Origin of the sequence: Idiomarina solivarensis, assembly GCF_033052755.1 — a bacterium.
Classification (GTDB): domain Bacteria; phylum Pseudomonadota; class Gammaproteobacteria; order Enterobacterales; family Alteromonadaceae; genus Idiomarina.
Window position 1 is genome coordinate 114749 of record NZ_JAVFHZ010000005.1, and the last position, 113867, is coordinate 228615.

Genomic DNA, 113867 nt, shown 5'->3' on the forward strand with positions numbered 1-113867 from the left:
GCTGACGATGGCTGGCAGTCTTTTCTGAAAAGCTTTCTTAATCTGCAAAAAACCGGACTGCTGTCCACCCACGAGTTGCTTCTGGTTGGGGCGGTTAATTGTGACGATTTAAATGCTAAGGCTGCAGATTTAGATGCTGCCAACGCCCATGATCTGGCAACCTTGCGCGAGCTTTGCGCACAGGTTGATGCGCGGGTTGAGAGTGTTCTGACCCCTCTGTTTGAGCAGGGCTATGAAGTGATTGTGATTGGTGGTGGCCACAATAATGCGTATCCGCTACTGAAAAGTTTGCACAAAGTGACCGGAGAAGCCTGTGGTGCGGTGAACTTAGATCCACACGCAGATTTTCGGCCACGCGAAGGTCGTCATTCGGGGAACGGTTTTAGCTACGCTTATATGGAAGGTGCGCTGGAGTTCTATCATATTGTCGGGCTGCACCAGGGTAAAAACTCTGCCAGTAGCCTGCGACAGCTGCAGGACGCAGGAATGCGTTACCACACGCTGCACCGATTGTATGAGCGCTCGTTTATTGAGGTGATGGACGAGGTGGTGGCAAAAGCGGTGTCCTGGCAGCGACCACTGGGCATTGAAGTGGACGTTGATGCTTTAAACGCAGTACCTGCCAGTGCCATTAATTATGCAGGACTCAGCCTCGGGCAAGGGTTTCAGTACGTTAAGCGTCTGGCAGAGGTAAGTGAAGCCCGTTACTTACACCTTGCCGAAGCGGCTCCCTCTTTATGCAGTGCCGGCTTCGACGAAGGCGTAAAAATGTGCGGGCAACTGCTTAGCGAGCTGACCACGGCTTACTTACACGGTCGTGAGCGACGCCGTTAAACCACAATGTTTTTAACGGGTTTACGCCAAACTGATAAGTAAGCTCAGCAGCGTCTTTGCAGCTCCATAATGCTAAATCGGCATAGCAGCCTTCAGCAATAACGCCGCGTTTTGACTCGCCTAATGCTTTGGCTGCATTGACTGTAACGCCGCGTAAACATTCTTCGGGTGTCATGTGAAAAAAGGTCGCGGCCATTTGCAGCATTAAGGGTAAGTTATGGATAGGCGATGACCCTGGGTTGGCATCGGTGGCAATTGCTATGGGTACACCGTGTTTTCGCAATAATTCAACCGGCGGTTTTTGCGTATCGCGAAGGAAGTAAAATGCGCCGGGCAATAACACCGCCACCGTCCCATTTTCTGCCATCGCTTTAACGCCTTCTTCATCTAATTGCTCAAGGTGATCAGCCGATAACGCCTGATAATCCGCTGCCAGTTGGGCGCCGTTCTGATTGGTGATTTGCTCGGCGTGGAGCTTAATCGGTAACCTCAGGGCTTTTGCAGCTTTAAACACTTTTTCGGTTTGTTCGCGACTGAATCCGATACTTTCGCAGAAAGCATCGACGGCATCGACCAGGCCTTCGTTAGCCAGAGTCGGCAAAATGGTTTGGATAATTTCATCAATATAGCCGTCGGCGTTATCACTAAACTCCGGCGGCACGGCGTGTGCAGCCAATAGTGTCGTCTTGACGTTTACGGGGAGTTGTTCCGCCAGTTGACGCGCTACGGCCAACTGCTTGCGTTCATTTTCCAGGTCCAGACCGTAACCCGATTTTACTTCAATGCTGGTAACACCCTGGGACATCAATGCTTCTGCGCGTACTAACGCCAGAGTGAGCAATTCTTCTTGCGAGGCTTCGCGGGTGGCTTTAACGGTACTTTTTATACCGCCTCCTTGCTCGGCAATTTCCTGATAACTGGCGCCGTGCAGACGTTGCGCGAATTCGTTAGCGCGTGAGCCAGCCCACACCAAGTGCGTATGACAGTCGATGAGCCCCGGTGTCAGTAAGCCCCCATTTCCGTCAATAACCTCTGCTGTCGGTGTAGCGGGCGCGTCAAAAGCGGCACCAACAAATTCAATTTTTCCTTTATTGATAATGACAGTAGCGTCCTGGATCAGGCCATAGCCCTGGTCACCAGTCATTGTGGCTGCGTTAATATTCTCTATGCGCTGCATAACAGTCCTTAAAGGTTAGTTCTGATAAAAGAATAGCAAAAGGAACTTGTATAGACAATTGTTCTCGACTAGACTTTTACCCTCAAAAGCATTGAGTCATGTCATCTATTGTTGGGGTCAGGATGAATAAATTTTCAAAGATAAAACAGCATATTTATTTGAAGATTGAGTCCGGTGAGTGGCCCGAAAACCACCCCGTCAGTTCAGAAAATGCGTTATCAACGCAGTTTTCGGTGAGCCGTATGACCGCGCGCAGAGCGCTACAGGAATTGGCTGACGAAGGTTTGGTGATACGGACTCAGGGTTCCGGTACCTACGTGGCTCCCATTAAGTCGCAAACCTCGTTTATGGCTATTCGCAATATTGCCGACGAAATCCGTTCACGTGGGCATGATTACCGGGCAAAAATCCATTTATTAAAAGAGCAGCCGGCGACGGCCCAAATAGCGGAAGCTCTGGAATTAGAAGAAGGCCGGCCGGTCTTTCATTCGCTGATCACCCATTTCGAAAACGATTTGCCGGTGCAACTTGAAGAGCGTTTTGTGAACCCGGAACTGGTGCCGGATTATCTTAAACAAGATTACAGCAAAGTGACCCCGCACGAATATTTATGTGTGGTCAGTCCGCTCACCGAAGCCAGTCATCAAATTGAAGCCATTCTGCCGGTCAGTACGCTATGTCAGTATTTGAATATTGACCGTCACGAACCTTGTCTCAGAATTTTACGCCGCACCTGGAGCTCAGGCGGAGTCGTCACCTTTGCCACGCTGACTCACCCTGGCTCCCGTTTTAAATTAGGCGGCCATTTAACGTTTAAGGAGTAACGTATGTCATTCACCCGTTTGGATAAAAGTCGCAAGATAAGCGCGCCACATGGTACCGAATTGACCACCTGCAACTGGCAGGTGGAAGCCGCAAAACGTATGTTAATGAATAATCTGGACGACGAAGTCGCCGAGCACCCTCAGGCGTTAGTGGTTTACGGTGGTATTGGCCGTGCCGCGCGCAGCTGGGAATGCTACGACAAAATTATTGAAACCTTAGAGCGCTTAAAGCCCAACGAGTCGTTATTGATTCAGTCAGGCAAGCCTGTGGGGGTGTTTCCGACCCATGAAGACGCGCCTCGTGTGTTGATTGCGAATTCTAATCTGGTACCGGAGTGGGCCAACTGGGACCACTTTAACGAGCTGGATAAAAAAGGCCTGATGATGTACGGCCAAATGACGGCCGGTTCGTGGATTTATATCGGCTCACAGGGGATTGTCCAGGGGACATACGAAACCTTTGGTTCGGTCTCGCGTCAGCACTTTAATGGCGACGCAAAAGGTAAGTGGGTACTTACTGGTGGTCTTGGTGGTATGGGCGGAGCTCAACCATTGGCAGCTACTATGGCTGGTTTTTGTATGTTAGCGGTAGAGTGTGACGAGTCGCGTATCGATTTTCGTTCACGCACCGGCTACGTGGACCATAAAGCGACTCATTTGGACGATGCGTTAAAACTGATTAATGACGCCATGGCCAAAGGCGAAGCGATTTCAGTTGGTTTGCTGGGTAACGCTGCTGACGTTTACGCCGAACTGCAACGACGCGGCGTAACACCGGATGTGGTGACGGACCAGACATCAGCTCATGATCCTTTGCATGGCTATTTGCCACAGGGTTGGACTCTGGATGAGTACAAAGCGAAGCAGGAAAGCGCTCCCCGCGATACGGTAACGGCCGCAAAAGAATCTATGGCGGTACAGGTACGCGCTATGCTGCATTTCCAGAAAGAAGGCGCTGCGGTACTGGATTACGGTAACAACATTCGTCAAATGGCCAAAGACGTCGGTGTCGATAACGCGTTTGATTTCCCGGGCTTTGTGCCGGCTTATATTCGCCCGCTGTTCTGCGAAGGTATTGGTCCATTCCGTTGGGTAGCGCTTTCCGGTGACCCGGAAGATATTTATAAAACCGACAAGAAAGTGAAAGAGCTGATCCCGGACAACGAGCATTTGCACAACTGGCTGGATATGGCCAAAGAGCGCATTAGTTTCCAGGGATTACCGTCACGCATTTGCTGGATAGGTCTGAAAGACCGAGCCCGCATTGCCCGTGCCTTTAACGATATGGTGAAAAGCGGCGAGTTAAAAGCACCGGTTGTGATTGGTCGCGACCACCTCGATTCCGGCTCTGTTGCCAGCCCTAACCGGGAAACCGAAGCGATGCAGGACGGCTCCGATGCGGTTTCTGACTGGCCATTGCTGAATGCTCTGTTAAATACTGCAGGCGGCGCGACCTGGGTTAGTCTGCACCATGGTGGTGGCGTGGGTATGGGATACTCACAACACGCCGGAGTGGTAATAGTGGCAGACGGCACCGAAGAAGCTGACAAGCGGTTAAGCCGGGTACTGTGGAACGACCCGGGTACGGGCGTTATGCGCCATGCCGATGCCGGATACGATATTGCGAAAAACTGCGCCCGTGAACAAGGGCTTGATTTACCCATGCTGGATACGAAGTAAGGAGGTTGCATGAGTCATTTTGAACTACAGCCAGGACAGTTGCAGTTAAGCGAACTGCGCGACTGGTTTTACCAACATCAGACCTTAAAGCTGTCTGATGAAGCGAAAGGCAACATTGCAACTTCGGCGAAAACAGTTGCCGATGTGCTTGAGCAAGGGCGCGTGGTTTACGGTATTAATACGGGCTTCGGGCTGTTAGCAAATACCCGTATTCCACCCGAGCGTTTAACCGACTTACAGCGTCGTATTGTGTTATCGCACGCTGCCGGCGTTGGCGATTATATGGAAGACGCGGTCGTCCGCTTAATGCTGCTGCTGAAAGTTAACTCTTTGTCGCGCGGCTATTCCGGTGTACGTCAGGTGTTGGTGGATGCCTTAATCAAATTATTAAATGCTGAAGTGTATCCGTGTATACCGGAAAAAGGGTCAGTGGGCGCATCGGGTGACTTAGCGCCGTTGGCACATATGGTATTGCCTTTAGTTGGTGAAGGTTCTGTTCGCCATAAAGGCGAAATACTGAGTGCAGAGGAAGGTTTGAAAGTTGCCGGCATTGAGCCGTTTGAGCTGGCGCCAAAAGAAGGACTGGCGTTGTTGAACGGTACTCAGGCGTCAACTGCATTGGCGTTGGCTGGCTTGTTCCGTATTGAGCGTAACTATCATGCGGCCATTGTGGTGGGTGCTACTTCTGTCGAAGCCGCCATGGGATCACGTGCGCCTTTTGACGAGCGTGTTCATGCAGTGCGCGGACAACCGGGTCAGATTAAAGCAGCGGAAATGCTGCGTCACGTGCTGACCGACAGTTCTGAAATTGCCAAAGATCATGAAGACTGCGAGAAAGTGCAAGACCCTTACTCACTGCGTTGCCAGCCGCAAGTAATGGGGGCGGTGTTAGATCAAATCGAGCATGCATCGGGTATTTTGGTGCGTGAAGCCAATGGCGTTACCGATAATCCTTTGGTGTTTAGCGAAGAGCAGGACATTATTTCCGGTGGTAATTTTCACGCCGAGCCGGTTGCTATGGCTGCCGATATTCTGGCTATTGCGGCGAGTGAAATTGGTGCCTTGTCTGAACGTCGTAGCGCTCTGCTGATAGACAGCCATTTAAGCAAGTTACCGGCATTTTTAGTGAATGACGGCGGAGTAAACTCAGGCTTCATGCTGGCGCAGGTGACTGCAGCGGCATTGGCGTCAGAGAATAAAACACTGGCGCATCCGGCTTCAGTGGACAGTCTGCCAACGTCAGCTAATCAGGAAGACCATGTGTCTATGGCTACCTTTGCGGCGCGTCGGTTAACGGATATTGCTAAAAACGTCAGTGATATTATTGCGATTGAGTGGTTAGAAGCCGCACAGGGGCTGGATTTTCGTCGCCCGTTGAAAGGTGCTGCTGCGGTTGAAACCGCATTTAACTGCTTGCGTGAGAAAGTGGCCTATTATGCTGAAGACCGCTACTTTTCGCCGGACATTAAAGCGGCCAGTGACTTAATTCAAGAAGGCGAATTAGCGGCAGTAGTGCAACTACCGCATATTCTGTCGTAGCTTTCGGTTACTTGTCTCGTTTAGCTAAAACCACGAAGCGGCCGGTAAATTCAGCTACCGGCTGCTCGTCATCAAGTATCTGCGCTTTAAGTGTTAAACGCGCATTTTTCCCTTGTTTCAATGCAGAAAAATCACCGGTAACGTCACTAAGGCGGGCCACGGCACGGGGTTCTTGTGTTACGGGCTTGTGGTAATGGATATTGCCATCGCCCAGAACGACCGCACCTTCCAGTTCACGCTCTAGAAGCTGCAGATGCAAAAGTCCCCAGCACGTTAGAGTGCCGAGAGAGTATATGCTGCCCGCAAACATGGTGCCGTGCACATTAATATTACGTGACAAAACCGCGCGGGTTTCGAACACTCGTCCGGTGTACTGATGAATTTTAATGCCCATGGCGTCGGATATGGGAATATCTTCTTGCCAGGTTTTTTGCAACTCTGCACACCACTCCGGGCGGTAAATAATGCGATTGTACTCGGTAAAAGACTTACGCAACTGGTGCTCAGACATGGGGTTATTAACGGTATCGGCTTCTTCAGCCACCTCGTAACCGCACTTCTTATAGAAGCCAATGGTGTTATCACGTGAGTTGATAACCACATGCGACGCCCCTTCCTGACGTGCAGCAAGCTCCAGAGCATAGATAATAGCAACACCATGACCTTCCCCCCTGTATTCAGGGGCAACTGCCATAAAACGGATTTGAGCCTCTTCGGGGCTATTAAAGTGCAGGCGACCCACGGCGACCGCTTCGTCAGCCTCGTTCACCACCATGCGGTGGTGACCCACTTGGTCGTATTCGTCCTGCTCTGAGCCTAGTGGACGTTGGAAGGGCTCACGCAACACTCGCCAGCGCAGGTAATAATAACGCTCTAATTCTTGGTCAGCTTCTGGAGTGATCACGCGATACATGACTTTTATACCTTCAATTCAAATGTGACCGGACCGTCATTGATCAGCTCGACTTGCATATCCGCGGCAAAGCGCCCAGTTTTAACGGCAATGCCCTGTGCCGCTACTTTTTCGCAAAAAATCTTGTACAAGTGCAGAGCTTGATCGGGCGTTGCAGCTGAGGAAAAGCTGGGGCGGCGACCTTTTCGGGTATCGGCGGCCAGGGTGAATTGAGAGACCACCAATATCTCACCCTGTTGGTCAATGACACTGTTGTTCATTTTGTCTTCTGAGTCACTAAAAACACGGTAATTGACAATACGGCGGGCTAACTTTTCGGCACTGGCCTCGTCGTCTTTATGTTCAACACCTAACAAAACCAATAACCCAGGCCCAATAGAGCCGACAAGCTCATCAGCCACGGTGACTTTGGCACGGCTAACGCGCTGAATCAGTCCAATCATGATAACTACCCTTCAAACACAGAATCGCTATGGTCGGTGAAAAAGCGAAGCAGGTCAATCAGACTTCGGCTCAGGCTGCCGTAATTGATACTCCTCCAGGCTAACGGTTAACACGGCACCAATAAGGACAATTAGCCAGGAAAGGTAAATCCAGACAATGAGAATGGGGATAGTAGCCAGCGCGCCGTAAATAGCCTGGTAGGTTGGGAAAAAGGTAATGTACAGAGAAAATAACTGTTTGCTGAGTTCAAATAATACTGCCGCAATAGCCGCACCAAATGCAGCATAGCGGAATTTAACCTGACGGTTAGGCACCAACTGGTACATGAGTACAAAGAACACAAAAGACGTAACAATGGGCACAAACCAAAACAAAAAGCTTTGTACGCCAGACACGTAGGCGTCGGCAAATTGGCTAAGCGAAATTAAATAGGACGTTGCAGCAAGCCCCGATCCTATCAGTACCGGGCCTAAGGTCAGAAGCATCCAGTAAACGGCGAAAGAGACCAGCCAATGCCGGCGGCTGGAGTCTCGCCATATACTATTCAGAGCTTTATCAATGGCCGACATCAGCATAATCGCAACAATAAACAAGAACCCCACGCCAATGGTTGTCATTTTTGAGGCATTGGTCACAAACTCATTGAGGTACTGTTCCAATTGCTCGCCAGAAGTCGGTAGCAAATTAGCGAAAAGTGCCTGCTCCAGGTTTTCTTTAAGCTCGTTAAACATCGGAAAGGCAGAAAATACCGTAAACATAACGACTAACAGCGGCACCAGCGATAGCATACTAACGTAGGTCAGGTGGCCCGCAGTAATATTGGTGTTGTCGCTGTTAAACCTCTGCCCAAAGTACTTTAAAAAGCCTAAGGTGCTATAGAGATATGATTTCCAGTCAAGTTGCTTCATGGTGTTTTGAGCTAATCCAGTTTCGTTAACGTAGGGAAGTAGGAACTATCATGATAGAGAGCAGCGCAAATGGCAATGGTGGTATTAGGAGCAAGTGGCGGTTTAGGTCGGGCGCTCACACTTGAGTTAAGAAGGCAGTTTCCTGATGAACGGATAATTGCGTTATCGCGTCAGCCTGAAACGGGACAGTCTAGTTCTGGTGACATGATTTATTATCAGGTCAAAGATTACGATGAAGATTCACTTCGGGCATGGGTGAACGAGTTTCAAGGCAGTGGAGAAAAGCTGACCGGTGTTGTTTCAGCTATAGGTATACTGCACGATGAGCAGACGTTTCCAGAGAAGAAGCTAGCGGATATTACCGCCGAAAACCTAACTAAACTGTTTTCTGTTAACGCGATAAAACCCTTGTTAGCACTAAAAGCCTTCAGGCCTATTATTGATAAAAAGGCAACTAAGTTTTGGGTGCAGCTGTCAGCAAAAGTTGGCAGTATTGAAGAGAACTATTTAGGTGGCTGGTACGCTTACCGCTCGAGTAAAGCGGCATTAAACATGCTGCTGAAAACCGCTTCGATAGAGTTAAGAAGGACACATAAAAATTTGGTTGTTGCGGCAATACATCCCGGAACCACCGACACTGCGTTGTCTGAACCTTTTCAGGGGCGCATTGCGGCCAATAAACTGTATTCGCCGGAACAGTCTGCAGAGCGAATAATAGCGGTAATAAAAAGCCTGAAACCGGAACAATCCGGCGGTTTCTGGCACTGGGATGGTACCCCTTTACCTTACTGATTTAGTTTGCTTTTCAGAAAAGAATGTCTCTTAATTGGTTAACAGACTCAATGGAGTGCAAGGAGAATACGATGTTATATATTTTAGCGATTTTACTCCCGCCTATCGCAATTTTATTTACCGGTAAGATATTTCAGGCGCTATTCAATGTGGTGATTGCTGTTATTGGTGTGGTGTTGTTTGTTTTTTCGTTGGGCGCCTTAGGCGCGATTTATTTAATTGCCATTATTCATGCCATTATTGCCGTGCATGACTACCGCCAGACCAAACGTGATGAACGTTTGATTAAAGCGGCGCGAGGTGACAAATGAAACAGTGGACACTGCCTTTGGTTGCGGTGCTTATGTTGTCAGCTTGTCAGAGTGCGTACTATGGCACCATGGAGAAGTTTGGCATAGAAAAGCGCGATATTTTAGTGGATAGAGTCGATGAAGCACGAGACTCACAAACCGAGGCACAAAAGGAGTTTCGCTCCGCTTTAGAGCGGCTTGATGCTATGTTGAACATTGACGGCGGCAACCTGGAAGAGCAGTACAACGCTTTGCGGGACGATTATGAAGACAGCAAAGCTGCAGCCGAAGAAGTTCGTAGTCGTATTGATGAAGTTGATGAGGTGGCTAATGATCTCTTCGATGAATGGAGCGAAGAGCTGGGTCAATACAGCAATGACAGGATGCGTCGCCAAAGTGAACAACAACTGCGTGAAACCGAGCGCCGCTACGCAGAGTTATTAAGGGTGATGGAGCGCGCTGCAGATAAGATGCAGCCGGTTCTGGAGAAAATGCAGGATAACGTGCTTTACCTGAAACATAACCTGAACGCCAAAGCAATTGATGCCATTCGTGTTGAGTTTAGTAATCTACAAAGGGAAATTTCCGTACTAATTAAAGACATGGAAGCGGCAGTAAATGAATCGAACCGCTTTATTAACGCAATGCAAGATCCTCAATCTTAATGTTCAGGAGACACTATGACCGTTTTAATTATTGGTGGCAGCCGTCGTAAAGAGTCGTTTAACACCAAGCTCAAACATCGCTTGACCGAAGTTGCGGACAAGCACGGCATTCGCCATGACTTAATTGACGCTGACGCATTGGATGCGCCAATTTACCATGGCGATCTGGAAGCCGCAGATGGTGTGCCTGAGTCAATGCAAAAATTGGGTGAAAAAATAAAATCCGCATCAAAAGTAGTGTTGGTCAGCCCAGAGTATAATTCATCGGTTTCGCCGTTAATAAAAAATGCCATCGATTGGGTATCGCGGTTGGATAATCAAGCCTGGGTCGGTAAAACCGTGCTATTGGCGGCCGCTTCTCCCGGTGGTTTGGGAGGATTGCGTGCAGTAAGTCATTTACGCGATATACTGGCTAATGTTCAGGCATGGACAGCGCCATTATGCGCAAGTTGTCCTAACGCCAGCGATGAAGCCATTGCGGCAATGGATGAAAACTTTTTAAAACAATTTTTAGAACAGGGAGAGGCTAGTTAGTGATTGACTGGCAAATTGTTCAGGAGCTGGGACCCTATTCCTGGGAAGGGATAGGCTCGGCGCTTTTGTGTGGCGCTATCGTGGGATTAGAGCGACAAGTTCGAGGGAAGCCTGTTGGAATAAGAACCGCGGCCCTGATTATTCTGGGCACTTATTTATTTTTAGTTGGCGGCTCTTCAGCTGTCGGTGAGGGCGGCGACCCCTCCCGGGTTATCGGGCAAATTATTACCGGTATTGGTTTCCTCGGTGCTGGCGTTATGCTGGCGCGAGATGGCGTGGTGGTTGGCGTAACGTCAGCTGCGACAATCTGGGCTTTGGCCGCCATAGGTATCGCGGTTGGTCTGGGTATGTACGGTGTTGGTATTGTGCTGTCGCTGGTTATTGTCGGTGTCTTGCTTGGTGTCGACTTACTCGAAGACACGTTCCAGTCGCTGACCCGCGGAGTCCACCGAAAATACAGTGGCTGGCGCCGTCGCCGGGGCGACAGTAATGAACCTTAGCGTGTTAAGCCATTGATGTAGCTCTCGATGGCTTGGTTACCGTATTCAACCAGAGGAAAATAATCAGGGGCCAATAGCCAGTTGTAAATAAAGCCATCGACTAAAGAAAATAGGCCAATAACTGCTATGCGGGGGTTAACAGAGGGAGACAGCTTCCCCTTTTCAATGGCGGACTCAAATAATTTTTCCACTTCACAAATGCACTCGTTGCGACCACTGACATGACGCAGTTTAATGGGGTTCACTTCGTCAATGTACTCGCATTTATGCAGGAGAATACTGGCAATTGATCTGACTTGTGGCTCGTTTTGAACACGCGCGAGAAACTCTTTAGAGCGTGCTTTTATTTCTTCTAACGGGTCGAACTCTAGGCTTTCAGCGATTTGCTCCCGCATTTCATCAATAGGCAGGCTAATTCTTCCCATCAACGACTCGATCAGGTCCATTTTATTATCGAAATGATGGTAAATAGCACCACGGGTGACGCCAGCTTTTTCTGCCACCTGCATCATAGACGTTTGAGTTACACCATTTTCGCTGAATAAAGCTTCGGCAGCATCCAGCAATTTAGCGCGGGTCTCCATTGCGTCTTCTTTTGTGCGTCGAACCATTTCGAGCTCCTATTTCTTAGTATTCGTTCATTATTATAACGGCTTTTTTATAATCATGCACTTATGTATGTATATTCTAATACAAGGTTTTTGCTACAAATAGCCGAAAGCGGTTGTGGAATACGATTTCCGCCCTAATAATAAAGGTATACATTTAGTAAAAACGCTGAGGTGTGTGATGAAGAACGAACTCGATAACAAACTGATGTTGGACGCTTATGAGAAAATCCACACGCATGGTGAAGCCCGTCAGGGGCGGCACTATTTGGATGGGATAGAAGCTTATACTGACCATGACGGCTACACCGTTTTTCTGGAAGGGTTTGGCGTGAAGCTGACGTTGCAATTTCACAATTCTTATCATCTGAATTATGACAATGAAAGACAGTTTGATCAGTTTATGCGTGCCTTAAAAAACATCAGTAAAGGCTATGAAACGCCGGGATTAGAGAGAGGATGAGCGAGCATAAAGCCTATACGGTAGCGGAAGAAGTCGCGCACGCACTAACCCATGGCGTTGGTGCGGTGTTAAGCGTGGTTGCGCTGGTGGTCATGCTGATTTGGACGACGGATTATGGCAATGTCTGGCATGTGGTCGCAGCCAGTATTTACGGGGCTAGTCTCATTCTGCTTTATACTGCATCGACGCTTTATCATGCGTTTCCCTGGCCAAGAATCAAAGCCGTTTTTCAACAATTCGATCATGCCGCTATCTACGTGTTGATCGCGGGTACTTATACCCCTTTTGCTTTGATCAATTTGAACGGGGTTTGGGGCTGGACGTTACTGGGTGTTGCCTGGGGCATTGCGTTATTAGGTGTAATTCTTGAGCTGGGGATTAAAAAACGGATAAAATGGCTGTCTCTGAGTTTATACTTGGGTATGGGCTGGATGGCGCTTATCGCAATTAAGCCAATGATTGATAACGTTGATGCCGGAGGTTTAATGTTATTGGTTGCGGGCGGCCTGGCATACACCTTCGGCGTCATTTTTTATGTTTGGAAGTCACTGCCCTATCACCACGCCATATGGCACTTGTTTGTGTTGGCCGGAAGCGTGTTTCACTTCTTCTCTATTTTCTATTTTGTTTTACCGCAGCCGGATTTAATAACGTTAAGATAGAAACTCTTTGAATATCATATAAAAAAAGCCCGCTAACATCAGTTAGCGGGCTTTTTCAGTTTTAGCTTAGAAATGTCTTAACCGTTTTTCGGCTCACGGCCTAAGCGCTTACGATCGTTTTCTGTTAGAGCACGTTTACGGATACGAATGGATTGTGGTGTTACTTCAACCAGCTCGTCATCGTTGATGAATTCCAGTGCTTGTTCCAGAGTTAAACGTATTGGCGTACTCAGCGTTTGTGCTTCATCAGTACCAGAGGCACGAACGTTAGTCAGCTGCTTACCCTTCAGACAGTTTACTGTCAGGTCGTTTGAACGGTTATGAATACCAATGATCTGGCCTTCATAAACTTCATCACCGTGCGATGCAAATAACTTACCGCGCTCTTGCAGGTTAAATAACGAGTAGGTTAGAGCTTTACCTTGGGCATTTGAGATCAGTACACCGTTACTACGCTGACCGATGGTGCCGCCTTTGTGCGGACCGTAATGGTCAAAAGTGTGGTACATCAGGCCAGTACCTGAAGTCAGTGTCATGAATTCTGTCTGGAAGCCAATCAAACCACGGCTTGGTACTTCAAAGTCAACGCGAACGCGACCCTTACCGTCTGGTGTCATGTTGGTCATTTCGGCTTTACGCAAGCCTAATTTTTCCATCACGGCGCCCTGATGCTGCTCTTCAATATCAACCGTCATGGTTTCATAAGGTTCCATTTTCTTACCATCTTCGTACTTGATGATAACTTCCGGACGAGAAACGGCTAATTCAAAACCTTCACGACGCATGTTTTCGATAAGAACACCTAAGTGAAGCTCACCACGGCCAGATACACGGAAACGATCCGGGTTGTCAGTTTCTTCAACGCGCAATGCCACGTTGTGAACCAGTTCTTGCTGTAAACGCTCAAGAATTTGACGAGAGGTAACAAACTTACCTTCTTTACCCGCGAACGGAGAAGTATTGACCTGGAAGGTCATGGTTACAGTCGGTTCGTCAACTGTCAGAGGCTTCATCGCTTCTGCTTTACCAACCGCACAAACGGTATCGGAGATTTTTAATTCGCCCAGCCCTGTAATGGCGCAGATGTCGCCCGCTGCTGCTTTGTCGGCTTCAATACGATCGAGCCCTAAGTAACTAAAGACTTTACCAATTTTGCCGTTGCGCTCTTTGCCGTCAGCGCCAACAATGGTCACTGGCTGGTTAACTTTAACGCTACCACGGGTGACACGGCCAATACCGATAACGCCTAAATAGCTGGAGTAATCAAGCTGTGATACCTGCATCTGCAAGTCGCTTTCAGGGTCAGCATCAGGATGGCTTACTTTGTTAACGATGGTTTCGAACAATGGCGTCATATCGCCATCTTGTTCATCGATATCCAATGAAGCCCAGCCGTTAAGCGCTGATGCATAAACTACCGGGAAGTCCAGCTGCTCGTCTGTAGCGCCGAGATTGTCAAACAAGTCGAAGACCTGATCCATAACCCAGTCTGGGCGAGCACCAGGACGGTCAACTTTGTTGATAACCAAGATTGGGTTAAGACCGTGAGAGAAGGCTTTCTGCGTCACAAATCGAGTTTGAGGCATAGGGCCGTCAACGGCGTCAACCACTAACAATACGGAGTCTGCCATAGAAAGTACGCGTTCAACTTCACCACCGAAATCGGCGTGCCCCGGCGTGTCCAAAATGTTAATGCGGTAATCCTGCCAGTTAACCGCTGTGTTTTTGGCAAGAATGGTAATACCACGCTCTTTCTCAAGATCGTTGGAATCCATAATACGCTCTTCGAGCTCGCCACGGCTTTCTAAGGTGCCCGATTGTTGCAACAACTTGTCGACTAGGGTGGTTTTACCATGGTCAACGTGCGCGATGATGGCGATGTTGCGAAGTTTTTCTATATCAAATACCTGAATTGTCATTAAGAACTGCCTGTAGTTGTCCGGGAGTGAAACCCGTCCAAGGGGTTTTATGAAAAATAGCGGCGTATTCTACCTGTTTGCGTCTGATTAAGAAAGGCCTGATTGTTTTTTGTTCGTTCTATTCTGTATTTTATCATTCTCACAAGTTTGACATTTACAATGAAGCTGCACCAATTCTGTGCATTATGCGCTATACTGGTGCATACTAATTTTTAAAATCGGTTGTTAATTCAGCTAAGTGACTGAATACCAATGTTAAATTCAGTTGGCACAAGCTTTGCTATACTTAGGCTGTATTTTTAGACGCTGTCTACGGAGGACAACATGTCAGCTAATAAGATTTTCGATACCATCAAAGAACACGACGTAAAATTCGTCGATTTACGCTTTACCGACACGAAAGGTAAAGAACAACACGTCACTATTCCGGTGTCGCAAATCGATGAAGACTTCTTTGAAGAAGGCAAAATGTTCGATGGGTCATCTATTTCCGGTTGGAAAGGGATCAACGAATCAGACATGGTACTAATGCCGGACAATGAGTCCGCCGTTCTGGATCCGTTCACCGATGAAATCACCCTGAATGTTCGCTGTGACATTCTTGAGCCTGAAACCATGCAAGGTTACAGTCGGGATCCTCGTTCTATTGCTAAACGTGCAGAAGACTTCCTGCGTTCATCGGGTATTGCCGACGACGCCTACTTTGGTCCTGAACCTGAATTTTTCCTGTTCAATGACGTACGTTTCCACACGGATATGAGTGGGTCGTTCTACAAAATTGACGCAGAAGAAGCGAAGTGGAACTCTGGCCGTGAATACTCAGAAGGTAATCTGGCTCACCGTCCCGGCGTTAAAGGTGGCTACTTCCCGGTGCCTCCGGTTGATTCTGCGCATGACATTCGCGGCACTATGAGCCTGGTTATGGAAGATATGGGCATGGTCGTTGAAGCACACCACCACGAAGTGGCAACCGCTGGGCAGAATGAAGTGGCAACTCGCTTTAATAGCCTGACGAAAAAAGCCGATGAGATGCAAGTGTACAAGTATGTTGTGCATAATGTGGCGCAATCTTATGGCATGACAGCAACCTTTATGCCTAAACCGCTGGTTGGCGATAACGGTTCTGGTATGCATGTACATATGTCGTTGGCTAAAGGTGGCGAGAACTTATTTGCTGGTGACCAGTATGCAGGTCTGAGTGAAACGGCACTGTATTACATCGGTGGTATCATCAAGCACGCGCGTGCTATTAACGCTTTCGCTAACGCTTCGACCAACTCCTACAAACGTCTGGTTCCGGGCTTTGAAGCACCCGTCATGCTGGCTTATTCTGCTCGTAACCGTTCGGCGTCTATTCGTATTCCGTTGGTTTCCAGTGCGAAAGGTCGTCGTATTGAAGTTCGCTTCCCTGACCCCAGTGCGAACCCTTACTTAGCCTTCTCTGCACTGTTAATGGCAGGCCTTGACGGTATTCGTAACAAGATCCACCCGGGCGATGCAATGGACAAAGATTTATACAATCTGCCTCCTGAAGAAGCGAAAGACATTCCAACCGTGTGTCACTCACTAGAGATGGCTCTGGATGCGTTGGATAAAGATCGCGACTTCCTGAAGCAAGGTGGCGTTATGGACGACGACATGATCGATGCCTACATTGCTCTGAAATATAACGAAGTAGAGACATTGAAGAAGACTACCCATCCGGTAGAGTTCGATATGTACTACAGCGTTTAATGGTTATTCGCCGGGTAAGGTCGTATCCCTTGCCCGGCTGCACCATTTTGGTGCGTAACTGTTCCTGCCTTCGTGAACGATAACGTATTACTTAATCAATTACTCACAGGCATACTCATTCTTGATGAGCGCCTGACCATTCGTTACGTCAATTCGGCCGCTGAATCACTGCTTGACCACAGTGCAAAGCGACTGGTTGGTGAGCCTTTTACTGCGGCATTTTATCAGTGTTCACTGGCGTCAGAGACCTTAATGGAGTGTCTAAATAGTGAACAGACTGTACTCAATGCTGAGCTCCAGTTTGCCTTGCATTCAGGCCATGACATTCGCGTGGAAACCAGTATTCAAACGGTAGAACAGTCGTTTGGTAAAGCGCTGCTGCTTGAGTTAAAACAAGTTGATCAGCTGCGCCGGATTAATCGGGAAGATCAGCAACGTAATCAGCTATTTGCAACACAGCATTTATTACGCGGCATGGCCCATGAAATTAAAAACCCCCTGGGTGGCTTACGTGGTGCAGCACAACTATTGGCGCGACAGTTACCGGATGAGCGCTTAACGGAATACACGGATCTGATCATCAGCCAGTCTGATCGTTTACGGTATTTAGTTGACCGTTTGTTAGGACCGACGAAACGGGGCGAGTCGCGAGAAACCAATATCCATGAGGTATTGGAGCGGGTCGTAAGAACCTTAGCTTACGAATACGGTGATTCGTTAAAATTGATTCGGGATTATGATCCCTCTCTACCTGACATTCAGGTGGTGGCAGAGGCGTGCGAACAGGTGTTTTTGAATATTGCTCAGAACGCCGCTCAGGCAATGTCAGGAGTCGGCACTATCGTCATAAAGACACGAGTTGAACATCAGTTAACTTTATTTGGTCAGCGTTACCGGCAATGTGCGGTCGTGACTCTTACAGACAACGGGCCTGGTATACCGGCAGAATTACGCGATACGTTGTTTTACCCGTTAATCAGTGGCCGCGCTGACGGAACGGGCCTGGGCTTGTCACTGGCGCAAAATTTAGTGCATCAGCATAAAGGTAAAATTGATTTTGATTCCCGACGGGGGGAGACCCGTTTTTCTGTGTATCTGCCGTATCTTTCTGCAGAAAATGGTAGAGGGGTGAAGGATGAGCACTAGTGCGCAATTATGGATTATTGATGACGACGATTCGATTCGTTGGGTATTGGAGAAAGCCTTCGCCGATAGCCGTTACCATGTGCGTAGCTTTGCTAATAGTGAAGACTTTTTTGACGCGCTTAAGCACAACCTACCCACGGTGGTGCTGACGGACATCCGTATGCCGGGTGAAAATGGGTTAGCGGTACTGGACAAATTGCGTAAGGCTCAACCGCAGCTGCCGGTGGTGGTTATGACGGCGCATTCCGATTTAGAAACGACGGTAAAAGCGTTTCAGGGCGGTGCTTTTGAGTATTTGGCAAAACCTTTTGATATCGATGAGGCAATTACGGCTGTCGACAGAGCCCTACAGCACGCAAAGCAAGGTGCCTCCTTGCCATCTGAAAGTGAAGACAATTCGGTACCCGAGCTTATCGGCGAGGCGGCTCCCATGCAGGATGTTTTTCGTGCTATTGGCCGGCTGTCTGGTTCAAGTGTGAGTGTCTTGCTAACCGGCGAAACCGGCACAGGTAAAGAGGTCGTTGCGCGGGCTTTGCATAAACACAGCCCGCGTGCGGATAAACCCTTTATTGCTCTTAACATGGCGGCAATTCCGGCTGATTTGATCGAATCTGAATTGTTTGGACATGAGCGAGGCGCATTTACCGGAGCCGATCGGAAACGTGTCGGACGCTTTCAGCAGGCTGACGGAGGTACCCTATTTTTAGATGAAATTGGTGATATGCCGTTGCCTGTTCAAACTCGATTGTTACGAGTTCTGGCCGAAGGCCAGTTTTATCCGGTGGGCGCTCACCAGCCTATTACCGTTGATGTGCGCGTTATCGCCGCCACCCATCGGGAACTTGAGCAATTAGTGAATGAAGGTAAATTCCGGGACGATCTTTATCATCGCTTAAATGTTATACGGTTGCGTTTACCCCCTCTGCGTGAACGGGTGGAGGATATTGACACCCTGGCGAAGCACTTTTTAAAGAAGTCGGCGGAAGAGTTGAACGTCACACCAAAAGTAGTCTTAAATGAAACACTTAGCCAGTTAAAAAACTACACGTGGCCGGGTAATGTGAGGCAGTTAGAAAACACCTGTCGGTGGCTAACCGTTATGGCTCCCGGGCAGCAGATTGGCGTGAATGATTTGCCTGAAGATATCCTGCTACCGGCCGATTCTGGCTCGATAGTCCCGGGCGATGAACGAACATGGCTGCACGACTTAGAAGCTGAGCTGGAACAACAACCGTTAGTATCACAGGATGTTCTTCAACGTTATCAACAGCAGTTGGAAAAAGTGGCGTTGCAGACTGCTTTGAAACGATTCTCAGGGCATAAGCAAAAAGCAGCGGTATGGCTCGGCTGGGGAAGGAATACCTTAACCCGAAAGTTAAAAACTCTGCTAAAGTAAAAGTTATGTAAAGGGGGTCGTATCCATCCCCTGTATTTTGGATCATGGATTTATTTCTCAAGAGAACAATAAGTTATGAGACATTCCGTACTACTCATTGACGATGATACTGAAATGTCAGTTATGCTGACTGAATTGTTTAAGCGTGAATCCGTGGATTTAAGTGTTGCTGAGGATGGCGTCACTGGCCTTGATAAAGCACTTAACGGTGACTACGAACTCATTTTGCTTGACGTGATGCTGCCGGGGATTGACGGTATGCAGTTATTACAACGTCTGCGTCAACAACACCGCGATACCGCTGTGCTCATGTTGACAGCCCGTGGTGACGATGATGACCGGGTTATGGGCCTGGAGCTGGGTGCCGACGACTACCTTCCGAAACCTTTTAATCCACGCGAACTGGTCGCGCGGGTCAGAGCTTTGCTGCGTCGAACCCCTAATACCACAATGCAAAATGAAAGTCTGAATGTTTGCGGTATTGTGTTAGACCCGGCCACAACGGAAGTTAAGTGCGATGAGGCTGAATTGATACTGACCCCCACCGAGTTCGATATTCTGCGTTGTTTAATGCAGCAAGCAGGCCAGATGGTCAGTAAAGATCAACTGTCGGTGGCAGCTCTCGGACGGAAAATGGAACCTTTCGACCGCAGTCTGGATGTTCATATTAGTAATATCCGTAAGAAATTTCCGACCAAACCCGATCGTATTCAAACCATACGAGGACGTGGCTACCGACTGATCGCGAGCTTATGAAGAATCGGCGTACGCGGTGGTATCGATCGCTTGCTCTGAGATTACTGTTTATTTTCTGGGCATTGCTGTCGGTGACTGCGGCCAGCGGTTATCTGCTAGCGGTATGGAATAAGCCCAGAGCAGAGTTAAAGCCGCTGGAGCCGGAAATATATCAAACACTACAGCCCTTACTGAGTGATGCTTTAACCTTTCAATCGTTGCAACCTGGTCGGCTAATTGCCGGCGATTACCGTGTGGCTGCGCAGCTATCGGTACAAGGCAGCGAGAAGCTGCTAATGGATGAGATGTTGCGCGTTAGGCATGGCTCCACACTGTTGCGTATGCTGGGTCAGAGTACCCCTCAACAAATTCCTTTGGACGAACGTTTACTCATGGGGCCGTTTGAGCTGGACGGTAATAAAATCCTGGTTACTAAGCCCTTAGGCATTGAAGAGCAGGTTGATAGGGAACGGCGAGAGCGTGAGTCCACCCGCGCGCGTTTATTAACTCTGCTTGTTGGTAGTGGACTGCTTGCTGTCCTTTTGGGCATTTGGCTTATCCGCCCAATACGACGCATGATTTTAGCGATGCGTGAGGTTGCAGAGGGCAGTGCAAACCCTGAGCTTAAACGCTTACCCAAACGTGGCGATGAAATTGGTGAACTGGCACGCGCCCTCTCTCAGGCCGCTATCGATTTAGCCACTTCCCGCGACGCCCAGCGACGGTTACTCAGCGATGTCTCGCATGAGCTACGTTCACCTATGGCTCGTATGCAGGTGGCGCTGGACTTAACAGAAACCGATGAAAATGATCCTAATTGGCAGCAGCTACGCCGCGATACCGAGCGCCTGAGCGTTATCATCGAACGCATTCTGTCATTGTCGCGGCTGGAAAATGGTCTGGTGGCGCTTAACCATGAAAGCCTGGATAGCGGGGAGTTGGTGATGCAGCTTATCAACGATATGTGTTACCAAAACCCGGAGGTACGCGAGCGCCTGATACGTATTGAAAGTGATTGGCCTGTCATTGATACGGACCCTGAGTTGCTCAGACTTGTGTTGGAAAATATTGTTCGCAATGCGCTGCACTATACCGAGAATAACGTTGAGCTTTCGTGTGATGAGCAGGGTGATGGATACCGAATTCGTATTCGCGACTACGGTTCCGGTGTTGAGGAAGATACGCTGGAGAAACTGTTTGTTCCATTCTACCGCGGTGATCCTGCCCGTCACCACAAGGCCGGTGTTGGGCTTGGGCTTGCTTTAAGCCACCGTGCAGCGGCGGTTTTGGGCGGGCAGTTAAAGGCGCAGAATCACCCTGAAGGTGGACTGGAAGTCGTGTTAGACTTACCCAAAAGTCAGCCTGAACGAGTAGAATGAACCCGTTACTTGATGTAAAACAAAAGCGACCTGCCGACGATACACCCCAGTGGCCGCATTTTTTTAAAACTGAAATTGAAAGCTTTTGGAAACAAAACGTTGTTTCTAAATACTTTACTGCGTTCGATGGTATTCAACTCCACTTTGCTTATTACCAACACAGCCCCTCAGCACCTTTAGTGGTTATTGCGCCCGGTCGAATAGAGTCGGCTCTTAAATATCAGGAACTGTTCTGGGAGCTCGCGCAGCAAGGCTTTTCTGTTGCAGCGCTTGATCATCGCGGGCAAGGGTTATCCGCACGCTTAACTGAGAACCCTCATCAGGGGCATGTCGACAACTTTAATGATTTTGTCAGGGATTTTGCAGATTTTACCCAGCAGCTAGTGTCTATTTTTGGCGATGTCCCTAAAGTTCTTTTTTCTCATTCGATGGGCGGCACAATTGCCACACTTTATTGCGCGTCATACTCGCATCCTTACAGTAAACTCATACTCTCTGCGCCCATGTTTTCTATAGAAACGGGGAAAGCACCCTATTGGTTGGCTCGTTGGGTTGTCACTGCGGGTGCGTATCTTAATAAGTGGCTGGCAAAACCCTGGTACTTCTTCGGTATGGGAGATTATCAGTCCATACCTTTTGAAGACAATGTGCTGACACACAGTAAGCAGCGCTATAAGGCCTTTCGTAACGCTTATGATAACGTCACCGATGTGCAGTTAGGAGGGCCGACATTTAACTGGCTTTATGAGGCAATTAGTGCCGCAATGAACGCGCAAAAGCTGGTCAACGACATTGCTATTCCAGTCATACTGTTTCAGGCCGGTAGCGATAAGGTCGTTTCTGCGCCCGGACAAAAAAAAGTTGCTGCGGCAGTTAGCCGAAAGCATTTCAGGTTTGAAATCATTGAAGGGGCATATCACGAGTTAATGATGGAAACTGACGCCTTTCGGCAGCCAGTGCTGGACGCTATTATTAAAGAAACTCAATTATTAGTTAAGTCTTGATCGAGCCTTCCACCACCGCGACAATCTCAGGGTCCATATGGACAATGATATCTGCACCGGGAAATGCTTTCATAAGCAATGCCTCGACATCGTCCGCAATGGCATGGGCGCGTAATAGTGATAACTCGTTGGCCAACTCAATGTGCAGTTGAATAAACCTTACCGGGCCGGCTTCTCGCGTACGCAGGCCATGAAACCCTCTAACGCCGGGCACTGACAGCGTTATTTTTCCTATCTGTTCCTGCAGTTCTTCTGAAAGCTCTCTGTCCATTAATGCCTGAAAAGCATTCCAGCCAATGCGAACAGCCCCAATAATTAAATAAAGAGCAATGGCTATGGCAAAGATGCTATCAGCCCAAAGCCAGCCGTAGCTGCTTAGAATTAACGCAACAATAACGGCTACGTTCAGCAGGATGTCTGACTGATAATGAAGGTTGTCTGCCTGCACGGCCTGGGAGTTGGTGTGACGAATAGCCATACGCTGAATTAGAATTAACACAAAGGTAATAACGATGGCGATAGCGGAGACGGTAATACCTAAGCCCACTTTCGGTACACTGCCACCGTGCATAAACTGTTGCACACTATGGAAAATCAGCAGCATGCTGGAGCCGGCAATAAAAGCGCTTTGTGCTAACGCCGCCAAAGACTCTGCTTTGCCGTGACCGAACCGATGTTCTTCGTCAGCGGGTTGCAATGCGTAGCGAATGGCGAAGAAACTGAATATAGACGCGCCACTGTCTAAAATGGAGTCCGTCAACGAAGCCAACATGCTGGCAGACTCGGTTTGAAACCACGCGAATAGCTTAATGGTAATGAGGGTGACCGCCACGACTACAGAGGCTGCGCTTGCCAGACGCACCCAAAACGCATAATTCTGTTGATAGTTTTTTTGATTTGCCACAGCAGCGATACACATTTCTAAAAAATATTCTGCTATTCTACCGCTTTTACTGAAGTGATGAAAACGACCATGTTGCACCTCGTACTATTTGAGCCGGAAATTCCGCCTAATACTGGTAATGTTATCCGCTTGGCGGCGAATACCGGTATGTCCCTGCACTTAATTGAGCCTTTAGGCTTTGAACTTGATGAGAAGAAAGTACGGCGTGCCGGTTTGGATTATCATGATCTTGCCTCGGTGAAAATCCACAGTAATTGGCAAAGCTTTCTGAATAGTACCGACGTTAATCGTATTTTTGCCTGTACGACAAAAGGTCAGACAAATTACTCAACGGTTCGCTATCAAACCGGAGATGTGTTGCTGTTTGGCCCGGAAACTCGTGGATTACCAATGGAGGTGCTGGAAACGCTTCCAAAAGAAAACTGGTTGAGACTCCCCATGGCAGACAACAGCCGCAGCCTGAATTTATCGAATTCGGTTGCCATTTTCGCTTATGAAGCGTGGCGCCAGAACGACTTTACAGGCGCTTGTTAACTTGTCTTACGACGGACTTATTAGTAACAATGGCCTTATCAAATAGCTGACGCAGAGCACGGCCTCTGCCGCTGTCTGAAAAGGCGACAAATAAAGGCTGGGGAGCGGATAGTTTCTTTTTCTTGTAAGGTTTTTCGGTCCAGTCGGGCAGGTTGTCTTTATAATCGATTACGGCGCTGACTCTTCCTAAATCCAGTAACGCAAAACAATCAAGTGAGTTAGACGCTCGGTAAAAAGGTCGCTGGGTTTCAAACAAGGTTTCCATAAAGTGGGGACCGGAAACGCAAATAGGGCCTTCCTTAGATTCTTCCAGACTGAAAAGAAACACACTGTCGTCGTAACCCACATGGTATTTAGACAAAATAGCGTTCTTTATTTGCTGATCCGGACGCACACCGATTAAAGCGTCCGCACGACCTTCTCCCATTAACTGAAAGCTTCGTTGCCAACTACTGACAACCTTGTTGATTTTCGAACCGAACGTCGGGAATACGGTTTGAGCGATTTCCCACAATTTGCCGGTACCGTCGGCGTTGATCAACCCAGGGTGCAAAGCTCCAACAACCGTCAATTGTTTAGGCGGTTCAATCAACTTTATTGGTTTTTGAGTCTCTATACCATACTGCTTACGAAGCTCCTCCATGCGACCGTTTTTGCGCATAGTTTGCAAATAATAAGTCAGTTGAGGAATAAGTCGTGCGTGTTCTTCGTTGAGATAATGAAACCCTGTTTCCGACGACAAGGTATGGGTAATCAGGTGCGGATTGTTGCTCAGTTTTGAGCTCTTAAACTGAAAATCAGTCATAAAGGCAAACTGAATGCGCCCTGAATCCAATAGTTTTACCACTTGCTCAAAGTTAATGGGGGTGACTATTGAGGGTTTGTAAGGCAGCTTTTCAACAACGTTTGTTATGGAATCCATGCCATTAACGTAAGCCAGACTCTCTATTTCCGATACCGAACAGTAGCCACAGTTGCGGCGGTCGGCAACCGCAATGATATCAAACGAGAACAGTGGAAAAGGGATACGGCGAAGGTCGTCACGTTTTTCTTCCAGCGAGGCGGTGCGGCCCAGCTCACCGGCAATGGTGCCCTCGGTGGCTAATTGTTCGCCTCTGACTCTGGGCAGTTCAATATACTCCAGTTTAATGTCGAGCTTAGCGTATGCTTCCTCAAGTATGGATGTCACGTATTGTGTAAAAGGGCCTTCGTCGGGCGCACGAAAAAGCAGCTTCTGCTGCGAGAAGGCCTGAGAGGTAACAGGGATGGCGCTTAGTAATAATAGTAAAACGCAAAAGCGCGACGATGACTTCATAACAATACGCGTGTCTTATTCTGTAAAAGAGAATTAGTATAGCAGTGTTCAGAGGCGCATCACGACCCCTGAAAATCTTTTATTTTCAAATGTTTATATGTTTTAACAGAGGCTTTACTAGTGGTTATCACATACGTTAATTCAGCAAGAATTTAAGGTCTGTCTATAATAAATACGTTAATCTATTGTCCTATATTTGACAGTTAGGTAGCTGACGCTCTAGCGTTGCAGGCTGTTAATTCTATTAATTGAGATACTTTTGCGGTGCAAGCCGTCGGTAACTAGGGGTTCTATTTATGGTTAAGTCGTTGTTTTCCTTTCTCTCTTTGGCGGCGTTGTCATTACTGTTTTCGATGCCCTCCAATGCTGCGGACAGTGATACTTATCGGCATTTACTGCTTGCGGGGGGAGGTCTGACTGTTTGTTCAAGCTTTGCGTCTGATAATTGTGATGATGTCGATTGGATAGATAAAGACACCATGCGCACAGATAGGTACCTCAACCTATCGAAAAAGTTTCGCTCGATAGCAACACAAGAAGCGGTCTGGCCAAGCTATCGCGAAGAAACCCGACTTCAAGTGGCTAAAGCGCTGGAACTAATTCACGACCGGATAAACGAAGATATTGTTCCTGAACGTGTCTTTTTGCGCGAATTTACCCGGCGTGCCACGCAGCAACTTTATAACTCTCTGTCTGAAGCCGAGTGGAACCGTATTATTGACTTGCTTGAGTTACCAGTGCCGAATTCTGTCCGGGAAGTTGTGAATCTGGATGAAAATATTAAAGGCGAATCAAAAGCGATTTTCCAACGCTTTGTTGAGATGGCTGATTCACTCAATGACGAAGATGAGAAGCCAACGATCTACTTTCTTACTTCAGCATCCCGTAATCCTTATGGAGAAATTGATTTTTATAAAAGCGTATTTGAACAACTGGGCGCTGAAGTGCATTGGTTGCCGTTGGATTCCGCGCTGGTAAAAGCTCAACGCGAAGGTCGTTGTGACGAGTTGGCCACTATTCAACAGCAAGTCCTTGGTGCGTATGAGCGTGATCGTGTGCACAGCCAGCGCTATAAAGAGCAAGTGGCTTTTTGTAAGGAGCCTGAAGCTGCGGCGCGCATGATAGCGGACGCCGATGGGCTGTTTTTTAATGACGGTCAGCAGAATTTGACCCGGTCAACCTTTCTAAAAGCGAATAATGGCCCAAGCGATATCCTTCAAATGATGATTGCCGAAGTTCAGCAAAAAGAGTTGGTTATTGGCAGCACTGGAGCGGGTACGGCTGTTTTAACCTCTAAGCCAATGATTTCTAACGGCACTTCAGCGCAAGCAATTAAAGAAGGTGCTATTGCCTCCGATCCACCGCCGTTTGGCTGTGATTTGGATATGACGTGTCCGCCGAATGTTGGACCCGACAGCCTAACCTACCATCCGCTAGGCGGATTGAGCCTGTTCCATTACGCGACCCTGGACACCCACTTTTCTGAAAAGGGTCGGTTTGGTCGCTTGTTACGTTTAGCGGCAGCGACGTCCACACCCTTGTCGCTTGGTATCGATGAGAAAACGGCGATGCTGGTCAATTTAGAAAGCGGTGATTTTGACCTAATTGGTGAGCGCGGTGTTTTCTTTGTGGAAGATGCACGAGGAACGGAGACTGCAGTCGCGGGCACTTTTCATTATCTGGTCTCAGGCGCTTCAGGCGTAATTTCGCCTTATGGCATAAAAACAGCTGAATTTGCTGAAGGTGATGACGTGGTTCAAACGGCGCCTACCACAAACTTTCTAACCGATAGAGGGTTAATCGACTCCATGCGAATTCTGTGTGGTGATCGTGAACAGTTCAGCTTGTTGAACAAAGATTATCGTTTAATGGTTCAACTGAGTGAATCCAGTCGGGTGCAGTCATCTGGTGGCGAATGTCAGGTTATCAACGGCAGTATTGGTATTGCCTGGCAGCCACAGGAACAGCTCTAGAGGCTGGGGAAACCGGGGAAACAAGTGCTGAGGTTACAAGGGGTCTTTTGGAGGACGCCCGTGAATACATCCTTGTAGGGCTTGAGCAGCGCCATCCATGGCGCTGCACACCTCCATAAGGCCCCTCGCAACCGCCAGACGCACTCTTATTCCCCGATATCCCGCCTGATATGAATGTCAGGCTACGAAATAAGTATCAGGCGACGCCGAATTCGGCGCGATACGCTTCAACTTTGGGTAGATATTCTTTAAAGGTGTCGTCATCTTTCAAAAAGGTGATGACATCATTCAAGCTGACAATGCTGACCACCTGAGCACCAAAATCACGCTCCACTTCCTGAATGGCCGACAGTTCGCCTTTGCCTTTCTCCTGACGGTCGAGCGCAATCAACACTCCGGAAAGCTCAGCGCCGTTAGCCTGAACAATTTCCATGGCCTCACGAATAGCGGTGCCTGCGGTAATCACGTCATCCACCAGCATCACTTTGCCTTCCAGTGGAGAGCCCACTAAATTACCGCCCTCACCGTGGTCTTTCTTTTCTTTGCGGTTAAAGCAATAAGGCGTGTCCTGGTCGTGCTGGTCGTACAAAGCGACGGCAGTCGCCGTGGCAATAGGAATACCTTTGTAAGCGGGGCCGAACAGCACATCAAAATGAATACCAGAGTCGACCAGCGCGGCGGCATAAAAGCGACCTAAGCGGGCAAGGTCGGAACCTTTATTGAACAACCCGGCATTAAAAAAGTACGGGCTGGTGCGGCCTGACTTTAAGGTAAATTCACCAAACTTTAATACACCACGCTCAATGGCAAACTCAATAAACTCTTTTTGGTACGCTTTCATTGTCTGCTTCTTCCTCGCCTGGGTTAAGCCAACGTTTATGCTAATGCTTGCTTTTGAATATCAATCAATTCACGAATACTGTGACGGGCCATATCAACCAAGCTGTTCATTTCTTCCAGGCTGAAGGCTTCGCCTTCGGCTGTGCCCTGAATTTCAATAAACTTGCCGGCTTCTGTCATCACAATGTTCATGTCAGTGTCAGCTTTAGAGTCTTCAATGTATTCCAGGTCGCTGACCGGTTCGCCGTCTAAAATACCGACTGAAATTGCTGCGACCATTTCTTTTAGCGGGTTCACTTTGACCATACCTTGACCGCGCATCCAGTTCAGAGCGTCAACTAACGCCACGCAAGCACCGGTGATAGAAGCGGTACGGGTGCCACCGTCAGCCTGAATCACGTCACAGTCGATAGTAATGGTGTGTTCACCTAAAGCGCTCATATCGATACAGGTACGCAATGAACGGCCAATTAAGCGCTGAATTTCTAAGGTACGACCGCCTTGTTTGCCTCGAGACGCTTCACGGGCAGAACGGGTATGCGTGGCACGCGGTAACATGCTGTACTCAGCGGTGACCCATCCCTGACCTTTGCCCTTTAAAAAGCGTGGAACGCCGCGCTCTACCGATGCATTACAAAGCACCTTGGTTTCGCCAAACTCAATTAAAACCGAGCCCTCTGCGTGTTTGGTAAAGTTACGGGTAATGGTTACCGGTCGAATTTGTTGTGCCGTACGGCCACTTGGACGCATGTCATCTCCTTACTGAGTGAATGTCGCAATATGAAATTGGGCGCAATTGTAGCAGAATTGCATAATGAATGGATCGCGATTCGCGCAGCAACGTATTACACTAGACCCAGTAACAGAATATGGACGGGAGGCAGTATGTCGCGTTCAGATGATGAAGAATTTGAACTGTTTCGTCAGGAAATGACGGACGTAACGCCCTTGGCTGGCGAAGAAGTAGCCGATATTAAGCAGGCTTTTGAACCGACACTGGCGCAAAAAGAGCGTCGCCGTGCTGCTGAGGCGGAAGAAGCTGAAAACGAAAACTTTCTCTCGACCGAGTATGTAGATTTGGTTGAGCCTAACGATGTTATTGAGTTTCATCGTGACGGGGTTCAGGCCGGTGTTTATAAACGTTTGAAACAAGGTCGCTATACCATGGAAGCCAGCCTGAACCTGCACCACCATACTTTGGCAGAAGCGCGCACGGCATTGTTTAATTTTGTGAAAGACTGCCATGCCGCCGGAGTACGTACGGCTTTAATCATTCACGGTATGGGTAAACATACGAAACCGCACCCGGCACTGATAAAAAGTTATGTGAATAAATGGCTGCGCGAGCTGGAACCTGTACTGGCGTTTCATAGCGCACAGCGACCCCATGGAGGCCGCGGCGCAGCTTACATAATGATGAAAAAGAACGCAGAACAGAAACAAAAGAACCGCGAAAAGCACGCAAAGCGGTAACTGAGTAAGGTGATGGCCGACTAGAGTCGGCCACTCATGATTAAACCCGCGATGAAGGATATTCCCCCGCCACCAAAACCCAGAATAGCGCCTAAATAGCAGCTCCAGCGTTTTGATTTTGGGTTATTAACGTGACGCTGCACCTGAACTTGATAGTACATGATGCCAGACACTAACAAACTGTAGGTCGCAAGCGGAAGAATCCAGCCGGGGTCCAGCTCATAACTGGCAAAAAACAGGCCACCAATGGCTATCAGAAATACCGCAGCGTGATTTCGCAAGCGTACTAACTGTTGCCGTGCCTCTGCCGTTGGTGCGTATTTCTGTGCCTGACGTGATCCTATAAACAAGCCTGCTAATCCGCCAAGAATACCGACCGCTGCAATGCCTAAAACGGCAATCCACTTGATTCCGCTACTGAGCGCGCCGGTAGCCGATAAGCCAGCCGCAGCTGCCGGTGGGCTGCCTAATGTTAGTGCGGTGCTGAGTATTGTGGTGACGCTGAGCGACGGAGCACTGAGTAAGGCGGCTTTCCCTACCCGGCCCAGTAAGTCTTCTGCAAGCGCTTTGCGGGCACGGGACAAACGCTTGCGCACTGTTGCGGAGTCAATACCCAGCAGTTCAGCAACGTGCTCACTGGATTGTTGCTCGCGATAATACAGCAGCACGATATCGCGACTGTCGTCGGGGAGCCGGGTTAGCGCTTGTGCAATAATCTGTTGTCGCTGTTGCTGGGTAAAAGCTTCGTCCGGCTGTTCTGTGGATATCAACTGTTCGAGTTCCGCGTCCAGAGATTGCTGCCGCTGACGGTGATTGTGTTTTTCTTTCTCAAGCCACTGATAAGCACAATGGCGCGTGGTCTGACGAAGCCAGGGCAGGAAGCTTTGTGCTTGTTTCAGCTGGTTTATTTTTTGCCAGGCCAGTATATAGGCTTCCTGGGCTATGTCCTCACTGGCCTTAACGTCATGCACGATGGCAAGCGCAACGCTGGTCACCAAATTTTGTGTGCGCTGAACAATTTCAGCAAAAGCCGATTTATTGCCCGCTTGCGCCTGTTCGACGTGTCGGGTTAATGCAGCGGTGTTACTGGGCATGACAACGCTCCTCAATAAAGTCGGTGGTTTGCTTAATGAACGCTTGTGGTTGGTCCCACATAATAAAATGGCGTGCCTGATCAAACTCTACCAAGGTTACAAGATCACTACCACTCACTTGGTTTTGATAATGTTGAATGGCTGATGAACGGTACGCTGCCGGTATGGCTCCGGTCGCGGCCATTTGCAATACCGGTACTGATAGTTGATTAAGCTGTGCTCTTAGGTCGGTCGTCATCAGTTCGTACATGGCGCGTCCCACAGTTTTCGGGTCTGAAGTCTTTGCCATTGCCATGATGGTTTGCTGTCCCGCTGTAGAAGCTGTTTGCCGTGCCATTCCTGCTTTGGTCTGCTGTGCCATGGTTGCTGCAGACATTTGCTGGTAAGAGGAGAGCAATTGCTTCGCCTGCGGCTCTGCCTGCTCAGCCGTGAATGACGGGGTCATCATGACTAAGGAGGAAAAGAACGGAACACCGTCGACAGAGATGACGCAACTGACGTTAGGCGTATCGGTCAGTGCTAACTTGTAGCCTAGGAAGCCGCCCAGACTATGGCCCACAACGGCAGCATTGCCCGACGTTTGCTGATTGATGTAGTTGCTGACAGCGTCAACCACCGGTTGGGTAAAGTGCTGACGCAATGCTGGGTTGTATGGCTGGCTGCCGAACCCGGCAATACTAAGCTGATGAACCCGATAGTTCTTCTCTAGTGCTTTAGCGGTGTCCTGCCAAACACGACTGTCGCTCATAAGTCCGGGAATAAGCACCACGTCTTCGCCACTGCCAGACACTTTGCTTGAAATACTGTCGGAGTTTTCATCGGCTGATACTGTATTTATACTGGCGAATAAGGTGGTAAGAAAAATCGTTATAGTGAACTTCATTTTTGTATCCTCGGTTGTGATTCTGTGGTTTTAAAACTCAAAATTGACAAGTTCACTAATAAAGTCAGGTTGGCGAGTAAAAGTGTGACAACTTATTTGTCACTGCTTTGACTTCACCTTGGCACTGATCACAGGTACTATCAGCGCACATTGTCATTACAACGTCATCCGCAACGGCTGTTTAACAGCAAAGGAACCGACATGATTCAAAGTATGACTGGCTATGCCCGCTATGAGCACAAAGCCGACTGGGGCACCGCCGTTTGGGAAATTCGCTCCGTTAACCAGCGTTATCTGGAAACTTACTTCCGTTTGCCGGAAACCTTCCGTTCACTGGAAAACTCATTGCGTGAGCAGTTTCGTAAAAAGCTGCAGCGGGGCAAAGTGGAATGCAAACTGAGCCTGCAGGTGGATGAAGCCCAACAAAGCGCTTTGTCCATTAACGAAGACCTTGCGAAAAGTGTGATAGCCAGCGCTAAATGGGTGAGCCAGCATTCTGCCGCAGGCCAGTTAAACCCCATTGATGTTCTAAAATGGCCCGGTGTGGTTGCTGCTCAGGATCAAGACATGGATGAGCTGCAAAAAGAGGTTCTGGCCGCACTGGAGCAGACCACCAGCGACTTCATTGAAAACCGCAAAAGCGAAGGCGCCGCCATTGATAAAATGTTGCAGGAGCGCCTGGACGGTGTAACCAAACAAGTGGCCTTTGTGCGCGAACGCATGCCCGACGTAATGGCATGGCAACGTGAGCGCTTACTAACTCGCTTTGAAGAAGCCAAAGTAGAGCTCGACCCGCAGCGCGTAGAGCAGGAAATGGTCATGCTGGCGCAAAAGACCGACGTAGCCGAAGAGCTCGACCGCTTAGACGCACACGTTGAAGAAGCCCGCAAAATTTTGAAAAAGGGTGGCCCCTGCGGACGTCGCTTGGACTTTATGATGCAGGAGTTCAACCGCGAAGCGAACACCTTAGCCTCTAAGTCGATTAACGCCGATATCACCGCTGCGGCGGTTGAGTTGAAGGTGCTGATTGAACAGATGAGGGAGCAGATCCAAAACTTGGAATAATGGGTTCTGGCGTAGCCTGCGGTTCTACCGCAGGTGAGATCTCATATGTCTAATTTGGCTGACTTGTACTCAACTGATAGTTGACAAGAGTGAAATGCTCGGCCAAACTTACGTTTAAATGGATTGGGCAGTCCCGGTCGGCTCTAATGCCTCAGTGGTTTCACTGGGGCTTTTCGCTTTTTGGAGTAGGGTAAACCATCATTCCTATTCCTTCATACCCTTCACCAACAGAGCATCTTCCACCTTCACAGTAGAATTTCGGTTGTAGTGATTCAAACGCACGATTTTCTTGCTCTGGTCTTAATGTTTTTAACCCAATAGGACGTGCGACTACGTCTGCTAGTTGTAAACCGGATGACATAACCTGTTTGTGTGCGAAAATGATATCAAAAGGTAGGTGGCTTCCAAGAGATAACCATCACATACACGGCAGCAGGTGCACCAAAAGGTTGCTGATGTTATTGAGCCGCTGGTTTGGGTGGGAATGAATTAAACATACCCCAAAAGGAAACTTGCTAAACTTTTGGATGTCACATACATTGATAGAGGCAGTGTGTAATTTAATGTATAATTTCGTCCCGCTGCTGACCAAACAATAAGGATTATTGGTGTGACTGACTATAAAAAGCTTGAGAATCAGCCGCTTAAGCTGGTACTTGCCGAGTTTCGGTTTTCCCAAATTCTGCAAATTGAGCAATACATTCCGGAGCTCCAAGAAATGCTTCGGAAACAGTACCCTACATTCCGTAAAAGTGCAGAACAGTCCGTTCACGTGAAACCTGATGGTTTAGAACTCACCTCTATTAGCCGGTGGTCATTTGCATCAAGTGATAAAAAGCATGCTTTTGATATCAGTCAAGATCGACTAATTTACTTTACTAATGCATATCCGCGGTTCGAGGGCTTCGCTGAAGCTTGTAGAAACGTTCTTGATAAGGTTATTGAAATCATAGAGCCCTCATTACTATTAAGAGTTGGGTTAAGGTATTGTGATTTAATTACTGCTGATAATGAAGATGATTTCACTCGGTTAGTTGATAGAAAGTTTATTCCTACAGCAACGACGGCAGGAATAGGGAGAACGCGACACCTGAAAACAGAGAACTATGTTGAAACACGACATGGGACGCTATCTATTCGCTCCTGGTTTGGTGAGATGCCTCTAACCTGTCCACCCGATATTGATAATGTTCCGGTGCAAATTAAGCGTGATGACTCACCGTCATTAAGGTTAATTCTTGACTTCGATCACATTTGGGAAGCGGGTGACGAATCAGTGTCTTTCAACTGTGATGAGGTCCTTAACAGACTTTCTGATCTACACGACGCGTCACGAGCAGCGTTTTGGGAAGTCACTACAGATTTTGCGAGGGACGAAAAATGGAATTAGCTGCCCCAGATTTCAATTTAGCAACTCAAGATCTTCAAGGGTACATTTATAGTAAACGGGCATCGCAACCAGCTATAACGCTGACGTGTAAGGACTTAGAGTCCCCTATCCCTGGAGTAGTTCATGGTTCCGGGGGAAAGTTCACCGTAACCCTAGCGCAATCTCACAGCGGAGCAGGAATTTCTTTCGTAGTTCAAACAGGGAACTCAATCGCTATTGCGGTAGAGAAAATCTGTGGAACTTTCGGACTAACCAAAGAGCAGCTTGCTGAGGTTTTAGGAACTACCAGGAAAACGATATATAACTGGATTGAGGGTGTTGCACCACGTTCTAATACGCTGATTCATATTCATGAGCTCCAAATGACCGCAAATGAATGGGTGAAAAGCGGCTTACCACTTCCTAGTGAGCAACTGCGTGAACCGGTAATTGACGAGCTTTCTCTGTTCGACCTTATTAAAAAGGGTGAAAAGGACTTAATTTTATTTGCAGGCAACAGATTAATGTTGCGTGGAGCAAAGAACAAACCATTGTCAGATCCATTTGCTTAAAGGTTACGAGTTATGATGGGAAGCAAACTCGAAGAAAATGGATGGCGGCAAGGTTCAATTCTTAGGGATGAGGATGCGGCAGAGCTTGCAAACCTGTGCGGGCTAGAGCCTAAATTTGAGTACTATGCCGTTGTAGCCTCGCAGTCTTGTGATATCGCGAACGATAGCCTAGTGCTTGAACCTAATGTTGAGGTTTATTTTGTGCAAGGCGGCTTGGATAGTTTAAATGGCAATTATCGGCATAACAAAAATGCTCGAATACTGCACACGAGGTTCATTCAAAGAGTTGGTAGCAATTCTCTATCGGAAGAAAAACTCATAGAAATTAAAGCCTTTGATAAACAATTCATAGCTAAAGCTTGGTTTTCAGAACGCTCTCCTGATGATGCGAGGTTATTTGAAGAATACGACTTGCGACATTTTTCTGATTGGCTTGCCGCTAGGTACTCGCGTCCAGCTTTACCCAGTGAGTTCAATAGACGGATTGATACAGCGGACCGTAAAGGTAAGCTCAGGCAAAAGGCAAAGAAAGCAACTAATGAGCTGTCTGGAATGTACGTTGAAATCCATCCTTTTGATGAAATATCCGATGGTGAGCGGTACCGAGTAAACCTCTTGGGAACAATTCCGGTAGACTTTGATGGTGATATTGGTGCCGCCGAATCAGCACTTGAAAAACATGCAGAGGTATTACGCGCCGCCCAAATGGATGTCAGTATTCGGCTAGCACGAGAAGATGAAATTTCGATTGCTGTTATCCGTAGGTTTAAGCGTTTCTATTATGATGATCTTTCTTATAGCACCGGCACAGCTCTACCTGTAGAAGTAATGAAATAATATTATTCTAGAGTTCTTATAGTGCACTATCTGGAACTGTAAGCTCGATCAAATAAGGTCATAGTCAGACTCTTATTGGGTTTTAATTTGGTTCAAAAAGGCGACGAGTTTACCGCTATTCAAAGGGGGAGCCTCTACATCTAGTCGGTTCCAGTATTCAACAATTTCATTTTCGTGCGTGTTCAATGGGCGACCGCCGCCCCCCGAGTTATTGCAGATTCCAGCGCTTAGGCATAAGTTGATATCACCATACTCGATTAGTACTCTCACGCAGACAGGCTCACCTGCTTTTTGTAACTCATTTATTGTGCCGTTGAGCCACCCTACTTGGCTGCTATCCCAAATTCGGTCTTGCTCGTTGATTATGACTTTAATCATTGCCCTTCCTTGTAATAGATTTGCTATTTAATGGGGTTAAGGAAGGGGCGACTGCAAACTGCCCCTGATAACGTTAGTTCGGCGTCGAGCGATAGTGTTCAGGAACCTTCGTGCCATCTTTCTTGGTGTGCGCAGGAACGTGAACCTTCTTTTTGCCGCTTGTTGTCTTAGCCATGCGATCATCCTCATGGAAATTTAGACTAAAAGTATCAGCGGGGTACAAGCGAAATCCTTGCCTTGTGGATTAAGTGGGGTTTTTGGGTTAAAAATTCAACACTTAAACAGATTTATTCACAATTGTTTTTCAACGGAGAGTGATATGGTTGACTTCTCTTGGACTGCAATAGGTTTTGGTGTATTTGCGAGTGTAACAAAGCGGTCCGCAATTAGTGTTATATAACTGCCTTTATCCACGTGTTTCTACCTTCAAAGTTACTTTGTTAATCGTGAATGCCCGCAAGTACCGAATTGACCGTTGATTAAGTCGTTGAGATAACCCGAAGTGCCGCGTGCGTTTACCTATTGTGATACGTACACTTATTCATAAAACACGTGCATGCACCTACCAGAATAAAGCTTTAAACTAGCGCATTCCCAATGTCTTCGAGAGCTGTAAAAAGGTGGCGTTCTGACACCAATTAAATCAATTAAAAAATACAAATACACAATTATTAGCTGCGCTGAATTGTGAATAAAAAAAGGGGTAAACAGCTCTAACTGCCCAAAATGGGAAGCTACAGACCGGTGGTATAGGCGCAAGCAGCGGTAAGCTAGGTGCATTGATTGAAAAGCAAGACACACGAGGAGCATGCCGATGTCGCCGGAGTTAAAGCTTATTAGCCAAGCAATGACAGAATTGAAGAAAATCCAACTGGTAACGAAAGAATACATGACGGTAGAGGAATGCGCCAAATACTTGGGCTTGTCCCGTTCGGCCATTTACAAACTCACGCACCGAAAAGAGATTCCCCACTTCAAGCCTAGCAAACGAGTCATGTTTAAGCGTTCTGAGGTTGATGCATGGATTCAGAAAAGTTATGCCCCGACAAAATAATAAGCGAACTCAAACGTCACTATTTGCGCCGTTTGATCAGTACATTGATGATAAGCTGAGAGAAGAGATAACCGGCATCAGCCGGACAACATGGTGGAGGCTTGAGCGTCAAGGCAAGACGCCACCGGTTTATCGAATTGGCGCGATAAAGCGGTGGTTGTTATCGGAAGTTTTCGATTGGAATAGAGTTAACGGGGGGCGCTAGGCTATGAACTTTTTTGTGTCGTTTCGTAACGGAAGAAAAAGTCGCCTGCGATCTCCGCACTTACACCGAATTCTAAACTCAATGTCCCTGTCAGAGGGTCGTTTTTTGATGGTTCGAATGTTGCTCTGACAAACCTACCCGGTTCAAATTGCTTGAATGAGATTTTGTGAAACGACTCCTCGGGCAATAACAGGGAAAAATCGGCGTTACCATTTGGCATTCGGAAAACGGCGATGTCTTCTAGATGGCAAATATACTCAGGGGGTTGCCCACTTTGAAAGGACAAATCAAATGGAATCTCCTTAAGCGAGTTAGCTTGTTTCCATCGAGCTGAGTCAAGCATTTCAAAAATACCCCATGGCCCAATGAATAAAATAGGTGTTTGCTGATTTTCGGTAATGTGCTTACTGTCTAACACTGCTTTTCGAAGCATATTGATATCATTTGCATAATGATTCGTTTTCCAATTAGCGTTCTGAATCACCTGGTCAAAGACAACTGTCGACACTCGCTTTCTTATAATAGAATCAAAGAATTCTGCTTCATTGACTGAGCGGTTTACTTCGAGGCCTAGAGCAACGTCACTTTTTCTGTAGTCGATTATATTTACTTTTGATAACTCACCTTGAAACTCAGACAAGTATATTGGCTCTTTAAATAGGTTCACTGGAAGAGGAGGTTTCTCTTCGATAAATGATGTTGTGCTAGCAAGCTTACCTATCTCTTCTAACCGTTCGTCATCAATACCTGCTTTAATGATGCGGTCGTCAATATCTGCTTGGAGAGAACCGATTACATTATCAATCGATTGATCAAATATTACTGCTCGCTCTTCAAAAGTGTTTTGGTCAATGTCAAAATATGAACATGTTAATGAAGCTACGCGCTTATCATGCGTTTTCAGCTGTTTGAGAGAAAAAATAATTGAGTTCTTATCACTCTGCGGGAAGTCGGGGGTACCCAGCAAGTTTTGTACAGAGTTCCCAAGTGAAAATGTCCGAATGCTTTGACCAATGCCAAAAACCTGAACTAACTTTTTAAGTTCTCCGCCGGAGCCTTCTCTAGAGTATATACGGCCTGGGACCCATGCGGGCTCTTCTATTCGTCGCATACTTTCAATGTGTCCGCCAATGAACTCCTTATAACTTGATGAGTCCTTACCAAACTGATTGATTCTTAGAAAAGATGTTAGTAATTCACTAGGCTTTGAAACTTGCGAGTGAACTAAATCAATTGTCCCGGTTGGTTTCAAACGTTTACAGTTTAGTAGAGAATTAACGCATGTTTTTGCATGATCCACACTCTCATTGGTGCCGGTTAGAATGTATGCTGCGGTGGCGACTCGAATGTCGGTCCATACATTAACTAAAGCGGAACCAATTAAACTTTCTAAGTTATCTACATTAGTACTTCGCAAAGTGACAGCTAGCCAGTCGTTATCGTTATGATTGGCTTGGTCTGTCGTTATTAATTCCTGTAGACCTCCTGGGTAGTAATTTTTAGTTTGACCATTTGAGAAATTTTCGTACCAATAGGCCAACATGTCAGTAGCCCATTCGGCGGCCTCTATATTTTTGTTGTTCAAACTTTCAACTATCATGCAGGCAGTTCTCTTCAGGTGATGCAACGTACACTGAAAGTTCTGGCTTTGGATTGTTTTAAACTCTTTTCCTAAGAGATAATTCCAACTTTCCCAGCTACCTACGAAGTGTTTTATGGCTCGATCCGACATGCTCTCAATAGCTGGGCGTTTCACGTCTTCACCCGCTAGCCAGGTCATTAGATCTGACCATATAAAAAAATGCCCGTCGATATAAGCTCTCGATACTCTAAGAGGCGTGGCTTTGTCATCGGTTGTGTAAAGTCTTGGATAAAAGTAGCACCAACTTTCGAAGTAGCTGCTGTCGGTTTGAATCCGGCGAGTGACATTGCTAGATATTTTACGCGTAATTTCTATAAAAGCATTTATGGGAGTTCGGGCCGTCCAAGAGCTCTCCGGTAAAAGTAACCAGTTATCCTGTTCGTCATCGTCATTAAGAAAGTTGAGTGAAACCTGAAGTTCATTCTGGATACTCGCAAGGCGATTCTGAGCGTTTTCAAACTCAAAGTAGTTGTTTTCTTTAAGTGCGTTTTCAAGATCGCTTAGGATAGTTTGGATCACTTGCTCAATTGTTAATTTAACTTGCTTGTCGCTTGAGGATAAGCGCACTGCTTGTGTAAATAAAAAACGGACAAGGCTCGTAAATACATCAGTATCAGACTTCGCGATCAAATGTTCCGAGCTTCTCCACCCGTTCGAGTTGATACTGACCACGAGGTCTATTTTAGACTCTTTCTTCTTTGCTCGAAGGTTTATTAGATATAGTGCTAACTGAATGAGTCGGTACCAGATATTCTTGATATATTTGGGTTGTCTGCATCTAATAGAAAGCTCATTTTCATATGTTTTCGTTGTGAATTCTTTTAGGTTAATCTGACTGCTTGACTTTTTTTGAATTAATTGATTAGTAACAGCAAGGTTGCTGTGAATAGCCATGAGCCGATTTTTAATATCTTCACGTGCAATGGTATTGATGACGTAGTTGCGTACAATTTTGTCTCGTGAATTTGCTGATAGGAATTGAATTGTTCTCCATAAAAATCTGGCGGATAGCAAGATATTTACTGTAAACCAAATTGCAGAAGTTGAGGTGAAAGCAATACGTCCGCTATACGATAAGAATGGGTCGATTACATTTGCTGATATATAAAAAATGCAAAAACTTACTGAACTTAATCCAACCAGCATAAAGCTTGAATGTTGGCGATAGATAGTCCACAGGGATTCATTGGCAGCTCGACCTCGGAGTAACAATCCTATGAGTGCTATTACCAGCGGGAAAATGAGCGCTAAAAGGGTAACCTGTGCGCCAAATAATACGGGTGATAATTGTAAGAAAGAACGAAAAGAACCTGAGTACGCAGCAATGTAAACTTTTACATACTCGTGAATAGCTTGAAGTCCAACAGCAAAGGCTGTAAAAAATACTAATAGAAAGATGCTTGTTAAGATTGGATGACGAGAACAAAAGTTGATGAAGATTTCAACTGGTGACCATCGATTCCTTAAGAAATGGGGGTTTTGATGTAATGTATCATGCAAGTCTTTTGCGACCTGATACTTCAAGGATTTTACTAACCACCCAAGTTTCCAAAGCATCTCTTTTCCCTAGTAAATCCATAATTAGTCCTATGAATCCCGATTCACGGACCATCTGATTAAATGTAACCAATCTATCAACAAATCTCGAGAATGGAAGCGATTTGAAAAACGGCTATTGAGTGTCTAGCAGACTAATGGCGATTTAGATTTCGCTTTCGTCAGCAAAGAGAGAGTATTCCACTTGGTCTTACATACCTTAACGTGTTGTACAAAAATGGGAGCACTAGCTCCCATTGACCATAGTTTTGAATACTTTGTTTAAGGTGTATATTCTGTTTCGTGGCAGCGCGGGCATGGCGGCAATGTATCGTCGTGATCATCAAGCGTTACTCTCTCGCCGCAGTTGTCGCAGGTGTAAGTGCCTGTTCCAGGTTGTTCGCCAGTAGTAGACATGGTTGCTATCCTTTTAGATAAGCCCTAATAAAAGCTACATCGTTCACTGACTAGGGAAGTCAGTGAGAAGCTGGACGAATATGAAGTTATCGAAAAGAGAATAGGTGGTCAAATTTTAAACTGCTTTATATGCATGTATTCAGGTAAGCAGATTGGCGAGTATTGCGGTTAGCCTAATTCAATAAGTATGACAAGTAAACCGTAATATGTTGATTTAAATGAATTTATAACGGTTTTCAATAAGAAGATCCAAAACATCGAGTAACCTAAGCCTCTATACGATTCCCTGGTTTGACTGCCCGAAACTTGAACAATGAGCCGAATACATCTACTATTAAACTCATAAAATGAGCCGAATATATTACTTATTCGGCTCACCACAAGAGTAAAAAAGGCAATTAGCAATCGTGACCACGTGGCTCTGGCAACATAAAGACTGGCCGAATATGGTGTGGCAGCAACAGCAGCTTGCACCGTTGCTGCGTGGCATTTACGATCGCCTTGGCCAGCTTAAAGGTAAATCTGCACTGGTTGAGAACGACGCTGAGTTTAGTCTCGATACACTCCTGGCAAATATTGTTGCATCGTCAGCAATAGAGAGTGAAAAGGTTGATGTATACGCGGTGCGCTCATCCTTAGCCCGACAACTCGGTATTAATGACAATTCACCGGTAAAAACAGACGGCTCGTCGGAAGGGTTAGCCAGTTTGATGCGTTCAGCAGTGACGAATTTGGATGAGTCAGTTAACCTGGAATGGCTGTTAAATTGGCACCGCTGGGTGTTTGAACATCACGAATCGCTCATGCAAAAAGTCGAACCGGGTGTTTTGCGTGGTGAAGCACCCATGCAAATTGTTTCAGGGCCTGTTACACGGCCGACTGTTCATTTCGAAGCGCCTCCAAGAGCCAATATAGAGCCAGCACTCAAAAGTTTTATTGAATGGTACAACGAAACGCAACATGACCCCCACTACGACCCGGTATTACGGGCAGCGATTGCGCATTTGTGGTTTGTAACAATACACCCGTTTGAAGATGGTAACGGGCGCATAACTCGAGCGCTTACCGACAGAGCTCTGGCTCAGGCGGACAGGCAAAGTATTCGGTTATTCGCGATGTCGGAAGCTATTCTGGCAAATCGCACAGCCTATTACGACATACTGGAATACACCCAGAAACATGGGCTTGATATAACGCATTGGCTTGTTTGGTTTTTACAAACACTTGCCGAGGCAATTGATGCTGCGTTAATAAAAATTGATCGGGTTGTCGCTAAGGCCAAATTCTGGGCCCGCCATGCGGCCAAAACTATTCAACCTAACCAGCAGAAGGTGCTGAATCGATTATTAGATGGTGACTTTGCTGATGGTATTAATGCGTCGCAGTATAAGTCGGTGGCTAAAGTGAGCAAAGCAACCGCCACGCGCCATTTGGCGGATATGGTTGAACAAGGATTATTGTATAAAACAGAAGCGGGCGGCCGAAGTACGCGTTATAAGGTTTCCACTTAGCTTATCAACAGCCACACGACCTTCTTCAATAAAACTAATAACGACTTTATTTATGCGAAAAACTGACAAGAAGCTAGAACGTGAAATTATCCGTGAGCTCACCAAGGTTTGCGAAGCTGCGAAATTTGAACATGAAGGTTTTATTTGGCTGACTCATGAGGTGAATTATCAGCGCTTTCCACAAAGCCTGAAGGTTACACTTGTGTTTAACGAGAGCATCAATGAGGACGTATTACTTGCCGAGTTTCAGGCGTTAATCCCTAAAGTGCAGTTGGCGCTTAAACCTGTAATAGGTGAGCTCTTGCCCGCTGCGCAAATTGAAGCCTGTCGGGAACACACACTTCAATAAGTTTTTTCATGGTCAGTATCCTTATTCCACCCGCACCATCGTGAACGCTTGATCACCAAAGCTCAGAGTTGCATTGGGTTCTTTATCTGCGCGACTAAATGAAATAGTCACAGGCACGTCGACTAGCTCAAACGTTTGGTTATCAATGGCATAAAGCGGTGTTTTGCGAACGGTTTTGCCATCAGGCGTTTGCTCGTGATAAATCAGCCGATCATCAACAAGGTTCAATTCGATACGGTTACTGTCACTGTCCTCAAGAAGTCGATAGCTACCGACAAATGAAGCTAATGCTTCTTTATCGAGCCGCGGGTGAGGCCGGTGCTCGAAGGCTGGTAAATCCATTCTAGGGTCAATTAAATGGAGTGCTATATCCTGAAGCGCATCGTCGGAGGACGAGTTACTGAGTAAGACCACGCCCACGCCATTATCCGGACGAAAGGCGATAAATGCCTGGTGGCCATTGCCGTCGCCCCCATGATAGAAAGCCTCAAACCTTTCATTTTGATAGTGCTTCCATCCTAAGTGGGTCGGCTGGCTCATTTCGTTTTTCAAAAAGCGTATTAAATCCGTTGCCGTTGAGTATAGACCCCCGGCCCCATAAGCAACTTCCGGTATCTCTATTTGAGACTCAATGGGTGTGGTGGTTTGATGGCGAGAGGCAACCGCCTCTGCATTCGGTGTATAGCCTGTTTGGGTCAGCTTAAGGGGCGACAACACTTCTGTTTGCAACAGAGCTTTGAAGTTAGAATCATTAACCTTACCCAGCGATAAGCCCAGAATTGCCATACCAACGCTTGAGTACGAATAATCTGCGGGTAATGTTGCGCTGCGGGAAAGTGCCTTCAGCAATGTATCTGTATTATTTTCAGCGAGCGTCTGGTGAGGTAAGTCTTCTGGCAAAGCCGCAGTATGCTCAGCTAAATGAATAAGGCGCGTGCCTGCATTGTCTTCAGCCATTGGCCAAATATCTGACACCAACCTCTCTTTGCTTACTGATCCTTGGTCATCCAGAGATTCAAGTAACTCTGCCGTAAAAAGCTTGGTTAAGGAGCCAATCGCAAATTGAGATTGTTCTGAAATAGCCTTATCACTACCTGATCGCGAGACGCCATAGCTGTAGTAATAGCTACCGGAAGGATTGACCAAACCAATGACAACACCGGGCCGATGCTTATTATCAACCGCCGCACGAACACTTTCTTTAACTTCGGGCGGAATGTCGGTGAGCTTGCCAACCTCGTAGTCCTGACATGCTACTAATATGAAGCACAAGAATATTAATGAGAGCTGTTTCATGATTCATCCTCTTTATACTCGAGTAAGTCGCCCGGCTGGCACTCCAAAACCTCACATAACTTAGCCAGGGTATTAAAGCGGATGCCCCGAACGTGGCTGTTTTTTAAAAGTGACAGGTTGGTTTGTGATATGTCGATGGCGTCGGCCAGATCTTTCATTTTCATTTTTCGCCGGGCCATCATTACGTCAAGATTCACAATAATTGGCATCAGATAATCTCGTCGTTTTCGGTTTGTAATGAGAGCCCCAGTGCAAATGCTTTCGCAATGGCCAGAAGAAATACCCCTGCGATGATTAAACCCCACTCCACGCCCGGGAATATGAAAAAAGTTTCGGTATCAGGCGGAGAGACCTTTATATGAGTAACATAAAAATCAGCGATGTCTGTTGCGTTGGGTATGAAAAGGTAAAAACGAGTGACAACTTCAATATAAAGTAGAGCAGCAAGTGCAATCAGCGACAGGCCCATTTTTTTCAAAAGGTCGGGAGTCGAGGCCTGGAATGGCCGCTCCGACTGCAGATCACCAGCGAACGTCCGAAAACTGTATAAGGCATAGGTAACAAGCCCACCGATAAGAAGAATGGTAATGGCACGGCTAATTGCGTAGCCAAACCCGGATGTTTGAATAAATAAAACACCCTGGTTTTTTTCAATACCCCATTCACCGGCCTTAAGAACTGCGTTAAACGACTGAGCTGAATGGCTGAGCTCAATTTGCCAGGTGGTGAGTAAGTGCTCATCAAAGTATGGCAGGAGTAGTGCAAAGACACTGGTTACTACTGTTACTAACACAGTCGCAACTAAAGCTAAATTTATCAGTCGGGAGAGATTTTTAACGGTCATAGTCAACTCGAAAAATTAATTTATGCCTAAAATATATACAGATATTTAGCGTTTTACAATAGTAACTTTACGTAAAACGTAAAATGTAAAACGTAAAACATAAATATTAATATTGAGATTTTGGTGAGATTCAAGAGTAGACGGGGCAGATGGCTTAGGATTTTCGTTGTTTTAAAATTCAATAAAAGGCAGCAAACGGGCAATATTTAAGGCATCGTCTATGCCCCGATGGTGCGTTCCCTCAAAGCTGAAGCCGTGGTACTGCAGCGCATTATCCAAACCAGCATTGCGGCTGCTGACTTTACCCTGACGCCATTGCTGCTTAATGTTGATATGAGGACGAGACAAGAACTCAGGCGCTAACCCATGACGCCGAAATTCTGCATTAATTTGGTTTTTGTCGTAATTACCCCATGAGCCCCAGGCAGACAGATTATAACTCTCCAGCCATTGGTTTATTTCAGACACAACATTTTGATAAACAGGCGCTGAATCAACATCGTTTTGTGTAATGCTTGTCAGCTGCGTACAGAACTGGCTCAGCTTTGAGTGTAACTGCGGTCGTACGATAAAGGATCGCGAATCCACCACGGTCCCGTCGAATTTTGCAACAACACAACCAAACTCAATAATTTCCATATCATCAACGGTTTGTTTGCGCTCTAACCCCTCAACGTTGCCCTCCCAGCAGGTGGCTTCAAGGTCAACAATCAGAATCAGCTTTTGTGGATCCAAAATGTGTCACTCCTCGCCAGAACCTTTAAATTTGATTTAACAACAGCCATACCCCGCCAACATAAAGCACTGTGATAAGCACGCTTTCCAGACCAATGCGAGCGGGGCCTTCGCGCTCGCGCCGAATAAGGCCCATCATTAAAATGGCTGACATTAACAGCGTCAGGCACACCCAGAATAAGGTACCGTCGGTCATGGTGTGGTAAATCGAGCCTTTACGGTAGGCAATATCAGAAGCGGCGGTGAATAAGGTATCAAAAGCGTTACCACCGATAATGCCCCCCACAGCCAGTGTTAAGGCTCCGCGACGTACCGCCGCCACCGAAGTGACCAGCTCAGGAATTGAGGTACTAATAGCGGTGAGCATAACGCCAACTATCGTTTGGGTCAGTCCGGTCTCTGCCGCAATGACGGTCGCCGAGGGTTCCAGCATATAGCCTGCAAAGCCCAGTACAGCAAAGAGCACAAAAAATTCAGTCGTGAGTCGCGCCATCGAGGGCATAAGATGGATATCATCTGGCTTATCTTCGCGCGTTTCTCGAGTCTTTGTCGGTGCCCACATAGGTGTATTACGTGCTCCGTGCACAAGGCGAATACCGTACACGTAAACAATAAAAAGTAGCGGTGTGGAAGGGTGTAAGCCCCATATTGTAATGTTGGGCAAAAGCGGTGTTATGAGAATAAGTGCCAGTAAGGTAATAAGTAGCGCGTTTTGCATCAAATTCGGGACAGACGCTGCAGCATGCTCAAGGTTGGCGCGTCGGTAGACCATGTCTGCTACCGCCAGAAAGAAGGTTTGAACCGCGATACCACCCAGTGCGTTGCTTATCGCTAGTTCGGCGTTACCGTTCCACGCAGCGGTAACCGATAACACAGAACCCCCAATCGAGGTTGTCGCACCCAGTAATACAGCGCCTGCGGCAGCCTCGCCGATACCGGTGCGATCAGCAAGCTGGTCGACAATGCGTGTGATACGCGTACCGGCGATAGCAATAACCAGAGCACAAAGGCCAAAAGCTACCAGCCCCTGAAATAGGGTCCAACTTTCAGGGTCAAACAAATGCACGTTCCTCTAAACAACGACGGATGAACTGAGTATAGCTAGCGCAGTAGTTTGATCAAACCCCAGTCTTGAAGCAAGCCGCGCGATAGCTGCGCTGGAAACGCCGTGCTTTTATCTCTACTTAATGGAACTAATGCTGACATGTTGTAGACAAAGTAAAACACGAATTAGAATTAAGAATGGAGCACCACATGAAGTGTCCTGTATGTCCGGAAGAAAACTTAATGATGACTGATCGGCAGGGAATTGAGATTGACTACTGCCCTAAGTGCCGAGGTATATGGCTGGACCGCGGCGAGCTTGATAAACTCATTGAGCGAACAGCCGATGAGCGTCCCGCGGCACAACCGCAAAGTCGCCCGCAGCAACATCAGCCGCAATACCAAGGTGGTTATGGAGACTCAGGCCGGCACGGTTACAAAAAGAAGAAAAAAGGCCTTCTTGGTGAACTGTTTGATTTTTGATTAATGTTGCTCGTGTGTTCAGCACGAGCTTTCCCATCTATCCCAGCCATTCCCCCCGCAGTCGTCTATGCATTGACATCGAACCCTACAACCGTTATCAAGTTTATAAAACAACAGGAGATAAAAGAATGTTTGAATATAAACGTATTGCACTGGCTATTTCGGTCGTGCTTATGACCACGGCGTGTTCTGATGCGGCGAAAGAACAAGCAACAACGAAAGCTCAAACGCAAACCGCGACGGCAGAAAACGCGGCTCAAGAAACCGCACAAACTGAATCAGAAAAAGCGAACCAACTGTTCGAAGATATTTTTATGGCGAATGTCATGCGCAGTCCCATGTTTCAGTCTTATCTTGGTATTAAAAAAGACCAGGATAAATGGGATGATATTTCTGAAGAGCAGGCGAAGGAAGATTTAGCGCTTCACAAAAAGCATTTAGAGCAAGTGTTAGCGATTGACGAGTCTAAGCTGAATGAACAGACCAGAATCAGCTGGCTGCTGATGAAGCAGCAGTTAGAAAACGACATTTCTGACTTTAAATGGCGTCATCATAATTACCCCGTTAACCAAATGTTTGGTATGCATTCGAGCGTAGCGTCATTGCTGATCAATCAGCACAGCATAAGCAACGTGGACGATGCAGAAGATTATATTTCACGCCTCAATGGCTTGCCTGAGCTGTTTGATCAGCTGGCAGAAAACCTCCAGTTACGCGTTGAGAAGGGAATTATAGCCCCTGAATTTGTGTACCCGTATGTGATAAGCGATAGCCGAAATATCATTACCGGTGCACCGTTTGACGACGGTGAATCCAGTGCACTTTGGGCCGACTTCACTAAGAAAGTGGAGGGGCTGGAAATTAGCGAAGAGCAACGTAATACGCTGCTTGAATCAGCCAGAAAAGCCATGCTGCAATCCGTCAAACCCGCCTACGAAAGCTTGATTACTGCGCTCGAAGGTATTGCTGAGCAGGCAGGTACTAAAGATGGTGCGTGGAAATTCCCTAACGGCGAGGCGTTTTACAATAATGCCCTGCAACGCACGACTACGACCGATCTCACCGCAGAAGAAATTCATCAAATTGGATTAAGCGAAGTTGAGCGTATTCATAACGAAATGCGCGGCATTATGAAGAAAGTGGGCTTTGAAGGTACTCTGCAGGAATTTTTTGTGCACATGCGCAACAATCAGGACTTCATTTACCCTAATACTGAAGAAGGCCGTCAACGCTACTTAAATGAAGCGAAAGCTATTATCGATGATATGCGTGGACGTCTCGATGAGCTGTTTATTAATAAGCCTAAAGCAGACATGATTGTTAAAGCAGTCGAACCGTTTCGTGAGAAATCTGCAGGCAAAGCGTTCTATCAACAGCCTTCAATGGATGGTACTCGTCCAGGCATTTATTACGCCAACCTTTATGACATGGGATCGATGCCGAGTTATCAAATGGAAGCATTAGCCTATCACGAGGGTATTCCGGGGCATCACATGCAGATTGCCATTCAGCAGGAACTACAGGGCATTCCTAAATTCCGTCGGTTTGGACGCTACACCGCTTACAGCGAAGGCTGGGGGCTTTACACCGAAAAACTGCCTAAAGAAATAGGCCTCTACAAAGACCCGTACTCTGATTTTGGCCGTTTAGCGATGGAGTTATGGCGAGCGGTGCGCTTGGTGGTTGATACCGGTATTCACGCCAAAAAATGGACGCGCGAGGAAGGTATCGATTTTTATGTGAATAATACGCCAAACGCCAAAGCGGACGCTGTGAAAATGGTTGAGCGGCATATAGTGATGCCTGGTCAGGCAACCGCGTATAAAATCGGCATGAATAAAATTCTGGGGTTGCGCAAAAAGGCGAAGTCTGAGCTCGGTGAGAAGTTTGACATTCGTGAGTTCCACGATGTGATTCTGGGCAGTGGCCCGGTGCCGCTCAATATTCTTGAGCAATTCGTAAACGACTACATTAGCGAAACGAAAAGCGCTTAAGGCACAATATACAAACCGGCAAAAGCCGTGAAATATTCAGCGCGTCATCGACATTTCGGTGATGCGCTTTTTTATATCGGCTATTCACTCAACTGATTTCCACCTTTTCGCTTAGCACGGTACATAGCCTGATCTGCCTGGTTGATTAAAGTATCTACGGTATCGCCACTTGTGGGCCACAATGCCACACCCATGCTGCAGGTAACCACTTCTTCACCGTGCGGTAACTGCAAGGGGGAGCGCATTACGTGAAGAATTTTCTCGGCAACGGTATGCACTGTATTAGTGTCACCGTTGGTTGTTGGTACGGCATCAATAAGCACCACAAACTCGTCCCCACCCAGGCGAGCAACCGTGTCGGTTGCGCGAACTGCGGACGCAATGCGTTGGGCCACCTCTTTTAGCAGTTGATCCCCTGTCGCGTGACCGTAGTGGTCGTTAATGAACTTGAATTTATCGAGATCCAGATAAAGCAGTCCTAATCCACTTCCGTCCCGCTCTGCTCGCTTTTGAGATGTTTTGACTCGGTCATAAAACAAAGCGCGGTTAGGCAGTTGAGTTAATGGGTCAGTGAGTGCCATATGCTCCAGCCGAGCTATCAAAGCTTCACGCTCTAACTCTAACCGTTTGTGCTCAGAAATATCGCGAGCAACGCCAACCCTCATCTGATCTCGTTCTGACCAACGAGCAGACCAAAGTATGTGCGCAATCGAACCGTCTTTGCGTCGATAGCGGTTTTCAAAATGCACCACCTGATCTCCGGAGTTTATTTGCTGCGCTACCGCCATCGTTGACTGGTGATCATCAGGGTGAATGAAGTCGAACATTGAACAACCCATCATCTCATCAGGCGTATAACCAAAGACGCGCTTCGCACCAGGGCTTAAGTAGCTAAACCGGTGTTGCTGATCGACGACGCAAATGGCGTCGAGTAGCAGATCCATATACTCGGCAAGGTCTGCGAATGCAGTTTTAGTCATTAGTTTGCTCAGTATTTCTTTCCGTTTTCTTAATCTTAAAGGAAGCGGCGGCATAAGTAACCTGTGATCATACAAGTTCCAATACATACGGAACCGCGCTAGCATAGGAAAAAAGGAACAAAAAACGACCTATGAAATATTGGCGTAAGTACCATCCAACCATTAGTGCTGATGATCCCCGTTATCATCAGGTGTCACTGATATACAGCGTTTTGCTAATCATGCTGATTTATTTCGGTTTAATAGGCTTGCTGAATATTACTCTGTTTGATGCTGCCGATATTGCGGTGTATGACTTCTCTGGCTTCGCATTAGCTGCTGCTATTTACTTCTACGTAAGCCGTGGCGGTAACTTCAAAGTGGCTGGGTGGATAGTGACCTTGACGTTGGTTTTCGTGCTGCTCGCCTTTATCCATTTAGCCGAAGGGCGAAATTATTCATTGTTGTGGGTGACCATTTTGCCCCCCATTGCTTTTTTCTTATTGGGGCCAACAGCAGGTACTTGGGTCACAGGGCTGGTGTTTGCCTACTGCGGCTGGTTTTTATATAAGCTGCTGGGCCAGGGCATTCCCGGAAACTTAAGTTTAGGAGCGTTTTTTAATTTTGCTGAGGTGGCCACCGCACAAATTTTTCTATTTCGCTATTATGAACGCTCAAGGCGTGAGGCTTATGAACAGCTGCAGAAAACGTCAGTAACGGATCCTTTAACAGGGATTTTTAATCGTCTGCATCTAGATAACACGTTAAAGACGTTACTGGCGGTTTCGAAGCGAGACGCCCAACCTACCTCGGTGTTGCTACTGGATGTGGATCACTTCAAACGCATTAATGATGAGTATGGCCACATAGCTGGTGATAAAGTTTTAGTCGCCATTGCTCGTATAATGACAGAGGCGACACGCGACGGTGATTTAGTTGGTCGCTGGGGTGGTGAAGAATTCTTAATTATTTGCCCTAAAACGGATGCCACCCAAGCGGCGCATATTGCAGACAGAGTCGTGGAAAAACTGAATAGCCAAACGCTGCTTGATGACATCAATGCCACCGTGAGCATTGGTATTGCTACTGCGTCAGGTAGCAATGAAAGTGATACTGCTGAAACGCTACTGCAAACCGCGGATAAAAACCTTTACCAGGCAAAAGCTGATGGGCGCAATACGGTTGTCGCTAATTGGGATGCATCCATTTGAACCAGCGCGGTACTTGCGTTTTATAGCGTAGATACTCGTCACCATAAAATTCACTCAGCGCCTGCTCTTCTTTTACCGCCTGCATGCGTATCATCGCTACGCCAGTTGCCAGGCAAATCAGCGTAAATAGGCTGGGTAAGGTCAGAAAAAGCCCGAATTGACCCAGCATAATGGCCAAAAACATGGGGTTGCGGCTTCGAGCGAAAGGTCCTTTTGTCAGCAACGAGCGGCTTTCATCGGAATCTATACCAGAGCGCCAGTCTTGTCTCATATAGGCATGGTTGTAACTGACCAACCCAAGGGATATCAGCATAGTCACCATGCCTATAGAGAGCACCCAAGGGGTATACAGCGGAGTAATAACGCCGAGCCATGGGTCTAATGGAAAAAAGACCCGAGCAATACACACTGCTAAAATGGCGGTACGAAACAGGTTAAAGACTTGTCTTATCCACCAAGTCGCACTGCCTTTGGTTCCATACTGAATGTGGCTTTGCGTGGTTCGGCTAGATAGCCCAATAGCGGTACTGGCGTAATGAACGGCAATAAATAAAAAGTACAGTGCTAAAAAGTGGCGGCTAATTAGGTCGATATCAAACAATAAAGCGCTCCGGTCAGTTGGTCTGCTTAACCCCTCCTATTTTACGGTTCCCTAAAGATATTGAAAGAGTTGAGTGAAAAATCCGTTTCTGTGCTATTGATTAGTCATGCGAGTAAAAATGAGAGTGGTGTTATGAAGCACAATATTCTTTATAGTTTAGCTTTAGGCGGACTGCTGATAATGACAGGGTGTGCGGCTCCTTCCTCCTCTGTGCTGATTGGCGACGCGCGTCCTGAAATTGCGGTTGAGCAGGTTAAGGTCTATTTGGAGAAACCGGAACACTACCAAGAAATTGCGCTCATAGAAGCGACCAGTGACGCGTCCTGGAGTTTTAGTCAGCAAGCGAAAATGGAAGCGGTGTTAAAGCGCTTAAAGCAAGAAGCCGCAAAAGTGGGCGCCAATGGCGTATTGCTGCAGAAAACAGGTGATAGAAAAGGTGACTCTATTTACGTTGGTACGGGGGCTGGTGGTTATTCTGGTAATGTAGGTTTTGGTCTCAGCGTGGGGAAAGCTTTCGGCCTGACCGATAAAACCGGGGAAGGCATCGCTATTTATGTAGATCCTTCTAGTGAGCGTACCGACCCGGCTAGTAAGTCAAAATAGTGTTAACTGCGTGACAACGTTTTAATTAAGTGCCAGCCGAACTGGGTTTTGACCGGTCCGTGGACTTCCAGTGTGGGTTTGTTGAAAACCACTTTATCAAAAGCGGGAACCATCTGGCCGCGGCTAAATTCGCCTAAGTCACCGCCCTTTTTGCCTGAGGGGCAAAGTGAGTGCTTACGGGCTAAGTCAGCAAATTTAGCACCTTCTGCCAATTGTTGTTTTAGCTTCTCAGCTTCGTCTTTGGTGTCTACTAAAATATGTACTGCGTGTGCTCTTGCCATTGGTACCTCCGCGGTTGTCGAGTTTATTCAGGGACTTTGGTCGCGTTCCAGTTAACGGCTTGCCAGCGACCATCGCGCTCAATAAGAACACCGGTATTATAATAGTACTGAGTGACTTTTCCTTCTTCTTCGGCCGTTAGTGTGAAATTAAACACAACGGTGTCACCAAATTGCTTTACTTCAATATCTTCCGCGCCATACCACACTTTTACGTCTTCAGGGTCTTTAGGCTCTGCACCTTCTAACCCTGACATGAGATGTTCTTTACCGAAACGCTCGCCACTGGAGCTGGTGTAAGTTAACTCTTTTGCCCAGAAGCGGTCATGGGCTTTAGGCGAGTTGATGCTGGCACCGTAAAGAAAACCTTTGACGGCTTTCGTTGTGGCTTCTTCTACGCTGTCTTGCGCGAAACCGGTAATGCTGAATAAAAAGGTGAAAGCTAATAGTAAGTAACGCATTGTCATCATTCCTTTAAGTCATGCCGTTGTTTTCGGTATGCTGTAAGCATATGGCATGCTTTCATTTACGGCAAACAGGTTTACAAATGCTTATCAAACAAACCGAACTTCAATTACCAGCAAAGCCGCGAGGCTTTCATATTATTACCAGTGACGTTGAACAGGCTCTGTCCCGACTTGGTCGGGTTGATGTGGGTTTATTGCAGGTGTTTATAAAGCACACCTCAGCTTCCCTGACAATTAATGAGAACGCCGACGAAACGGTGCGGCAGGATTTTGAAAGCCATTTTAATGAAATGGTACCGGAGAATGCGCCCTATTATCGGCACACCTTTGAGGGGCCTGATGACATGCCTGCACATTTAAAGTCCAGCATTCTCGGCAGTAGTTTGACTGTTCCGGTGACCAAAGGTCGTTTAAACCTCGGTACCTGGCAGGGAATTTATCTCTGTGAGCACCGTGATCATGGCGGTGCACGTACTCTGGTGCTGACGTTACAGGGTGAGTAAACGCCTTAAACTTGAGAGCGCGATGTCAGTTTGCGCATTGCCCATAAGCCAATAACCGGGCCGGGGAATAGAAGCCAGGTAACCCATTCATTATGTAGAGACCATAAGTGACTGGTTAGCCATATTGCCGGCAGTGTTAGAGAAAAGCCGATGGCGTTCATTATGGCTAAGGCGGAACCAACGTTTTCCCTTGGTGCAAACTGAGCGGCCAGCGCTGAAAACTGTGGTGAATCGGCAATAACCGTGAGTCCCCACAACAGCAGCAAGCCAACCAGCAGCCAAGCCGGTAGTTCTGTCATCAAAGGGTACAGTAAGCAGATAGTACCCGAACTGAATAACGCCAGTCGGGCCACGGTTAGTCCTCCTAACTTTTTCGTCATTAAGCCGCCTCCAATGCAGCCGAGGCTGCCAATGGAAATAATGCAGAAGGCCAGCCAGGGTACCGCGCTTAAGGGGAGGTTGAGTGATATTAGTGGCTGCAACACCAATAATGGGGTTAACATCCAAAAGGCATAAAGCTCCCATGCATGACCAAAGTAACCTATGGCAACAGCACGGAACTTAGGTTGGGTTAAGGCGCGTAACCCGGAACGCAGAGTGTGGTTTGACGTCGTGCTGGGTAAGTGCGGGCCGCTTCCAAGCCAACCGACCAGAAGCCCGCCGAGCAAGGCGAGTAACGAAGACGCTAATAAGGGCACTTGCCAGGAAAAATCCAGGGTCACGCCGCGCATAAGATGAGGCAGAGCGGTTCCTAAGGTGAGCATTGCCAGTAGCCAGGATAGCGCACTTCCGGCATAACGGGGGACCCAGGATATCACCAGCTTCATGCCCATAGGGTAAATGCCGGCTAAGCAGAGCCCAGTTAAAAATCGCAGTAACCAGCCTAGGGCCGCGTGATCAACGGTGACAATGAATAACGCATTAACAGCGGCTCCGACAATGCTTGAAAACAGGAAGATCTGGCTGGCCCTATAGCGGTCGGCAAAACCGGTTAATGCCAGGGCTAGCGTACCGATAATGAAGCCCAGTTGCACCGCTAAAGTTAACGCGCCTAAGTCGGACTCAGTGAGTTGTTGCTCAGCAGATAATGGCAGCCAGACACCGTTAATGCTAAACCATAAGGAGGTGCCCAGTAATTGAGATAGGATAATCAGAGGTAAAGCGAGCTTTTGGTGAAGTTTAGCGTTGCTTAGCATGGCGCGATTTTCCCGCTGATTGGTATCGTTAAGTCGTTTATTTTTACAGGCGCTACGTTACCTTAGTTCACGAACTAACGCGACGTTGGGTTTTCTTCTGTGATAATTTACTTAAAAAACGACGGCAAGAAAAAGAGCGATGTTGAAAAAAGCAGAAATAGACGAGTTAGAAGTTGCGCTTAACTGGCCGGAAAATGCTGCCGAATTCCGGTTATGGTTTGGTGAAAAAGTTCGTTATGGCAGCTCAGCCGACGCCATCTGGCAGCAGATTAAAGCTGACGAACGCGGAACCTTTACGTTTTATCATGAAGAAGAGCTTATTGGTTTTGCGCAGGCTTACGAAAAAATCGAAAAGGGTATTCATATTGCGTGTCTTATTGTGAGCCCGAAAGTTAGAGGTAAAGGACTTGGGAGAGCCTTTGTAAAAGCCTTAATGGAAAATGCCTGGACTCATAAACAAGCAGATTTTATTACGTTAAATGTCTACCCCGAAAACTTGCCGGCCCGGGCGTTATATAAAAGCCTTGGTTTTTGTGAGATAGGTGAAAATCAAGGCATGGTTGCTATGCGTATAGAGAAGGAATAATTCGAAAGGCTTTGCCCTTTAGTTAAATAAACTAGCCGCTGTTGGCTACCAGTAAACCTATGAATAGGGACTCCCATGGCAGATAACGAGTTGCACCGGCGTCATTTAATTTCAGCAAAGCAGTCGGAAGAATCTATCGCAAAAATAGAAGGGCAAGGCTCCTATAAGCTTGCGTTTGCCGATAACGAGTTCTTACTACAGGACGATTTGCGAGCCGTGCGTTTACAGCTGGAGTATTTAAAGCCTCAGCTGACGCTAGAACAGCATCAGATAGATGCGACTATTGTTGTCTTTGGTAGTGCGCGGTTCCTTTCTCCTGAGCAGGCACAACATGACGTTGGCATTGCTGAGCAGAGGTTAGCAAAAGAGCCCGATAACGACAGTTTAAAAGGCAACGTAAAGCGCGCTCAGCGGGCTTTGAAAAATAGTGCTTATTATCAGCAGGCTATGGACTTTTCACGTATTGCGACTGAGCATAACCTTCGACACGATGAAGAAAACCTGATGATTGTCAGCGGTGGCGGGCCGGGTATTATGGAGGCTGCAAACCGGGGAGCGATGGAAGCCGGGGGACAAAGTATTGGATTCAATATCGTATTACCTCATGAACAACGACCGAATCCTTACATAACACCAGAATACTGCTTTCAGTTTCATTATTTTGCTATTCGTAAAATGCATTTTTTACAACGGGCCCGCGCGCTAGTTGCGTTTCCCGGTGGGTTCGGAACCCTTGATGAGCTTTTTGAGACCTTAACTTTGGTACAAACTAAAAAGTCAGAACCGGTACCTATTGTACTTGTCGGGTCGGAGTTCTGGAGTCGCCTGATTAACTTTGATGTACTGGTGGAGGAAGGCACGATTACCGAGCAGGACTTGGAGCTTTTCCAAATGGTGGATACCGCTGAAGAAGCCTGGCGAGCTATCTGTCATTGTTATGACTTAAAAAATGGGAGCCCGAATTAGAGGCTCCCATTTCTCAGTTAAGGCTACACGTAACGCCCTTAAACCATCGGTTTCGTGCCTTTGCCGCTCTCGCCTGTTCTGCGCCATAAACTGGTAATACGAGCTGAGCGGACAATAAGCCAGGTCATGGCGAATAATCCAATGCCCAAACCGAGAGCTAACCATCGATTGTAAACGGCCGCCGAATAAACTCCCCCGTTACCAACCGGAACAACTTCCTGTGGCATAAGAGGAAGCCCGTGACGTTCAGCCATGTTCTTTATCCCAATAAAGTGGATGCTGGGGATGTCTTCTTGTAAAAAGTATCCCATAACAGTATCAACTGCGTAGGCTCGTGCTGGCGCATCTTCCTGTAGCCCAGATTTAAACATATCGTCAATGCCGGGAGGACCAACGACCGTGGCACCACCACCGACATTGATATAAGCCTGGTACTGGCGATCGGCCGAATATTCACGGAATATGGCAATCCGGTCTGCGACCGCTTCTTGATAGTTGGCCGGTTCAATCAGATTAATGTCGGCTCGTTTAATAGTATTGCGGATGGATTTAATGCCCTCTTCGGCAATGCCAATGCCGCGGTCTTCAATGCCACCAATAGAGGCATAGATAGGTTTTATGCCTATGACACCAGCTTGTCTGAGTGCGCGCTCCATATCCAGCCAGAGAAAGTTAGGTACGTTTGCGCCCCATTGCGATGAAGACGCTGATGCGATAACCACTGCTTTGGCACCGATTGCTTCAATTGCAGAGTACGTCGCTAAATTCAGCGCCGGAAAAGAGCCCGACACAGTAACAGCCACTAAATCACCTTCTTTGACCCCGGCTTTTGCTAACAATTTGACAGCAACAGCCGCCCAATTAGGGTTAACGGTGGTTTGCTTTGACTCGCGCCCACCATGGTTGGTAGTGACGATACTGTTCTCAAGGCCAATTAAGCCGGACCGCTGTGGATCAAATTCGGGGTTAATTGGCGCTAACTTCGCTCGTAACGGCTTCAGAACTTGCATGCCTTCACGCATGATTTTTGCTGCATTCACCATGGTCGCGTAATTCTCTTCTACGATAGGGTCCCGTTTTTTTACATTTTCGGCAGCAACGATAACGATAACCGATAAAACAATAAGGAAAATGAGTCCCCAGGTTGGTACGCCCGACGAACGCCAATAAATCTTTGTAAAACTACTCATGATTCGTCCTCCTGTTACCAGCCTGGCATCTGGAATGCTTGGCTTGCTTCGTACATTTGTAACGATTCCGGCATAATAATAATTAATGCCAAACGCACTAACACAGCGGTGACTGCTAAGCCACAAAGTGTTTGCAAAACGCCCTGACGATCAAACCAGATGGCGATGAGTCCCGGAATAATGTAACCAATAATGCTGCTTTGCATGACCGACATCATTACGCTTGATTCAAGTGTTGCTATTTGGGCCTGGGCATTGTCGCCCCCTGCAACCATTTGAAGATCCACCCAGTTAACCAGGTTTCCGAGGAATAAGTCGATTAGACCGGCAATGAGGTAGCCGGTCAGAATCATAATGATGGTCTGGCGACGTCCATAGATAATGGCGAAACTGGCAATGACGCGAACAATAAAGTAGGTAATAAGCGCGGCGATTAAGGTGATAGCCAGACTTAGCGGCTCGGTTAACTGTAGCGCGACGTAACCAGGAACAACCAGGCCACCCGCTGCAAGCCCTAATGCCTGTGACAATAAAAGAGTAAAAAATAAACCGACGCCAATGGCAACGGCCAGAATGTTTAACGCAATCATAGGTCCTCCTCTTTGATTGCTCTGTTCTGGAAGAAGCGAGCGACTTCTTCGCCACCGCCATGAATATTGCACATGCCAACGACTAAGGCGCTGCGGCCAGATTCTTCTAAAATTGTTTCAGTAATGTCTGTCATTTGAGCATTTTCCATGACGAGGAGTTTTTCCGGGTCTAGCCCGTATTTGACTGCATTACGGACAAAAATGAAGGTGCCAGACCCCATCAGCAAGTATTTGTCTGCTTCGGTCCATTTCACCGCATCTTCAGCCATTTGTTGGGAACGGTGTGGTCTGTCGGCGCGGCAGTTAATTAACACAATTTTGCGTCGTCCTTCGCCATACTTTTCCAGCATGTTTTCCCATATACGCCCGGTAGACTCAGGGTCATTGGCTGCAAAGGCATTGACGAAAACAATCTCTCGCTTAAAGTAATTGACGTGCAGCACTTGCATTGCACCCGCTTCAGGCTCTAGTGCGACCATACCATCGAGTGCCTTTTCTCTATCAACGCCGAGGTGTTCGCAAACGTTCAGTGCCAGAGCGACGTTCTCGGCGTGTTCGGCGTACTTGAATCGTTTCATGGTCTCTTCGCTAATCGCAGCCACTTCCTCTTCTGTTACGCCATGTAACTCACTTTTCCGGTCGTGACACGAGTGCTTAAAGACATCAAGTAAATCGCGCTCTGCTGTAAATAAGTCGCCTTTAACCGGTGTGCTGCCTGCCAAAGCCAGCGCGACATCGTTTTCACCAGGCCCCATCACATCTAAATGATCGGCGCGGGCATTGGTAATAACGCCGACTGTAGAACGGACCATGCGCAGTTCGCTCAGTGACTGGTATTGTGGTTGCAGTGCCATACATTCCATCACGACAATTTCGGGCTTCAATGCTGCCATTCGTTTAAGCGTGCGCATTTGCTCAATAATATTGGCACCGCTGATTCGGTAAATAGGGAATTCTCGTCCATTGGGATCGGTAATAGCCGCGGCTGATCCGGTCGTTTTAGCGCAGATACGTTTACCGCCACCACGCAACCCGGCAGCAATTAACCGGGTAACGCTGGTTTTTCCCCGAGTACCATTAACATGGACTCGAACGGGTATCTTACGAACCAGCGCCCAGTGGCGGATGGCTTCAAAAGCACCGGCGATGATGAGAACAACCCACAGTGCAGCCACAATCGCTAGCATGCTGGGTATTTCCACGGGAAACCTCCTGAAGGAAATCATTTAAAACGCGACTATAATTACAGACTATCTCTTAATAATGCTATTGTTTTTAGGGATCTTTACAAAAGGCTAATCCAAAATGCTTAAACAACGAAAAACAGAAATAAAATGGGGTGTTCTTTTCACCATAGCCGGTTTGTTGTGGATGTTAATGGAGAGGTTAGTTGGTTTGCACGACAACTATATTGCTTACCATGCGACTTACACGAACTTCTTTGCGCTCATCGCTATTGGGATCTACGTTTTAGCACTCAAAGAAAAACGAGAAAAGGACTTGAATGGATCGATGACGTGGAAGCAGGGGTTTTTCAGCGGTCTGATTATTGCGGTGGTGGTTGCCATTTTAACGCCAATAAGTCAGTGGATAACCCACGTAATAATCTCGCCGAACTATTTCGACAATGTGAGTGCTTTTGCGGTCACTCAGGGAAAAATGACTGCTGAAGAGGCCGAAGTCTATTTTACTCTGGGCAGTTATATTGTGCAGTCGATGCTGTTCGCGTTGGTTATTGGAGCAATTACGGCGGCAATAGTTGCGGTATTCATGAAAACACCGCAACCCAGTCAGGATTAGACTTTTTTAACGAATTCAGACTTTAGTTTCATGGCACCGATACCGTCAATTTTGCAGTCGATGTCATGATCACCGTCGATAAGGCGAATATTTTTAACTTTGGTGCCCACTTTAACCACCGACGAAGACCCTTTTATTTTTAGATCTTTAATCACAGTGACGGTGTCACCATCGACTAACGGAGTGCCGTTGGCGTCACGGAATGTGGGTGTGTCGTCTGTTGCTTCCGGCTCGCTCTCAGACCATTCGTGGCCGCACTCAGGACAGATGAGTAAAGTACCATCGTGGTAGGTAAAGCTTGATTCACATTTTGGGCAGGCAGGGAAGTCACTCATATCAGATCCTTTAAAGGGGACGAAAGCGAGCAATTATAGCCTGCCAAAGTCTCTAGCGCACTAGACAAACAGCAGTACCACCAATGTTGTCACAACAGCGAGCAAAATGTTGAGCACCATACCCTCTCTTGCCATAGTCTTTATCGTTATCCGTTTTGAGGCAAAAACAATTGAATTGGGTGGTGTTGCTACAGGCATGCAAAAAGCGCAACTACAAGCAATAACGGCCGGTATCATCAGTAACTCAGCAGGCAGATCGAGCGCGGTGGCGGTTGCTGCCAAAATTGGCATAAGTAAGGTAGCGGTCGCTGTATTGGAAGTAAATTCAGTGACAAAGGACACTGTTAGGGTTAAGACGAAGATTAATAACCAAAGCGGCAAAATATCTAGAGCGGTAAGTGACTGACCGATGAGCTCACCCAGACCACTTTCCATTACGCCGCGGGCCAGGCAAATACCACCGGCAAACAGGAGTAAAATACCCCAGGGGATGTCTTTCGCCAATGACCAGTTTAATAGTTTTTCGTTTGTGGCTTTTCCGCTGGGAATAACAAACATGGCGATGACTCCGGCTAAGGCTACGGTTGCATCATTTAAGCTGCCAATACCGAGCAGGCCTGTCCATCCGTTGAAGGGCGTCGTACGTGTTATCCAAAGAAGAACGACGGAACCAAAGACAGTCAATACGCGTTTTTCATAGGTTGTCATCGCTGTCGCAGTTGGTAACTGAAGAGGTTTAGACAGCCGGACATTCCGCGTTAGCCAAAGTGCCGTTACGGGAAGTCCTATGATGACCATTGGTAAGCCGATGCCCAACCAGCGAGTGAAGCTGAATTCGGATCCCGTCATATTTTGGTAAATGGATGCAAAAATCAAATTCGGCGGTGTTCCGACTAACGTAGCGATACCACCAAGCGAGCCGGCGTAAGCCAAACCTAAGAGTAGAGATTGCTGAAAATTTTTGTCCTCACTGGCATCCGCCAGTGCTAAGGCGACGGGCAATAGTGCGAGAACACCAGCGGTATTGGAAATCCACATGGACAGGAAAGCCGTTGCAGCCATAAACGAAATAACCACTTTGCGACCGTCGTTGGCACCAATTCGGCTCACCAGAGATAATGCCATACGCTTGTGCACACCACTAGCCTCAACCGCTTTAGCCAGCATGAAAGCGGCCATAAACAGCAGGATAATATTATCGCCTAAAGCAGCAGCGGCTGTTTGCGTATCAATGACACCAAAAGTAGGAAGCAAGACAAAAGGCAGTAGAGACGTGACAGGCAACGGGATGCACTCGGTTACCCACCACCAGGCGACCCAGACCACAGTGCTTAAAGTCAGCGCCGCAGGTAGTGGCATGTTCGCCAGTTGCGTCGTTAGCAATACGATAAGGGCTGTTATCGGGCCGAGTGCTAAATGTTTCATTTAAGCGGTTGTCACATCCAATTCATGTTTACACTGTAAGATAATGGAGAAGTAACGTAATCAGCAATGAAAATAATCAAAAAGGGTAAGCTATGAATCAGCAACTGGTTCGTTCAACATCGCTGACCGGTGCCATTGTGTTGGGGCTCGGTTCTATTCTTGGTACCGGTGCTTTTGTCAGCGTGGGGATCGGTGCTGATATTGCGGGTAGTGCTGTCATGTGGGCTATTGTGATCGCCGCGATGACCGCCTTATGCAATGGTTTGTCCTCTGCTCAGCTGGCTTCTGCTCACTCCGTCAGCGGCGGCACCTACGAATATGGTTATCGGTTCTTGACGCCAGTCTATGGTGTGACGGCAGGAAGTTTATTCATTGTCGCAAAAAGCGCCTCGGCAGCAACAGCCGCACTGGCTGTCGGTTGGTATGTGACGAATGCCACAGCAATACCAGCGTTTTTTGCTCAGTGGATTGCGGCCGTACTCTTGGTGTTGTTCACACTCCTGGTGCTTGGTGGCGTTAAACGCACCAACTGGGTTAACGCGGCTATTGTTACTGTCAGCATCACTGCGCTGCTGGTCTTTATTGTTACTGGGCATCAGCAAACCGCGCTGATAGTAGAGAAACCGCCAGTTGAATGGACGAAGATCCTGCAGGCCTCTGCTCTACTTTTTGTGGCCTACACGGGGTATGGACGAATCGCCACCATGGGAGAAGAGGTGCAAAATCCTCGTCAGGTTATTCCTTTGGCGGTTGTTTCAACTCTTGTGGTTGTGACTGTTCTGTATCTTGGCGTTGGCAGTGCTCTGTTGCATTTCCCCAGCGTAGATAACTTTCAGGCCGAGCATTTTTCCCTCGCTAGCTTGCTGCCGGAGGGGCCTGTAAAGTGGCTAGTGATCCTGGGGGCTATAGTGGCTATGGGGGGTGTCATGCTGAACCTCATTCTGGGGGTATCGCGGGTAGTGCTGGCAATGGGACGCCGTTCGGATTTACCTATGCGACTTTCGAATTTAAACAACCAACAAACCGCCGCCCCTGCTGCAACCTGGTTAACCTGTGCTGTCATGCTGGTGTTGGTCGCAATTGGTGACATAAAGACCGCATGGTCGTTCAGTGCCTTTACCGTTTTAGTGTATTATGGCATTACCAATATGGCGGCGCTGAAAGTCACAAAAAGTGATCGTTTTGTGCCGAAGTGGGTATCCATAATAGGTTTGGTCAGCTGTCTTGGTTTGGCCGTTTTTGTGCCGTGGCAAGTATTGTTGTCGGGTATTATTTTTATTGTCGTAGTTCTGCTGATACATCAGCTGAGGCGTTAAGAGGTCTACATGCGAGATATTGTTATTCTGCACGAAAATGAAGAGTGGCTGGTACCGCTTAGAGCAGAGTTTGAGAAGCGTGGAGTAAAAGCGAAAGAGTGGTTTCTGGATACGGGAGTGGTGCCTTTTACCGAGCTGCCCGAAGATGCTGTTTACTATAACCGGATGAGCGCGTCGTCACATACCCGTGGTCACCGGTTTGCTCCGGAACTGACTCGCATGGCGTTAACCTGGCTGGAAAACAATAATCGCACGGTGGTTAACGGTACCCGGGTGTTGGCGCTGGAAGTCTGTAAGTTGTCGCAATACGCGGCGTTGCAAAAAGCGGGCCTTAATGTGCCTAAAACGCAGGCGGTTGTGGGGAAAAGCTTACTTCCGGAAGCGGCTGAAGAATTTGCGCAATGGCCATTAATTTTAAAGCCTAACCGCGGTGGTAAAGGTTTAGGTGTCATTAAGTTTGACGATGTTGCAGGCTTAAAAAGCTACCTCGATAGCAGCGACTATGAAGAGCCGCTAGATGGCATCTGGCTTTTACAAGAATACATCCAGCCAAAACAGCCGCATATTACTCGCAGCGAGTTTGTTGGTCAGAAGTTTGTTTATGCAGTCAATGTTAATACAGAGCAAGGGTTTGAGCTTTGCCCTGCAGATGTATGCAGCGTGGATGACGCATTTTGCCCTACCACCGAAAACTCTGCTGATGATGCTCAGCCGAACAAGTTCAGTATAACTCAGCGCTTTAACGACCATGAAATTGTCTTCGCGTTGGAGGCGTTTCTGAAAGCCAATGACATTGATGTTGCCGGCGTTGAGTTTATTGAAGACGCGAAAGGTGAGTTGTACGTGTACGATGTCAATACCAATACGAACTACAACCAACGTGCAGAGCGTGAAGCGGGTGTTAAAAAAACCGGTATGGGTGAGTTAGCGGACTACCTTATTAGTTTAGCGTCTTAAAGCTGGCCAATAAAAAATGGCCCCATAAAAATGGGGCCATAAAGAACCAGGGAGAGACTGGTTTTAAAAAGTGTACTCAACACCTAATGACGCAGTACGGGGCTTGTTTGGACGTGCACCATGCGGTGAGCGAGCAACAATTTCCTGCTGATCAAACAGGTTTTCAACTTTTAAATAGACAGTCATGTTGCTGTTCATTTCATAACGGCTGACAAAGTCAGTAACAAACAGTGATTCTGTTTTGTTGAAACGACTGTTGTCACGGTTACAGCCAACAGAAACACACATTTCATCAATGTATTTCGCGACTACATAGTTGATCCAGCCTTTGTTGTTATCTAACGCAACCCGAACACTGAAGGTATTTTGCGGGATATCGTTCAGATCATCACCTTCCATTAGGCCTGTCACAGCATTGTCCTGACTGATTTCACCTTGGGTATAAGTGTATGCAAAATCGACTGGCATAAGGAACTGGCCAAGTTCAAAGGTGTTGCTTGCCTGAACTTCCAGACCAGCTACGGTCGACTCACCAAGCACATAGGAGCCCGATTCTTCGCCATTGTCACAAGGGTTAGCTATAGAGCACTGTTGTGTGGTGTCGCTGAAGTCGCTGTAAAAACCAATTGTCTCAGCGAAGAAAGATCCTTGCTTAAAACGAATACCGGCTTCGTAGTTATTACTGGTTTCAGGCTCCTGGAACTCTTTTGCACCGCCACCTAAGGGTGAAAAGCCTTTGTGCGCACCAGCCAGTACCTGCCAGTTGTCGCTGACGTCATAAGTGAATGACACACCAGGCAACCACTCGTCACTGTCATTTGAACGGGTGCTGTCCAATTGCTCGCGGGCTGTATCCGCAAATTGGTTACGATAGGATTCGACATCTTCATAACGCAGCGCAAAGTGTACTTTAAGAGCATCGGTTGCCTGCCACTGGTCCGTCAGCCAGAAGCTAATTGCATCGGCGCCTTCTAACCGATTGTTACTGCCAGTAGGCATTATTATATCTTGGTAAACTAGGCTTCCGTTCACTTGATCATAAATTTCAACCGGCTGGAAGCGATCCATCTCGTCGCTGTGATCGCGTACGCCAACTTCCACGTTATGGTTGCTTAGCGTGAGCCGTGCATTAGCTTCTACGCCCATGGACTCATAAGCTCTATTATTGTTTTTGTAGTTCAGTCCTGCTTCATCCTGAACACCGTGTAGGATAGCCAGAGCGTCGACGTCGCCATTGTTTGCTGCTTCAACATAAGCGTTACCACCGTCAAGCTTGAACCAGTTACGGGCAAACTCGTTATAATAACCGAGCACATTGAGGGTCAGATTCTCGCTGGCCGCAAACGCATAATTTACACTGTAGCCTGTGTGCGAATTATCCATCTGGTCAATTTCAGAAAGTCCGTAACGGCGGTTTTCATTTTGAGCAAAGTCGGCATCTGTTAGACCAAGATAGGTTTCATTTGAGATTTCTTCGGAATACTGAATCTTAGCCAACAGACTTTGGCGGTCGCCAGTCCACTGGAGTTTTGCAACGTAGTCTTCAATATCAAACCCGGCATCACGGCTGCTGCGGTCAATATCTTTGAAGCCATTGCTGCTACGCTGAACAGTTTCCAGCAAAAAGCCAAATTGGCCTTCTGTTGAGCCAACGTAAGCGTGAATATCGCGGCTGCTGTTGTCGCCAAATTCAGTTAATACTTGTCCGCTAAATGCTTCGGGAATTGGTGTAGAGACCAGGTTCAGAACGCCACCCGTTGTTTGGGGACCGTAGCGCAGTAATGGGGCACCTTTCAAAACTTCTACCGATGACATACGGAGGGTCGTCGGGAAATAGTATGCTGCCGGATTTGAATAAGGTGCTGGTGCCATCATTACACCATCTTCCAATAGTGTCACTTTACTTACTCGACCTGCCGTGGCTGCACGAATACCTATGTTCGGGCGCAGTCCCTGGCCGTCTTCTTCACGGACGTAAATGCCCGGAATTGTTTTCATTAGTTGGTTGATGTCTGTTGGCACTTCAATGCGCATTTGCTCTTCGTCTATAACGGCGCCCGATCCGGCAATACTGCGCGCATCGCTTTTGTTGCCGATAATCTTTATTTGTTCGATATCGGTTTCGACATTGGCAGTATCATCGGCAAATGCCGGCGCAGCAAAAACCGCAAGTATTGTGCTAGCTAGGATTGTTTTTTTCATAACGGACTCGATTTACCTTTTTTTAAAAGTAATTTTAGTTTTAATGAATTAGGCGGCGAGAATGATAATTAAAATAAGAATGATTCGCAATAGTGTTTTACGGTTTCTTTGATTAAACTCATCGGATTTTAGAAAAGTTACGTAAGGAATGTATTAAGGAATCGAAAGGAAAAGGAAACGCTTTGTCAGCAGCTGATATACCTGCCAATGAGGCACAACGCTTAGCCGTTTTGAGGTCACTCAACATTCTTGATAGCGGCAAGAGTTCTGAGTTTGAAAATTTGGTTAACTTAGTCAAACAGGTTTTTAACATTCCGATGGTTGCCGTTTCGTTTGTGGACGAAAACAGGCAATGGTTTAAATCCTCTGTCGGGCTTCCCGTGTGTGAAACCCGCCGGGAGGTGTCTTTTTGCGCACATGTTATTGCTTGTGGCAGCCCCGTAATTGTTGAAGATGCCATGCTGGATGACCGTTTTTTTGATAACCCGCTGGTTACGGGCGACCCCTATTTGAAGTTTTATGCGGGTGTGCCGTTAGCACCGTTTGAAGGGGCTATTTTAGGCACTCTGTGTGTAATGAGTGATAAGCCGAGAGAGTTTAGTGAGGTTGATCATCGCTTACTCACACAGTTTGCCAAACAAGTAGAAGCCCTTATCCGCCACTATGTCGATCAAACTCAGCTTTTAGAAAGTAACGAAAAACTCGAGCAACAACAGCGGCTTTTAACGTTGATGCATGAGGCAGAAAAACGCGCAAATAATGCAAAATCAGACTTCCTGTCCTCAATGAGTCATGAACTAAAAACGCCCTTGCATGCGATTGCCGGATTCAGCCAATTGCTGTTAAAAAGCCAAAAAGAAAGTCTGTCTGAGAAACAACGCAATCATGTTAATCAAATCTATGAAAGCAGTGATTATCTGCTGTCTCTGATTAATGACGTGCTTGAGCTGTCTAAAATTGAAGCGGGGATGTTGTCAGTTTCCATGGGGCCTGTGCGCTTGAAAAGCGTCGTTGATGAAGTGACTGAAACGATAACAGTGCTGCCCGCCGCCGAGGGTATATCGGTTAAGTTTAATGTCGACAATGACGATGAACTTTGTGTTCACGCGGATGAAAAACGGTTACGACAAGTTTTTTATAATTTGCTATCGAATGCAATTAAATACAACTCCGTGAAGGGTACTGTTGAACTGAAATGGCGCCATCTGGAAAGTGGAATGGTGAGAGTTGAAATAAAAGATACTGGGGTGGGTATTGTGCCGGAAAAAGAACCTCAACTGTTTCAGCCTTTCAGCCGCTTAGGTTACGAGGATAATGACGTTATAGAAGGCACTGGAGTGGGTTTAGCGCTGACGCAGAAAATTGTAGAGTGTCTGCAGGGTCGGATTGGTTTTAGTAGTGCAGCAGGTAAAGGGAGTACCTTTTGGTTTGAGTTGCGAGATGGAGGGTAAATTATGTCAGCGAGGGATATTGCGAATGCAAGAGTACTGATTGTTGATGACAATCAAACCAACATAGAACTCCTCATAGCATTACTAGAAGAAGCAGGGTATCAGTACCTTGAAGGTATACAAAACCCCAGGCACATAGACGAAAAAATGGCGTCGTTTAAGCCCGATCTTATTTTATTAGATTATAAAATGCCGGAACTGAGTGGTGCCGATGTACTTGAGCATATGAACCAAAATTATGGCGAAGATGCTCCTCCAGTGGTTATGCTCACCGCCCAGAATGATAAAAAAATTCGGCTTCGGTCGCTTGAGCTTGGTGCTGTGGATTTCCTGACAAAACCGTTCGATTACGAAGAAATATTGCAGCGCTTACGTAATATCCTCGAGGTTCACTATCGATCTCAGGCCAGACGAGACGCCTCATTATTCTTCGAGGCAATTGCAAGTGAACGTTCGGCGGAACTCGAGGAGTTGGTTCTCGAAGACATGCTAACCGGGCTCCCCAATAGACGAGCCATTCTGCAAGAAGTGGGTGCGATGGTGCGCTCAGAAAAAGGTTGTAGCGTTGTTTTTCTGGTGATAGATGAACTGGAAGAAGTGGCTCAATTGCATGGCTACCCGTTGGCTGAAGCGTTTACTCGTGAACTGGCGTTGTTGTTACAGAGTAAAGCGCCTGCTCGCAGTTTCATTGGTAGTTGGGGGCAACAGGAATATGTTGTGGTGTTTGAGGCCAAGCTAGATGATGACCTTATGACGAAAGGTCATCAGCTGGTGGATGTCGCCAGTGGTGATCATGACTACGAAACACTTTTGTTTACTATTGCTGCACGGGCAGGAATCAGCTCTACTTTAGACCGGGGTATGGAGCCGGATGAGCTGGTACGACAGGCTTCACTGGCGTTGCCAAAGAAAGGCACAAATCTTGTTGGCTTGTTTTCAGATCAGTTGCATCGTGATTTGGCTGAACGAATCAGTTTACGCAATGATTTAAGGGCGGCGTTAGAATCCAATGCTCTTCAACTGTTTTACCAGCCTAAATATGATCTGACCACCGGTAAGATAACCAGTGCTGAAGCACTCATTCGTTGGCGGCACGCGGATAAAGGCTTTATCTCACCCGCATTGTTCATTCCTTTGGCCGAGGAAACCGGTGATATCAGAGCCGTAGGAGATTGGGTGACTGAACATGCGATAAAGCAGCTGGCCAGATGGAACAAGCAGAGCGTCGTTGATGAGAATTTTGTTCTGGCAATAAATGTATCTCCTCAACAAATGGTGACGGGAACCTTTGCATCCGATTTACTAGAATGCTGCTCACGCCACGATGTGGAACCTCGACAGGTACAGGTAGAAATTACTGAGTCGGCTTTCATGCAAAACGTAGTAAAAGTCCAACGTGAATTGGAAATATTGACGCAAGCAGGCGTCACAGTCGCAATGGATGATTTTGGCACCGGTTATTCATCGTTGTCCTATTTGCGGAATTTACCGATTAGTGTGATTAAAATTGACCGCAGTTTTGTTATGAACTTGGTGAGTGACTTATCAGACCAACAGCTTGTTGGCACTATTGTGCTAATGGCACATAATTTTAAATGCTCCATTGTTGCTGAAGGTATTGAGACAGTGGAACAGGCTAAATTATTAGTCAAAATGTCGTGTAATGAAGGACAAGGGTTTCTTTTTTCAAAACCAATTGCTCAAAAAGAATTTGAGGATTTAGTGCAATCACCAGCACATTCTATAGAATCCTACCTCAACAGCTAAAAATAACAGGATGGCAAGTATGGCCGGTATCACCATCAAAGGAAGTCTTTTTATTCTCGCGGCAATGCTGCTGTCAGGATGTGCGCTTTTATCTCCAACAAAACAAAAGCCAACGTATTACCAGTGTGGGGCTATTGAATTAAGCGTGCAGCATAAAGAGCAAAACGTGCTGTTAAACTATCATTCGGAACAGGCAATTTTAACGCAGAAGGTGAGCGGTTCAGGGGCACGATACTCAAATGATAAAGATCCGGTAACGCAATATTGGAATAAAGGAAGTGAAGCAACCATTACTTGGGAAGGTCAGGATTTGCCCTTATGCGTTGAGCGGGGAACCTTGCCGAAACATTTTACTGCCAGAGGCAACGAGCCGTTTTGGCAGGTTGCAGTAAATCCTCAGCATATGGCATTAACGACACCTGAGAGTGAAGCGATAATTGACTTAAAGCCTGCGCAAGTGGTTTCTAAGCAGCCTTATGAATGGCGTATTGAATCGACGACGGGAAAACACCTTATTGTTATTGATCGGTTATGTCGCGACTCAATGAGTGGCCGGCTATACCCGTATCAGGTTGATTTACAGGAATCTGACCGAATGTACTCTGGCTGCGGAGGTGACAGTGAGTGGTTGCTTCAGGGCGCAGTATGGCAGTTGTCTCAGTTTGAAGGACAGGCAATCCATTCTAAGCCACCGACTATTCAGTTTTTAGAAGACGGTCAGCTAGCGGGCTTTAATGGCTGTAACCGCTACTTTGGTCACTACAATATGGGCGGTGAGCTCGCGCAGTTGCGCATTACTGGAAGCACAAAAATGGCATGTAGCGATACCGCAGATGAGTTGTCGCGGCGGTTCAGCGAGGTGCTAGGGCGTGTTTACCAGGTTAACATTGATGATAAAGGCCGCTTGATCCTCAGTACTCGTGGAGGTCGAAAAATGGTGTTTAAACAGAAAAGCGAATAAGACAAAGGCGCCACCATGCAATTAAAAAAATATACAGACTACGGCCTGAGAGTGCTTATGTATCTGGCGGCAAAAGAAGATACAAAACGCGCCACTATTGATGAGCTCAGTCGTCTATTCAATGTGCCAAGAAACCATTTAAATAAGGTGGTTCATCAACTGGGCAAGGAAGGACTGATTGAGACACGGCGTGGGAAAAATGGCGGCTTTTTATTGGCTGTTGAGCCCGCTGACGTTCGCTTGGATAAAGTGATCCGCCGCTTAGAGGGCGATGAATACTGGATAGATTGCCATAAACCTGAATGCGTGATTTTTCCGGTCTGCGAATTGAAAAATGTTATTAACCAGGGCAAAGAAACGTTTTATAAATTTTTATCAAACTACACTCTTGCTTCGTTACTGACTCATAAAGCAGAGCTTAGAGAACGATGGGGAACGCCCATTAGGGTAACTATCGATAAAGAGTAGCCTTTGGTCGCAATGCTCGCATCTGTCGTTGCAATTGATCCGCGTTGGGAGTATCAAAGAAGGTAAATACTGGAATGAACTCTGGGGAACGGTATGTTGAAAAAAGTAGCGGTCGGATTAACCATAGCTTTAGTTGGCCACTCGGCACAAGCGGCTGAATGGCTCCATTGCGGAAATGTGTTTGATAGTGAAAGCGGACGTCTGGCGGGTGAACGCTACATTGAAGTGACTGACAACAAGATCACCGCAGTAAAAGTCAATGCTCCGGGGGGAGATGCTACGGTAACGGACTTGAGCTCGCATACTTGCCTGCCGGGCTTAATCGACCTTCATGTGCATCTTGATGGTCAATCCGGGCCTAACTCTTACATAAAGCAGTTTACTGAAAACCCAGCCGACTTAGCTCTAAAAGCGCACCATTATGGTATGAAAACATTGAATGCTGGTTTTACAACCGTAAGAAATCCAGGCGATTCTGACAACGTTACCATTGCACTGCGCGATGCGGTGAAGGCCGGAATTGTTGATGGCCCAAGAATTTATTCTGCGGGTAAGTCATTGGCAACCACAGGCGGACACGCCGACCCAACGAATGGTTGGAAAGAGGCTTTAATGGGACGCCCAACACCTAAAGACGGTGTGATTAATAGTGCTGCCGATGCGCGGGAAGCGGTGCGTCAGCGCTATAAAGATGGCGCTGATTTTATCAAAATAACTGCCACAGGCGGTGTTTTAAGCATGGCCAGTAGCGGAAATAACCCACAGTTTACCGACAACGAACTAAAGGCTTTGGTTGATGTGGCTGACGACTATAATTTTCATGTCGCGGCACACGCCCACGGTAAAGTCGGTATGTTGCGCGCTGTGGAAGCTGGGGTCACGTCGATTGAGCACGGCACTTATATGGACGATGAGGTTATCGCTGCGATGAAGGAACATGGAACCTATTTGATCCCAACCATCCTGGCGGGTAAGTTTGTCGCAGAGAAAGCTGAAATTGATGGGTACTTTCCCGATGTTGTCAGGCCAAAGGCCCGCGCGATAGGACCGAAAATACAAGATACCTTTGCTAAGGCTTATAAAGCGGGAGTGAACTTTGCTTTTGGTACGGACAGTGGTGTCTCAGCGCATGGCGATAACGCGTTAGAATTCCAGTATATGGTGGAAGCCGGAGTGCCTGAAGCAGAGGCAATTCAAGCGGCAACCTCTATTGCAGCTCAATTCCTGAAAAATGATGATATTGGTTACCTTGAAGAAGGTAAGCTGGCGGATATCGTTGCCGTAAAAGGGAATCCGTTAGACGACATTACTCTATTACAGAATGTCAGCTATGTTATGAAAGACGGAAAAGTTTATAAGCACCAGTAAGAAATATAGAGGGGTTAGTCGAAGCGTACTGACCCTTCCAGTTTTAACGATATGTGGTCGCCACTGCGCACTTCGTACTTTGTTTTTTCATCCTCATTAGATACCCATAATTGCACCCGTGCAGGCAGAATTACCGGACGTTTGAATGTTACATCGATATAAGTGACGGCCCTTTGTTGGCTCCTTTCAAGCTCAGCCTGAGCTCTTGCCATCATGTACATGCCATGAATAATGGGCTTTTTAAATCCGAACCAACGAGACACCAGAGGGTGTAGGTGAATGGGGTTAAAGTCTCCGGAAATACGTGCATAACGCCGGCCCATTCCGCTGCCCAGCTGCCAATGACTTAAGTTTTCCCAATTGCCTTCAGGTTCAAAAGGTTTTACCGCTGCGGCGTTTTTTCGTGATGGCCCTGAATGTTGTCCGGTCATTACTTGATAAACACTTGAGCACGTGGCGACTTTCTCATTTTGTTGCCAAAACTCAACGACAAACTCGGGGCGCAAGCGTCGCGGTGAAACATTCGGGCCGCGTTTAGGCACCTTAACTTTTGATACCAGCTGAAAAGGCGCTTGCGTGGAAATAACGTGGTGTCGCTCAATTTTGTTACTTACATGAACAAGACCAGGGGCTGGCCAGGGGAAGCTTTCGTCAAGCATTTGTGACAGGTGCGCCCTTTGTGCAATGCAATACAACATAGCTAAAGGTACTTCGCTAACAAAACCATTAAACGCTTGTTGATAACGACTGAGGTGCTTTGCTGCGGGCGCAGGAATAGAGTACTTTTTCAACAGCGTCTCTGATTCTGCTTCAGATTCGTCGCTGCGTTGTAACGTCAATAGAGAACGCAGCAGCATGCTTGGCATAGGCGCTAGCTTTTGAGGGCTTGTATCAACACGTTCCATAGTGATCATTAAACTCCATACTGGCAATAGAGTCATTCTCGCACATGTCTTGTACTATCAACAGTCCGACCACTAAAAAGCCGCTCAGTAGAGCGGCCTTTTACGTTCCTTTTACTTTTTAGACTCGAGGTCTTCGTTAAGATCTTCGTCATGTTTTTCAAGGTCCCAGGGCAGTACTCCAGGGCTGTGATGACGAAAATGAAGGTAGTTTTCAAACTGATTAATCACATCATTGATGATGTCGGTTTGCTCATAACCGTACAGGTCATAAGATTGACCACCTTGTCTGAGGAACACCTCTGCCCGATAGTAGATTTCTCTATTTTTTTCGTTCGTCAGGGCAAATTCCGGTAACAGGTATTCTCTTAAGCGGATCTCGTAAGCGAACTCTAAGTCGCCGTTTCGTTCAACACTGAGAATAATGCGATTGTGCTCCTCGTCAGTCCTGAATTCTGTTGGCCAGTCCTGGTCTTTCAATTCGTCCCGGACTCTCTTCATGCTCTCGGTCGCCGGTCCATTGATAAACTCCAGTACAGCCTCTTTATCTGGAAAATCGACCAGTCCGGCCAAGCGTTTCTTCCAATAGTCTGCGCCTTCGTTTACCCCTCGGCGATGAGAATGGCGGTGACTCTGAAGGCTATTGGACTGATGGCCCTCGATGATAAGTGCGCGCCACATACCTGCTGCGGATATCAAAATAATGATGGCAAAGGGTAACGCGCTGGTAACCGCCGCCGTTTGCAATGCGCCTAAGCCTCCTGCTACCAGCAGCACTGAAGCCACAACACCTTCGGTGCTTGCCCAAAAGACACGTTGCCAAACAGGTGTTTCCATCGTTCCGCCCGACGATAGCGAGTCGATAACCAATGAGCCTGAATCTGACGAGGTAACGAAAAAGGTGATAATGAGGAATACGGTCAGGAAGCTCAAGATACTGGTCATCGGTAAATTCTCATAGAGCTTGAACAACGCAACGGCCTGGTTGTTTTGCACTTCAGAAATTAGCGATGTGTAGCCTTCGTTCATGATCATATTCAACGCCGTATCGCCAAACACGGCGAACCAGAGGAACGTGAATATTGTGGGTACCAGCATCACACCGAAAACGAACTGGCGAATGGTACGGCCTCGGCTGATTTTAGCGATAAACAGCCCGACAAATGGCGCCCAGGCGATAGTCCAGCCAAAGATGAATAATGTCCAGTTACCAATCCAGTCACTGTGCTCATAAGCTTGTAGATTAAAGGTTCTTTCCACAATGCCGCTTAAGTAGGCGCCAGTGTTTTGTAAGAAGGTCTCCAGAATATGAATGGTAGGTCCAACCGCGAAAACAAAGAGAAGTATACATATCGCTAAGGCGATGTTAATCAGCGATAGTCGTTTAATCCCCTTATCCATGCCAGCAACGACTGATGCAATTGCCGCTAGAGTAATAAGACCAATCGAAATAACCTGAACCATGGTGCCAACAGGAATGTCCGGCCACAAATAATTGAGGCCGGCGTTAATTTGTATAACGGATAGGCCTAACGTGGTTGCGATACCAAACATGGTACTGAGAATAGCGAAGGTATCTATTGTATGCCCAATTGGACCGTTAATTTTCTCACCAATAAGCGGATACAAGGTTGAACGCATGGTGAGCGGTAACCCGTGGCGAAATGAAAAATAAGCCAATACCAAGCCCACCAGGCCGTAAATCGCCCATATGTGGAAACCCCAGTGGAAGTAAGCAATTTGCATGGCCTGTTTCGCTGAACTGACAGTTTCAGCGGCTCCTGCAGGAGGTTCGGCGTAATGCAGGATGGGTTCGGATACGCCGAAAAAGAGCAAGGCAATGCCGTAGCCAGCGGAAAAAAGCATGGCAAACCAAGAGGTGAAGCTGTACTCAGGCTCGCAGTGATCGGGACCCAGCTTAATTTTCCCCCAGCTTGAAAGAGCCACACCAACAATAAACATAAGGAAGAGTGCGACCGCTAACATGTAGAACCAACCGAAGTTTTCGGTAATTCCGGCCAGGGTCCACTCAAATAACTGGCCTGCTTTTTCTGGGGCACTGAGGGTGCCTATAACCAGAAGAGCTATGACAATAACCGCAGGAAGAAACACCGGCACTAAAATCGCAGAATGCCATTTGCGCTTTTCGGCTGACATAAAAGCTCCTGTTTTTATTATGGATTATCTATATATAGACTACTTAAAAAGATTTGTAATGGGTCACTTTACATTAATGTACTGTTTAGTTTCCGAACACTGAGGTATTATTGCGGTGTTATTGAAATCGGTAATAAGTGGCTTAGCGGTTATGAGTACTGAGAAAAATCCGGTTAATTTAGAGCACTTAGCAAACGCTGTTCCTGGAGCCCTCTATCAACTCCAGCGTTCGCCCGACGGAGAGTTAAAATTTAACTACATAAGTCAGGGCGTGAAAGCTATTTATGGTTGTTCTGCCGAGGAATTGGCAAACGATATCAGTTTGTTAAGCCACATTATTCATCCCGACGATTTACAATCTGTATTAACCAGTATGCACGAGTCTGCTCACTATCAATACTTGTGGGTAAAAGAGTACCGGGTGCTTCGAAATGGTCGAGAGGCCTGGATTTATGGGCACGCTGTTACGATCCGGCAAGAAGACGGCAGCACCCTCTGGAATGGACAAATGCTGGATATTACAGAGCGAAAAATGCTGGAGCTAAAGGTTGAGGAAAATCAGCGAAATTTAATATTGGCTGAACGGGTGGCCGGTTTAGGTCATTGGCAACTCGATTTAGAAACGGGTCAATCTCTGTGGTCAGAGACTATGTACGATCTGCATGAGTTGAATAAAGCCACGGCCAAGCCATCGTTGGCATTAGCGATGGAAAGAACTCACCCGGAAGACCGGGAAAAAGTATACGCAGCTATCGAGGCCGTCAAGCAGTCGGGTGCACGAGACGTTGAGCATAGGATCATACTGGGCGATGGCGAAGTTCGCTGGTTAAGATCTTCGGGAATTTATCGTGTTGATGACGCTGGCCGGGAAATTATTTTCGGTACCTCTCAGGACATTACCGACTATAAGGAGCTTGAGCTTAAACTTAGGCAGACCGGCGGTAGTGATGAGTACACCGGATTTTATAACCGCCGACTCATGCTGCAGTCTCTGCAACGACGTTTCAGCCTTTTTCAGGCGCACGCTGAGTACCGGTATTATGTGCTGGTTCTGCAGGTTGCTGACGATGCAGAAACGTTGACGAAGGTCAGCCAAATTGTGCGTAAAAGCATTCAGGATTATGATATCCCAGGATATTTAGGAAACGGACTTATTGTGGTACTGATGTCGACTTTGTCAGCGGAGCAGAACAACGAATGTTTGAGCGCTATTCGGCAGCAGCTAATAAAGGGTAACCTTGATCACAAAGTGGCGCTTGAGTGCGCTCAGGTTACCGATCTTCGGTTTGACGATATATTAATACGCGCCATGCGCTAATTTACTGGCTTATCAATAGCCCAGTCACTTGTTTTCCCCATAATGTTAAGTGGTAGCCGCTCCCCAAAGCTTATGTGCTCGGGTATTTCCACAGCGAGCAAACGTTCAGCCAGCCACCTTTTAATGTTCTGTTCTGTCATTTCCATACTGGCACTGTTCTGTGGGACAACAAAAGCTTTTAACCCACTGCCTTCTGCTGGCTGCATAGGTCTGACGCTAGCGTCGGCAATTTCAGGGTGTTGTTTTAAACAATTGCTAATGTGTGCCGGAAATACATTGGTACCACGTATCGAAACGGCTTTATCAATGCGCCCCTCAATCTTAAATTCGTCTGCATTTTGCCAGTTGAGGTTATCGGGTAACTCAAAGGTATTTTGAGTCTGTGAGTCAGTTAACAGCTGAGGTGTCTCAAGGTTACTGCGCCAGCGTGATAACAGACGGTAATTGTTCTCGGGTTCGCACCGGTAGCCAATGCCCGCCGTTTCAGAACTGCCGTAAATTTCAATCGCCCGTGCTGCGCCCTTAGCATATAGCTGATGCAGTGTACTGGCAGGGCAAGGACCTGCTGAACTCATAAAAAGCACACCTGGCGGCAAGAAGGAAATTTCTGTCGCAAGTTGAGTTAATAGCTCCGGAAAACCAACGACGATGTCCCCGGTTCGCAGACCCCCGTTGCGTACGTGACTGTAAGCTTTGAAACCTCTTAAAACCGGAACATTTGTCAGGTGTGGCAGTAGCACAGTAAACAAAAAGCCATAAATATGGTGACTGGGTACTAATGCAACGACGCGACTTGGAAATAGGTCGTAGTGGTTATTAAAAACGTTAACAAACTCATTAACTTCGTTGACTAAGTCGCTCCAGGAATGTTCGCAGGTTTTTGGTTGGCCAGTGCTGCCTGATGTCGTCACTGTTACGTTCCGGGAGTGAACTTGACGTGATTTCAGAACAATCTCAGCCCAATCGGACAGACTGTCGCGGCGCAGCAGGTAGTCTTCGACACCACTGTCTCCCATGTGGAAGAATTGGACGATGCGCCCGGCTAGGGCAAGCCGCTCTAGTGAGTCGACAGCAATTTCGTCATTTCCACTGTCATTTGTGGATTGATGTTTTGCCACCAGCCTGTCGTCTTCATGCCACTGTCGGCGTTTCCAGAACTCGCTTTCGAGCGGCCGCATTCGCGCCAACTCATCGGCGAGGAGATCACCGATGAGGGTAACGACAAAGTGATGCTGCAATGAGTCTTCCACCATTAAAGACGCTTAACAAAGACCCAATAGCTGTCACCGGTCAGGGCTTTTTTCATGTGCACTTTGACCTTAGTGGGCTTCATTTCATAATCGAAGACGTACTCGAACATGGTATTTAAGTTACCGTTTTTTACGCCTTCGTCGAAACGACCTTTAAACTCAGGACTATTCGTACAAGGGGCTACTTCTTTGAAAAAGTTTTTACCAACAACCGCGCCAGGATCTCGACCGGTTATGTCCCCTTCAGCTGCATTGTACTGAATGATTTTGCCACTGCCATCTAACTGAATAGCGCCAAAAGCGATATCGTTTAATTTATCATCTGACATTTTAGCCAGAGTGTTTTCAATATCATCAGAACCAAACTGAACAATTTCCATAGCGTTACCTCTATCGTGAATGTATAGACTAATAGTTAGGCTCCAGATATTTAGATCATGTTTTCTTAACACTTCTTAAAGTGAAATTGAAAGCAAGCAGGTCTATACTGGTTTCCAGGTAAATAATTAAGGACAAAAAAAATGCCCAGAACGCCTAAATTTCATCGGGAAACTGCGCTCAATAATGCGTTAAAGCTCTTCTGGCGCAAGGGGTATCATGCGACCTCGATGAAAGACATTGAAGAAGAAATGGATATGCGGCCGGGAAGCATCTATGCAGCCTTTGGCAATAAAGAGAGCTTGTTTAAAGAAACCCTGGAAGAGTATTCGGTGCTTGCCGCAAATGACTTTAAGCAGACTTTAGCGCAAAAGTCTTCTGTGTTGCAGGGACTCAGTTTATACCTTCGCAATTTAGCCGTAATGAATGCAACCTGTGAGCCAACCAAAGCCTGTATGTTGGTAAAGACGTTGCTGGAATTTACGCCGGAAGACAAAGCGTTTAGCGATCCTGCTCGCAGTTATCTGGAGGAGTTTGAACAACTCTTTACTGAAACATTTGAATTAGCACAGCAACGTGGAGAAATAGGTCGTTCGCAGTCACCTGAGCGCCTTGCGCGAGTATTGCAGACCAACATTATTGGTTTGCGCACTATGGTCAGACGAGGGCTAACTCAGTCGCAGTTGGAAAGTTTAGCTGACGATATCGTGGTGAGAATTATTCCTTCAAGCTAAATAAGCTTTTGTAACTTTTGGGATCAAAGCGCCAAGTCATCAGCAGAATGAGCAAGCCCACAATAATGTGCAATTGCCAGCCTAAACTGTAGTTGCCTGAAACGTCTCTAAACCATCCGGTTAGCAGCGGCATCAGGCTGGCAAACATGAAGCCAATACCCTGCATAAAGGAAACCAGTCGACCGGCCTGAACCGGATTGTCGATATGGTCTAGTGCCATGACAATGCATAAAGGGAAGGCGCCGCCTAAACCAAACCCACAAAGTGCTGACCACACCCAGGGGGCTTCTGTCGGAAACCAGCTTAATCCAGCGAATCCGGTCATCTGAATCATAACGGCGGCGATTAACCAGAACCGACGATCTTGTGTTCGGGATAGTGCGGGCAGTAACAAAGCGCCGAACACCTGGACCAAAGAAAATAGCGCTAATAGGTTTCCTGCTTTTTGTGCTGGCCAGCCGAACTCCGCGTAGAATGGTGCTATCCAGGCGATAAACCCGGCATAACCGGCATTGACCAAGGCGAAATAAATGCCGAGCAGCCAGGCTCTGGGATAACGGTGAGCACGCAATAACAGATGCCTTGGAGGAATGCTGGCTACCGGTACGCGATTAAAGGGGAGATACCAAATGACAAGGACTAATAAAGCTAATAGTGACCAGCTTCCCAAAGCCTGAAATCGCTCGGGTAATAAGTTTGCGGCCCACGGAGTGACCACCGCGCCCAGAGCGGCCCCGCCCATCAGCGCGGCAGACCAAAGCCCGGTCACCATACCCAGGCGGTTTAAGTATTTTTGTTTGGTCAGTTCGGGAATCACAATGTGAAGCAAAGCAATGCCAACGCCGCCGATCAGAGCACTGCTAATCAGGCTGGCGCTCGTTGGCTCAAATAGTCGTGCTATCAAGCCAGCACAAAGTATTAGCAGACCAAGACCTATTCCCTGCCGATAGCCCAATGCAGTGGTGACACGGCCTGCAAATAACGCCATTAAACCAATCATTAAGATGGGCAATGTGGTCAGTAATGAGATTTCACTAAAAGACAGACCCGTAATTGTCTGCAGCTCTTCGGTGAGTGGCCCTACGGAGGTCAGCAAAGGGCGCAGGTTCAACCCCAGCAGTACCAGAACGAACAAGCCGAAGAGCAAAGAACGTATTGAAGATTTCGTCACAGGCGTTGATGGAGTCTGCAAATTAGTACCGCTGGTTTGTAAAAGCCATACTTTACTCAATTTTCATCGTGGTGTGAAACCGTGTTATTATTTCGCGCCAACAGTGACTGTCCGTTTCTTAAAAAGAGTACCCGTTATGACCGCGTCTCCGGTGTTAGGGAATTTGTTTATCATTGCGGCGCCCAGTGGCGCAGGCAAATCAAGCCTGATTCGGGCTTTGTTGGAAAAGCACTCTGATCAATCAATGCAGGTGTCCGTATCCTCCACTACACGCGCCCCGCGTCCGGGGGAAGTGCAGGGTGTTCATTACCACTTCCTTACTACTGACGAGTTCGAGCAGCGTATTGATGCGGGTGAGTTTTACGAGTGGGCGCGGGTCTTTGGAAATTACTATGGAACCTCCCGTAAAGTCGTTGAGTCTCTGTTGGCTGAAGGCAAAGATGTCTTTTTAGATATCGACTGGCAGGGTGCCCAGCAAGTTCGTGAACACCATCCCGATGTACGATCTGTGTTTATTGTGCCGCCAAGCCTTCAAATTCTGGAAGAACGATTGCGCTTTCGTGGGCAGGATTCTGATCAGGTTATTGCCGAACGTATGGCAAAAGCACAGGCAGAAATGTCTCATTATCATGAGTTTGACTACTTACTGGTCAATGACGATTTTGATACTACCCTGGCGTCGCTTGAGCACATAGTAATGGCACAGCGGCACAAAATGCCGCATCAGCAAGTAAGATATTCAAAGGTATTGAAGGAATTGCTTGGATAATAGGCCCGAATTCCGTATAATTCTTAGCCTTTCGAAAAATACGACTCACGCTTTATTGGGAGTAAACCATGGCTCGCGTAACTGTAGAAGATGCTGTAGACCGTGTTGGTAACCGTTTTGATTTGATTTTGTTAGCCTCACGCCGCGCGCGTCAATTGGCTAATGGTAAAGAGCCACTAGTTGAAACAAAAAACGAAAAACCAACTGTAATTGCTTTGCGTGAAATAGAGCAAGGCCTTATCGACAACGAACGTCTGGATATCGAAGACCAGGCCGCTCAAAAGCAGCAAGACGCTGAAGAACTGCGTGCGGTAGACGCTCTGCGCGGTATCGAATAAAAGTTTCTTTTCGCCAACGGCATCAATGCCGTTGGCAATTCTGTCAAATCCCCTTATTCTGAAAGTATATTCATAGATCCGCTGTTATCCGGGGAGTTATCTGGTGTACTTATTTGAAGGCTTAAAGGCTCAGGTTAGTGAGTATCTTCCGACTGAACAAGTGGAACGTATTCGTGATGCCTTTGTGGTAGCAAACGAAGCACATAGTTCGCAAAAACGCAGTAGTGGTGAACCTTACATTACTCACCCGGTTGCTGTAGCCAGTCTGCTTGCCGATATGAGATTGGATTGCGAGACACTGATGGCGGCCTTGCTGCATGACGTGATAGAAGACACCGAAACCAGCCGGGAAGATTTGGCCGAGCGCTTTGGCGCAACCGTCGCCAGTCTGGTTGAAGGGGTCTCTAAACTGGACAAGCTGCAATTTAATTCCAAAGAAGAAGCTCAGGCTGAAAACTATCGCAAGATGATTATGGCTATGGTGCAGGATATTCGCGTTATTCTGATTAAGCTAGCCGACCGCACTCACAACATGCGTACCATACAGCATCTGCGTCCGGACAAACGCCGTCGCATTGCTCGTGAAACTTTAGAAATATATGCGCCGTTGGCCCATCGGCTGGGTATGCATGATATTAAGAATGAGCTGGAGCAACTGGGCTTCTGGGCGTTGTACCCCTGGCGCGGGAAGCTACTGGAATCAGAAGTAAAACGTGCTCGCGGTAACCGTCGTGAATTTACGGAACGCGTGCAAAGTGAAATTAATTCGCGGCTTGAAGGCAATAACATTAAGGCGCGGGTGTCGGGCCGTGAAAAGCATCTGCACAGCATTTATCGCAAAATGCAGGCTAAAGAAGTGAAGTTTGAACAGGTGATGGATATCTATGCTTTCCGCGTCATTGTGGACACAGTGGATACCTGCTATCGAGTTTTGGGTGCCTTGCACAATCTTTATAAACCCATTGAAACGCGCTTTAAAGACTATATCGCGATACCTAAGTCAAACGGCTATCAGTCACTGCATACCTCGTTAAAAGGGCCGCATGGGGTACCGGTTGAAATTCAAATCCGTACCGAAGAAATGGATCTGATGGCGGATCGCGGGGTGGCGGCACATTGGATGTACAAACAGTCGGATGACTCCAGTACCACGGCGCAGGTGCGTGCACGTAAATGGATGCAAAGTCTGTTAGAGCTGCAACAGAGTGCCGGGAACTCCTTTGAGTTTATTGAAAGTGTAAAATCCGACTTATTTCCTGATGAAATATACGTGTTTAGTCCCGACGGTCGTATTACTGAATTGCCACAGGGCGCAACAGCGGTAGATTTTGCTTACGCAGTGCATACGGATGTAGGCAACACCTGTATTGGTGCTCGGGTGAATCATCGTACCTATTCATTAAGCAAACCATTGGAAACCGGACAAACGGTCGAGATAAAAAATGCGCCGAACTCACGCCCGAATATCGCCTGGTTGAATTTTGTTGTGACTGGCAAGGCCCGGGCGAAAATCCGTCAATATTTGAAAAGCCAGGAAGCCGATGAAGCTCAACAGCTGGGGGAACGCCTGCTTCGTTCAGCCTTGGGCCAGGTCAGTTACGATGAAATTCCAGAGTCTGAATTTAACCGGGTGTTGCAGGAAACCAAAATTGATAGCCGCGAGAATCTGTTAAAACAAATTGGCTTGGGCAACATGATGTCCATTGCTATTGCCAAGCGCTTACTAGGCGATTTGCAGCCGATTAAAGACGACAATGCTTCGCAAAAAAGCTTATCGATAAAAGGGGCTGAGGGCCTGCTGGTTAGCTTTGCCAAATGCTGCCGGCCTATTCCGGGTGACGACATTATTGCGCATGTGAGTCCGGGCAAAGGTTTGGTTATTCATCGGCGTGAATGCAAGAACGTGAGGGGCCACGAAGACGATCCGGGGCGTTACTTCCCGGTTGAGTGGGATAACAAACCTGAGGCCGAGTTCATTTCTGAAATTCGTATCGAAATTGTAAACAATCAGGGCGTTCTGGCTAAATTAACCTCGTCAATTGCGACTACGGGTTGTAACATTGACGGTTTGCAGACCGAAGAAATTGACGCCAATATTTATTTTATTGACGTTGCCCTTACGATAAAAAACCGGAAGCATTTAGCGGACGTGATCCGTCACATTCGTAAGATGCCGGATGTTCAGCGCGTGACGCGCTTAAGGAAGTAATATGTCTAAAGTCATTATTTCAACGGATAAAGCGCCCGCAGCTATCGGCACTTATTCGCAAGCAGTAAAAATTGGTACCACCGTGTACCTTTCCGGGCAAATTCCTTTGGTTCCCGAGACGATGGAATTGGTTGGTGAAGACTTCACTGCACAGGCGGAGCAGGTGTTTAAAAACCTAACTGCCGTTTGTGAAGCTTCAGGCGCGGAACTGCAGGATATGGTCAAACTGCAGATTTATCTGACTGACCTGGGCCAGTTCGCTATTGTCAATGAAGTCATGGCAAAGCATTTCAAACAGCCTTACCCGGCTCGCGCGGCTATTGGCGTTAAGCAATTGCCAAAAGGCGCGCAGATTGAAATTGACGGCATTCTGGAGCTACCCAGCACCAATTAATTAAGCCGCTTCTGGTGTCGGCTCTCTGTCTTCCAGAGGGCGGCGCCAGATGATAATGGCAATAGCCACTGCTGCCAGAATAAAGCAATATCCCGTATGTAGACTGACCGATAAAGGTGAAATTTTAAAGCTGGCTCCCATCAACAGTGCCTGTGCTCCATAGGGGAGTGCCCCCTGCACTACGCAGGCAAAGATATCTAATAAGCTGGCGCTTTGACGTGGTGCCAGATTACCGGCTTTCGCTAAACGCTTACTTACCTCACCGGCAAGTAAAATACTGACGGTGTTGTTGGCAACACAAAAATTCGTCAGGGCCGTCAGCGCGGCAACCCCAATGGCGGATGCCCGTTGTTTGTGTTTACTGATTTTGTTGGCAGCACCTTCGACAAAAGCCGCTAAGAAAGCCAGTCCGCCCTGCTGGCGAATTAACGCTGATAAGCCACCAATGAGCAACGACAGAAGAAATATTTCCTGCATGCTGCCAAAGCCTTCGTATACATCCTGGCTGAAGGTGACCCACTCATAGCCGACTGTGAACATACCGAAAGCTGCAGCCAGAACAATACCCAGACCCAATACAGCAAAAACGTTAAGCCCCATTACTGCCAATACAATGATGGCGAAATAAGGCAGTGAAAGCCATAGGTTAGCTTCAGGGATCTCCAGAGGTACCTGGCTGGTATCGTAAGTAATGAGCCAAATAATAGTAAAAATAGCTGCAGGAATCGCGATTTTTAAGTTGGCACGGAATTTATCCCGCATGGTACAACCTTGTGTGCGGGTAGCGGCAATGGTGGTATCTGAGATAATGGACAAGTTGTCGCCAAACATCGCGCCGCTGACAAGTACTCCCGCCAATAACGGCAAGCTGATATCGGTGGCTTCACCAATCCCAAGAACCACGGGCGCCAGCGCTGCCAAGGTGCCCATGGATGTGCCCATGGCGGTTGAGATAACCCCCGCAATAATGAATAAGCCAGGCAGCAGGAAAGAAGCTGGAATAATATTTAAGCCTAAGGCGACCATGGCGTCGACGCCACCGGTTGCTTCGGCAACGGTCGAAAAAGCGCCCGCAAGCAAGTAGATTAAACACATGGTAATGATGTTGTTGTCGCCGACACCACCCACAAAGGTTTCGATTCGTTCTTCGAAGGCCTGCTTGCTCAGCAATACACCCAATACGATAGCGGGCAAAATTGCGACGGGACTGGGCAATTGATAAAACGCGTACTCCACTCCTTCGCTTTGAAAGTAGAGCCCGGTTCCTAAGAACAAAACTAAGAATAATGCGAGCGGTAACAGCGCTTTAGCGCTAGCCGGTTGGGGCGAAGCATCTGTCATGTGTCAGCCTTTTATTTTTATTTGGACGTCCAGAAGTTTATACAGCTAATTATCCTGATGCAACCTAATTCCAATTACGTGTAGACTGTCGGTTAAGTTGTTTTAGATCAGGATATAGATAATGAGCCCGGATGAACTGCATTTGCAAATACGAAATTTGCGACTAGAAGATTACGAACAATTAAAATCGTTGATGGACACGGTCTATAGAGACATCGGCGGATCGTGGAGTCAGTTCACGATAGAAAAGTTGATAAAAGATTTTTCCGAAGGCCAGTTTTGCCTGGAGGATAATGGGCGCATCGTTGGTGTCGCGTTAACGGTGAAAGTGGCTTATACCAAGTTTTCTAACCCCCATACCTATGACGATCTGTTGGGGCACAAGGAAGCCATTCTCAATGATAAAAAAGGCGATGCACTCTATGGCCTGGATGTTTTAATACACCCGGAGTATAGAGGTTACCGGCTGGGTCGTCGTTTGTACGATGCACGTAAAGAGCTATGTCGTCAGGCAAACCTGCGGGCTATTTTAGCGGGTGGTCGTATCGTGAATTACCATAAATACTCTGACGAGCTGACACCAAGTCAGTATCTGGATAAAGTACAACGACGTGAAATTTATGATCCCATTCTGACGTTCCAGTTGGCCAACGACTTTAGCGTGAAACGCCTGCTGGGTAAGTATCTGCCGGAAGATGAAAGATCGCGCGGTTTCGCTACTTTGCTGGAATGGAATAACTTTCTTTATGAGCCGTCGGACAACATTCTGACGACCCGGATTCAGAATGTTCGCGTGGGGGCGGTGCAATGGCAGATGCGTCCGGTTGAATCGGTAGAAGAGTTATTAAAGCAGGTTGAATATTTCGTTGATGCCCTGTCGGGTTACCAAAGCGACTTTGCGGTGTTTCCGGAGTTTTTCAACGCACCGTTAATGGGACTGACCGATCAAAGTCAGCAGATGGACGCCATTCGCTTTTTGGCCGGTTATACCGAGCTTTTCAAACGTGAAATGTCTCAAATGGCGGTCAGCTATAACGTCAACATCATTACCGGGTCCATGCCGTTTCAGGATGGCGACAGCATTTATAACGTCTCGTACCTGTGTCGTCGTGATGGCTCAGTCGAAGAACAGCGCAAGCTGCATATTACCCCGCATGAAAAGCGTGACTGGGTTATTGAGGGCGGCAGTGAGGTTAAAGTATTTGATACCGACGCCGGACGTATTGGCATTTTGATTTGTTATGACGTTGAGTTTCCCGAGTTGGGTCGCATAATGGCCGATGAAGGTCTGGAGATTTTGTTTGTGCCGTTCTGGACCGATACTCGCAACGCCTATTTGCGAGTTCGCCATTGCGCCCAGGCTCGTGCGGTAGAAAACGAATGTTATGTGGTGATTTGCGGTAGTGTGGGTAACTTGCCCGAAGTGGAAAGCCTGGATGTGCAATACGCTCAGTCAGCGGTATTTTCACCGTCTGACTTTGCCTTCCCGCATGATGCGATCATGTCGGAAACAACGCCGAACACAGAAATGCTGATGTTCTCAGACTTAAATCTGGATGAATTGCGGTACTTACACCACGAAGGCTCAGTTACGAATAAGAAAGACCGTCGTACTGACATTTATGAGGTGTCGCGCAAGCTTTCGGGTTAAGGCAACATTAGAATAACGCTAAACGGCACCATTGGCTGGCATCAATATAAAGCTGGCCAATATCGGTGCCGTTTAATTTTTGTTTGAGCGGATGTTTATCGAGCGCATCCCACTCACCACGTTCATAGAGTTCAGTCATTTGCAGTAAGTAGCCCCAAACACCCTCACGGCTTTTTAAGGCCTTTGCTATTTCTGAGGACAGCGGGAGTTGCTTCAGAACATTGTCCATCGATACACCCAGTATGATATCCAGTAATGACAGCATGCCGGTTAGAAAAGCGCTGGAACGGTGTTTTTCGTTGAGTATCTCTATGGTGAGCAATTCCATAAAACGAGCACGGGTGACTGATTTGATGGTCAGTTCCTCGGGCTGCCCTGCTGACACATTAGCTAATACAACCAGTGTGACAAAACGGCGAATTTCCGAGTCACCTAAATAGACTAATGCGTGTTGAATGTTTTCAATTTTTTTACGACCACCATAAAGTGCACTATTTACCAATTTGAGCAAGCTGTAGGTTAACGATAAGTCCTGTTCAATGATTTGTCGTATCGTATTCAGATCAAGCTCTTTCTTATGCACCTCAGATAATAATGTCAGTTTACTAATGCGGTTTGGTGAGAGTGACTTTTGCTGTACGACCTGGGGCTTCTCGAAGAAAAAGCCCTGGAAATAATCGAAGCCCAATTCAAGACAGCGTTCAAATTCGTCATGAGTCTCAACTCTCTCAGCTAATAATGGAACGCCCTTTTCCTTGAAAAAGCGGATTTTTTCTTCTAAATCTAACCCTTGCTCCTGGATATCGACTTTAACCATATTGATCATTGGAATAACCGGCCCCCACTGCCCGTCAAAGTCGTGGTCATCTAATGCAATGCGGTAGCCTTTTGCTGTGGTGCTGCTGCAGGCCTCAAGTAATGGCGCATCAACGCCCACGGTCTCCAGCAGCTCCACCCATACCGTTCGGGCATTGAGAAAAGAGGGGAAATCATTGAGCAGCGTACGGGCATGAAAATTAATGAATGCCTGCTTGCCCATGCACAGTGTTTGAATATCACCCAGTAAATGCTGCTCCAGAAGCAGCTTAGAAGTTGCTTCGTTTGGGTCTATATCCGGGAAGCTGTTCTCGGCGCTGTCGCGAAATAAAAGCTCGTAACCATAAACCTTCTGGTTTCTGGTCAATATGGGTTGCCGTGCAATGTAGGAGTACGACATTGTTATTCTTGTCTTCCTTGATGAAGCATAGGGTTAGTTCTGACCGATTCTCTCGGGTATACTGCTTATATCTAGTCCTATTTTCATAAAAAAGCAATGAGTCCTGAACGATATCAACGAATTAATCAAATGTTGGATAAGCGCCAGCCAGACCTGACGGTTGTCATGGAAAACGTGCACAAAAATCATAATTTATCTGCGGTAGTCCGCTCAGCAGATGCGATAGGTGTCCATGAAATGCACGCCATATGGCTGACTAAAAAGGCGCGTTTGTCGGGCGGTACAGCATTGGGTAGTCAGAACTGGGTGAAAATTCATAACCATAAAACGGTTACAGGAGCGCTGGAAGCAACTCAGGGTCAAGGTATGCAGGTGGTGGTGACACACCTGTCGGAACATTCGGTAGATTTTCGTGAAGTAGACTACACCAAGCCGACCGCTATTTTACTGGGGCAGGAAAAATACGGGGTAACCGATGAAGCGCTGGATGTTGCGGACTATCATGTGATGATTCCTATGGTAGGCATGGTACAGTCTCTGAATGTATCGGTTGCTGGTGCTGTAATGCTGTATGAAGCTCAACGGCAAAGGGAGTTAGCCGGATTCTACGATAAGCCGCAGGTGAGCGCAGAGGAGCGGCACCGAGTGCTGTTTGAAGGCGGGCACCCTATTTATGCTAAGGCGTGTAAGCGCAAGAATATGGCCTATCCGGAATTGGATGAGAATGGTCAAATTGTCGCTGACGAAGCCTGGTGGCTGGCGATGCGAGCAAAAAATTAAGGAGCAGATGTGGCGGTAAAAGGACTGCAGCACATTCCACTGACGGTACTCAAAGGCGTCGGCGAAAAAGTCGCTGTTAAGCTGCGCAAGCTAGGCTTGGCGTCGGTCAGCGATGCGCTGTTGCACCTGCCGCTGCGATACGAAGACCGCACTCAAGTGACTCAAGTCGCTGATTTGCGTGCTGGCGTTGCCACCAATGTATTGATTACCGTGCGGCATGCCGACATCAAATATGGTCGTAAGCGTATGCTCATTTGTCAGGCCAGTGACGAGACCGGCAGCATCAGTCTGCGCTTTTTTCAATTTAGCGCGGCTCAGCTAAAACAATTTGCGCAGGGCACGCATTTGTTAGCCTTTGGTGAAGTACGGCGTGGTATGACTGGCTGGGAAATGATCCACCCTGAGTATCGTGTGGTTAGCGCCGATGAGCCACTCAATATGCAGGAAACGCTGACACCGGTCTATCCGATGACCGAAGGCATCACTCAGGGGTTATTGCGCAAAATTATCGAGCAAGCACTGACCTACCTGCAGCCAGGGTCATTACCTGAACTGCTCCCTGAAAACCTAAGGCCCCATCAACTCTCCTTAGAGCAAGCAATTTTAATGTTACACCGTCCGCCGGTCGATGTGCCTCTGGAACAGCTCGAGCAAGGCCAGCATCCGGCGCAGCAGCGGCTGGCATCGGAAGAGTTGGTTGCGCACCAGTTAAGTTTGCTGCAGTTGAAAAAGTCCCGGCAGGCTCAGGCGGGCTTTGCGATTCAAGGCAATGGCAGGCTGCAAAAGTTATTCTTGCAGCAGTTACCGTTTTCCCCTACCAGTGCGCAATCAAGAGTCGTTGAGGAAATCACCACGGATATGGCACAAGGCCTGCCCATGATGCGGCTGGTGCAGGGCGACGTCGGCTCCGGGAAAACGTTGGTTGCGGCGTTGAGTGCTTTGGCTGCTATTGAAGCCGGTTATCAGGTGGCATTAATGGCACCCACTGAGCTTCTGTCAGAGCAGCATGCTATTACTTTTAGCCAGTGGCTTACCCCATTAGGTATCAATGTGGCCTGGTTGAGTGGTAAGTCTAAAGGCAAATCCAGACAGCAGTTACTGGAGCAGTTGGAACAAGGTGAAATTCAGCTGCTAGTCGGTACTCATGCATTGTTTCAGGCCGATGTTGAATACCAACGTTTGGCACTGGTTATTATTGACGAACAGCATCGTTTTGGTGTGCACCAGCGATTACAATTACGCGAAAAGGGCGTTCAGGCGGGCGTGCATCCGCATCAGTTGATCATGACGGCAACGCCCATCCCGCGCACCTTAGCGATGACAGCTTACGCGGACTTGGCAACATCGGTGATTGACGAGTTGCCCCCGGGCCGAACCCCGGTGACCACCGTTGCTATCCCGGATACTCGCAGAGAGCAGGTTGTAGAGCGGGTACGTGAGGTGTGTTCGACTGAAGGTCGCCAGGCGTACTGGGTCTGTACGCTTATTGAGGAGTCGGATGTACTGGAATGTCAGGCAGCAGAAGACACCGCAAGCGACCTGCAGCAACAACTGTCGGGCTTAAGCGTAGGGCTGGTGCATGGTCGGCTTAAGCATGAACAGAAAGAGCAGGTGATGCAGGCTTTTAAAGCGGGCGAAATAGACTTATTAGTTGCAACGACAGTAATTGAAGTGGGCGTTGATGTGCCGAATGCGTCACTCATGATTATTGAGAACCCAGAGCGACTAGGCTTAGCGCAGTTACATCAACTACGCGGGCGAGTCGGCCGGGGATCGGTAGCGAGCCACTGTGTACTGCTTTACCACAGCCCGTTATCGGCAACTGCGCAACAACGGCTGGGCGTCTTACGCGAAAGTAACGACGGTTTTGTGATTGCGCAGCGCGATTTGGAAATAAGAGGGCCGGGAGAGTTATTGGGACATCGGCAAACGGGTTTGGCTGAATTGAAAGTGGCGGATTTGGAGCGTGATGAAGCGTTAATACCAGAAGCCCAAAGTATTGCATTGCACGTATTAGAGCAATACCCACAGAGCGCAGAAGCATTAATCGAGCGTTGGTTGCCGCGTCGTGACCACTATGCTCAGGTGTGATCATCAAGTACACTAGTACAAAATCAGTTCGGGATAGTTGAATGAACGATAAAAATGAAGAGTCCATTGATTTTGGGTACCAAAAAGTAGCCCGGAATCAGAAAAAAAACTTGGTTGCTGATGTTTTTCAGTCGGTAGCGGCAAAATACGATGTCATGAACGACTTAATGTCGTTTGGTATCCACCGTTTGTGGAAACGCTATACCATTGACTGCAGCGGTGTTCGCCGAGGCATGAAAGTATTGGATATTGCCGGTGGAACGGGTGATTTAACGGCCCAGTTCTCACGGCGTGTTGGCTCGGAAGGCGAAGTGGTGCTGGCGGACATCAACGATGCGATGCTGAAAGTCGGTCGCGATAAATTGCGTGACAGTGGTGTTATCGGCAATGTCCGTTATGTTCAGGCGGATGCAGAAGAACTGCCGTTTGATGATAATACGTTCGATGTCATTACCATTGCGTTTGGTTTACGGAACGTTACCGACAAAGACAAAGCATTACGTTCCATGTTGCGGGTATTAAAGCCCGGCGGGCGCTTATTGATTCTTGAGTTTTCTAAGCCCGTTTCGGCAACCTTAAATCAAGTGTACGATTTTTACTCGTTCAATATTTTGCCAAAAATGGGGCAAGTGGTGGCGAATGATGCGGACAGCTATCAATATCTGGCGGAATCGATTCGTATGCACCCCGATCAGGAAACATTGAAATCCATGATGAACGCTGCGGGTTATGAAAAGGTCGACTATCAGAACATGACCGGTGGCGTGGTTGCGCTGCATAGAGGGTACAAGTTCTGATGACGTTATTACCGCTTATTCCTATTTTGCTGGTTGAAAAGCTGGCAAACAATGTGCTGCACCGTGACCCGGAGTCTGCGGAACGCCTGCAGCGGTTGGACGGCAAGCGGCTTCGCTTTCATCTGAAAGAATTGCCGTTTGAAGTTACCGTGAGTGTGGACGCACAGGGCGTGCAACTCAGTACGTCGGATGACAGCGAAGTGGATTGCCGGATTGCAACTGAGCTGGGTGTGCTGCCAGAGCTGCAGGATACGGCCAATCTGACGCGGTTGATAAAAGCCGATTTACTCGATATTGACGGCGACCCGATGCTGGCGCAACAGGTGGTTAGCCTGTTTAAGTCATTGGACGTTGACTGGGAGTCTGAGCTGGCCAAAACCATTGGTGATGTGCCCGCACACTGGTTGGGTAAGCTGTGGCGGCGAAGCCGGCAGCAGGTAAAAACGCAGTGGCAACAGCAACAACGCTGGATGCATGGTGTGCTCACCGAAGAGAAGAAGCTATTACCGGTCAGAGCTGAATTTGACCAGTTTAAAACCGATTTACAACAGCTGCGAGCTCACGTTGAGCGCCTTGAACGCCAGAGTCGTGACCAATACCTTGATAATAAGGGTAAATGATGCGGACGCGCCGCTTTTACAAAATTACGAAAACATTACTGAGCTATGGCTTAGATGATCTGATCCCGCCACGCTGGTTACCCTGGACTATCCGTTTAGGGCGCCATGCCTTTTTCTGGTTGCCGAACAAGCATAAAGATAAGCCTGCCGGCGTGCGTTTAAGGCTGGCACTGGAAGAACTCGGGCCGGTGTGGATAAAGTTTGGTCAAATGCTCTCAACCCGCCGCGATTTGCTGCCACCGGATATTGCCATTGAGCTAGCTCGGTTGCAGGATAAAGTGCCTCCCTTTGATGGGCATGCCGCGCAGCGTATTATAGAGAAGTCATTGAATTTAAAGAGCATCAATGACTGCTTTTCCGATTTCGATACGACTCCTTTAGCCTCCGCTTCAATTGCGCAGGTACACACCGGTCAACTTAAAAAAAGAGACGGTGAGTTAACGGATATCGTGATTAAAGTTATACGTCCGGATATTCGTGAGACCATTAATGCCGATTTGGAATTGATGGAAACCTTGGCGTCAGTAGCGGCCAGCCACTTACCGGATGGGCGCCGGTTAAAGCCAAAAGAAGTCGTCAAAGAATATCGTAAAACTTTGCTGGATGAGCTGGATTTAATGCGTGAAGCGGGTAATGCAATACAGCTTAAGCGTAATTTTGAAAATTCAGACATGCTTTATATACCAACGGTTTACACGGACTATAGTCGTCACAACGTGATGGTTATGGAGCGTATCGACGGTATTCCGGTGAGTGATATTGAGACGCTGAAAGCGCGCGGCGTGGACATGAAAAAGCTCGCTGAACGAGGGGTTGAAGTATTCTTCACGCAAGTATTCCGCGACAGCTTCTTCCACGCAGACATGCACCCCGGCAACATTTTTGTGGCAAAAGATGACCCCAGAAATCCGCGTTACATAGGCATTGATTTTGGTATTGTCGGCACACTCAACCGGGACGACAAACGCTATCTAGCAGAAAATTTTCTGGCGTTTTTCAATCGTGACTATCGTAAGGTTGCTGAGCTGCACGTTGACTCGGGCTGGGTGCCGCGACATACCAACATTGAAGAGTTTGAGTCTGCAATAAGAACCGTCTGCGAGCCCATATTTGAAAAGCCGTTGGCTGAAATTTCGTTTGGGCATGTGCTTATTAACTTATTTAATACCGCTCGTCGCTTTGAAATGGAAGTTCAGCCACAGCTGGTTCTGCTGCAGAAAACGTTACTGTATATTGAAGGTTTAGGCCGTCAGTTATACCCAGAGCTGGATTTATGGAAAACCGCCAAACCTTTTCTCGAGCGTTGGATGAACGAGCAGTTGGGCTGGCGCGCTATTGTCCGGTCAGTAAAAGAAAACGCGCCATATTGGGCTGAAAAGCTACCCGAAATGCCTATGATGCTGTATGAAAACCTGCGGCAGCAGCATAATATTGATGAGCGTGAAAGACAGCTGAGAAGACAACAGTTGTTAACCCAAAAGCAGTCATCAACCTCGTTATTTTGGACAGTGTTGACGGGCAGTGGACTTATTTGCACGACATTACTTTGGAATCAGACGGAATTATCCGCCGTGACAATTGGTTCGGGTGTTATCACGGTATTGTTAGGCATTATGGCCTGGCGAACCCGGCCTAAACTGACAAACAGTGAACTTATTTAACTTAAACGGTAGGACATAACATGGGTATATCACCTTGGCAGCTGCTCATCTTGTTGGTTATTGTGGTGTTGTTGTTCGGCACCAAACGGCTTCGCAACCTGGGGTCAGATTTAGGCAATGCGGTAAAAGGCTTTAAGAAATCAATGGGTGACGAAGCGGACACTAAAGATAAAGACGACGACTCTTTGCAACACAAAGAAGAACATGACGATAAGTCAGATTCGGATAAACCCGGGAAATCGTAAATGTTTGATATTGGTTTCTGGGAGTTACTGCTTATAGCGATAGTTGGTTTGCTAGTGCTAGGTCCTGAGCGCCTGCCGTCTGCTATCCGTGGCTTTCAGAGAACCATTTCTGGTATCAAACAGTACTCTCAGAAGGTACAAAGTGAGCTTGATCATGAGCTTCGTATAAAAGAATTGCACGAGCATTTAAAAATGGCAGAAAGCCAGGATCTGGAAAATTTAAGTCCGGAATTGCAACGCTCTCTGGTTGAATTAAAAAGTGCTGCCGCCGACGTACAGCGTCCATACTCTAAGGCTGCCCCTGAATCTGGTGAAGAAGCCAAAAAAAATGTAGATAAGGGTGCGGAATGAGCGGCTCTCCTTTATTGGATCATTTACTTGAGCTGAGAAACCGGTTACTGCGTTCTGTGTTGGTTATTTTGGTTGTTTTCGCCGCGCTTGCTTACTTTGCGAATGACATATACCACTTTTTAGCCCAGCCACTAATGACCAATCTGCCGGCCGGTACGCAGATGATAGCCACCGACGTCGCTGCGCCTTTTTTCACTCCGTTTAAATTAACCCTGGTGGTGGCGCTGGCATTAGCTGTTCCTTATTTGCTATGGCAGATCTGGGCGTTTATTGCTCCCGGTTTGTATGGTCGGGAGAAACGTCTGGTTATTCCTCTGCTGACGACCAGCACATTGCTGTTCTATGCGGGCATCGCTTTTGCTTATTTTGTGGTGTTACCTCTTGCTATGGCATTCTTCACTGGTGCGGCGCCGGAAGGCGTGACCGTTGCAACGGATATCTCTCGTTATCTCGATTTTGTGTTAGCGATTTTCCTCGCCTTTGGTATTGCGTTTGAAACACCGGTGGCCATTATTTTATTAATTTGGACAGGAACATGCACTAGAGAGTCCTTAGCCAGTAAACGACCCTACATTATCGTGGGGGCCTTTACAGTTGGTATGTTGTTAACACCTCCGGATGTTATTTCTCAAACCCTTCTGGCAATACCTATGTGGCTGCTGTTTGAGCTAGGCTTACAGGTTAGCCGTTGGTACACGCCGGGTAAAAAGGAAGAAAACGATGTGGTTTGATGCGGGGGTCAATTTAACCAATAAACGCCTGCTGAAAGATTTAGACGGGGTTATGCAAAGAGCGCAGCAGGCAAGGGTATGGAAGCAGCTGATCATTTCAACCTCTATTGAAGAAGCGGAACAGGCGGTTGAGCTGTGCCGGCAATATCCGGATCAGCTGGTAATGACGGTGGGTATTCACCCTCATGACGCCGGTGAGATCCCCTCGGACTATAAAGAAAAGTTACGAGAATTAGCCCAGTCCTCTGCTGTGGTTGCTATTGGAGAATGTGGTCTGGACTTTAATCGCAATTATTCCCCACGCTCAGCGCAGGAAGAGGTGTTTGTGGCGCAAATTGAGCTGGCAAACGAGTTAAATTTACCGCTGTACTTGCACGAACGTGATGCGATTGATCGACAAATTGAATTACTAAACCAATATTGTGCAGATTCAACTCCGTGCTTAACTCATTGTTTTACGGGGGGAGTCGATTCTCTTGCCCGCTATGCTGAGCGAGGCCACTGGTTTGGTATTACCGGGTGGGTGTGTGATGAGCGGCGTAATCAGGAACTTGTAGCGGCTTTGCCGAATCTGCCACTGGACCGACTGGTTCTGGAAACGGATGCGCCGTTTTTATTGCCCAGAGGCATTAAACCTCGTCCTAAGATGAACGAGCCCCAACTCTTGCCTGTCGTCGGCGAAACATTAGCGGGTTACCTGAATCTATCAACACAGAAACTAGCCGAGCTAACCTACGAAAATACAAAACGTTTTTTTGGACTGGGAGAACACAGTGACTAAAACGTTTTCACTGAGTGTGTTGAAGTGGTTAACGAGAGCTCTCACTGTCTTTCTCTTCATGGCGCCTGTAGTCCAGGCCCAGCTGTTGCCAACAAGCCAGTCTGAACTGTCCATTGAATACACACACAGTGAACAAAAGTTAGATTTGGAAACCGCTCAAAACTTACCTCCGGCACAGTGGTCACAACTGAAGACCGATCGCGCTTCTTTTGGTTACACTCGCGATGAATACTGGTTTCGCTTTAAACTGGACAGCAAACCCTACGACCGTATCTTGCATATTGCCTACCCTTTACTAGATGAACTGACGGTCTATCTGGTTCAACCCGAAGGGGTGAGAGCTTACCATATGGGCGATACCGTCCCTTTTAGCCAAAGACCCATACCGACGTCCGAGTTTGCGGTACCACTGCCTGAAAATACCAGTGGTGAGATCTATATAAAAACCAATACTCAAAGCTCTATGCGGCTACCCATTGCGGTAAGGACCGAAATTGGCTTTTTCGAAACGCAGATGAATCGGCGTATCGCGGAAGGGATCTATTTTGGTGTTTTGCTCTGTATGGCTGTTTATAATTTCTTTGGGTTTATTGCCTCACGAGAGCCTGAGTTCGGGCTTTACTCGCTTTATACCTTATTTTTTGCCGGACTGATGCTGTCTTTAGAAGGGCTTGGCTTTCAATATTTATGGCCTAATTCGCTCTATTTGCAGGATAAGGGGATTCCCATATTCGGGAGCTTAACCTTCTTAACTGCTGCCTTATTTGCGTATAAGTTACTCGAATTGAAACGGTATCGATACACCTGGGGTCGAGGGTTGATGGTCATGGCATTTTTGTCGGCTATCAGCTTACTAATTGCGATATTTGCTACCTATCGGGTCAGTATTCATGTTTTGCTGAGTTTTGCCGCTCCTGGCTGTCTATTCTTGTTGCTTGTGGGCGCTTATCTGTGGCGTAAAGGCTTCGTTTACGCTCGTATTTTTACATTAGCCTGGTGTAGCCTTTTGGTGTCAGTTGTCGCTAACTCTTTGGGCTACCTTGGGGTTATTGATAGTATGTTCATTCAGCGCCACGCCATTATGATAGGCTCCGGCATTGAAATTCTGCTGTTGTCGTGGGTCCTCGCAGTGCGGTATAGCGAGCAACGTAAAGAGCGATTGCGGGCGGAGCAGCGGTATAATCGCGAGTTAGCAGAAAGTGTGGATGAGCGGACATTTGAGCTGCAAGTGGCTCTGCGGGAACTTCAGGATGTTAATACCGAGCTAGAGCAGAGAAATACGGAAGATCCATTAACCGGGCTTTACAATCGTCGCTACTTTCAGCAACACCTTGACCGTGAATTAAGGAGAACCTTGCGGCGCGAATTACCGCTGGCATTGTTAATGATAGATGTCGATCACTTTAAGCCGGTTAACGACACGCATGGTCACTTAGCGGGTGATCAAATATTGCAGCAGTTAGCAAAATTAATGCAGCGCCATGCGAAAAGAGCCGCTGATATTGTTTGCCGCTATGGTGGTGAGGAATTTGCCATTATTCTGCCGGAAACAGCGCTTGAAGAGGCCAGAGTCTTTGCAAAACAGTTACTTGAACAAGTTCGGGAAACCGAGTTTGAAACTGACGCCGGGCCGCTTAAAATTACCTTGAGTATCGGTGTTATCTCAACCAGTGTGCGTGTTTTCGACAGTGTTGATGAACTCTTTAAAGCCGCAGACGATGCGTTATATGCAGCAAAACATGAAGGCCGTGACCGCGTTGCGGTGCAGTAATTAATCAGGAGTAAAACATGATAAATCAGGGTGCTTTTCCGGGCAGACGATTGCGACGTTTACGCCGTCACGACTTTAGCCGGCGGCTAGTGGCTGAGAACCAGTTAAGTGTTGATGATTTGATTTACCCTATGTTTGTGCTGGAAGGTAAGAATCAGCGCGAACAAGTGAGCTCAATGCCTGGCGTTGAGCGCGTCAGTATTGATCTTTTATTGGAGGAGTGCGGGCAACTGGTTCGTCTTGGGGTGCCGATGATAGCACTGTTTCCAGTAACACCGGCTTCGGCAAAGTCTGAAATGGCGGAGGCCGCTTATGACGATAACGGCCTGGCTCAGCGTGCCGTTAAGGCAATAAAAGCAGAGTTTCCCCAACTGGGAGTGATGACCGATGTGGCCCTTGATCCTTTTACGACTCATGGGCAGGACGGCATCATTGATGACAGCGGTTATGTACAAAATGACGTGACGACAGAGGTGTTGGTGAAGCAAGCATTGTCTCATGCACGTTGCGGAGCCGATGTTGTGGCGCCATCCGATATGATGGATGGCCGTATTGGCGCTATAAGGACTGCTCTGGAGTCAGAAGGCTTTATCAATACCCAAATCATGGCGTATTCCGCTAAGTACGCCAGCGCGTTTTATGGGCCTTTCCGGGACGCCGTCGGCTCGGCTGGTAACCTCAAAGGCGGCAATAAAAAGACCTACCAGATGGATCCGGCTAATTCGGACGAAGCCTTACAGGAAATCGCACTGGATATTCAGGAAGGTGCGGACATGGTGATGGTAAAGCCCGGCATGCCCTATTTAGATATCGTGCGCCGAGTGAAAGATAACTTTGGCGTGCCGACATTTGCGTATCAAGTGAGTGGTGAATACGCGATGTTGCAGGCGGCAATTACTAATGGTTGGTTGGGCCAGGATGTCGTTGAAGAAAGCTTATTAGGGTTTAAGCGAGCGGGTGCTGACGGCATCCTCACGTATTTTGCAAAATCGGTGGCTGAACGTTTGGCAGAAAAGACAAGCTGAGAATGCCTTAATTAAGCAGTGATTTTATCGGCAAGCTGCGCGAGTAAGCCTTCGCGCAGTGCACCGGTTGTGACTTCAAATTTATCGACATCGAGTGTTTTTAATACCGCGAAGAGTATCGTGATCCCACCGACTAAAACGGCTCTTCTGTCCTCTCGTAAGCCAGCAAAACTAAGGCGTTGAACCCGTCCTTGCTCAGTACAGCGTTGAATTAGCTGCCCTAACCATTCCCGTGTGAGTACTTGTTGCCCTTCTGCTGCGGCAATTTCACTTACCGCACGAAAAGTACCGGAGGCTCCTAATACTCTTAACCAGCCATGGTGTTGGTAGTCCTGAGTGTGCGGGGAGAGTCGCTTTTCTGCGAGTTGAATGGCTTGGTCGATACGGGTTTTATCAATGATGCCGTCTTTGAAAAAACGGTTTTGAAAAACCACGCAGCCCATATCAAGGCTATTGAGCACATTCGGCCGGGGACCGTTACCCGCTATAATTTCAGTACTGGCTCCGCCAATATCAATGACGAGTACTTTGTCACGGCATTGAGAGGCACTGCACACGCCAGCATAAATCAGTTCTGCTTCACGATCGCCCGTAATCACCTCAATAGGGGAGCCTAGCGCGGCCTCAAATTCATCGAGAAGCGCTTTTTGGTTACTCGCTTTACGCAGAGCTGCCGTGGCCACGGCTTTAACCTCATGAGGCTGGAATCGCTGGATCTCTTTGGCAAATAATTTAAGGCAGTCGACGCCACGAGAAATAGCCTGACCGTCTATTTTGTCATTGTCATCCAGACCATCAGCTAAACGAACTTTTTGCTTATGGCGGGCGAGAATTCGGGGTTTAGGGAAAAATCCCGTCATAGAAACCTCTGCCATCAACAAGTGGAAACTGTTGGATCCCATGTCGATGGCAGCAAGTTTGCGTTTCTTTGCAGGCATATATTACGACGCGTTGCGCGGTGGTCCTGAGCGACGCCCCCGAGGCTTGCCTTTACCGCCGCCGGAGTTGTGGCGACGACGACGCTGTACAGGGCGCGGACGTCTTAAGTCCGACAATAACGCATCAGGGTCGTACTTAGTGACCGGAATAGCATGACCCGTGTAGTCTTCAATTGCCGGCAAATTATAGACGTACTCTTCACATGCCAGGCTGATAGCGGCACCGCTAGCACCGGCTCGACCAGTTCGGCCAATACGGTGAACATAGTCTTCGCAGTCATCCGGCAAGTCAAAGTTATAAACATGAGTCACTTCTGGTATGTGAAGACCTCGAGCGGCAACGTCGGTAGCGACTAAAAAGTCGAGTTTACCTTCAGCAAAATCTTCCAGAATGCGTAAGCGTTTTTTCTGCGGAACATCGCCGGTTAATAGTCCTGCGCGGTGCTCGTTAGCAACCAACCAGCCGTGAACTTTCTCACAACCGTGTTTGGTGTTAGCAAAAACAATGGCTTTGTCAGGCCAGTCTTCTTCAATCAGCGTAAGCAGTAATGGGAACTTCTCTGGTTTTGATGGATAGAAAAGCTCTTCGGTGACGCGAGTGGCCGTTTTTTGTGACGGTTCAACCTCTAGCTTCGTCGGCGCATTCATGTGTTCGTAAGCTAATTCCTGAACACGATAAGAGAGTGTCGCTGAGAACAAAAGGTTTAAACGTTTGGTCGGTTCCGGCATTTTCTGCAACAGGTAGCGAATGTCATCGATAAAGCCAAGATCAAACATACGGTCCGCTTCGTCCAGTACGACAACGTCTATGTCGTTTAGACTGAATAGGCCTTGCTTGTAAAAGTCGATAAGCCGGCCTGTTGTGCCAACCAGAATATCGGGCTGCGCCGCAAGCTGTTCTTTTTGACCTTCGTAGCCTTCGCCGCCGTATATAACACCCATTTTCAAGCCGCAATGCTCAATAAGCGCTTCGGCATCGTTTGCTATCTGAATAGCAAGCTCTCGAGTGGGGGCCATAATGAGTGCGCGAGGACCAGATTCGGTTTTTTCGGACGATTCGTTCTGCATTAAGCGGTTGAAAGTCGCCAACAGAAATGCCAAGGTTTTCCCTGTACCTGTCTGGGCCTGACCGGCAACATCGCGCTCAGAGAGAGCAACGGGCAGACTTAACGCCTGAATTGGAGTACAATACTCAAATCCGGCACTGGATAAAGCCAGCTGAATTTTGGGATGAAGCGCCAAATCAGCAAAGCGAGTTTCGGTAAGATGTGTTTTAGTCATAAGTTATAAGCATATCAGTTTGCGCTTGTATTCAAAAACAGAAATAATACTATTCTAATATTTCCACGCGAAGAAAGTAGCGGAGAGTACCATGAGTGACGCAATAGTTCAGCTAAGTGATGACAGTTTTGATGCTGATGTCATTAATTCCGATAAACCCGTATTAGTCGACTTTTGGGCTGAGTGGTGTGGTCCATGCAAAATGGTAGCGCCTATTCTTGATGACATTGCCAGCGAATACGCTGACAAATTGGTTATTGGTAAGCTGAATGTCGACCATAATGAACAAACACCGCCTAAATATAATATTCGAGGCATTCCAACGTTGTTATTATTTAAAGGTGGAGAAGTGGTTGGAACCAAGGTGGGTGCACTATCACGCGCTCAGCTGACTGAATTTCTTGACCAGAATATCTAACGATTGTCAAAAAACGGCGTGTTATGCGCCGTTTTTGTTGAGAAAACTGGACGAATCGTTTTTTTGGTGGTAACTTCTGCTCATTAACTGTTCATACGGGTTCACCCACTCCACCGGTTAACCTGTTTTTAAATGAAACTTCTGTTTCTGGTTTCGCATTTCGCGAATTCCGAAAGTTCCAATTGTTTTACTTTCTAGAGTCAAATTAAAAAAGGCTTTGTGTTCAATCGATAACTCGAAAACCCTCCTATGAATCTAACAGAACTTAAAGACAAACCCGTAAACGAGCTAGTACAGCTCGCGGACTCAATGGGCCTTGAGAATATGGCCCGCTTACGCAAGCAAGACATCATTTTCGCTATCTTAAAAGCGCATGCCAAAAGTGGTGAAGACATTTATGGTGGCGGTGTGCTGGAAATTCTGCAGGATGGCTTTGGCTTCTTGCGTTCGGCAGACTCCTCCTATTTGGCCGGGCCTGATGACATTTATGTATCACCAAGCCAAATTCGCCGTTTTAACCTGCGCACGGGTGACACTATAGGCGGCAAGATAAGACCGCCGAAAGACAGCGAACGTTATTTTGCTCTCCTTAAAATCCGTGAAGTTAACTTCGACAAGCCTGAAAACTCCCGTAATAAAATCTTATTTGAAAACTTAACACCGCTGCATGCGGATGAGCGTTTTCATCTTGAGCGCGGTAATGGCAGCAAAGAAGACATCACTGCGCGGGTATTGGATTTATCGGCGCCTATTGGTAAAGGGCAGCGTGGTCTGATTGTTGCGCCGCCAAAAGCGGGTAAAACGTTACTGCTGCAAAATATCGCGACGTCTATTGCCGCCAACCATCCTGATGCTGAGCTGATTGTTTTGCTGATTGATGAGCGTCCGGAAGAAGTCACCGAGATGCACCGTCTGGTGCACGGTGAAGTGGTTGCTTCTACCTTTGATGAACCAGCCAGCCGCCACGTTCAGGTAGCTGAAATGGTTATCGAAAAAGCGAAACGCCTGGTTGAGCACAAAAAAGACGTGGTGATTTTGCTTGACTCTATTACTCGTCTGGCTCGTGCTTACAACACCGTTATTCCTAGCTCGGGTAAAGTCTTAACGGGTGGTGTCGATGCGAACGCATTGCATAAACCGAAGCGTTTCTTTGGTGCTGCGCGTAACGTCGAAGAAGGTGGTAGTTTAACCATTATCGCAACGGCACTTATCGATACCGGCTCGAAGATGGATGAAGTCATCTACGAAGAGTTTAAAGGTACCGGTAACATGGAGCTGCACCTGAACCGTAAGTTGGCTGAACGTCGTGTGTTCCCGGCTATCGACTTTAATCGCTCCGGTACACGTCGTGAAGAGTTGCTGACCACTCCGGACGAGCTTCAGAAAATGTGGATCCTGCGTAAAATCATGCACCCTATGGGTGAAGTTGAAGCCATGGAATTTTTGATTGACCGCTTGCAGATGACCAAAACTAATGACGAATTCTTCGAATCGATGAAACGTCAACGCAACAGCTAAGTGGCGTATGAAATATCAAGATCTGCGTGATTTCATTGCGCTCCTGGAGGAGCGCGGTGAACTTAAACGCATACAACAGCCTATTGATCCCTACCTTGAAATTACCGAAATATCCGATCGCACATTGAAAGCAGAAGGCCCCGCCCTGCTGTTTGAAAACGTGAAAGGTCATGATATGCCGGTGCTCGCGAACTTATTCGGTACGCCGGACCGGGTGGCGTTAGGTATGGGTCAGGAGTCGGTTACCGCGTTACGAGATGTAGGTAAGTTACTGGCGTTTTTAAAAGAACCGGAGCCTCCCAAGGGCTTTCGCGACGCCTTGAATTTACTGCCTAAGTACAAAAAAGTACTGAGCATGTCGCCGAAAACCATCAAAAAGGCACCTTGCCAACAAGTAGTCATGAGTGGTGATGAGGTCGATTTAACCAAACTGCCCATTCAGCACTGTTGGCCGGGCGATGTTGCGCCATTAGTGACCTGGGGTCTTACGGTTACTCGGGGTCCGCATAAAGAGCGGCAAAATCTAGGCATTTATCGTCAGCAACTCTTGGGCCCTAACAAGCTTATTATGCGTTGGTTATCTCATAGAGGCGGTGCGCTGGACTTTCAAGAGTGGTGCCAGCAGCATCCGGGCGAGAAGTTCCCTGTATCGGTGGCCCTAGGTGCCGATCCTGCTACTATTCTGGGGGCGGTAACGCCAGTACCCGACAGCTTATCGGAATACGCTTTTGCCGGGTTGCTGCGCGACAGTAAAACCGAAGTGACGTCGTGTTTGAGTAATGACTTACAAGTGCCGGCTCACGCGGAAATGATTTTGGAAGGTTATATTGAACCGGGCGAAATGGCTCCGGAAGGCCCTTATGGCGACCATACCGGTTATTATAACGAAGTGGATGAGTTCCCGGTGTTTACCGTCACTCATATCACCCATCGTAAAGATCCTATCTATCACAGTACCTATACGGGTCGTCCGCCGGATGAACCTGCTGTATTGGGTGTGGCGCTAAATGAAGTCTTTATTCCGTTGCTGCAGAAGCAGTTCCCGGAAATTGTCGATTTTTATTTACCACCAGAAGGCTGTTCGTACCGTTTGGCCGTAGTCACAATGAAGAAGCAGTATCAGGGTCATGCCAAGCGTGTGATGATGGGGGTCTGGTCCTTTTTGCGTCAGTTTATGTACACCAAATTTGTCATCGTGTGTGATGACGACGTCAATGCTCGTGACTGGAAAGATGTTATCTGGGCTATGACGACCCGAATGGATCCTGCGCGTGATACGACCCTGGTCGAAAATACGCCAATAGATTACCTTGACTTTGCTTCGCCGGTTTCCGGACTGGGCTCAAAGATGGGAATGGATGCAACCAACAAGTGGCCGGGCGAAACCGACCGTGAGTGGGGCGAACCTATTGTCATGAGTGACGAGGTGAAACAGCGTATTGACGAGCTGTGGGACGAATTGAATATTATGGAGTCGTGAATGAGTCAACAAATGACCTGTAAAGCCGAAATATCGCGTCAGCTAGCGGATGCTGTGTGGGAAGTGCGTTTGCAGCTGCCGCAACCGGTAGAGTTTAAAGCAGGCCAGTATTTGATGGTGGTAATGGACGAGAGAGACAAGCGACCTTTTAGTATCGCTTCATGCCCCTCCAATAAAAGTGAGTGGTTACTTCATGTAGGTGCAACGCCGGATAACAGCTACGCAATGGAAGTCTTGGATAAAATTCGCGCCGACGGTGAGTTAGAGATTGAAGCTCCTGATGGTGTTGCCTTTTACCGCCAGGAAAATACCAAGCCCGCCGTGCTAATTGCTGGTGGTACAGGTTTTTCCTATGCCTATTCTATTCTGCAGCAACATTTGCGTTTGTCACCCGAGCGGCCTTTAACGCTCTATTGGGGTGCAAAAAGCTTAAGCGATCTCTATTTGCATGACGAGCTGGAACGTCTGGCAAGTGAATACAAGCACTTTGATTACCACCCGGTGGTAGAAGACGCTAAAAACCAATGGCCCTATTCCATTGGGCTAGTGCATCATGCGGTCATGGCTCGAGAGAAAAATTTGCCAGAATGTGAAATTTATATGGCGGGGCGTTTTGAAATGGTGCGCGTGATTCGCGATGACTTTGTCGCTAAAGATGTGCCGTTAGAAAATCTTTACGGTGACGCGTTGTCCTTTATTTGATTGCACTGAAAGTAAATTTGTTTAACTAACGAGCTGCGTTATACTGACGCCGCTTTACCAAGGGGTGCCGGCAACGGCTGAGATGCGAGAGCGAACCCTTAAAACCTGATCCGGTTAATACTGGCGTAGGGATGGTAGAAAACCCGTCTAATACAGCCTTACCGGATCGTTTCTGACTTTGTTTTGAGGAAATGATCCATGAAAATAATCCAACCCTATTTAGCCGCTAGTTTGGCTATCGCTTTACCGGCTTTGCCTGTGTTCGCTTATGCAGCAGATGAGACCGAAAAGAAACAAGAGATAGAAATTATTGAGGTTAGTGGTGACTTTCATCAGCGTACGCTAAACGAAACCACCAGCAGCGTTTCTATTCTTAATAAAGAAGCAATGCAACAGCGTCACTCCCAGCATTTGCAGGACACTCTGAATAGCTTTGCTAATGTGAATTTTTCTGGTGGTACTTCAACGGCACGGTTCATTCAAATTCGCGGCATTGGTGAGCGCTCTCAGTTTGTCGATCCGGTGACGCCGTCGGTGGGCTTAATCATTGATGGCATCGATTACAGTGGCTTAGGCAGTGCAGCCTCGCTGTTCGATATTAATCACGTGGAAGTGTTTCGCGGGCCACAAAGCGGACGTTTTGGCGTTAATGCTATGGCCGGTTTGTTGTTATTGGAAAGTACTGCGCCAAGCCGCGATTTTAATGGACAGTTTCAGTTGTCGGCTGGAAACTACTCTGAAGCTATGGGTGGCCTCGCTATGGGTGGACATCTTGGTGCGTTAGGTAATGCCCGTTTTTCGGTCAGTCAGTTTCAGCAAGACGGTTATATGGAAAATACTTATTTGAACCGTGATGACACCGAACAGCGTGATGAGTTAACGGCGCGATTCCTGCTGGATACCGAACTGAGTCAAGACTGGTTGCTGCAAACCGTGGTGCATTATAACGATGTCGACAATGGCTATGACGCCTTCAGCCTCGATAACACTCGGGAAACGTTGTCAGATGAACCCGGTTTTGACCGGCTGGAAAGCCAGGCCTTACGTTTACAATTGAGCTATCTGGGGTTTTCCAACAGTCGTTTGGAAATGTCGGTCAACCAGCTGAATGCTGATACTGGGTATGCCTACGACGAAGACTGGACTTACGAAGGTATTGCACCGGGTTGGGAATATTCTTCTTTCGACGCGTACTTCCGCGAACGGGATGATAAAACGGCCGAAATTCGTTGGTTATCGGATAAACCGGAAGCCTTACTTGGTGTTGATAGTGAATGGGTCGCCGGACTGTATTATTACGATAAGTCTGTGGCATTAACCCGCGATTATTTTAACTGGGATTTAGGTCAGCCTGATATTTTTGAAAGCGAGTATGACAGCGAACACATGGCAGTTTACGGTGAATTGACTCAGCATTGGACCGAGCGGGTCAGCACCATAACGGGGTTACGGGTCGAACGCTATAATAATGACTATCTTGATAGTCGGGGCATTGCCGAGCAACCAGAGGACACCATGGTGGGCGGTAACTTTAGCGTACGTTACCAGGCGTCAGAAGAAAGCTATGTGTACGCAACGTTGGCCCGTGGCTATAAATCGGGTGGCGTCAATGGCGAAGCCCTGGGCAAGGCACGTGATCAGGGCCTGGAAGAGTTGGAGAATTATCTGCTTGAGCGTTCAACCTTCGCTCCGGAAGTCCTTTGGAGTGCAGAGTTTGGTGTTAAAGGCAGCAGCTCGGATGGGCGTTTAACGTCGAGAGTCACCGCATTTTACCACTGGCGGGACGACGTCCAGCTAAAAGGCTGGGTGAATCGCGATCAGTCTTTTGTTGGTTACATTGAAAACGCTGCTGAAGGCAGAGGATATGGCCTGGAAGCTGAAATTCGCAACCAGTTTACAGATTGGTTAACTTTTTTTGCCTCCGCAGGCTGGCTACAAACTGAAATTCAGGGTTTTGTCACTGAAAGTGGTATCGACATGACTGGACGTGAGCAGGCGCAGGCCCCTAACTACCAGTTCAATGTCGGTCTTGAAGGCTGGCTGGGCGAGAATTTCCAGTGGGTCGTGCAAGCCGATGGGAAAGATGAATTTTATTTCTCGGATTCGCACAATCAGAAGGCCGATAGCATGGCGGTGATGCATCTTGCATTAAACTATTACTATCAAAATTGGCGCGTTAGCTTGTGGGGACGTAATTTAACGGATGAAGATTATGCCATTCGGGGCTTTTACTTTGGCAACGATCCGCGCAATGAGTATGTGCCTGAAACCTATGTTCAGTATGGCGAACCGCGCCGATTTGGTATTACTGTCAGCAAATCGTTTTAAGGGAGTACTTTATGCAAATTTCTGTAGAAATGTCGCTGTATCCGTTAGCTGATAATTACCTAAGCACCATTCAGGATTTTATCGAACGCTTAAATCAGCATTCTGAATTGACCGTTATAACCAACACAATGAGTACCCAGGTGTTTGGTGAAATGCAGGATGTTATGCGTATTCTAGGCAATGAAATGGAACGGCTTTATCAGGATGTGCCTTCTAATGTGTTGGTTTGTAAGTTCATTAATAAAGACCTGAGGCCAGGCGATGCTTGAGTCCTGGCTAGAGCAACTAATGGCAAGTTCCCCGTGGGAATTGACGGCATTAGTTCTGGCACTGGGTTACTTGGTGTTAGCAGCGCATCAGCGACAATGGTGCTGGGCCGCTGCCGCACTCAGCTGTTCCATTTATGCTATTTTATTCTGGCAGGGCCGGTTGTATATGGAGTCGCTATTGCAGGCTGTTTACATTGCTTTGGCAGGGTACGGCTGGTGGCAATGGCAGCGTCAGCAAAGCGCTGCAAAGGAGAGCCCGGATGGCGCTAAGTATCCGCTGCGCTGGCACCTTGTGCAGTGGGCCTGGCTGGTTCCCTTAGCGGCTCTTATTGCTTATTCGCTGTCCGCTTATACGGATGCCGATGCGGTCTGGTTAGACACTTACACAACGGTATTTAGTTTACTGGCAACTTGGCTTGTCACGAAAAAGGCTTATGAAACCTGGTGGTATTGGCTAGTCATCGACAGTGTTTATGTTTATTTGTACGCCAGTAAAGGCTTTGTGGCGACAGCCCTGTTGTTTGTCGTGTATTTGGCCTTGGTTGTTTATGCTATGTGGCGCTGGCGTCTGGATAATCAATTATCATCTGCGGGCGAAGCCGGGTGATTGCTCAACCGTTTAAAGTGCAACCTCTGAGTTCCGGGCAATCCAATCAAACCTTACGGTTGATATCGGATTCTGGAGACTATGTATTGAAGTGCTGGCGCAATGAGCGGTTATTTGCGGTCGACCGGCGGCTTGAAGTTGCCATTCAACAGCATTTGGCGCAGGATTCGCTCGCTCCGCATCTGGTTGATTATCACATTGAACAAGGCTGGCTTTTACAGCCTTACCTTCAGGCTCCGTCGTTACAGCAGGCCAGGTTATCCGCTCTAGCTAAAGCTGGCGTGCTTGCAGAGACCCTGGCCAAAATTCATTCCGTAAGGGTTGATGTCCCGCATTGGTCGATGGCAAATCGGGTAGAGCACTATTTGCAGCAACTGCGCTTATTTAACGGATCTCTGGCCGCCGATATGCGTCGCCAATTGCGGCCTATGAAGGCCCTGTTAGAGGACTGGCTTAAGAATCCTGTACTCTGCCATAACGATTTATCGATGAATCATGTGCTAATGGCTGACTCGATAAAAGTTATCGACTGGGAGTACGCCGGTATTGGGCATCCCCTGTTTGACATTGCCAGCACGATAAAAATAAACCAGCTCAGTCATGATATGACGGCCCGGTTAATTTCCGACTACGAAAAAATAACGCGGTATCAAATTGATCGTCAGCACTTAGCTCAGTGGTGCGAGTTTGTAGATTGGCTGAATGAAATATGGCAGCATCTACTACGACAAGCCTCTTAAAGTGAGCACAGTGACAAAATGACTGATAGAAAACTGACCGAGCGGGTTTACGGCTATTTAGCCGAAGACGAAGACGCTCGAGTATGTAAAGACATTCCTGAATCGGCCTGCAACGATCAACCGCGCGCGTTTGTTTTGATGCTGCTGTCGCTAACCCTGACAAAACTGGGCGACAGTCTGGTCAGTGCACGCCTTGTTTTGCCCTGGATGTTGAGTTCACTTGGTGCTCCGGCTTTATTTATTAGTGCTTTAGTACCGTTGCGCGAGTCGTTAGCGTTGCTGCCGCAGCTGTTTGTTGCTCAACAACTTCGTCAGCAGCCCGTGCGTAAGTGGTTTTGGGTCGCCGGGAGTCTCGGACAGGCACTGTCATTACTGGCGATGCTATTTGCGGTAGCGACACTGGATACTTCTATGTTGGGCTGGTCAGTAGTGATTTTGTTGGCCATATTCAGCTTATCGCGCGGTATCTGCTCGGTCGCAAATAAAGATGTGACCGGAAAAACGGTGTCTAAAACACGACGAGGACGCTTGTCCGGTGTTGCTGCATCAACCGCGGGCTTGCTCACGTTGCTAACGGCTTTGGTCATCATCCTTGCACCACAAATGGACGGTCAGCGTTGGCTGTTTGTCGCATTGCTGGGTACCGGCGTTGCGCTCTGGGTCATGGCAGCTCTGCTTTATTCTGGAATACCGGAAGTTGCCGGCGCAACCGAAGGAGGGGGAAACGCATTAACTGAGGCCTTGAAATCAATGTCTTTGTTGTGGCGTAACCGGCAGTTTGGGCACTTTGTTATTTCTCGTGCCTTATTGGTTGCGGCCGCTTTTGCAATACCTTATATCGTGGTACTCATTCAGCGTCAGGGAGAGTCCGAACTGACCAGCTTAGGCAGTCTGATGCTCGCCAGCGGGCTTGCAGGCTTGCTGGCCGGACGGTTCTGGGGGCGCTGGTCGGATGCTGCCAGCAATCACGTTATGGCGGCAGCGTCGATTATGTCGACTTTAGTGATGGGGACCGCCTTAGGGCTCTATTATTACCTGCCCAGTGCGCTCGGACTGCAATGGGTGGCGGGGTTATTGTTGTTTTGTTCGGCTGTGGCTCACCATGGTGCCCGGGTTGGCCGAAAAACGTATCTGGTGGATATGGCAACGCAGGAGAACCGAGCTCAGCTTACCGCCGTGTCTAATACAGTGATGGGTGTTGTGCTTTTAGCGGGACTTCTGCTTGGATGGGTGGATGCCGCATACGGCGTTGCCGCCGTTTTGTGGGTGTTAGCCGCGATAGGAATTTTAGCGACGCTGGCGGCACTAAAACTGCCAGACGTATCCGGCGACACGTCTGGCTAGTTGCGGCGGAATTCTTATTTATTTCCCGCGAATAACCGCGTAAAGCCCAATAATAACAGCGGCAACACCACCAATTAGATACCAAATGGTGTTGTCAGTTGGTTGATTAGTGGTCATTTGCGACACTTCAGAGACCAACGACTGAGAGGCCTCATAGGAAAAATACAGTAAAATAACACCAACCACTAATAGAACAATACCTACGATACGAGTCATAACGTCTTCCTTTTTTGTGTTAACAACTTATCAATATAAAGCAGCCTGCAATATCTTCAAGCTTCCTTACACAGTATTGACTTATGTCAATTGATATATTCCATTTCCGTTAAATGTCAGTAACTGTTAAAAGGCTGATCGCGTTTAAAACTAAAATAACAAAATTAAGGCAAAACTATGAGCAGAGCGTCTTTCAAACCGGGATATTTAGCACTGTCTTTATCAGTAGCGTTCACATTGCCAAATACGGTGTTAGCGCAACAAGAAGACAGTAATGCAACGTCTGATAAACCGATGGAGCGTATTGTCACCCTGGGGTCACGTGTCAACGGTCGAACAGCCACTGAATCGACTTCACCTATCGATATTATTTCTGCTGAACAGCTCATAAGTACCGGGGCGACTGAACTCGGTAAGGCTCTGCAGATGAGTGCGCCATCGTTTAATTTTTCCAGTACCACTATCTCTGATGGTTCAGATATCATTCGTCCGGCAACACTGCGTGGACTTAACCCTGATCAGGTGTTGGTTTTAGTCAACGGTAAACGCCGACACCAACAGGCGCTCGTGAACGTCCAGGAAACTATCGGTAAAGGCTCTGCGGGTTATGACATTAACGCGATCCCTATTACTGCCGTTGAACGCGTCGAAATTTTGCGCGATGGAGCTGCTGCTCAATATGGTTCAGACGCTATAGCCGGTGTAATTAATATTACGCTGAAAAGTTCTGAAGGTGGCATTGTGTCAGCGGAAGCAGGACAAACCTACGAGGGCGATGGCGAAGTCAATACCATCGGCCTGAATTTTGGTGTGGCATCTGATAAAGGCTTTTTTAACGGAACATTAGAATACCGCGATAGGGGCATGACCAACAGAGCATCGCCGGCAACGGCTTCGCTGATCGGTAATTGGCTCTCGCCTGAGGGAGAGCCGGTAGTTCGCCTGCATATTGGCGACGCCGACTCCGAAAATATATACGCGTGGTTTAACTCCGGTTACAACTTAACGAATACGACTCAATTGTACGCGTTTGGGGGGATTTCTAATCGCGATGGGGCTTCCTCCGGATTCTTCCGTGGCCGCGGGCATCCCAGAACTATTGAGGCTCTTTATCCCGATGGCTTTCTGCCAGCCCTGAAAACAGAAGCTGACGACCAGTCTTTAGTGGTTGGAGTGCGGGGAGATTTACCTAACGCCTGGTTATGGGATGCCAGTGTCGTGTATGGGCAAAATCAATTTGGCTTTAACTCGTCAAACTCAGCCAATGTCAGTTGGTATTACGAACCGCATCCTGATGGTGGGATATATGGAGAGACGCCAACTTCGGCCTTTGATGGTGAATTAATTTTTGAGCAAACCACTTTCAACTTGGACTTTAATGGAACAGTTGATATTGCGAATGAACTGCTCTATTTAGCCGTTGGCCTGGAAATGCGTCAGGACGGATATGAGATTAATCCGGGTGATCCGGTATCCTGGGCTTACGGCCGTACAAACGATCCAAGTATCGAGATTGTGACTCCCTCCGGGGCAGGAGCTGAGGCCGGTATACAAGGCTTCCCGGGCTTTAGCCCAAGTCAGGCGGTGGATGCTACTCGCGACAGCTATGGTGTTTATGCCGATGCGGAATATTATGTGACGCCGGAGTTTTTGTTGGCCGGGGCGGTGCGTTACGAAGACTATGATATAGCCGGTGATAATATCTCAGGTAAGTTGTCCGCACGGTATGATATCGATAGTGACTTTTCTGTTCGCGGCACGGTTGCTACTGGTTTCAGAGCTCCTGGGGTGCAGCAAATCTACTACAGCCAAGTCTTAACCAATATTGTTAACGGCACATTGGTTGAAACGGGAACTATTGCCAACGATGATGAGGTGGCACGCCAATTTGGTATTAAACAACTGGAAGAAGAAACCTCTGAAAGCGTGAGCTTAGGTCTTATTAAGCGCTTTGACAGTGGTTTTGATCTGACGATGGATTTTTATCAAATTAATATCGAGGACCGCATTGTTTTGTCGGAGTCTCTCACTGCTAGTGTGGGCGCAGAATTTGGTGAGATCCTGGAAGACAATAACCTGGGGGCCGCTCAGTTCTTCACAAACTCAGTGGATACTAAGACGACAGGTCTGGATATTATTGCCTCTTATCCAACAGAACTTTTGGACGGTAGCTTGAATTTGACTGCCGCTATGAGTTTCATGAATACAGACGTTGAACAGGTTAATTCGGTGTCTTCGTTAATTCCGGGTGACCAAATCTTCAACGACACGCAGGTTTTGCGTCTTGAAGAAGGACAACCCAGTGAAAAAGCTACGTTAAGTGGTGACTGGACTCGTAATGCCTGGAATGTGAATGTCGCCTTCAATTACTTTGGTGCCGTTGAAGGTCAAGCTTTTACGGGTGTTCGTCATGAATGGAGTGGTAAATGGTTAACGGATCTTTCTGTTGGCTATGACTTTACTGACAGTTTAAGTGTTCGTATTGGTGCAAATAACCTGTTTGATACTTACCCCGATGAATGGGGCAGTGCCGGTTCGCCATTCTCTGATGCTGGCTTTAAATATGGTTGGGAAACTCTTCCGTTTGGTGTTAACGGTGGTTACTACTACGCTCGTCTAAATTACACTTTTTAAGGCAAAGCAATAAAAAAACGCCCCAACATTTGGGGCGTTTTTACATTCAGATTAAATTAATTACCCATATAGGATGTGAGCATCCAGGCAGTCTTTTCCTGTTCTTTAATATAATCACTCATTAGTGCATTAGTACCTTCATCACCCGCTTCATCCGAGAGTTCAAGAATCTCACGCTGTAAACGAATGGTTGTCTGGTAGCTGTCCAAAATATTTGCAACACAAGCACGGCCTTCGTGTACGTCTTTTACTTCTTCGATTTCGCTGTTCTTAATGTAGGTAGAATACGCATGTTGAGGGCGTTGGCCTACCGTCAGAATACGTTCTGCTATTTCGTCAATTTTCAGCAGTAAGTCATCGTAGGTTTCTTCGAATTTAGCGTGCAGCTCAAAAAAACGCTCGCCTTTAATATTCCAGTGAAAACCGCGAACATTCATGTAAAAAACTTGGTAGTTCGACAGTAGCTCATTCAGCTTGTCGCCAAGTTGCTCTGCTTTTTTCTGGTCTAAACCAATAACGCTTAACTGTTTCATAAAACCCTCCTTTGTCATCGTTATGCTTTAACAATAGTCGAATCATAGAGTTAAAGAAAGCGATGAAAACCGATAAAGCTGACAGCTAAAGTCGATAACTGTCAGCTAATACTTACATAAGGAATACGGGCATGCAGTGAGTTAGATCAACTCAAGCGTTCGACCTTACCGTCGCGAATGTGTTTCTCTCCGCGGGCTTTAGCGAGCTGGATTTGACGTTCACGTTCAGCAAAACGTTCTTTTTGCTCGGCTGAGGTTTTGTCGTAGCAATGAGGGCAACTGACGCCCTTCTGGTAATGCTCCGATTGCATTTCTTCTTCGGTGATGGGCATTCTGCAGGCGTAGCATTGATCGTATTCGCCCTGCTCCAGACCATGCTTAACAGTGACTCGCTGATCAAAGACAAAACATTCGCCATTCCAGCGGCTGTTGTTTTCCGGCATCATCTCCAGGTATTTCAGAATCCCACCTTTTAGATGATAAAC

General features: G+C 47.5%; 114 protein-coding genes and 1 riboswitch (2 of these 115 running past the window's edge). Of the genes, 71 read left to right on the top strand and 43 right to left on the bottom strand.

Translation table 11 applies throughout. The features are described from left to right. On the top strand, positions 1-834 hold the 3' portion of the coding sequence (locus tag RBK99_RS09630; RefSeq protein ID WP_317504390.1) for a formimidoylglutamase. Its footprint begins 216 nt before the window's first position; 834 of the gene's 1050 nt are visible here — the last part of the coding sequence; its start codon lies off the left edge, out of view; it ends in the stop codon at positions 832-834. Here RBK99_RS09630 and hutI read toward each other — a convergent pair. Continuing rightward, positions 785-2011, bottom strand: a complete 1227-nt coding sequence (gene hutI, locus RBK99_RS09635) for an imidazolonepropionase (RefSeq protein WP_317504391.1) — start codon at positions 2009-2011, stop codon at positions 785-787. The genes RBK99_RS09630 and hutI overlap by 50 nt on opposite strands. Positions 2012-2133: 122 nt before the next feature. Between hutI and hutC the strand changes: the two genes are divergently transcribed. Genes hutC through hutH form a run of 3 tightly spaced genes read left to right on the top strand, consistent with a single transcriptional unit; the run spans position 2134 to position 6054 of the window. Next, a complete protein-coding gene (hutC, locus tag RBK99_RS09640) occupies positions 2134-2835 on the top strand; it encodes a histidine utilization transcriptional repressor HutC (protein ID WP_317504392.1) in 702 nt (233 codons plus the stop codon). Between the two features lie 3 nt (positions 2836-2838). Then, positions 2839-4515, top strand: a complete 1677-nt coding sequence (hutU, locus tag RBK99_RS09645) for a urocanate hydratase (protein ID WP_317504393.1) — start codon at positions 2839-2841, stop codon at positions 4513-4515. Between the two features lie 9 nt (positions 4516-4524). After that, positions 4525-6054, top strand: a complete 1530-nt coding sequence (hutH, locus tag RBK99_RS09650) for a histidine ammonia-lyase (RefSeq protein ID WP_317504394.1) — start codon at positions 4525-4527, stop codon at positions 6052-6054. A 7-nt stretch (positions 6055-6061) separates the two neighbouring features. Here the strand turns inward: hutH and RBK99_RS09655 are convergent, their stop codons facing one another. The 3 genes from RBK99_RS09655 to RBK99_RS09665 are packed head-to-tail and all read right to left on the bottom strand — an operon-like array spanning position 6062 to position 8319. Further along, entirely contained in the window at positions 6062-6967 is a 906-nt protein-coding gene (locus tag RBK99_RS09655) for a bifunctional GNAT family N-acetyltransferase/hotdog fold thioesterase (protein WP_317504395.1), read from the bottom strand. A gap of 5 nt (positions 6968-6972) precedes the next feature. Further along, positions 6973-7410 (bottom strand): D-aminoacyl-tRNA deacylase, encoded by a 438-nt coding sequence (gene dtd / locus RBK99_RS09660; RefSeq protein WP_317504396.1) that lies wholly within the window; start codon positions 7408-7410, stop codon positions 6973-6975. Positions 7411-7464: 54 nt separating this feature from the next. Continuing rightward, positions 7465-8319 (bottom strand): virulence factor BrkB family protein, encoded by an 855-nt coding sequence (locus RBK99_RS09665; RefSeq protein WP_317504397.1) that lies wholly within the window; start codon positions 8317-8319, stop codon positions 7465-7467. A gap of 69 nt (positions 8320-8388) precedes the next feature. Between RBK99_RS09665 and RBK99_RS09670 the strand changes: the two genes are divergently transcribed. The 5 genes from RBK99_RS09670 to RBK99_RS09690 all read left to right on the top strand — a co-directional run bounded on the left by RBK99_RS09670 (position 8389) and on the right by RBK99_RS09690 (position 11100). Then, positions 8389-9111 (top strand): SDR family NAD(P)-dependent oxidoreductase, encoded by a 723-nt coding sequence (locus tag RBK99_RS09670; protein ID WP_317504398.1) that lies wholly within the window; start codon positions 8389-8391, stop codon positions 9109-9111. Positions 9112-9182: 71 nt separating this feature from the next. After that, entirely contained in the window at positions 9183-9422 is a 240-nt protein-coding gene (locus RBK99_RS09675; RefSeq protein ID WP_317504399.1) for a YqaE/Pmp3 family membrane protein, read from the top strand. After that, a complete protein-coding gene (locus RBK99_RS09680) occupies positions 9419-10066 on the top strand; it encodes a DUF2959 domain-containing protein (RefSeq protein ID WP_317504400.1) in 648 nt (215 codons plus the stop codon). The genes RBK99_RS09675 and RBK99_RS09680 overlap by 4 nt, the downstream gene beginning before the upstream one ends. A 15-nt stretch (positions 10067-10081) precedes the next feature. Then, on the top strand, positions 10082-10600 hold the full coding sequence (locus RBK99_RS09685; protein ID WP_317504401.1) for an NADPH-dependent FMN reductase: 519 nt from the start codon (positions 10082-10084) through the stop codon (positions 10598-10600). Beyond that, positions 10600-11100 carry an MgtC/SapB family protein gene (locus tag RBK99_RS09690; RefSeq protein WP_317504402.1) on the top strand — a complete coding sequence of 167 codons (501 nt, stop codon included), beginning with the start codon at positions 10600-10602 and terminating at the stop codon, positions 11098-11100. The genes RBK99_RS09685 and RBK99_RS09690 overlap by 1 nt, the downstream gene beginning before the upstream one ends. On the opposite strand, the gene RBK99_RS09695 is transcribed toward RBK99_RS09690, so the two are convergent. After that, positions 11097-11711: a TetR family transcriptional regulator gene (locus RBK99_RS09695; RefSeq protein ID WP_317504403.1), complete on the bottom strand. Its 615-nt coding sequence runs from the start codon at positions 11709-11711 to the stop codon at positions 11097-11099. The two genes, RBK99_RS09690 and RBK99_RS09695, sit on opposite strands and share 4 nt — an antisense overlap. 178 nt (positions 11712-11889) lie before the next feature. On the opposite strand from RBK99_RS09695, the gene RBK99_RS09700 reads away from it, so the two are divergent. Further along, complete coding sequence (locus tag RBK99_RS09700) at positions 11890-12171, top strand: DUF3081 domain-containing protein (protein ID WP_317504404.1); 282 nt, start codon at positions 11890-11892, stop codon at positions 12169-12171. Beyond that, on the top strand, positions 12168-12833 hold the full coding sequence (gene trhA / locus RBK99_RS09705) for a PAQR family membrane homeostasis protein TrhA (RefSeq protein WP_317504405.1): 666 nt from the start codon (positions 12168-12170) through the stop codon (positions 12831-12833). The genes RBK99_RS09700 and trhA overlap by 4 nt, the downstream gene beginning before the upstream one ends. Positions 12834-12910: 77 nt before the next feature. On the opposite strand, the gene typA is transcribed toward trhA, so the two are convergent. Next, positions 12911-14752, bottom strand: coding sequence for a translational GTPase TypA (typA, locus tag RBK99_RS09710; RefSeq protein WP_317504406.1), 1842 nt, complete (start codon positions 14750-14752; stop codon positions 12911-12913). Positions 14753-15076: 324 nt separating this feature from the next. Here typA and glnA point away from each other — a divergent pair, with 324 nt between their 5' ends. The 6 genes from glnA to RBK99_RS09740 all read left to right on the top strand — a co-directional run bounded on the left by glnA (position 15077) and on the right by RBK99_RS09740 (position 22146). Continuing rightward, the gene (gene glnA / locus RBK99_RS09715) at positions 15077-16486 is read left to right on the top strand and encodes a glutamate--ammonia ligase (RefSeq protein WP_317504407.1); all 1410 of its coding nucleotides are present in this window, start codon (positions 15077-15079) and stop codon (positions 16484-16486) included. A 72-nt stretch (positions 16487-16558) separates the two neighbouring features. Beyond that, entirely contained in the window at positions 16559-17632 is a 1074-nt protein-coding gene (glnL, locus tag RBK99_RS09720; protein ID WP_317504408.1) for a nitrogen regulation protein NR(II), read from the top strand. Continuing rightward, complete coding sequence (ntrC, locus tag RBK99_RS09725) at positions 17622-19028, top strand: nitrogen regulation protein NR(I) (RefSeq protein WP_317504409.1); 1407 nt, start codon at positions 17622-17624, stop codon at positions 19026-19028. Before glnL ends, ntrC begins: the two co-directional genes overlap by 11 nt. Positions 19029-19103: 75 nt before the next feature. Next, positions 19104-19784, top strand: coding sequence for a response regulator transcription factor (locus tag RBK99_RS09730; RefSeq protein ID WP_317504410.1), 681 nt, complete (start codon positions 19104-19106; stop codon positions 19782-19784). Then, positions 19781-21142, top strand: a complete 1362-nt coding sequence (locus tag RBK99_RS09735) for a HAMP domain-containing sensor histidine kinase (protein WP_317504411.1) — start codon at positions 19781-19783, stop codon at positions 21140-21142. The genes RBK99_RS09730 and RBK99_RS09735 overlap by 4 nt, the downstream gene beginning before the upstream one ends. After that, positions 21139-22146, top strand: a complete 1008-nt coding sequence (locus RBK99_RS09740) for an alpha/beta hydrolase (RefSeq protein WP_317504412.1) — start codon at positions 21139-21141, stop codon at positions 22144-22146. Before RBK99_RS09735 ends, RBK99_RS09740 begins: the two co-directional genes overlap by 4 nt. Here RBK99_RS09740 and fieF read toward each other — a convergent pair. Continuing rightward, on the bottom strand, positions 22136-23065 hold the full coding sequence (gene fieF, locus RBK99_RS09745; protein WP_317504571.1) for a cation efflux pump FieF: 930 nt from the start codon (positions 23063-23065) through the stop codon (positions 22136-22138). The genes RBK99_RS09740 and fieF overlap by 11 nt on opposite strands. Positions 23066-23119: 54 nt before the next feature. On the opposite strand from fieF, the gene trmL reads away from it, so the two are divergent. Next, positions 23120-23584: a tRNA (uridine(34)/cytosine(34)/5-carboxymethylaminomethyluridine(34)-2'-O)-methyltransferase TrmL gene (gene trmL / locus RBK99_RS09750; RefSeq protein ID WP_317504413.1), complete on the top strand. Its 465-nt coding sequence runs from the start codon at positions 23120-23122 to the stop codon at positions 23582-23584. On the opposite strand, the gene RBK99_RS09755 is transcribed toward trmL, so the two are convergent. After that, positions 23568-24899 carry an ABC transporter substrate-binding protein gene (locus RBK99_RS09755; RefSeq protein ID WP_317504414.1) on the bottom strand — a complete coding sequence of 444 codons (1332 nt, stop codon included), beginning with the start codon at positions 24897-24899 and terminating at the stop codon, positions 23568-23570. The two genes, trmL and RBK99_RS09755, sit on opposite strands and share 17 nt — an antisense overlap. A gap of 296 nt (positions 24900-25195) precedes the next feature. On the opposite strand from RBK99_RS09755, the gene RBK99_RS09760 reads away from it, so the two are divergent. Continuing rightward, complete coding sequence (locus tag RBK99_RS09760; protein WP_317504415.1) at positions 25196-26872, top strand: cyanophycinase; 1677 nt, start codon at positions 25196-25198, stop codon at positions 26870-26872. Between the two features lie 196 nt (positions 26873-27068). Here RBK99_RS09760 and pyrE read toward each other — a convergent pair whose 3' ends face one another. Together pyrE and rph are read right to left on the bottom strand one after the other, a co-directional pair. Then, positions 27069-27713, bottom strand: coding sequence for an orotate phosphoribosyltransferase (pyrE, locus tag RBK99_RS09765; protein WP_317504416.1), 645 nt, complete (start codon positions 27711-27713; stop codon positions 27069-27071). Between the two features lie 35 nt (positions 27714-27748). After that, on the bottom strand, positions 27749-28462 hold the full coding sequence (rph, locus tag RBK99_RS09770) for a ribonuclease PH (RefSeq protein WP_317504417.1): 714 nt from the start codon (positions 28460-28462) through the stop codon (positions 27749-27751). Positions 28463-28597: 135 nt separating this feature from the next. Here rph and smrA point away from each other — a divergent pair, with 135 nt between their 5' ends. After that, a complete protein-coding gene (gene smrA, locus RBK99_RS09775) occupies positions 28598-29185 on the top strand; it encodes a DNA endonuclease SmrA (protein ID WP_317504418.1) in 588 nt (195 codons plus the stop codon). Positions 29186-29205: 20 nt separating this feature from the next. Here smrA and RBK99_RS09780 read toward each other — a convergent pair whose 3' ends face one another. Together RBK99_RS09780 and RBK99_RS09785 are read right to left on the bottom strand one after the other, a co-directional pair. After that, positions 29206-30279: an RNA polymerase sigma factor gene (locus RBK99_RS09780; RefSeq protein ID WP_317504419.1), complete on the bottom strand. Its 1074-nt coding sequence runs from the start codon at positions 30277-30279 to the stop codon at positions 29206-29208. Further along, positions 30269-31162, bottom strand: coding sequence for an alpha/beta fold hydrolase (locus RBK99_RS09785; RefSeq protein WP_317504420.1), 894 nt, complete (start codon positions 31160-31162; stop codon positions 30269-30271). Before RBK99_RS09785 ends, RBK99_RS09780 begins: the two co-directional genes overlap by 11 nt. Before the next feature lie 201 nt (positions 31163-31363). Between RBK99_RS09785 and RBK99_RS09790 the strand changes: the two genes are divergently transcribed. From RBK99_RS09790 to RBK99_RS09805, 4 genes are all read left to right on the top strand, one after another. Then, the gene (locus RBK99_RS09790) at positions 31364-32227 is read left to right on the top strand and encodes a YicC/YloC family endoribonuclease (protein WP_317504421.1); all 864 of its coding nucleotides are present in this window, start codon (positions 31364-31366) and stop codon (positions 32225-32227) included. Positions 32228-32837: 610 nt separating this feature from the next. Continuing rightward, complete coding sequence (locus RBK99_RS09795) at positions 32838-33617, top strand: TIGR04255 family protein (protein WP_317504422.1); 780 nt, start codon at positions 32838-32840, stop codon at positions 33615-33617. Next, positions 33608-34168, top strand: a complete 561-nt coding sequence (locus RBK99_RS09800) for a helix-turn-helix domain-containing protein (protein ID WP_317504423.1) — start codon at positions 33608-33610, stop codon at positions 34166-34168. Before RBK99_RS09795 ends, RBK99_RS09800 begins: the two co-directional genes overlap by 10 nt. A 12-nt stretch (positions 34169-34180) precedes the next feature. Then, positions 34181-35005, top strand: a complete 825-nt coding sequence (locus tag RBK99_RS09805) for a hypothetical protein (protein WP_317504424.1) — start codon at positions 34181-34183, stop codon at positions 35003-35005. Positions 35006-35077: 72 nt separating this feature from the next. Here the strand turns inward: RBK99_RS09805 and RBK99_RS09810 are convergent, their stop codons facing one another. After that, positions 35078-35383 carry a hypothetical protein gene (locus RBK99_RS09810; protein WP_317504425.1) on the bottom strand — a complete coding sequence of 102 codons (306 nt, stop codon included), beginning with the start codon at positions 35381-35383 and terminating at the stop codon, positions 35078-35080. A gap of 814 nt (positions 35384-36197) precedes the next feature. On the opposite strand from RBK99_RS09810, the gene RBK99_RS09815 reads away from it, so the two are divergent. Together RBK99_RS09815 and RBK99_RS09820 are read left to right on the top strand one after the other, a co-directional pair. Beyond that, positions 36198-36437 carry a helix-turn-helix domain-containing protein gene (locus RBK99_RS09815; RefSeq protein WP_317504426.1) on the top strand — a complete coding sequence of 80 codons (240 nt, stop codon included), beginning with the start codon at positions 36198-36200 and terminating at the stop codon, positions 36435-36437. Then, positions 36421-36642 carry a helix-turn-helix transcriptional regulator gene (locus RBK99_RS09820; protein WP_317504427.1) on the top strand — a complete coding sequence of 74 codons (222 nt, stop codon included), beginning with the start codon at positions 36421-36423 and terminating at the stop codon, positions 36640-36642. The genes RBK99_RS09815 and RBK99_RS09820 overlap by 17 nt, the downstream gene beginning before the upstream one ends. 1 nt (position 36643) lies before the next feature. On the opposite strand, the gene RBK99_RS09825 is transcribed toward RBK99_RS09820, so the two are convergent. Together RBK99_RS09825 and RBK99_RS09830 are read right to left on the bottom strand one after the other, a co-directional pair. Continuing rightward, on the bottom strand, positions 36644-39841 hold the full coding sequence (locus tag RBK99_RS09825) for a hypothetical protein (RefSeq protein WP_317504428.1): 3198 nt from the start codon (positions 39839-39841) through the stop codon (positions 36644-36646). A gap of 261 nt (positions 39842-40102) precedes the next feature. Next, positions 40103-40237, bottom strand: coding sequence for a zinc ribbon-containing protein (locus tag RBK99_RS09830; RefSeq protein ID WP_317504429.1), 135 nt, complete (start codon positions 40235-40237; stop codon positions 40103-40105). A 407-nt stretch (positions 40238-40644) separates the two neighbouring features. Here RBK99_RS09830 and RBK99_RS09835 point away from each other — a divergent pair, with 407 nt between their 5' ends. Next, positions 40645-41748 (top strand): Fic family protein, encoded by a 1104-nt coding sequence (locus RBK99_RS09835; RefSeq protein ID WP_317504430.1) that lies wholly within the window; start codon positions 40645-40647, stop codon positions 41746-41748. Positions 41749-41800: 52 nt separating this feature from the next. Next, positions 41801-42097, top strand: coding sequence for a hypothetical protein (locus tag RBK99_RS09840; protein WP_317504431.1), 297 nt, complete (start codon positions 41801-41803; stop codon positions 42095-42097). Between the two features lie 21 nt (positions 42098-42118). Here RBK99_RS09840 and RBK99_RS09845 read toward each other — a convergent pair whose 3' ends face one another. The 5 genes from RBK99_RS09845 to RBK99_RS09865 all read right to left on the bottom strand — a co-directional run bounded on the left by RBK99_RS09845 (position 42119) and on the right by RBK99_RS09865 (position 46032). After that, on the bottom strand, positions 42119-43393 hold the full coding sequence (locus tag RBK99_RS09845; RefSeq protein WP_317504432.1) for a serine hydrolase domain-containing protein: 1275 nt from the start codon (positions 43391-43393) through the stop codon (positions 42119-42121). Beyond that, complete coding sequence (locus RBK99_RS09850; RefSeq protein WP_317504433.1) at positions 43390-43602, bottom strand: helix-turn-helix domain-containing protein; 213 nt, start codon at positions 43600-43602, stop codon at positions 43390-43392. Before RBK99_RS09850 ends, RBK99_RS09845 begins: the two co-directional genes overlap by 4 nt. Further along, the gene (locus tag RBK99_RS09855) at positions 43602-44237 is read right to left on the bottom strand and encodes a DUF2975 domain-containing protein (protein WP_317504434.1); all 636 of its coding nucleotides are present in this window, start codon (positions 44235-44237) and stop codon (positions 43602-43604) included. The genes RBK99_RS09850 and RBK99_RS09855 overlap by 1 nt, the downstream gene beginning before the upstream one ends. Positions 44238-44408: 171 nt before the next feature. Beyond that, a complete protein-coding gene (locus tag RBK99_RS09860; RefSeq protein WP_317504435.1) occupies positions 44409-44972 on the bottom strand; it encodes a 3'-5' exonuclease in 564 nt (187 codons plus the stop codon). A 25-nt stretch (positions 44973-44997) separates the two neighbouring features. Further along, a complete protein-coding gene (locus tag RBK99_RS09865; protein ID WP_317504436.1) occupies positions 44998-46032 on the bottom strand; it encodes a sodium:calcium antiporter in 1035 nt (344 codons plus the stop codon). A 194-nt stretch (positions 46033-46226) separates the two neighbouring features. Here RBK99_RS09865 and RBK99_RS09870 point away from each other — a divergent pair, with 194 nt between their 5' ends. Together RBK99_RS09870 and RBK99_RS09875 are read left to right on the top strand one after the other, a co-directional pair. Next, the gene (locus RBK99_RS09870; protein WP_317504437.1) at positions 46227-46499 is read left to right on the top strand and encodes a TFIIB-type zinc ribbon-containing protein; all 273 of its coding nucleotides are present in this window, start codon (positions 46227-46229) and stop codon (positions 46497-46499) included. A 128-nt stretch (positions 46500-46627) separates the two neighbouring features. Next, entirely contained in the window at positions 46628-48493 is a 1866-nt protein-coding gene (locus tag RBK99_RS09875; RefSeq protein ID WP_317504438.1) for a DUF885 domain-containing protein, read from the top strand. An 80-nt stretch (positions 48494-48573) separates the two neighbouring features. Here RBK99_RS09875 and RBK99_RS09880 read toward each other — a convergent pair whose 3' ends face one another. Continuing rightward, positions 48574-49473 (bottom strand): diguanylate cyclase domain-containing protein, encoded by a 900-nt coding sequence (locus RBK99_RS09880; RefSeq protein ID WP_317504439.1) that lies wholly within the window; start codon positions 49471-49473, stop codon positions 48574-48576. Between the two features lie 131 nt (positions 49474-49604). On the opposite strand from RBK99_RS09880, the gene RBK99_RS09885 reads away from it, so the two are divergent. Beyond that, complete coding sequence (locus tag RBK99_RS09885; RefSeq protein WP_317504440.1) at positions 49605-50663, top strand: GGDEF domain-containing protein; 1059 nt, start codon at positions 49605-49607, stop codon at positions 50661-50663. On the opposite strand, the gene RBK99_RS09890 is transcribed toward RBK99_RS09885, so the two are convergent. Beyond that, entirely contained in the window at positions 50641-51264 is a 624-nt protein-coding gene (locus RBK99_RS09890) for a methyltransferase family protein (protein ID WP_317504441.1), read from the bottom strand. The genes RBK99_RS09885 and RBK99_RS09890 overlap by 23 nt on opposite strands. Before the next feature lie 132 nt (positions 51265-51396). Between RBK99_RS09890 and RBK99_RS09895 the strand changes: the two genes are divergently transcribed. Continuing rightward, entirely contained in the window at positions 51397-51867 is a 471-nt protein-coding gene (locus RBK99_RS09895) for a hypothetical protein (protein WP_317504442.1), read from the top strand. Between the two features lie 2 nt (positions 51868-51869). Here RBK99_RS09895 and RBK99_RS09900 read toward each other — a convergent pair whose 3' ends face one another. Next, positions 51870-52148: a peptidylprolyl isomerase gene (locus tag RBK99_RS09900; RefSeq protein WP_317504443.1), complete on the bottom strand. Its 279-nt coding sequence runs from the start codon at positions 52146-52148 to the stop codon at positions 51870-51872. Positions 52149-52171: 23 nt separating this feature from the next. Continuing rightward, positions 52172-52606 (bottom strand): nuclear transport factor 2 family protein, encoded by a 435-nt coding sequence (locus RBK99_RS09905; protein WP_317504444.1) that lies wholly within the window; start codon positions 52604-52606, stop codon positions 52172-52174. 86 nt (positions 52607-52692) lie between these two features. On the opposite strand from RBK99_RS09905, the gene RBK99_RS09910 reads away from it, so the two are divergent. Further along, positions 52693-53115: a secondary thiamine-phosphate synthase enzyme YjbQ gene (locus RBK99_RS09910; protein ID WP_317504445.1), complete on the top strand. Its 423-nt coding sequence runs from the start codon at positions 52693-52695 to the stop codon at positions 53113-53115. 5 nt (positions 53116-53120) lie between these two features. On the opposite strand, the gene RBK99_RS09915 is transcribed toward RBK99_RS09910, so the two are convergent. Further along, positions 53121-54311 carry an MFS transporter gene (locus RBK99_RS09915; RefSeq protein ID WP_317504446.1) on the bottom strand — a complete coding sequence of 397 codons (1191 nt, stop codon included), beginning with the start codon at positions 54309-54311 and terminating at the stop codon, positions 53121-53123. Between the two features lie 139 nt (positions 54312-54450). Between RBK99_RS09915 and RBK99_RS09920 the strand changes: the two genes are divergently transcribed. Together RBK99_RS09920 and RBK99_RS09925 are read left to right on the top strand one after the other, a co-directional pair. Further along, positions 54451-54897, top strand: coding sequence for a GNAT family N-acetyltransferase (locus RBK99_RS09920; protein WP_317504447.1), 447 nt, complete (start codon positions 54451-54453; stop codon positions 54895-54897). A gap of 75 nt (positions 54898-54972) precedes the next feature. Beyond that, entirely contained in the window at positions 54973-55863 is an 891-nt protein-coding gene (locus RBK99_RS09925; protein WP_317504448.1) for an LOG family protein, read from the top strand. A 38-nt stretch (positions 55864-55901) separates the two neighbouring features. Here RBK99_RS09925 and pgsW read toward each other — a convergent pair whose 3' ends face one another. From pgsW to pgsB, 3 genes are read right to left on the bottom strand one after another with little or no spacing between them, the layout of a single operon-like run. Beyond that, positions 55902-57053: a poly-gamma-glutamate system protein gene (pgsW, locus tag RBK99_RS09930; RefSeq protein ID WP_317504449.1), complete on the bottom strand. Its 1152-nt coding sequence runs from the start codon at positions 57051-57053 to the stop codon at positions 55902-55904. A 14-nt stretch (positions 57054-57067) separates the two neighbouring features. Next, positions 57068-57643, bottom strand: coding sequence for a poly-gamma-glutamate biosynthesis protein PgsC (gene pgsC, locus RBK99_RS09935; RefSeq protein WP_317504450.1), 576 nt, complete (start codon positions 57641-57643; stop codon positions 57068-57070). Then, on the bottom strand, positions 57640-58845 hold the full coding sequence (gene pgsB, locus RBK99_RS09940) for a poly-gamma-glutamate synthase PgsB (RefSeq protein WP_317504451.1): 1206 nt from the start codon (positions 58843-58845) through the stop codon (positions 57640-57642). Before pgsB ends, pgsC begins: the two co-directional genes overlap by 4 nt. Positions 58846-58948: 103 nt before the next feature. On the opposite strand from pgsB, the gene RBK99_RS09945 reads away from it, so the two are divergent. Beyond that, on the top strand, positions 58949-59443 hold the full coding sequence (locus tag RBK99_RS09945; protein ID WP_317504452.1) for a DUF4199 domain-containing protein: 495 nt from the start codon (positions 58949-58951) through the stop codon (positions 59441-59443). Here the strand turns inward: RBK99_RS09945 and RBK99_RS09950 are convergent. Both RBK99_RS09950 and RBK99_RS09955 read right to left on the bottom strand, forming a co-directional pair. Then, positions 59440-59778 (bottom strand): zinc ribbon domain-containing protein YjdM, encoded by a 339-nt coding sequence (locus RBK99_RS09950; protein WP_317504453.1) that lies wholly within the window; start codon positions 59776-59778, stop codon positions 59440-59442. The genes RBK99_RS09945 and RBK99_RS09950 overlap by 4 nt on opposite strands. 60 nt (positions 59779-59838) lie before the next feature. After that, a complete protein-coding gene (locus RBK99_RS09955; RefSeq protein WP_317504454.1) occupies positions 59839-61203 on the bottom strand; it encodes an SLC13 family permease in 1365 nt (454 codons plus the stop codon). A gap of 92 nt (positions 61204-61295) precedes the next feature. Here RBK99_RS09955 and RBK99_RS09960 point away from each other — a divergent pair, with 92 nt between their 5' ends. Both RBK99_RS09960 and RBK99_RS09965 read left to right on the top strand, forming a co-directional pair. Then, on the top strand, positions 61296-62519 hold the full coding sequence (locus RBK99_RS09960; protein WP_317504455.1) for an APC family permease: 1224 nt from the start codon (positions 61296-61298) through the stop codon (positions 62517-62519). A gap of 9 nt (positions 62520-62528) precedes the next feature. Next, positions 62529-63476, top strand: a complete 948-nt coding sequence (locus tag RBK99_RS09965) for an ATP-grasp domain-containing protein (protein ID WP_317504456.1) — start codon at positions 62529-62531, stop codon at positions 63474-63476. Positions 63477-63539: 63 nt separating this feature from the next. Here the strand turns inward: RBK99_RS09965 and RBK99_RS09970 are convergent, their stop codons facing one another. Further along, positions 63540-65678 carry a TonB-dependent receptor family protein gene (locus RBK99_RS09970; protein ID WP_317504457.1) on the bottom strand — a complete coding sequence of 713 codons (2139 nt, stop codon included), beginning with the start codon at positions 65676-65678 and terminating at the stop codon, positions 63540-63542. A 182-nt stretch (positions 65679-65860) separates the two neighbouring features. On the opposite strand from RBK99_RS09970, the gene RBK99_RS09975 reads away from it, so the two are divergent. From RBK99_RS09975 to RBK99_RS09995, 5 genes are all read left to right on the top strand, one after another. Next, a complete protein-coding gene (locus RBK99_RS09975) occupies positions 65861-67129 on the top strand; it encodes a GAF domain-containing sensor histidine kinase (RefSeq protein ID WP_317504458.1) in 1269 nt (422 codons plus the stop codon). A gap of 3 nt (positions 67130-67132) precedes the next feature. Further along, positions 67133-68896 (top strand): putative bifunctional diguanylate cyclase/phosphodiesterase, encoded by a 1764-nt coding sequence (locus RBK99_RS09980; RefSeq protein ID WP_317504459.1) that lies wholly within the window; start codon positions 67133-67135, stop codon positions 68894-68896. Between the two features lie 19 nt (positions 68897-68915). Next, on the top strand, positions 68916-69857 hold the full coding sequence (locus RBK99_RS09985; RefSeq protein WP_317504460.1) for an META domain-containing protein: 942 nt from the start codon (positions 68916-68918) through the stop codon (positions 69855-69857). Positions 69858-69872: 15 nt separating this feature from the next. Further along, positions 69873-70325, top strand: coding sequence for an RrF2 family transcriptional regulator (locus RBK99_RS09990; protein WP_317504461.1), 453 nt, complete (start codon positions 69873-69875; stop codon positions 70323-70325). A 93-nt stretch (positions 70326-70418) separates the two neighbouring features. After that, complete coding sequence (locus RBK99_RS09995) at positions 70419-71693, top strand: metal-dependent hydrolase family protein (RefSeq protein WP_317504462.1); 1275 nt, start codon at positions 70419-70421, stop codon at positions 71691-71693. A gap of 14 nt (positions 71694-71707) precedes the next feature. Here the strand turns inward: RBK99_RS09995 and RBK99_RS10000 are convergent, their stop codons facing one another. Together RBK99_RS10000 and RBK99_RS10005 are read right to left on the bottom strand one after the other, a co-directional pair. After that, positions 71708-72607, bottom strand: coding sequence for a MaoC family dehydratase (locus RBK99_RS10000; RefSeq protein WP_317504463.1), 900 nt, complete (start codon positions 72605-72607; stop codon positions 71708-71710). Positions 72608-72709: 102 nt separating this feature from the next. Next, positions 72710-74752, bottom strand: a complete 2043-nt coding sequence (locus tag RBK99_RS10005; RefSeq protein WP_317504464.1) for a BCCT family transporter — start codon at positions 74750-74752, stop codon at positions 72710-72712. A gap of 151 nt (positions 74753-74903) precedes the next feature. On the opposite strand from RBK99_RS10005, the gene RBK99_RS10010 reads away from it, so the two are divergent. Continuing rightward, entirely contained in the window at positions 74904-76070 is a 1167-nt protein-coding gene (locus RBK99_RS10010; RefSeq protein ID WP_317504465.1) for a PAS domain-containing protein, read from the top strand. On the opposite strand, the gene RBK99_RS10015 is transcribed toward RBK99_RS10010, so the two are convergent. Both RBK99_RS10015 and pyp read right to left on the bottom strand, forming a co-directional pair. Next, complete coding sequence (locus RBK99_RS10015) at positions 76067-77323, bottom strand: AMP-binding protein (protein WP_317504466.1); 1257 nt, start codon at positions 77321-77323, stop codon at positions 76067-76069. The genes RBK99_RS10010 and RBK99_RS10015 overlap by 4 nt on opposite strands. Continuing rightward, on the bottom strand, positions 77323-77700 hold the full coding sequence (gene pyp / locus RBK99_RS10020) for a photoactive yellow protein (protein WP_317504467.1): 378 nt from the start codon (positions 77698-77700) through the stop codon (positions 77323-77325). Before pyp ends, RBK99_RS10015 begins: the two co-directional genes overlap by 1 nt. 141 nt (positions 77701-77841) lie before the next feature. Between pyp and RBK99_RS10025 the strand changes: the two genes are divergently transcribed. After that, the gene (locus tag RBK99_RS10025) at positions 77842-78432 is read left to right on the top strand and encodes a TetR/AcrR family transcriptional regulator (RefSeq protein ID WP_317504468.1); all 591 of its coding nucleotides are present in this window, start codon (positions 77842-77844) and stop codon (positions 78430-78432) included. Here the strand turns inward: RBK99_RS10025 and RBK99_RS10030 are convergent. Next, positions 78416-79663: a CynX/NimT family MFS transporter gene (locus RBK99_RS10030; protein WP_317504469.1), complete on the bottom strand. Its 1248-nt coding sequence runs from the start codon at positions 79661-79663 to the stop codon at positions 78416-78418. The two genes, RBK99_RS10025 and RBK99_RS10030, sit on opposite strands and share 17 nt — an antisense overlap. A gap of 76 nt (positions 79664-79739) precedes the next feature. Here RBK99_RS10030 and gmk point away from each other — a divergent pair, with 76 nt between their 5' ends. From gmk to RBK99_RS10050, 4 genes are all read left to right on the top strand, one after another. Then, positions 79740-80372: a guanylate kinase gene (gene gmk, locus RBK99_RS10035; protein ID WP_317504470.1), complete on the top strand. Its 633-nt coding sequence runs from the start codon at positions 79740-79742 to the stop codon at positions 80370-80372. A 68-nt stretch (positions 80373-80440) separates the two neighbouring features. Further along, positions 80441-80710, top strand: a complete 270-nt coding sequence (rpoZ, locus tag RBK99_RS10040) for a DNA-directed RNA polymerase subunit omega (RefSeq protein WP_011235607.1) — start codon at positions 80441-80443, stop codon at positions 80708-80710. A gap of 103 nt (positions 80711-80813) precedes the next feature. Beyond that, positions 80814-82919, top strand: a complete 2106-nt coding sequence (gene spoT, locus RBK99_RS10045; RefSeq protein WP_317504471.1) for a bifunctional GTP diphosphokinase/guanosine-3',5'-bis pyrophosphate 3'-pyrophosphohydrolase — start codon at positions 80814-80816, stop codon at positions 82917-82919. 1 nt (position 82920) lies between these two features. Further along, positions 82921-83313, top strand: a complete 393-nt coding sequence (locus tag RBK99_RS10050) for a RidA family protein (protein WP_317504472.1) — start codon at positions 82921-82923, stop codon at positions 83311-83313. Here the strand turns inward: RBK99_RS10050 and RBK99_RS10055 are convergent, their stop codons facing one another. Next, entirely contained in the window at positions 83314-84654 is a 1341-nt protein-coding gene (locus tag RBK99_RS10055) for a Na+/H+ antiporter NhaC family protein (protein ID WP_317504473.1), read from the bottom strand. A gap of 121 nt (positions 84655-84775) precedes the next feature. Here RBK99_RS10055 and RBK99_RS10060 point away from each other — a divergent pair, with 121 nt between their 5' ends. Beyond that, positions 84776-86305 carry a GNAT family N-acetyltransferase gene (locus RBK99_RS10060; protein ID WP_317504474.1) on the top strand — a complete coding sequence of 510 codons (1530 nt, stop codon included), beginning with the start codon at positions 84776-84778 and terminating at the stop codon, positions 86303-86305. A 7-nt stretch (positions 86306-86312) separates the two neighbouring features. Here RBK99_RS10060 and RBK99_RS10065 read toward each other — a convergent pair whose 3' ends face one another. Next, positions 86313-87521, bottom strand: a complete 1209-nt coding sequence (locus RBK99_RS10065; protein ID WP_317504475.1) for an EAL and HDOD domain-containing protein — start codon at positions 87519-87521, stop codon at positions 86313-86315. A 96-nt stretch (positions 87522-87617) separates the two neighbouring features. Between RBK99_RS10065 and trmH the strand changes: the two genes are divergently transcribed. Genes trmH through hemB form a run of 11 tightly spaced genes read left to right on the top strand, consistent with a single transcriptional unit; the run spans position 87618 to position 98374 of the window. After that, positions 87618-88301, top strand: a complete 684-nt coding sequence (gene trmH / locus RBK99_RS10070) for a tRNA (guanosine(18)-2'-O)-methyltransferase TrmH (RefSeq protein ID WP_317504476.1) — start codon at positions 87618-87620, stop codon at positions 88299-88301. Positions 88302-88310: 9 nt separating this feature from the next. Beyond that, positions 88311-90392, top strand: coding sequence for an ATP-dependent DNA helicase RecG (gene recG / locus RBK99_RS10075; protein ID WP_317504477.1), 2082 nt, complete (start codon positions 88311-88313; stop codon positions 90390-90392). A 41-nt stretch (positions 90393-90433) separates the two neighbouring features. Next, complete coding sequence (gene ubiE / locus RBK99_RS10080; RefSeq protein ID WP_317504478.1) at positions 90434-91189, top strand: bifunctional demethylmenaquinone methyltransferase/2-methoxy-6-polyprenyl-1,4-benzoquinol methylase UbiE; 756 nt, start codon at positions 90434-90436, stop codon at positions 91187-91189. After that, complete coding sequence (locus tag RBK99_RS10085; protein ID WP_317504479.1) at positions 91189-91809, top strand: ubiquinone biosynthesis accessory factor UbiJ; 621 nt, start codon at positions 91189-91191, stop codon at positions 91807-91809. Before ubiE ends, RBK99_RS10085 begins: the two co-directional genes overlap by 1 nt. Beyond that, complete coding sequence (ubiB, locus tag RBK99_RS10090) at positions 91809-93470, top strand: ubiquinone biosynthesis regulatory protein kinase UbiB (RefSeq protein WP_317504572.1); 1662 nt, start codon at positions 91809-91811, stop codon at positions 93468-93470. The genes RBK99_RS10085 and ubiB overlap by 1 nt, the downstream gene beginning before the upstream one ends. Before the next feature lie 20 nt (positions 93471-93490). Continuing rightward, positions 93491-93715, top strand: coding sequence for a twin-arginine translocase TatA/TatE family subunit (gene tatA / locus RBK99_RS10095; RefSeq protein WP_317504480.1), 225 nt, complete (start codon positions 93491-93493; stop codon positions 93713-93715). Then, a complete protein-coding gene (gene tatB / locus RBK99_RS10100; RefSeq protein ID WP_317504481.1) occupies positions 93716-94066 on the top strand; it encodes a Sec-independent protein translocase protein TatB in 351 nt (116 codons plus the stop codon). Then, on the top strand, positions 94063-94797 hold the full coding sequence (tatC, locus tag RBK99_RS10105) for a twin-arginine translocase subunit TatC (protein ID WP_317504482.1): 735 nt from the start codon (positions 94063-94065) through the stop codon (positions 94795-94797). The genes tatB and tatC overlap by 4 nt, the downstream gene beginning before the upstream one ends. Next, on the top strand, positions 94787-95578 hold the full coding sequence (locus RBK99_RS10110; RefSeq protein ID WP_317504483.1) for a TatD family hydrolase: 792 nt from the start codon (positions 94787-94789) through the stop codon (positions 95576-95578). Before tatC ends, RBK99_RS10110 begins: the two co-directional genes overlap by 11 nt. Then, complete coding sequence (locus RBK99_RS10115) at positions 95571-97349, top strand: sensor domain-containing diguanylate cyclase (protein WP_317504484.1); 1779 nt, start codon at positions 95571-95573, stop codon at positions 97347-97349. The genes RBK99_RS10110 and RBK99_RS10115 overlap by 8 nt, the downstream gene beginning before the upstream one ends. Before the next feature lie 17 nt (positions 97350-97366). Further along, complete coding sequence (hemB, locus tag RBK99_RS10120) at positions 97367-98374, top strand: porphobilinogen synthase (RefSeq protein WP_317504485.1); 1008 nt, start codon at positions 97367-97369, stop codon at positions 98372-98374. A gap of 11 nt (positions 98375-98385) precedes the next feature. Here hemB and RBK99_RS10125 read toward each other — a convergent pair whose 3' ends face one another. Further along, entirely contained in the window at positions 98386-99312 is a 927-nt protein-coding gene (locus tag RBK99_RS10125; protein WP_317504486.1) for a Ppx/GppA phosphatase family protein, read from the bottom strand. A 3-nt stretch (positions 99313-99315) separates the two neighbouring features. Then, positions 99316-100593, bottom strand: coding sequence for an ATP-dependent RNA helicase RhlB (gene rhlB / locus RBK99_RS10130; RefSeq protein WP_317504487.1), 1278 nt, complete (start codon positions 100591-100593; stop codon positions 99316-99318). 91 nt (positions 100594-100684) lie between these two features. Between rhlB and trxA the strand changes: the two genes are divergently transcribed. From trxA to RBK99_RS10175, 9 genes are all read left to right on the top strand, one after another. Further along, complete coding sequence (trxA, locus tag RBK99_RS10135; protein WP_317504488.1) at positions 100685-101011, top strand: thioredoxin TrxA; 327 nt, start codon at positions 100685-100687, stop codon at positions 101009-101011. Between the two features lie 249 nt (positions 101012-101260). Continuing rightward, complete coding sequence (gene rho, locus RBK99_RS10140; protein WP_317504489.1) at positions 101261-102529, top strand: transcription termination factor Rho; 1269 nt, start codon at positions 101261-101263, stop codon at positions 102527-102529. A 7-nt stretch (positions 102530-102536) separates the two neighbouring features. After that, complete coding sequence (gene ubiD, locus RBK99_RS10145; RefSeq protein WP_317504490.1) at positions 102537-104009, top strand: 4-hydroxy-3-polyprenylbenzoate decarboxylase; 1473 nt, start codon at positions 102537-102539, stop codon at positions 104007-104009. Beyond that, the gene (fre, locus tag RBK99_RS10150; RefSeq protein WP_317504491.1) at positions 104010-104711 is read left to right on the top strand and encodes an NAD(P)H-flavin reductase; all 702 of its coding nucleotides are present in this window, start codon (positions 104010-104012) and stop codon (positions 104709-104711) included. A gap of 50 nt (positions 104712-104761) precedes the next feature. Continuing rightward, a riboswitch (TPP riboswitch) is annotated at positions 104762-104860 on the top strand. A 49-nt stretch (positions 104861-104909) separates the two neighbouring features. Next, entirely contained in the window at positions 104910-107039 is a 2130-nt protein-coding gene (locus RBK99_RS10155; RefSeq protein ID WP_317504492.1) for a TonB-dependent receptor, read from the top strand. An 11-nt stretch (positions 107040-107050) separates the two neighbouring features. Beyond that, positions 107051-107308, top strand: a complete 258-nt coding sequence (locus RBK99_RS10160; RefSeq protein ID WP_317504493.1) for a YkoF family thiamine/hydroxymethylpyrimidine-binding protein — start codon at positions 107051-107053, stop codon at positions 107306-107308. Between the two features lie 19 nt (positions 107309-107327). Next, positions 107328-107915, top strand: a complete 588-nt coding sequence (gene pnuC, locus RBK99_RS10165; protein WP_317504494.1) for a nicotinamide riboside transporter PnuC — start codon at positions 107328-107330, stop codon at positions 107913-107915. Further along, the gene (locus tag RBK99_RS10170; RefSeq protein WP_317504495.1) at positions 107912-108655 is read left to right on the top strand and encodes a phosphotransferase; all 744 of its coding nucleotides are present in this window, start codon (positions 107912-107914) and stop codon (positions 108653-108655) included. Before pnuC ends, RBK99_RS10170 begins: the two co-directional genes overlap by 4 nt. A gap of 18 nt (positions 108656-108673) precedes the next feature. Then, positions 108674-109999: an MFS transporter gene (locus RBK99_RS10175; RefSeq protein WP_317504496.1), complete on the top strand. Its 1326-nt coding sequence runs from the start codon at positions 108674-108676 to the stop codon at positions 109997-109999. An 18-nt stretch (positions 110000-110017) separates the two neighbouring features. On the opposite strand, the gene RBK99_RS10180 is transcribed toward RBK99_RS10175, so the two are convergent. Further along, a complete protein-coding gene (locus tag RBK99_RS10180; RefSeq protein ID WP_317504497.1) occupies positions 110018-110215 on the bottom strand; it encodes a DUF3185 family protein in 198 nt (65 codons plus the stop codon). A gap of 177 nt (positions 110216-110392) precedes the next feature. Between RBK99_RS10180 and RBK99_RS10185 the strand changes: the two genes are divergently transcribed. Beyond that, the gene (locus RBK99_RS10185; RefSeq protein ID WP_317504498.1) at positions 110393-112849 is read left to right on the top strand and encodes a TonB-dependent receptor plug domain-containing protein; all 2457 of its coding nucleotides are present in this window, start codon (positions 110393-110395) and stop codon (positions 112847-112849) included. A 56-nt stretch (positions 112850-112905) separates the two neighbouring features. Here RBK99_RS10185 and RBK99_RS10190 read toward each other — a convergent pair whose 3' ends face one another. Beyond that, the gene (locus RBK99_RS10190) at positions 112906-113382 is read right to left on the bottom strand and encodes a Dps family protein (RefSeq protein ID WP_317504499.1); all 477 of its coding nucleotides are present in this window, start codon (positions 113380-113382) and stop codon (positions 112906-112908) included. A gap of 146 nt (positions 113383-113528) precedes the next feature. Continuing rightward, on the bottom strand, positions 113529-113867 hold the final stretch of the coding sequence (gene trhO / locus RBK99_RS10195) for an oxygen-dependent tRNA uridine(34) hydroxylase TrhO (RefSeq protein WP_317504500.1). The gene runs 585 nt beyond the window's last position; only the last 339 of its 924 coding nucleotides appear in the window; the start codon falls outside the window, past its right edge; it ends in the stop codon at positions 113529-113531.

What these genes read in the sequence shown, in the direction of transcription:
- hutI (WP_317504391.1), bottom strand. Translation starts at nt 2,011, where the DNA reads ATGCAGCGCATAGAGAATATTAACGCAGCCACAATGACTGGTGACCAG.
- hutC (WP_317504392.1), top strand. Translation starts at nt 2,134, where the DNA reads ATGAATAAATTTTCAAAGATAAAACAGCATATTTATTTGAAGATTGAG.
- hutU (WP_317504393.1), top strand. Translation starts at nt 2,839, where the DNA reads ATGTCATTCACCCGTTTGGATAAAAGTCGCAAGATAAGCGCGCCACAT.
- hutH (WP_317504394.1), top strand. Translation starts at nt 4,525, where the DNA reads ATGAGTCATTTTGAACTACAGCCAGGACAGTTGCAGTTAAGCGAACTG.
- RBK99_RS09655 (WP_317504395.1), bottom strand. Translation starts at nt 6,967, where the DNA reads ATGTATCGCGTGATCACTCCAGAAGCTGACCAAGAATTAGAGCGTTAT.
- dtd (WP_317504396.1), bottom strand. Translation starts at nt 7,410, where the DNA reads ATGATTGGACTGATTCAGCGCGTTAGCCGTGCCAAAGTCACCGTGGCT.
- RBK99_RS09665 (WP_317504397.1), bottom strand. Translation starts at nt 8,319, where the DNA reads ATGAAGCAACTTGACTGGAAATCATATCTCTATAGCACCTTAGGCTTT.
- RBK99_RS09670 (WP_317504398.1), top strand. Translation starts at nt 8,389, where the DNA reads ATGGCAATGGTGGTATTAGGAGCAAGTGGCGGTTTAGGTCGGGCGCTC.
- RBK99_RS09675 (WP_317504399.1), top strand. Translation starts at nt 9,183, where the DNA reads ATGTTATATATTTTAGCGATTTTACTCCCGCCTATCGCAATTTTATTT.
- RBK99_RS09680 (WP_317504400.1), top strand. Translation starts at nt 9,419, where the DNA reads ATGAAACAGTGGACACTGCCTTTGGTTGCGGTGCTTATGTTGTCAGCT.
- RBK99_RS09685 (WP_317504401.1), top strand. Translation starts at nt 10,082, where the DNA reads ATGACCGTTTTAATTATTGGTGGCAGCCGTCGTAAAGAGTCGTTTAAC.
- RBK99_RS09695 (WP_317504403.1), bottom strand. Translation starts at nt 11,711, where the DNA reads ATGGTTCGACGCACAAAAGAAGACGCAATGGAGACCCGCGCTAAATTG.
- RBK99_RS09700 (WP_317504404.1), top strand. Translation starts at nt 11,890, where the DNA reads ATGAAGAACGAACTCGATAACAAACTGATGTTGGACGCTTATGAGAAA.
- trhA (WP_317504405.1), top strand. Translation starts at nt 12,168, where the DNA reads ATGAGCGAGCATAAAGCCTATACGGTAGCGGAAGAAGTCGCGCACGCA.
- typA (WP_317504406.1), bottom strand. Translation starts at nt 14,752, where the DNA reads ATGACAATTCAGGTATTTGATATAGAAAAACTTCGCAACATCGCCATC.
- glnA (WP_317504407.1), top strand. Translation starts at nt 15,077, where the DNA reads ATGTCAGCTAATAAGATTTTCGATACCATCAAAGAACACGACGTAAAA.
- ntrC (WP_317504409.1), top strand. Translation starts at nt 17,622, where the DNA reads ATGAGCACTAGTGCGCAATTATGGATTATTGATGACGACGATTCGATT.
- RBK99_RS09730 (WP_317504410.1), top strand. Translation starts at nt 19,104, where the DNA reads ATGAGACATTCCGTACTACTCATTGACGATGATACTGAAATGTCAGTT.
- RBK99_RS09735 (WP_317504411.1), top strand. Translation starts at nt 19,781, where the DNA reads ATGAAGAATCGGCGTACGCGGTGGTATCGATCGCTTGCTCTGAGATTA.
- RBK99_RS09740 (WP_317504412.1), top strand. Translation starts at nt 21,139, where the DNA reads ATGAACCCGTTACTTGATGTAAAACAAAAGCGACCTGCCGACGATACA.
- fieF (WP_317504571.1), bottom strand. Translation starts at nt 23,065, where the DNA reads ATGTGTATCGCTGCTGTGGCAAATCAAAAAAACTATCAACAGAATTAT.
- trmL (WP_317504413.1), top strand. Translation starts at nt 23,120, where the DNA reads ATGTTGCACCTCGTACTATTTGAGCCGGAAATTCCGCCTAATACTGGT.
- RBK99_RS09755 (WP_317504414.1), bottom strand. Translation starts at nt 24,899, where the DNA reads ATGAAGTCATCGTCGCGCTTTTGCGTTTTACTATTATTACTAAGCGCC.
- RBK99_RS09760 (WP_317504415.1), top strand. Translation starts at nt 25,196, where the DNA reads ATGGTTAAGTCGTTGTTTTCCTTTCTCTCTTTGGCGGCGTTGTCATTA.
- pyrE (WP_317504416.1), bottom strand. Translation starts at nt 27,713, where the DNA reads ATGAAAGCGTACCAAAAAGAGTTTATTGAGTTTGCCATTGAGCGTGGT.
- rph (WP_317504417.1), bottom strand. Translation starts at nt 28,462, where the DNA reads ATGCGTCCAAGTGGCCGTACGGCACAACAAATTCGACCGGTAACCATT.
- smrA (WP_317504418.1), top strand. Translation starts at nt 28,598, where the DNA reads ATGTCGCGTTCAGATGATGAAGAATTTGAACTGTTTCGTCAGGAAATG.
- RBK99_RS09780 (WP_317504419.1), bottom strand. Translation starts at nt 30,279, where the DNA reads ATGCCCAGTAACACCGCTGCATTAACCCGACACGTCGAACAGGCGCAA.
- RBK99_RS09785 (WP_317504420.1), bottom strand. Translation starts at nt 31,162, where the DNA reads ATGAAGTTCACTATAACGATTTTTCTTACCACCTTATTCGCCAGTATA.
- RBK99_RS09790 (WP_317504421.1), top strand. Translation starts at nt 31,364, where the DNA reads ATGATTCAAAGTATGACTGGCTATGCCCGCTATGAGCACAAAGCCGAC.
- RBK99_RS09800 (WP_317504423.1), top strand. Translation starts at nt 33,608, where the DNA reads ATGGAATTAGCTGCCCCAGATTTCAATTTAGCAACTCAAGATCTTCAA.
- RBK99_RS09805 (WP_317504424.1), top strand. Translation starts at nt 34,181, where the DNA reads ATGATGGGAAGCAAACTCGAAGAAAATGGATGGCGGCAAGGTTCAATT.
- RBK99_RS09810 (WP_317504425.1), bottom strand. Translation starts at nt 35,383, where the DNA reads ATGATTAAAGTCATAATCAACGAGCAAGACCGAATTTGGGATAGCAGC.
- RBK99_RS09815 (WP_317504426.1), top strand. Translation starts at nt 36,198, where the DNA reads ATGTCGCCGGAGTTAAAGCTTATTAGCCAAGCAATGACAGAATTGAAG.
- RBK99_RS09820 (WP_317504427.1), top strand. Translation starts at nt 36,421, where the DNA reads ATGCCCCGACAAAATAATAAGCGAACTCAAACGTCACTATTTGCGCCG.
- RBK99_RS09825 (WP_317504428.1), bottom strand. Translation starts at nt 39,841, where the DNA reads ATGCTTTGGAAACTTGGGTGGTTAGTAAAATCCTTGAAGTATCAGGTC.
- RBK99_RS09830 (WP_317504429.1), bottom strand. Translation starts at nt 40,237, where the DNA reads ATGTCTACTACTGGCGAACAACCTGGAACAGGCACTTACACCTGCGAC.
- RBK99_RS09840 (WP_317504431.1), top strand. Translation starts at nt 41,801, where the DNA reads ATGCGAAAAACTGACAAGAAGCTAGAACGTGAAATTATCCGTGAGCTC.
- RBK99_RS09845 (WP_317504432.1), bottom strand. Translation starts at nt 43,393, where the DNA reads ATGAAACAGCTCTCATTAATATTCTTGTGCTTCATATTAGTAGCATGT.
- RBK99_RS09850 (WP_317504433.1), bottom strand. Translation starts at nt 43,602, where the DNA reads ATGCCAATTATTGTGAATCTTGACGTAATGATGGCCCGGCGAAAAATG.
- RBK99_RS09855 (WP_317504434.1), bottom strand. Translation starts at nt 44,237, where the DNA reads ATGACCGTTAAAAATCTCTCCCGACTGATAAATTTAGCTTTAGTTGCG.
- RBK99_RS09870 (WP_317504437.1), top strand. Translation starts at nt 46,227, where the DNA reads ATGAAGTGTCCTGTATGTCCGGAAGAAAACTTAATGATGACTGATCGG.
- RBK99_RS09875 (WP_317504438.1), top strand. Translation starts at nt 46,628, where the DNA reads ATGTTTGAATATAAACGTATTGCACTGGCTATTTCGGTCGTGCTTATG.
- RBK99_RS09880 (WP_317504439.1), bottom strand. Translation starts at nt 49,473, where the DNA reads ATGACTAAAACTGCATTCGCAGACCTTGCCGAGTATATGGATCTGCTA.
- RBK99_RS09885 (WP_317504440.1), top strand. Translation starts at nt 49,605, where the DNA reads ATGAAATATTGGCGTAAGTACCATCCAACCATTAGTGCTGATGATCCC.
- RBK99_RS09895 (WP_317504442.1), top strand. Translation starts at nt 51,397, where the DNA reads ATGAAGCACAATATTCTTTATAGTTTAGCTTTAGGCGGACTGCTGATA.
- RBK99_RS09900 (WP_317504443.1), bottom strand. Translation starts at nt 52,148, where the DNA reads ATGGCAAGAGCACACGCAGTACATATTTTAGTAGACACCAAAGACGAA.
- RBK99_RS09905 (WP_317504444.1), bottom strand. Translation starts at nt 52,606, where the DNA reads ATGCGTTACTTACTATTAGCTTTCACCTTTTTATTCAGCATTACCGGT.
- RBK99_RS09910 (WP_317504445.1), top strand. Translation starts at nt 52,693, where the DNA reads ATGCTTATCAAACAAACCGAACTTCAATTACCAGCAAAGCCGCGAGGC.
- RBK99_RS09915 (WP_317504446.1), bottom strand. Translation starts at nt 54,311, where the DNA reads ATGCTAAGCAACGCTAAACTTCACCAAAAGCTCGCTTTACCTCTGATT.
- RBK99_RS09920 (WP_317504447.1), top strand. Translation starts at nt 54,451, where the DNA reads ATGTTGAAAAAAGCAGAAATAGACGAGTTAGAAGTTGCGCTTAACTGG.
- RBK99_RS09925 (WP_317504448.1), top strand. Translation starts at nt 54,973, where the DNA reads ATGGCAGATAACGAGTTGCACCGGCGTCATTTAATTTCAGCAAAGCAG.
- pgsW (WP_317504449.1), bottom strand. Translation starts at nt 57,053, where the DNA reads ATGAGTAGTTTTACAAAGATTTATTGGCGTTCGTCGGGCGTACCAACC.
- pgsC (WP_317504450.1), bottom strand. Translation starts at nt 57,643, where the DNA reads ATGATTGCGTTAAACATTCTGGCCGTTGCCATTGGCGTCGGTTTATTT.
- RBK99_RS09945 (WP_317504452.1), top strand. Translation starts at nt 58,949, where the DNA reads ATGCTTAAACAACGAAAAACAGAAATAAAATGGGGTGTTCTTTTCACC.
- RBK99_RS09950 (WP_317504453.1), bottom strand. Translation starts at nt 59,778, where the DNA reads ATGAGTGACTTCCCTGCCTGCCCAAAATGTGAATCAAGCTTTACCTAC.
- RBK99_RS09955 (WP_317504454.1), bottom strand. Translation starts at nt 61,203, where the DNA reads ATGAAACATTTAGCACTCGGCCCGATAACAGCCCTTATCGTATTGCTA.
- RBK99_RS09960 (WP_317504455.1), top strand. Translation starts at nt 61,296, where the DNA reads ATGAATCAGCAACTGGTTCGTTCAACATCGCTGACCGGTGCCATTGTG.
- RBK99_RS09965 (WP_317504456.1), top strand. Translation starts at nt 62,529, where the DNA reads ATGCGAGATATTGTTATTCTGCACGAAAATGAAGAGTGGCTGGTACCG.
- RBK99_RS09970 (WP_317504457.1), bottom strand. Translation starts at nt 65,678, where the DNA reads ATGAAAAAAACAATCCTAGCTAGCACAATACTTGCGGTTTTTGCTGCG.
- RBK99_RS09980 (WP_317504459.1), top strand. Translation starts at nt 67,133, where the DNA reads ATGTCAGCGAGGGATATTGCGAATGCAAGAGTACTGATTGTTGATGAC.
- RBK99_RS09985 (WP_317504460.1), top strand. Translation starts at nt 68,916, where the DNA reads ATGGCCGGTATCACCATCAAAGGAAGTCTTTTTATTCTCGCGGCAATG.
- RBK99_RS09990 (WP_317504461.1), top strand. Translation starts at nt 69,873, where the DNA reads ATGCAATTAAAAAAATATACAGACTACGGCCTGAGAGTGCTTATGTAT.
- RBK99_RS09995 (WP_317504462.1), top strand. Translation starts at nt 70,419, where the DNA reads ATGTTGAAAAAAGTAGCGGTCGGATTAACCATAGCTTTAGTTGGCCAC.
- RBK99_RS10000 (WP_317504463.1), bottom strand. Translation starts at nt 72,607, where the DNA reads ATGATCACTATGGAACGTGTTGATACAAGCCCTCAAAAGCTAGCGCCT.
- RBK99_RS10005 (WP_317504464.1), bottom strand. Translation starts at nt 74,752, where the DNA reads ATGTCAGCCGAAAAGCGCAAATGGCATTCTGCGATTTTAGTGCCGGTG.
- RBK99_RS10010 (WP_317504465.1), top strand. Translation starts at nt 74,904, where the DNA reads ATGAGTACTGAGAAAAATCCGGTTAATTTAGAGCACTTAGCAAACGCT.
- RBK99_RS10015 (WP_317504466.1), bottom strand. Translation starts at nt 77,323, where the DNA reads ATGGTGGAAGACTCATTGCAGCATCACTTTGTCGTTACCCTCATCGGT.
- pyp (WP_317504467.1), bottom strand. Translation starts at nt 77,700, where the DNA reads ATGGAAATTGTTCAGTTTGGTTCTGATGATATTGAAAACACTCTGGCT.
- RBK99_RS10025 (WP_317504468.1), top strand. Translation starts at nt 77,842, where the DNA reads ATGCCCAGAACGCCTAAATTTCATCGGGAAACTGCGCTCAATAATGCG.
- gmk (WP_317504470.1), top strand. Translation starts at nt 79,740, where the DNA reads ATGACCGCGTCTCCGGTGTTAGGGAATTTGTTTATCATTGCGGCGCCC.
- rpoZ (WP_011235607.1), top strand. Translation starts at nt 80,441, where the DNA reads ATGGCTCGCGTAACTGTAGAAGATGCTGTAGACCGTGTTGGTAACCGT.
- RBK99_RS10050 (WP_317504472.1), top strand. Translation starts at nt 82,921, where the DNA reads ATGTCTAAAGTCATTATTTCAACGGATAAAGCGCCCGCAGCTATCGGC.
- RBK99_RS10055 (WP_317504473.1), bottom strand. Translation starts at nt 84,654, where the DNA reads ATGACAGATGCTTCGCCCCAACCGGCTAGCGCTAAAGCGCTGTTACCG.
- RBK99_RS10060 (WP_317504474.1), top strand. Translation starts at nt 84,776, where the DNA reads ATGAGCCCGGATGAACTGCATTTGCAAATACGAAATTTGCGACTAGAA.
- RBK99_RS10065 (WP_317504475.1), bottom strand. Translation starts at nt 87,521, where the DNA reads ATGTCGTACTCCTACATTGCACGGCAACCCATATTGACCAGAAACCAG.
- trmH (WP_317504476.1), top strand. Translation starts at nt 87,618, where the DNA reads ATGAGTCCTGAACGATATCAACGAATTAATCAAATGTTGGATAAGCGC.
- ubiE (WP_317504478.1), top strand. Translation starts at nt 90,434, where the DNA reads ATGAACGATAAAAATGAAGAGTCCATTGATTTTGGGTACCAAAAAGTA.
- RBK99_RS10085 (WP_317504479.1), top strand. Translation starts at nt 91,189, where the DNA reads ATGACGTTATTACCGCTTATTCCTATTTTGCTGGTTGAAAAGCTGGCA.
- ubiB (WP_317504572.1), top strand. Translation starts at nt 91,809, where the DNA reads ATGCGGACGCGCCGCTTTTACAAAATTACGAAAACATTACTGAGCTAT.
- tatA (WP_317504480.1), top strand. Translation starts at nt 93,491, where the DNA reads ATGGGTATATCACCTTGGCAGCTGCTCATCTTGTTGGTTATTGTGGTG.
- tatB (WP_317504481.1), top strand. Translation starts at nt 93,716, where the DNA reads ATGTTTGATATTGGTTTCTGGGAGTTACTGCTTATAGCGATAGTTGGT.
- tatC (WP_317504482.1), top strand. Translation starts at nt 94,063, where the DNA reads ATGAGCGGCTCTCCTTTATTGGATCATTTACTTGAGCTGAGAAACCGG.
- RBK99_RS10110 (WP_317504483.1), top strand. Translation starts at nt 94,787, where the DNA reads ATGTGGTTTGATGCGGGGGTCAATTTAACCAATAAACGCCTGCTGAAA.
- hemB (WP_317504485.1), top strand. Translation starts at nt 97,367, where the DNA reads ATGATAAATCAGGGTGCTTTTCCGGGCAGACGATTGCGACGTTTACGC.
- RBK99_RS10125 (WP_317504486.1), bottom strand. Translation starts at nt 99,312, where the DNA reads ATGCCTGCAAAGAAACGCAAACTTGCTGCCATCGACATGGGATCCAAC.
- rhlB (WP_317504487.1), bottom strand. Translation starts at nt 100,593, where the DNA reads ATGACTAAAACACATCTTACCGAAACTCGCTTTGCTGATTTGGCGCTT.
- trxA (WP_317504488.1), top strand. Translation starts at nt 100,685, where the DNA reads ATGAGTGACGCAATAGTTCAGCTAAGTGATGACAGTTTTGATGCTGAT.
- rho (WP_317504489.1), top strand. Translation starts at nt 101,261, where the DNA reads ATGAATCTAACAGAACTTAAAGACAAACCCGTAAACGAGCTAGTACAG.
- ubiD (WP_317504490.1), top strand. Translation starts at nt 102,537, where the DNA reads ATGAAATATCAAGATCTGCGTGATTTCATTGCGCTCCTGGAGGAGCGC.
- fre (WP_317504491.1), top strand. Translation starts at nt 104,010, where the DNA reads ATGAGTCAACAAATGACCTGTAAAGCCGAAATATCGCGTCAGCTAGCG.
- RBK99_RS10155 (WP_317504492.1), top strand. Translation starts at nt 104,910, where the DNA reads ATGAAAATAATCCAACCCTATTTAGCCGCTAGTTTGGCTATCGCTTTA.
- RBK99_RS10160 (WP_317504493.1), top strand. Translation starts at nt 107,051, where the DNA reads ATGCAAATTTCTGTAGAAATGTCGCTGTATCCGTTAGCTGATAATTAC.
- pnuC (WP_317504494.1), top strand. Translation starts at nt 107,328, where the DNA reads ATGGCAAGTTCCCCGTGGGAATTGACGGCATTAGTTCTGGCACTGGGT.
- RBK99_RS10175 (WP_317504496.1), top strand. Translation starts at nt 108,674, where the DNA reads ATGACTGATAGAAAACTGACCGAGCGGGTTTACGGCTATTTAGCCGAA.
- RBK99_RS10180 (WP_317504497.1), bottom strand. Translation starts at nt 110,215, where the DNA reads ATGACTCGTATCGTAGGTATTGTTCTATTAGTGGTTGGTGTTATTTTA.
- RBK99_RS10185 (WP_317504498.1), top strand. Translation starts at nt 110,393, where the DNA reads ATGAGCAGAGCGTCTTTCAAACCGGGATATTTAGCACTGTCTTTATCA.
- RBK99_RS10190 (WP_317504499.1), bottom strand. Translation starts at nt 113,382, where the DNA reads ATGAAACAGTTAAGCGTTATTGGTTTAGACCAGAAAAAAGCAGAGCAA.